The 112,949-nt window shown below is 70.4% G+C and carries 106 protein-coding genes and 2 pseudogenes (1 of these 108 only partly in view); 51 read left to right on the forward strand and 57 right to left on the reverse strand.

The window, feature by feature from the left end; all coding sequences use genetic code 11:
• From J4573_RS03065 to J4573_RS03075, 3 genes are all read right to left on the reverse strand, one after another.
• Positions 1-898: the 5' portion of a quinone oxidoreductase family protein gene (locus tag J4573_RS03065; RefSeq protein ID WP_208253627.1), read on the reverse strand. The gene continues 71 nt to the left of window position 1, outside the view; the window shows 898 of its 969 coding nt (coding positions 1-898); the start codon lies at positions 896-898; the stop codon falls past the left edge of the window.
• A 94-nt stretch (positions 899-992) separates the two neighbouring features.
• Positions 993-1,397 (reverse strand): arsenate reductase ArsC, encoded by a 405-nt coding sequence (locus J4573_RS03070; RefSeq protein WP_307796461.1) that lies wholly within the window; start codon positions 1,395-1,397, stop codon positions 993-995.
• Between the two features lie 11 nt (positions 1,398-1,408).
• Positions 1,409-1,768, reverse strand: coding sequence for an ArsR/SmtB family transcription factor (locus J4573_RS03075; protein ID WP_208253628.1), 360 nt, complete (start codon positions 1,766-1,768; stop codon positions 1,409-1,411).
• An 80-nt stretch (positions 1,769-1,848) separates the two neighbouring features.
• On the opposite strand from J4573_RS03075, the pseudogene J4573_RS03080 reads away from it, so the two are divergent.
• A pseudogene (locus J4573_RS03080) lies at positions 1,849-2,229 on the forward strand (ArsI/CadI family heavy metal resistance metalloenzyme); the annotation flags it as partial.
• Between the two features lie 226 nt (positions 2,230-2,455).
• Here the strand turns inward: J4573_RS03080 and J4573_RS03085 are convergent.
• Positions 2,456-3,616, reverse strand: a complete 1,161-nt coding sequence (locus tag J4573_RS03085; protein WP_208253629.1) for a citrate synthase/methylcitrate synthase — start codon at positions 3,614-3,616, stop codon at positions 2,456-2,458.
• A 103-nt stretch (positions 3,617-3,719) separates the two neighbouring features.
• On the opposite strand from J4573_RS03085, the gene J4573_RS03090 reads away from it, so the two are divergent.
• Positions 3,720-4,268: a class I SAM-dependent methyltransferase gene (locus J4573_RS03090; protein WP_208253630.1), complete on the forward strand. Its 549-nt coding sequence runs from the start codon at positions 3,720-3,722 to the stop codon at positions 4,266-4,268.
• Positions 4,269-4,525: 257 nt separating this feature from the next.
• Positions 4,526-5,935, forward strand: coding sequence for a DUF4407 domain-containing protein (locus tag J4573_RS03095; protein ID WP_208253631.1), 1,410 nt, complete (start codon positions 4,526-4,528; stop codon positions 5,933-5,935).
• Positions 5,936-5,938: 3 nt separating this feature from the next.
• On the opposite strand, the gene J4573_RS03100 is transcribed toward J4573_RS03095, so the two are convergent.
• Entirely contained in the window at positions 5,939-6,877 is a 939-nt protein-coding gene (locus J4573_RS03100; RefSeq protein WP_208253632.1) for a quinone oxidoreductase family protein, read from the reverse strand.
• A gap of 80 nt (positions 6,878-6,957) precedes the next feature.
• Between J4573_RS03100 and J4573_RS03105 the strand changes: the two genes are divergently transcribed.
• A complete protein-coding gene (locus J4573_RS03105; protein ID WP_208253633.1) occupies positions 6,958-7,389 on the forward strand; it encodes a MarR family winged helix-turn-helix transcriptional regulator in 432 nt (143 codons plus the stop codon).
• A gap of 131 nt (positions 7,390-7,520) precedes the next feature.
• On the opposite strand, the gene J4573_RS03110 is transcribed toward J4573_RS03105, so the two are convergent.
• The gene (locus J4573_RS03110; protein WP_208253634.1) at positions 7,521-8,912 is read right to left on the reverse strand and encodes an MFS transporter; all 1,392 of its coding nucleotides are present in this window, start codon (positions 8,910-8,912) and stop codon (positions 7,521-7,523) included.
• Positions 8,913-9,076: 164 nt separating this feature from the next.
• On the opposite strand from J4573_RS03110, the gene J4573_RS03115 reads away from it, so the two are divergent.
• Complete coding sequence (locus J4573_RS03115; RefSeq protein ID WP_208253635.1) at positions 9,077-10,024, forward strand: helix-turn-helix domain-containing protein; 948 nt, start codon at positions 9,077-9,079, stop codon at positions 10,022-10,024.
• Between the two features lie 54 nt (positions 10,025-10,078).
• Here J4573_RS03115 and J4573_RS03120 read toward each other — a convergent pair whose 3' ends face one another.
• From J4573_RS03120 to J4573_RS03135, 4 genes are all read right to left on the reverse strand, one after another.
• A complete protein-coding gene (locus J4573_RS03120) occupies positions 10,079-12,166 on the reverse strand; it encodes a right-handed parallel beta-helix repeat-containing protein (RefSeq protein WP_208253636.1) in 2,088 nt (695 codons plus the stop codon).
• 175 nt (positions 12,167-12,341) lie between these two features.
• Positions 12,342-14,489, reverse strand: a complete 2,148-nt coding sequence (locus J4573_RS03125; protein ID WP_208253637.1) for a hypothetical protein — start codon at positions 14,487-14,489, stop codon at positions 12,342-12,344.
• Positions 14,490-14,542: 53 nt separating this feature from the next.
• A complete protein-coding gene (locus J4573_RS03130; protein ID WP_208253638.1) occupies positions 14,543-14,980 on the reverse strand; it encodes a DoxX family protein in 438 nt (145 codons plus the stop codon).
• A gap of 82 nt (positions 14,981-15,062) precedes the next feature.
• Positions 15,063-16,592 (reverse strand): GntT/GntP/DsdX family permease, encoded by a 1,530-nt coding sequence (locus tag J4573_RS03135; RefSeq protein WP_208253639.1) that lies wholly within the window; start codon positions 16,590-16,592, stop codon positions 15,063-15,065.
• Positions 16,593-16,851: 259 nt separating this feature from the next.
• Between J4573_RS03135 and J4573_RS03140 the strand changes: the two genes are divergently transcribed.
• A complete protein-coding gene (locus J4573_RS03140) occupies positions 16,852-17,736 on the forward strand; it encodes a LysR family transcriptional regulator (protein ID WP_208253640.1) in 885 nt (294 codons plus the stop codon).
• A gap of 105 nt (positions 17,737-17,841) precedes the next feature.
• Complete coding sequence (locus tag J4573_RS03145; protein WP_307796462.1) at positions 17,842-19,197, forward strand: enolase C-terminal domain-like protein; 1,356 nt, start codon at positions 17,842-17,844, stop codon at positions 19,195-19,197.
• A gap of 64 nt (positions 19,198-19,261) precedes the next feature.
• On the opposite strand, the gene J4573_RS03150 is transcribed toward J4573_RS03145, so the two are convergent.
• The 4 genes from J4573_RS03150 to J4573_RS03165 form a co-directional block, all read right to left on the reverse strand.
• The gene (locus J4573_RS03150; protein WP_208253641.1) at positions 19,262-20,416 is read right to left on the reverse strand and encodes an L-talarate/galactarate dehydratase; all 1,155 of its coding nucleotides are present in this window, start codon (positions 20,414-20,416) and stop codon (positions 19,262-19,264) included.
• Positions 20,413-21,837, reverse strand: a complete 1,425-nt coding sequence (locus tag J4573_RS03155; RefSeq protein WP_208253642.1) for an aldehyde dehydrogenase (NADP(+)) — start codon at positions 21,835-21,837, stop codon at positions 20,413-20,415. The genes J4573_RS03150 and J4573_RS03155 overlap by 4 nt, the downstream gene beginning before the upstream one ends.
• Positions 21,837-22,751 (reverse strand): 5-dehydro-4-deoxyglucarate dehydratase, encoded by a 915-nt coding sequence (kdgD, locus tag J4573_RS03160; protein ID WP_208253643.1) that lies wholly within the window; start codon positions 22,749-22,751, stop codon positions 21,837-21,839. Before kdgD ends, J4573_RS03155 begins: the two co-directional genes overlap by 1 nt.
• A 993-nt stretch (positions 22,752-23,744) precedes the next feature.
• Positions 23,745-25,007 (reverse strand): HNH endonuclease signature motif containing protein, encoded by a 1,263-nt coding sequence (locus J4573_RS03165; RefSeq protein ID WP_208253644.1) that lies wholly within the window; start codon positions 25,005-25,007, stop codon positions 23,745-23,747.
• A gap of 301 nt (positions 25,008-25,308) precedes the next feature.
• On the opposite strand from J4573_RS03165, the gene J4573_RS03170 reads away from it, so the two are divergent.
• A complete protein-coding gene (locus J4573_RS03170) occupies positions 25,309-25,941 on the forward strand; it encodes a TetR/AcrR family transcriptional regulator (RefSeq protein ID WP_307796463.1) in 633 nt (210 codons plus the stop codon).
• Here J4573_RS03170 and paaE read toward each other — a convergent pair.
• The 5 genes from paaE to paaA are packed head-to-tail and all read right to left on the reverse strand — an operon-like array spanning position 25,938 to position 29,799.
• Positions 25,938-27,026 carry a 1,2-phenylacetyl-CoA epoxidase subunit PaaE gene (gene paaE / locus J4573_RS03175; RefSeq protein ID WP_208253645.1) on the reverse strand — a complete coding sequence of 363 codons (1,089 nt, stop codon included), beginning with the start codon at positions 27,024-27,026 and terminating at the stop codon, positions 25,938-25,940. The two genes, J4573_RS03170 and paaE, sit on opposite strands and share 4 nt — an antisense overlap.
• A gap of 1 nt (position 27,027) precedes the next feature.
• Complete coding sequence (gene paaD / locus J4573_RS03180; RefSeq protein WP_208253646.1) at positions 27,028-27,555, reverse strand: 1,2-phenylacetyl-CoA epoxidase subunit PaaD; 528 nt, start codon at positions 27,553-27,555, stop codon at positions 27,028-27,030.
• The gene (paaC, locus tag J4573_RS03185) at positions 27,549-28,472 is read right to left on the reverse strand and encodes a 1,2-phenylacetyl-CoA epoxidase subunit PaaC (RefSeq protein WP_208253835.1); all 924 of its coding nucleotides are present in this window, start codon (positions 28,470-28,472) and stop codon (positions 27,549-27,551) included. Before paaC ends, paaD begins: the two co-directional genes overlap by 7 nt.
• Positions 28,473-28,489: 17 nt before the next feature.
• Positions 28,490-28,786 carry a 1,2-phenylacetyl-CoA epoxidase subunit PaaB gene (gene paaB, locus J4573_RS03190; RefSeq protein ID WP_208253647.1) on the reverse strand — a complete coding sequence of 99 codons (297 nt, stop codon included), beginning with the start codon at positions 28,784-28,786 and terminating at the stop codon, positions 28,490-28,492.
• Positions 28,783-29,799 carry a 1,2-phenylacetyl-CoA epoxidase subunit PaaA gene (paaA, locus tag J4573_RS03195; RefSeq protein WP_208253648.1) on the reverse strand — a complete coding sequence of 339 codons (1,017 nt, stop codon included), beginning with the start codon at positions 29,797-29,799 and terminating at the stop codon, positions 28,783-28,785. The genes paaB and paaA overlap by 4 nt, the downstream gene beginning before the upstream one ends.
• Before the next feature lie 124 nt (positions 29,800-29,923).
• On the opposite strand from paaA, the gene paaZ reads away from it, so the two are divergent.
• Positions 29,924-31,978 (forward strand): phenylacetic acid degradation bifunctional protein PaaZ, encoded by a 2,055-nt coding sequence (paaZ, locus tag J4573_RS03200; protein WP_208253649.1) that lies wholly within the window; start codon positions 29,924-29,926, stop codon positions 31,976-31,978.
• Positions 31,979-32,389: 411 nt separating this feature from the next.
• Here paaZ and J4573_RS03205 read toward each other — a convergent pair whose 3' ends face one another.
• A complete protein-coding gene (locus J4573_RS03205) occupies positions 32,390-32,899 on the reverse strand; it encodes an Lrp/AsnC family transcriptional regulator (protein WP_208253650.1) in 510 nt (169 codons plus the stop codon).
• 121 nt (positions 32,900-33,020) lie between these two features.
• Here J4573_RS03205 and pdhA point away from each other — a divergent pair, with 121 nt between their 5' ends.
• From pdhA to J4573_RS03265, 12 genes are all read left to right on the forward strand, one after another.
• A complete protein-coding gene (gene pdhA, locus J4573_RS03210; protein ID WP_208253651.1) occupies positions 33,021-34,139 on the forward strand; it encodes a pyruvate dehydrogenase (acetyl-transferring) E1 component subunit alpha in 1,119 nt (372 codons plus the stop codon).
• Entirely contained in the window at positions 34,136-35,152 is a 1,017-nt protein-coding gene (locus J4573_RS03215) for an alpha-ketoacid dehydrogenase subunit beta (protein ID WP_208253652.1), read from the forward strand. Before pdhA ends, J4573_RS03215 begins: the two co-directional genes overlap by 4 nt.
• Entirely contained in the window at positions 35,149-36,585 is a 1,437-nt protein-coding gene (locus tag J4573_RS03220) for a dihydrolipoamide acetyltransferase family protein (RefSeq protein ID WP_208253653.1), read from the forward strand. The genes J4573_RS03215 and J4573_RS03220 overlap by 4 nt, the downstream gene beginning before the upstream one ends.
• A 97-nt stretch (positions 36,586-36,682) precedes the next feature.
• Complete coding sequence (locus J4573_RS53605; RefSeq protein WP_208253654.1) at positions 36,683-37,132, forward strand: YbaB/EbfC family nucleoid-associated protein; 450 nt, start codon at positions 36,683-36,685, stop codon at positions 37,130-37,132.
• Positions 37,129-37,533, forward strand: a complete 405-nt coding sequence (locus J4573_RS03230) for a YbaB/EbfC family nucleoid-associated protein (protein ID WP_208253655.1) — start codon at positions 37,129-37,131, stop codon at positions 37,531-37,533. Before J4573_RS53605 ends, J4573_RS03230 begins: the two co-directional genes overlap by 4 nt.
• A gap of 28 nt (positions 37,534-37,561) precedes the next feature.
• Positions 37,562-37,888, forward strand: a complete 327-nt coding sequence (locus tag J4573_RS03235) for a hypothetical protein (protein WP_208253656.1) — start codon at positions 37,562-37,564, stop codon at positions 37,886-37,888.
• Positions 37,888-38,382, forward strand: coding sequence for a WXG100-like domain-containing protein (locus J4573_RS03240; RefSeq protein WP_208253657.1), 495 nt, complete (start codon positions 37,888-37,890; stop codon positions 38,380-38,382). The genes J4573_RS03235 and J4573_RS03240 overlap by 1 nt, the downstream gene beginning before the upstream one ends.
• 28 nt (positions 38,383-38,410) lie before the next feature.
• Positions 38,411-38,881 (forward strand): EndoU domain-containing protein, encoded by a 471-nt coding sequence (locus tag J4573_RS03245; RefSeq protein WP_208253658.1) that lies wholly within the window; start codon positions 38,411-38,413, stop codon positions 38,879-38,881.
• A gap of 14 nt (positions 38,882-38,895) precedes the next feature.
• The gene (locus J4573_RS03250; protein WP_208253659.1) at positions 38,896-39,342 is read left to right on the forward strand and encodes a hypothetical protein; all 447 of its coding nucleotides are present in this window, start codon (positions 38,896-38,898) and stop codon (positions 39,340-39,342) included.
• A gap of 32 nt (positions 39,343-39,374) precedes the next feature.
• A complete protein-coding gene (locus J4573_RS03255) occupies positions 39,375-39,812 on the forward strand; it encodes a hypothetical protein (RefSeq protein ID WP_208253660.1) in 438 nt (145 codons plus the stop codon).
• A gap of 97 nt (positions 39,813-39,909) precedes the next feature.
• Positions 39,910-40,338, forward strand: coding sequence for a hypothetical protein (locus tag J4573_RS03260; RefSeq protein ID WP_208253661.1), 429 nt, complete (start codon positions 39,910-39,912; stop codon positions 40,336-40,338).
• Positions 40,339-40,486: 148 nt separating this feature from the next.
• Positions 40,487-41,674, forward strand: coding sequence for an MFS transporter (locus J4573_RS03265; RefSeq protein ID WP_208253662.1), 1,188 nt, complete (start codon positions 40,487-40,489; stop codon positions 41,672-41,674).
• 72 nt (positions 41,675-41,746) lie between these two features.
• On the opposite strand, the gene J4573_RS03270 is transcribed toward J4573_RS03265, so the two are convergent.
• Positions 41,747-42,136: a roadblock/LC7 domain-containing protein gene (locus tag J4573_RS03270; RefSeq protein WP_307796464.1), complete on the reverse strand. Its 390-nt coding sequence runs from the start codon at positions 42,134-42,136 to the stop codon at positions 41,747-41,749.
• A gap of 148 nt (positions 42,137-42,284) precedes the next feature.
• Here J4573_RS03270 and J4573_RS03275 point away from each other — a divergent pair, with 148 nt between their 5' ends.
• From J4573_RS03275 to J4573_RS03295, 5 genes are all read left to right on the forward strand, one after another.
• Positions 42,285-44,864, forward strand: a complete 2,580-nt coding sequence (locus J4573_RS03275) for a sensor histidine kinase (protein ID WP_208253663.1) — start codon at positions 42,285-42,287, stop codon at positions 44,862-44,864.
• Complete coding sequence (locus J4573_RS03280; RefSeq protein WP_208253664.1) at positions 44,861-45,277, forward strand: roadblock/LC7 domain-containing protein; 417 nt, start codon at positions 44,861-44,863, stop codon at positions 45,275-45,277. Before J4573_RS03275 ends, J4573_RS03280 begins: the two co-directional genes overlap by 4 nt.
• 6 nt (positions 45,278-45,283) lie before the next feature.
• On the forward strand, positions 45,284-45,652 hold the full coding sequence (locus J4573_RS03285) for a DUF742 domain-containing protein (RefSeq protein WP_208253665.1): 369 nt from the start codon (positions 45,284-45,286) through the stop codon (positions 45,650-45,652).
• Entirely contained in the window at positions 45,633-46,217 is a 585-nt protein-coding gene (locus tag J4573_RS03290) for a GTP-binding protein (RefSeq protein WP_208253666.1), read from the forward strand. The genes J4573_RS03285 and J4573_RS03290 overlap by 20 nt, the downstream gene beginning before the upstream one ends.
• Positions 46,218-46,331: 114 nt before the next feature.
• Positions 46,332-47,099 (forward strand): glucose 1-dehydrogenase, encoded by a 768-nt coding sequence (locus tag J4573_RS03295; RefSeq protein ID WP_208253667.1) that lies wholly within the window; start codon positions 46,332-46,334, stop codon positions 47,097-47,099.
• Positions 47,100-47,158: 59 nt separating this feature from the next.
• Here the strand turns inward: J4573_RS03295 and J4573_RS03300 are convergent, their stop codons facing one another.
• The 4 genes from J4573_RS03300 to J4573_RS03315 form a co-directional block, all read right to left on the reverse strand.
• A complete protein-coding gene (locus tag J4573_RS03300) occupies positions 47,159-49,258 on the reverse strand; it encodes an ATP-binding protein (protein WP_208253668.1) in 2,100 nt (699 codons plus the stop codon).
• An 80-nt stretch (positions 49,259-49,338) separates the two neighbouring features.
• The gene (locus J4573_RS03305; RefSeq protein WP_208253669.1) at positions 49,339-50,049 is read right to left on the reverse strand and encodes an ABC transporter permease; all 711 of its coding nucleotides are present in this window, start codon (positions 50,047-50,049) and stop codon (positions 49,339-49,341) included.
• A complete protein-coding gene (locus J4573_RS03310; RefSeq protein ID WP_208253670.1) occupies positions 50,046-51,551 on the reverse strand; it encodes a DUF1349 domain-containing protein in 1,506 nt (501 codons plus the stop codon). Before J4573_RS03310 ends, J4573_RS03305 begins: the two co-directional genes overlap by 4 nt.
• Positions 51,548-52,459 (reverse strand): ATP-binding cassette domain-containing protein, encoded by a 912-nt coding sequence (locus J4573_RS03315; RefSeq protein WP_208253837.1) that lies wholly within the window; start codon positions 52,457-52,459, stop codon positions 51,548-51,550. Before J4573_RS03315 ends, J4573_RS03310 begins: the two co-directional genes overlap by 4 nt.
• A 96-nt stretch (positions 52,460-52,555) precedes the next feature.
• Here J4573_RS03315 and J4573_RS03320 point away from each other — a divergent pair, with 96 nt between their 5' ends.
• From J4573_RS03320 to J4573_RS03335, 4 genes are all read left to right on the forward strand, one after another.
• Positions 52,556-53,758 (forward strand): sensor histidine kinase, encoded by a 1,203-nt coding sequence (locus tag J4573_RS03320; RefSeq protein ID WP_208253671.1) that lies wholly within the window; start codon positions 52,556-52,558, stop codon positions 53,756-53,758.
• Entirely contained in the window at positions 53,755-54,411 is a 657-nt protein-coding gene (locus J4573_RS03325) for a response regulator transcription factor (RefSeq protein WP_208253672.1), read from the forward strand. The genes J4573_RS03320 and J4573_RS03325 overlap by 4 nt, the downstream gene beginning before the upstream one ends.
• Before the next feature lie 136 nt (positions 54,412-54,547).
• Complete coding sequence (locus J4573_RS03330; protein ID WP_208253673.1) at positions 54,548-55,288, forward strand: aquaporin; 741 nt, start codon at positions 54,548-54,550, stop codon at positions 55,286-55,288.
• Between the two features lie 106 nt (positions 55,289-55,394).
• The gene (locus J4573_RS03335) at positions 55,395-55,832 is read left to right on the forward strand and encodes a universal stress protein (protein WP_208253674.1); all 438 of its coding nucleotides are present in this window, start codon (positions 55,395-55,397) and stop codon (positions 55,830-55,832) included.
• A 60-nt stretch (positions 55,833-55,892) separates the two neighbouring features.
• Here the strand turns inward: J4573_RS03335 and J4573_RS03340 are convergent, their stop codons facing one another.
• Positions 55,893-57,608 (reverse strand): GAF domain-containing sensor histidine kinase, encoded by a 1,716-nt coding sequence (locus J4573_RS03340; protein ID WP_208253675.1) that lies wholly within the window; start codon positions 57,606-57,608, stop codon positions 55,893-55,895.
• A 153-nt stretch (positions 57,609-57,761) separates the two neighbouring features.
• Here J4573_RS03340 and J4573_RS03345 point away from each other — a divergent pair, with 153 nt between their 5' ends.
• Together J4573_RS03345 and J4573_RS03350 are read left to right on the forward strand one after the other, a co-directional pair.
• Complete coding sequence (locus tag J4573_RS03345) at positions 57,762-58,175, forward strand: pyridoxamine 5'-phosphate oxidase family protein (protein WP_208253676.1); 414 nt, start codon at positions 57,762-57,764, stop codon at positions 58,173-58,175.
• A gap of 17 nt (positions 58,176-58,192) precedes the next feature.
• Positions 58,193-58,630, forward strand: a complete 438-nt coding sequence (locus tag J4573_RS03350; protein ID WP_208253677.1) for a pyridoxamine 5'-phosphate oxidase family protein — start codon at positions 58,193-58,195, stop codon at positions 58,628-58,630.
• On the opposite strand, the gene J4573_RS03355 is transcribed toward J4573_RS03350, so the two are convergent.
• The 8 genes from J4573_RS03355 to J4573_RS03390 form a co-directional block, all read right to left on the reverse strand.
• Positions 58,605-59,438, reverse strand: coding sequence for an alpha/beta fold hydrolase (locus tag J4573_RS03355; RefSeq protein WP_208253678.1), 834 nt, complete (start codon positions 59,436-59,438; stop codon positions 58,605-58,607). The two genes, J4573_RS03350 and J4573_RS03355, sit on opposite strands and share 26 nt — an antisense overlap.
• Entirely contained in the window at positions 59,435-60,367 is a 933-nt protein-coding gene (locus tag J4573_RS03360; protein ID WP_208253679.1) for an alpha/beta hydrolase, read from the reverse strand. Before J4573_RS03360 ends, J4573_RS03355 begins: the two co-directional genes overlap by 4 nt.
• A gap of 59 nt (positions 60,368-60,426) precedes the next feature.
• On the reverse strand, positions 60,427-61,119 hold the full coding sequence (locus J4573_RS03365; protein ID WP_208253680.1) for a TetR/AcrR family transcriptional regulator: 693 nt from the start codon (positions 61,117-61,119) through the stop codon (positions 60,427-60,429).
• A gap of 145 nt (positions 61,120-61,264) precedes the next feature.
• Positions 61,265-63,175: a cutinase family protein gene (locus J4573_RS03370; RefSeq protein WP_208253681.1), complete on the reverse strand. Its 1,911-nt coding sequence runs from the start codon at positions 63,173-63,175 to the stop codon at positions 61,265-61,267.
• A 54-nt stretch (positions 63,176-63,229) separates the two neighbouring features.
• Positions 63,230-64,477, reverse strand: a complete 1,248-nt coding sequence (locus J4573_RS03375; protein WP_208253682.1) for a serine hydrolase domain-containing protein — start codon at positions 64,475-64,477, stop codon at positions 63,230-63,232.
• Between the two features lie 46 nt (positions 64,478-64,523).
• Positions 64,524-67,334 carry an AfsR/SARP family transcriptional regulator gene (locus tag J4573_RS03380; RefSeq protein ID WP_208253683.1) on the reverse strand — a complete coding sequence of 937 codons (2,811 nt, stop codon included), beginning with the start codon at positions 67,332-67,334 and terminating at the stop codon, positions 64,524-64,526.
• Between the two features lie 245 nt (positions 67,335-67,579).
• The gene (locus tag J4573_RS03385; protein WP_243772446.1) at positions 67,580-68,758 is read right to left on the reverse strand and encodes a serine hydrolase domain-containing protein; all 1,179 of its coding nucleotides are present in this window, start codon (positions 68,756-68,758) and stop codon (positions 67,580-67,582) included.
• A gap of 64 nt (positions 68,759-68,822) precedes the next feature.
• Positions 68,823-69,980: a glycoside hydrolase family 183 protein gene (locus tag J4573_RS03390; protein WP_208253685.1), complete on the reverse strand. Its 1,158-nt coding sequence runs from the start codon at positions 69,978-69,980 to the stop codon at positions 68,823-68,825.
• 375 nt (positions 69,981-70,355) lie between these two features.
• On the opposite strand from J4573_RS03390, the gene J4573_RS03395 reads away from it, so the two are divergent.
• On the forward strand, positions 70,356-70,979 hold the full coding sequence (locus J4573_RS03395; RefSeq protein ID WP_208253686.1) for a hypothetical protein: 624 nt from the start codon (positions 70,356-70,358) through the stop codon (positions 70,977-70,979).
• Between the two features lie 29 nt (positions 70,980-71,008).
• Here the strand turns inward: J4573_RS03395 and J4573_RS55130 are convergent, their stop codons facing one another.
• From J4573_RS55130 to J4573_RS03420, 6 genes are all read right to left on the reverse strand, one after another.
• Positions 71,009-71,131, reverse strand: coding sequence for a hypothetical protein (locus tag J4573_RS55130; protein WP_279575325.1), 123 nt, complete (start codon positions 71,129-71,131; stop codon positions 71,009-71,011).
• A gap of 369 nt (positions 71,132-71,500) precedes the next feature.
• A complete protein-coding gene (locus J4573_RS03400; protein WP_208253687.1) occupies positions 71,501-73,261 on the reverse strand; it encodes a SulP family inorganic anion transporter in 1,761 nt (586 codons plus the stop codon).
• Between the two features lie 3 nt (positions 73,262-73,264).
• Positions 73,265-76,006, reverse strand: coding sequence for a cation-translocating P-type ATPase (locus J4573_RS55135; RefSeq protein WP_208253688.1), 2,742 nt, complete (start codon positions 76,004-76,006; stop codon positions 73,265-73,267).
• Positions 76,006-76,962: a polyphosphate kinase 2 family protein gene (locus J4573_RS03410; RefSeq protein WP_208253689.1), complete on the reverse strand. Its 957-nt coding sequence runs from the start codon at positions 76,960-76,962 to the stop codon at positions 76,006-76,008. The genes J4573_RS55135 and J4573_RS03410 overlap by 1 nt, the downstream gene beginning before the upstream one ends.
• A 9-nt stretch (positions 76,963-76,971) precedes the next feature.
• The gene (locus J4573_RS03415; RefSeq protein WP_208253690.1) at positions 76,972-77,787 is read right to left on the reverse strand and encodes a M48 family metallopeptidase; all 816 of its coding nucleotides are present in this window, start codon (positions 77,785-77,787) and stop codon (positions 76,972-76,974) included.
• A 64-nt stretch (positions 77,788-77,851) separates the two neighbouring features.
• Positions 77,852-78,784 (reverse strand): hypothetical protein, encoded by a 933-nt coding sequence (locus J4573_RS03420; protein ID WP_208253691.1) that lies wholly within the window; start codon positions 78,782-78,784, stop codon positions 77,852-77,854.
• Between the two features lie 369 nt (positions 78,785-79,153).
• Between J4573_RS03420 and J4573_RS03425 the strand changes: the two genes are divergently transcribed.
• Positions 79,154-80,104, forward strand: a complete 951-nt coding sequence (locus tag J4573_RS03425) for a pyridoxamine 5'-phosphate oxidase family protein (protein ID WP_208253692.1) — start codon at positions 79,154-79,156, stop codon at positions 80,102-80,104.
• Positions 80,105-80,109: 5 nt separating this feature from the next.
• On the opposite strand, the gene J4573_RS03430 is transcribed toward J4573_RS03425, so the two are convergent.
• The 8 genes from J4573_RS03430 to J4573_RS03465 all read right to left on the reverse strand — a co-directional run bounded on the left by J4573_RS03430 (position 80,110) and on the right by J4573_RS03465 (position 88,502).
• Positions 80,110-81,816, reverse strand: a complete 1,707-nt coding sequence (locus J4573_RS03430; protein ID WP_208253693.1) for a cation:proton antiporter — start codon at positions 81,814-81,816, stop codon at positions 80,110-80,112.
• A 138-nt stretch (positions 81,817-81,954) separates the two neighbouring features.
• On the reverse strand, positions 81,955-83,217 hold the full coding sequence (gene urtA, locus J4573_RS03435; RefSeq protein WP_208253694.1) for an urea ABC transporter substrate-binding protein: 1,263 nt from the start codon (positions 83,215-83,217) through the stop codon (positions 81,955-81,957).
• A complete protein-coding gene (locus J4573_RS03440; protein WP_208253695.1) occupies positions 83,217-83,819 on the reverse strand; it encodes an EF-hand domain-containing protein in 603 nt (200 codons plus the stop codon). The genes urtA and J4573_RS03440 overlap by 1 nt, the downstream gene beginning before the upstream one ends.
• 7 nt (positions 83,820-83,826) lie before the next feature.
• Positions 83,827-84,774: a bestrophin-like domain gene (locus J4573_RS03445; RefSeq protein WP_208253696.1), complete on the reverse strand. Its 948-nt coding sequence runs from the start codon at positions 84,772-84,774 to the stop codon at positions 83,827-83,829.
• A 169-nt stretch (positions 84,775-84,943) separates the two neighbouring features.
• A complete protein-coding gene (locus J4573_RS03450) occupies positions 84,944-86,365 on the reverse strand; it encodes a papain-like cysteine protease family protein (RefSeq protein WP_208253697.1) in 1,422 nt (473 codons plus the stop codon).
• Positions 86,362-87,036 (reverse strand): C39 family peptidase, encoded by a 675-nt coding sequence (locus tag J4573_RS03455; protein ID WP_208253698.1) that lies wholly within the window; start codon positions 87,034-87,036, stop codon positions 86,362-86,364. Before J4573_RS03455 ends, J4573_RS03450 begins: the two co-directional genes overlap by 4 nt.
• Before the next feature lie 168 nt (positions 87,037-87,204).
• Positions 87,205-87,639, reverse strand: a complete 435-nt coding sequence (locus J4573_RS03460; RefSeq protein WP_307796465.1) for a MarR family winged helix-turn-helix transcriptional regulator — start codon at positions 87,637-87,639, stop codon at positions 87,205-87,207.
• Positions 87,640-87,725: 86 nt separating this feature from the next.
• Positions 87,726-88,502: a phytanoyl-CoA dioxygenase family protein gene (locus J4573_RS03465; RefSeq protein ID WP_208253699.1), complete on the reverse strand. Its 777-nt coding sequence runs from the start codon at positions 88,500-88,502 to the stop codon at positions 87,726-87,728.
• A gap of 120 nt (positions 88,503-88,622) precedes the next feature.
• On the opposite strand from J4573_RS03465, the gene J4573_RS03470 reads away from it, so the two are divergent.
• The 9 genes from J4573_RS03470 (at position 88,623) to J4573_RS03510 (ending at position 96,802) form a co-directional block, all read left to right on the forward strand.
• Complete coding sequence (locus J4573_RS03470) at positions 88,623-89,477, forward strand: helix-turn-helix transcriptional regulator (RefSeq protein WP_208253700.1); 855 nt, start codon at positions 88,623-88,625, stop codon at positions 89,475-89,477.
• A 99-nt stretch (positions 89,478-89,576) separates the two neighbouring features.
• Positions 89,577-90,434, forward strand: coding sequence for a hypothetical protein (locus J4573_RS03475; protein WP_208253701.1), 858 nt, complete (start codon positions 89,577-89,579; stop codon positions 90,432-90,434).
• Between the two features lie 71 nt (positions 90,435-90,505).
• On the forward strand, positions 90,506-91,315 hold the full coding sequence (locus J4573_RS03480; RefSeq protein ID WP_208253702.1) for a GDSL-type esterase/lipase family protein: 810 nt from the start codon (positions 90,506-90,508) through the stop codon (positions 91,313-91,315).
• Positions 91,316-91,466: 151 nt separating this feature from the next.
• Positions 91,467-92,513, forward strand: a complete 1,047-nt coding sequence (locus J4573_RS03485; RefSeq protein WP_208253703.1) for a polysaccharide deacetylase family protein — start codon at positions 91,467-91,469, stop codon at positions 92,511-92,513.
• A gap of 392 nt (positions 92,514-92,905) precedes the next feature.
• Positions 92,906-93,295: a response regulator transcription factor gene (locus J4573_RS55140; RefSeq protein WP_279575326.1), complete on the forward strand. Its 390-nt coding sequence runs from the start codon at positions 92,906-92,908 to the stop codon at positions 93,293-93,295.
• A 151-nt stretch (positions 93,296-93,446) separates the two neighbouring features.
• The gene (locus tag J4573_RS03495; RefSeq protein ID WP_208253705.1) at positions 93,447-94,025 is read left to right on the forward strand and encodes a GNAT family N-acetyltransferase; all 579 of its coding nucleotides are present in this window, start codon (positions 93,447-93,449) and stop codon (positions 94,023-94,025) included.
• 127 nt (positions 94,026-94,152) lie between these two features.
• Complete coding sequence (locus tag J4573_RS03500) at positions 94,153-95,103, forward strand: acyl-ACP desaturase (protein WP_208253706.1); 951 nt, start codon at positions 94,153-94,155, stop codon at positions 95,101-95,103.
• 241 nt (positions 95,104-95,344) lie between these two features.
• Complete coding sequence (locus J4573_RS03505; protein WP_208253707.1) at positions 95,345-96,169, forward strand: dienelactone hydrolase family protein; 825 nt, start codon at positions 95,345-95,347, stop codon at positions 96,167-96,169.
• 159 nt (positions 96,170-96,328) lie between these two features.
• Positions 96,329-96,802 carry an SRPBCC family protein gene (locus J4573_RS03510; RefSeq protein ID WP_208253708.1) on the forward strand — a complete coding sequence of 158 codons (474 nt, stop codon included), beginning with the start codon at positions 96,329-96,331 and terminating at the stop codon, positions 96,800-96,802.
• 12 nt (positions 96,803-96,814) lie between these two features.
• On the opposite strand, the gene J4573_RS03515 is transcribed toward J4573_RS03510, so the two are convergent.
• The 3 genes from J4573_RS03515 to J4573_RS03525 all read right to left on the reverse strand — a co-directional run bounded on the left by J4573_RS03515 (position 96,815) and on the right by J4573_RS03525 (position 99,430).
• Entirely contained in the window at positions 96,815-97,429 is a 615-nt protein-coding gene (locus J4573_RS03515; RefSeq protein ID WP_208253709.1) for a TetR/AcrR family transcriptional regulator, read from the reverse strand.
• Between the two features lie 131 nt (positions 97,430-97,560).
• Positions 97,561-98,697 (reverse strand): WD40/YVTN/BNR-like repeat-containing protein, encoded by a 1,137-nt coding sequence (locus tag J4573_RS03520; protein WP_208253710.1) that lies wholly within the window; start codon positions 98,695-98,697, stop codon positions 97,561-97,563.
• A 16-nt stretch (positions 98,698-98,713) separates the two neighbouring features.
• The gene (locus J4573_RS03525) at positions 98,714-99,430 is read right to left on the reverse strand and encodes a glycoside hydrolase domain-containing protein (protein WP_208253711.1); all 717 of its coding nucleotides are present in this window, start codon (positions 99,428-99,430) and stop codon (positions 98,714-98,716) included.
• 258 nt (positions 99,431-99,688) lie between these two features.
• Here J4573_RS03525 and J4573_RS03530 point away from each other — a divergent pair, with 258 nt between their 5' ends.
• Positions 99,689-100,072, forward strand: a complete 384-nt coding sequence (locus tag J4573_RS03530; RefSeq protein ID WP_307796466.1) for an RNA-binding S4 domain-containing protein — start codon at positions 99,689-99,691, stop codon at positions 100,070-100,072.
• A 25-nt stretch (positions 100,073-100,097) separates the two neighbouring features.
• Here J4573_RS03530 and J4573_RS03535 read toward each other — a convergent pair whose 3' ends face one another.
• Positions 100,098-100,775 carry a FadR/GntR family transcriptional regulator gene (locus J4573_RS03535; RefSeq protein ID WP_208253712.1) on the reverse strand — a complete coding sequence of 226 codons (678 nt, stop codon included), beginning with the start codon at positions 100,773-100,775 and terminating at the stop codon, positions 100,098-100,100.
• Between the two features lie 129 nt (positions 100,776-100,904).
• On the opposite strand from J4573_RS03535, the gene J4573_RS03540 reads away from it, so the two are divergent.
• Complete coding sequence (locus tag J4573_RS03540; RefSeq protein WP_208253713.1) at positions 100,905-101,768, forward strand: fumarylacetoacetate hydrolase family protein; 864 nt, start codon at positions 100,905-100,907, stop codon at positions 101,766-101,768.
• A gap of 57 nt (positions 101,769-101,825) precedes the next feature.
• On the opposite strand, the gene J4573_RS03545 is transcribed toward J4573_RS03540, so the two are convergent.
• Both J4573_RS03545 and J4573_RS03550 read right to left on the reverse strand, forming a co-directional pair.
• The gene (locus J4573_RS03545) at positions 101,826-102,533 is read right to left on the reverse strand and encodes a class II aldolase/adducin family protein (protein WP_243772314.1); all 708 of its coding nucleotides are present in this window, start codon (positions 102,531-102,533) and stop codon (positions 101,826-101,828) included.
• On the reverse strand, positions 102,530-103,573 hold the full coding sequence (locus J4573_RS03550) for a cupin domain-containing protein (RefSeq protein WP_208253714.1): 1,044 nt from the start codon (positions 103,571-103,573) through the stop codon (positions 102,530-102,532). The genes J4573_RS03545 and J4573_RS03550 overlap by 4 nt, the downstream gene beginning before the upstream one ends.
• 110 nt (positions 103,574-103,683) lie before the next feature.
• Between J4573_RS03550 and J4573_RS03555 the strand changes: the two genes are divergently transcribed.
• Positions 103,684-105,270: a Na+/H+ antiporter gene (locus tag J4573_RS03555; protein WP_208253715.1), complete on the forward strand. Its 1,587-nt coding sequence runs from the start codon at positions 103,684-103,686 to the stop codon at positions 105,268-105,270.
• A 180-nt stretch (positions 105,271-105,450) separates the two neighbouring features.
• Positions 105,451-106,860, forward strand: coding sequence for a DHA2 family efflux MFS transporter permease subunit (locus tag J4573_RS03560; RefSeq protein ID WP_208253716.1), 1,410 nt, complete (start codon positions 105,451-105,453; stop codon positions 106,858-106,860).
• Here J4573_RS03560 and J4573_RS03565 read toward each other — a convergent pair.
• Entirely contained in the window at positions 106,855-107,787 is a 933-nt protein-coding gene (locus tag J4573_RS03565) for an NAD(P)/FAD-dependent oxidoreductase (RefSeq protein WP_208253717.1), read from the reverse strand. The two genes, J4573_RS03560 and J4573_RS03565, sit on opposite strands and share 6 nt — an antisense overlap.
• Before the next feature lie 110 nt (positions 107,788-107,897).
• Here J4573_RS03565 and J4573_RS56605 point away from each other — a divergent pair.
• Positions 107,898-108,146, forward strand: a pseudogene (locus J4573_RS56605) (P-loop nucleotide/nucleoside kinase family protein); the annotation flags it as partial.
• A 54-nt stretch (positions 108,147-108,200) separates the two neighbouring features.
• Here the strand turns inward: J4573_RS56605 and J4573_RS03575 are convergent.
• A complete protein-coding gene (locus J4573_RS03575; RefSeq protein ID WP_243772453.1) occupies positions 108,201-109,130 on the reverse strand; it encodes a helix-turn-helix domain-containing protein in 930 nt (309 codons plus the stop codon).
• An 82-nt stretch (positions 109,131-109,212) separates the two neighbouring features.
• On the opposite strand from J4573_RS03575, the gene J4573_RS03580 reads away from it, so the two are divergent.
• Positions 109,213-109,599 (forward strand): cupin domain-containing protein, encoded by a 387-nt coding sequence (locus J4573_RS03580; RefSeq protein ID WP_208253719.1) that lies wholly within the window; start codon positions 109,213-109,215, stop codon positions 109,597-109,599.
• Here the strand turns inward: J4573_RS03580 and J4573_RS03585 are convergent.
• Positions 109,588-112,011 (reverse strand): HNH endonuclease signature motif containing protein, encoded by a 2,424-nt coding sequence (locus J4573_RS03585; protein WP_208253720.1) that lies wholly within the window; start codon positions 112,009-112,011, stop codon positions 109,588-109,590. The genes J4573_RS03580 and J4573_RS03585 overlap by 12 nt on opposite strands.
• A 268-nt stretch (positions 112,012-112,279) precedes the next feature.
• Here J4573_RS03585 and J4573_RS55145 point away from each other — a divergent pair, with 268 nt between their 5' ends.
• The gene (locus J4573_RS55145) at positions 112,280-112,411 is read left to right on the forward strand and encodes a hypothetical protein (protein ID WP_279575327.1); all 132 of its coding nucleotides are present in this window, start codon (positions 112,280-112,282) and stop codon (positions 112,409-112,411) included.
• A 356-nt stretch (positions 112,412-112,767) separates the two neighbouring features.
• Positions 112,768-112,905, forward strand: a complete 138-nt coding sequence (locus J4573_RS03590) for a hypothetical protein (RefSeq protein ID WP_208253721.1) — start codon at positions 112,768-112,770, stop codon at positions 112,903-112,905.
• Positions 112,906-112,949 lie beyond the last annotated feature (44 nt).

Below are 112,949 nucleotides of genomic sequence, written 5' to 3' on the forward strand. Positions count from 1 at the left end.
CAAGGGGGAACGAGCTGTCGATCTCGACCGTCAGCTCGCCGCCGGCGACCCGCTCGATCAGGTCCCCGATCATCGCGTGGATCCGGCCGTACTCCGACAGCAGGGCGCCGCCGAGGAAGACGCCGCGCAGCGCGTTGTTGTTGTTCCACAGCGAGCGCGCCTCGATCTCCGACCCGGCCCGGGCCGCCAGCCCGACGCTGACGAGCGTTCCCCGGTAGGCCAGCACGTCGATGCCGTCGACGAGGTTCCGGCCGCCGATCGAGTCGATGACCACGTCCACGCCGCGCGACTCGGTGATCCGCTTGACCGCGTCGACGAAGCTCTCGTTCGCGTAGTTGATCCCGTGGTCGAGCCCGTACGCCTTCAGCCGGTCCAGCTTCTCGTCGCTGGAGGCGGTCGCGAGCACGGTGGCGCCCGCCTGCTTGGCGAGCTGGATCGCGGCCATCCCCACGCCGCCCGCGCCCGCGTGCACCAGAACGGTCTGCCCCGCCTCCAGGCCGCCCGCCGTGAACAGGCACTCTTGCGCCGTACCGAACGCGACCGGCACGCACGCCGCCCGCGCCGCGTCCAGACCGTCGGGGATCGCCCAGGTCAGGGCCGCCGGGACGGCCCGCTTCGCGGCGTGCGACCCGTCCATGTTCAAGGCCACGACCCGGTCGCCGACCGCGAGCCCCTCCACACCGGCGCCGACCGCGCTGATCGTTCCGGCGTTCAGGTAGCCGACCACGTGCGGCGTCGCGGCCTGGTCCCCCTGCGCCCGCGCGAGCAGGTCACCGCCCTCGATGCTGATCGCCTCGGTGTCGACCACCACGGCACCGTCGGCGGCCTCGGGGTCGGGAACGTCCTCGTAGCGAAGCACCCCGGGCCCGCCGTTCTCGTAGATCACAGCAGCCTTCATGCGCACCAGCCCCTTACCGATCCGGAATGTTGACGATGCTCACATTAGGCCGCGATGTAATCACCGTCAACATAAGGGTCGGGCCTTGCCGGGCCTACGCCCCCAGCAGCTCGCCGACCAGCGCCTCGACGCGGGCCCGGATCTCGTCGCGGATAGGCCGGATCGCCTCGACGCCCTGCCCTGCCGGGTCGTCGAGGACCCAGTCCAGGTAGCGCTTGCCGGGAAAGACCGGGCAGACGTCCCCGCAGCCCATCGTCACGCACACGTCCGAGGCTTGGACCGCCTCACCGGTGAGCACCTTGGGCACCTCGGCGGCGATGTCGATGTCCACCTCGGCCATGGCCGCCACCACGGCCGGGTTCACCGCGTCCGCCGGGGCCGAGCCCGCCGAACGCACCTCGATCCGTTCCCCGGCAAGGTGCGTGAGGAACGCGGCGGCCATCTGCGACCGCCCCGCATTGTGAACGCAGACGAACAGCACACTCGGCTTCTCGGTCACAGCACGTCCCGTCAGGTGAGAGCGGGCTCGGTGAACAGGCCGGACAGGCGGGTCAGGGCGCCAGGCACGACGCGGTAATAGACCCAGGTGCCGCGCCGGTCGCCAGTGATCAGGCCGGCCTCCCGCAGCACCTTGAGGTGGTGGGAGATGGTGGCGGCGGTCTGCTCGAACGCGCCGGTCAGATCGCAGACGCACATCTCGCCGCCGTCGCTCGCGGCGATCATGTTGAGCAGGCGCAGCCGCACCGGATCGGCCAGCGCCTTGAAGACCTTGGAAAGCTCGATCGACTCGTCCTCGTTCAGCAGCGGACCACTGAGCGGCGCGCAGCAGCCCGCCTGAGTCACGTCCTCCAGCTCCAGGGATTTCGCCATAGATCTAATTTGACATCCATCTAAGCAGCGATGCAAACTCAAGGCATCTGATTAGACGAGCATCTAAACAAGGAGCCGCGATGTCCCGCGTTCAGCTCGCGCTACGCGTGTCCGATCTGGAGGGCTCGATCGCCTTCTACTCCAAGCTGTTCGGCACCGAGCCGGCCAAGCTGCGCCCCGGCTACGCCAACTTCGCCATCGCCGACCCGCCGCTGAAGCTCGTTCTGATCGAGGGCGCCGAGGACGAGCCCACCCGCCTCGACCACCTGGGCGTCGAGGTCGAGGACTCCACCCAGGTCCACGACGCCACCGAGCGCCTGGCCTCCGCGGGCCTGGCCACCCTCGAGGAGAACGACACCTCCTGTTGCTACGCCCTCCAGGACAAGGTCTGGGTCACCGGCCCCGGCGCCGAGCCCTGGGAGGTCTATGTCGTCAAGGCCGACACCGACTCCATGACCAAGACCGACTCCATGACCAAGACCGGCGCCACCGCCAAGACCGGCGCCACCGCCAAGACCGGCGCCACCGCCAAGACCGGCGCCACCGCCAAGAGCGGCGCCACCGCCAGGAGCGGCTGCGGCGCCACCCCTCAGGGCGACAGCGCCGACCTGACCGGCGCCTGCTGCTGAGGCCCCGGGCCCGCGTCCCGGCCGGTATCCGATCCGGCCGGGACGCCGAGACGTTCCGTCAGAGAGCCGGAACGGGTTGAGGCGGCGGCGGACCCACGTACCGCGCCGCCGGGCGGATGATCTTGCTGTCCGCGGCCTGCTCGACGATGTTGGCCGACCAGCCCACGACCCGCGCGGCGGCGAACGTCGGGGTGAACATGGCCCGGGGCAGCCCGGCCAGCTCCATGACGACGCCCGCGTAGTACTCCACGTTCGTGTGCAGCTGACGTCCAGGCTTCAGCTCCGCCAGGATGTCCACGATCTTCCGCTCGACCTCCACGGCGAAGTCCACCAGCGGCCCGCCGAAGCTCTCCGCGATGCCCCGCAGCATCCGCGAGCGCGGATCCTCGGTCCGGTAGACCGGGTGGCCGAAGCCCATGATCCGATCCCCGGCGAGCACCCGTTCCCTGATCCACGCGTCGGCGTTCTCCGGCGACCCGATCGCGTCGAGCGTGTCCAGCGCACGGCTGGGCGCCCCGCCGTGCAGCGGCCCCGACAGCGCCCCGAGCGCACCCACGACCGCGGACGCGAGGTCGGCACCCGTCGAGGCGATCACGCGGGCGGTGAACGTGGAGGCGTTGAACCCGTGGTCGATCGTCGAGATCAGGTACTGCTCGATCGCACGCGCCCGGGCCTCGTCCGGCACCTCTCCGCTCAGCATGTACAGGTAGTTCGCCGCGTACGACAGATCATCGCGCGGCTCGACCGGCGCGAGCCCCTGCCGGAGCCTGTACAGCGTCGCGAGCAACGTGGGCACGACCGCGCTGATGGTGAGCGCGTCCTGAACGCGCTGCTCCGGTGGCGTGTCGTACAGCGGCTCGAACCCGTCCGCCGCGCCGATCAGCGGCAGCACGACGCGCAGCCCGTCGAAGACGCTCCCCTCCTTCATCGCCTTGGCGAGATCAGGAAGCAGCGCCGCGACCTCCTGCGGCGTATGCCGCAACGGCGTCGTCCGCGCCACGAAGTCGGCCCTGCCCTCCGCATCCGGCAGCGCGCCCTCGAGCATCAGACTCCAGACGTCCTCGAACGTCCGCTTCTCCGCCAGCTCGACCGCCGAGTACTGCCGGTAGTGGTAGAAGCCCTCCTGCCCGCGCACATCCCCGAGCTCGGTGTCGGTGACGACCACACCCGCGAGCCCCCGCGGCACCTCGACGGCCTTGAGCTCCCTCGTGCTCTGCATGCTTTGCCTCCTCGCATCCAGTTCCGACTCTGTATTGACCAGTCAACGTTGTCAATGTTGATTCCAATCAACGTGACGCAGTCAATACGGCTACTCTCGGAAGATGCGGCGGCTCCCCTCTGCCGAGCGTTTCGATCGCTGGGCAGGCGACTACGACGACAGCCAACTCCAAGGCGCGCTCTACGAACCCGTCCACCGCGCGGTCCTGCACTGCGCCCACAGCAGACTCAAAAAGGCCGACCGAGTCCTGGACGTCGGCTGCGGCACAGGCCGTCTGGCCAGACAGATCGCGCAGTACACCCGCGTGGTCGCCCTGGACGCGTCCTCCCCGATGATCGAACGCGCCAGATCAGCCGACTGCCGCAACGTCGACCTGACGATCGCGCGGGCCGAACGCCTCCCGTTCCGCGACGCGGTGTTCGAGCTGGTCCTGGCCACGTTCTCGCTGCGCCACTGGCCCGACCCCGGCGCCGGCCTGGCCGAGATCCGCCGCGTCATGGCCCCCGGAGCCACCCTCGTGGTCGCCGACGCCTTCCCCTGCGGCCACCCCGACCTGGCCGCCCACGACCTGCGCGTCGACCAGGTAGCCCCCATCCGTTCCGCCGCCCAACTGGCCGACCTCTCCCTGGTCATAGCCACTCGTCCGCGTTAGATCGTCCAATTTCACAGACGAACCCCCCGCCCTGATGGAAACCTCGGGCACGCGCACGCCGCTCTCCCCCGGAGCCGAACTGGAGCCAGTACGTGGCCGAACCCCCCACCCCCGACCACCCCGAGCCCTCCACTCCCGAGCCCTCCACCCCAGAGCCCTCCACCCCAGAGCCGACCGCCGTCCCGGACTCGGGTGGCGCGGATGAAGGAGCGCCTCGGAATCCGCTGATCTGGTTGTCGGGGGCCGATCCTGAGCTGTTGCGGCAGGCTCCGGCGGATCGGGTCAAGTACGTGCTGATCGGGAGCGCCGTTCTCACCACGGGCGTGCTCGCGCTGGTGTCGATGTTCATCGGGCTGCGGATGGCCGTGGGGGCGCCGATCTGGGCTGCGGTGCCGCTTTCGGTGCTGTGGTTCCTGGCCATCGTGAACCTGGACCGGTGGCTGGTGGTGTCGCTCCAGCGCACTGGGCACAAGCGGCACGCTCTCGGGATCGCGCTGCCTCGGATCGCGCTGGCCTTGCTGTTCGGGCTGATCATCTCTACGCCGCTGACGTTGCAGATCTTCGATCACGACGTTCAGAAGGCCGTGGAGCAGTTGCACGGGGAGGCGTCCCGTGACTTTCTGCGGGAGCAGGCGAACGGGCCGGACTCCCAGCGCGTCAAGGTGCTGGAGCAGCGCCAGGCCACTCTGCTCGCACAGCGGGACGGCAGCGGCCTGGTCAATACCGAGAACGACCCGGAGATCAAGAGCCTGCGCGGGCAGCTTCCCGCTTTGCAGAAGGACTTCACCGATAACGACGACAGCGCCGCGTGCGAACTGAAGGGCGAGCGCTGCAAGAACGGCGCCAAGGGGAAGTCCGGGGACGGGCCTGAATACCAGAAGTACGTCAAGCGGCGTGATGCCGCCAAGACGCAGATCGACCAGGTTGAGAAGAAGATCGACGACAAGGCCAAGGCCTTGCGGGCGGCGGCCGTACAGAGCAAGGGGGCGGTGGTCGCGCAGGCCGAGCAGGCACTCCCGGGCGTGCAGAACGAGCTGAACACGCTACGGCAGCTGCAGCGCAGGGAGCGCGCCGATTTCGAACGGGCGAACGGCGCCAATGATGGTCTGCTGATCCGGATCAAGGGCCTTAATCGCGCGGCACATGATGAGGGGCGGGTCTACTGGTCGCGGATTCTGCTTTTCGCGTTCGTCACGATCCTGGAGTGCCTGCCTCTCATCGTGCGGGGGCTGCAACTGTTCACGCCCGCTGCGGCGTACGAGGACGCGGTGCGGCAAAGGCGGGCCAGGGACCGGCAGTTGCTGGACGAGCATCTCCGCGAGCAGGAGGCCGCCGGGCTCCGGGAGAACGAGGAGCGGCTCGACCACGCCGAATACGTTGCGCACAGGCGGGCGGAGAGCTTGCGCCAGCTCGCGGGCCGCACGATCGATCGCGAGACCCGCGTTCACCAGGACGAGCTGGATCGGTGGGAGGACGAGCGGATGCGCGCGCTGAGCCGGCGCGGCTCGGAGCCCGGCGCGAACGAATGGGGTCGGCCGATCAACGCGCGGGTCATCCGTGGTCAGGACGACACTCCTGCGGGCGCCACGCGCGACGACATCACGATCTATCCGCCGGCGCGGCAGCGCCAGGGGTTGTGGGGGCGGCTGTTCGGGCGTCGCCGGTAGCCGTCATGGGGTGATGACGATCCGGTCGCCCGCGGTGTCCTTCCAGGCGGCCTCGACGTCGGCCAGCGGAACGGCGCGGGCGTCGATCGCGAACGTGCCCTTGCTGATCTCGTCGGCCAGCGCGGGGAGTTCGACGAGGAAATCCCGGGCGGGGACCGAGCCCTGGCCACTGCCGACGATCTGAAGGCGCGCGGCCCGCAGCGCGGCCGAGGGGATGGCCGCCTCGGGGCCTGCGATGGAGCCGATCTGGACCCAGGTCAGCGGCTTGGCCCGGTCGGTACGGTCGGTGACGATGACGCGCATGGCCTCGGCGGCCGGGTCGCCCCACAGGTAGTCAAGAACGACGTCGACATCGCGGGCCGCCTGTGACAGGTCGTCGGGCGCGTTCAGCGACACCGTCGCGTCGGCGCCGAGGCCGGGCAGGGCGGCCAGCCGATCGGAGCGGCGTCCGGCGCCCACGACGTGACCGGCGCCGAAGTGCTTGGCGACCTGGATCGCCATGGCACCGGCGTTGCCCGTCGCTCCCAGGACGAGAACGCTCTGGCCGGGCGTGAAGTCGATGCGGCGGCGGAGCGCGACCCACGACGACATGGCCGGGTTCATGGCGGCGGCGACCGGTATCGGGTCCGTTCCGGGGCGGAGGACGACGCTGCGCCGCAGGTCGACGACGGTCTGCTCGGCCATCGCGCCCATCGTGGTGTCCGGGAGGACGAAGAAGCGCAGGCTGCCATCGGGCGCACGGCCGACGCCGTCGATGCCGGGGACGAGCGGCAGCTCGCCGGTGCTGGTGTAGTGCGAGCCGTCCGCCTGGGACTGAACGCGGGGATGCAGGCCTGCGGCCAGGACGTCGACCAGCACCTCGTCGGAGGTCTGGGGCGAGGGGACGGGAAACTCCTGGTAGACGGGCGGTGAGCCGAATGAGGTGACGACCGCGGCATGCATGAGGGCCTCCAGATTTAGGTTGTATTACCACGTAATATTGATGGTAACACGACCAATTTTCCGGGAGTAGGGTATGGCTCATGACCGCGCGTGGTGATCGTGAAGAGCTGGTGCCGGGCGAACTGCTGGACGGCCTGGTCCAGACGTCGTTCACCGTGATGGCCGTGCTGACGCAGGTCGGGGCCGCGCACGACCTGTCGCTGACGCAGCTGCGCGTCCTCGCCATCCTGCGCGACCACCGGCCGAAGATCGCCGAGCTCGCCGCCCACCTGGGGCTGGAACGCTCGTCGGTCAGCGGGCTGATCGACCGTTCCGTACGGCGCGGGCTCGTCCTGCGGGAGGCCAGCAGCGAGGACGCCCGCGCGGTCCGTCTCAGCCTCACCGACAAGGGCCGGCGCCTGGCCGTCGAGGTCGCCGCCGAGGTGGCCGACCGCATCCGCCCGACCACCGACAGACTCGGCCGCGCCGAACAGCGCCGCCTCAGCGTCCTCCTGAACGGCCTCCTCAACTGAACGAGCCGCTTGCCCGTCCGCGGGCCGCCCGCGGTACGAGACGCACGGCCGTTCGCAGGCCCGCCCGCGGTACGAGACGCGCGGCCGTTCGCAGGCTGTCCGGCTGAGTGTCGGCTTGCGGGGTTCGGCGATCAGCTCTTTGTGGGGTTGGTGCGGAGGGTGCGATCCAGGGCGGTGGCGACGATCAGGGCGGCCGAGACGATCGTGAGGACGGCGGCCAGGTGGTGGAGGCCGGCGTCGGTGGCGCGGGGGCCGTACGCCAGGCCGATCAGCGCGGCGGATGCGATCGCGCCGAGGTACATGAACGTGCGGAGCAGGCCGGCGGCGGCGCCCGTCGCCGCGGCGGGGGCTTGGGCGTACATGGCGGCCTGGTTGGTGACGATGTTGAGGCCGTTCTGGGCGCCGAAGACCACGCTGACGGCGAGGAGCGCCCACAGGGGTGTGCTGTGGTCGAGGAGCAGGAGGGCGCCGCAGCCGATGGTGAGTGTGACCGTTCCGGCTACCAGGCAGGGCCAGACGCGGCGGCGGGCCGCGTAGGCGGAGACGGCCGTGGCGACGAGGAAGGACGGCAGCATGAGCAGGCCCGCGCCGGAGGCGGTGCGCCCGGTGGACTGCTCCAGCCACAACGTCCAGCCATAGACGAAGCAGTAGGTGACCAGCATCGTCACGCCGTAGCGGAGGTAGGTCGTCGTCAGGGCACGGTTGTGGGCCAGCATGCGCAGGTCTATGAACGGGGCTGTTGTGCGCAGTTCCCAGGTGGTCATGGCGGCGAGGAGGGCGAGAGCCATGCCGAGCAGCCACCAGCGGGGGTCTTTCAGGTTCATGAGGAACACCAGCAGGGCGGTGAGCGCGCCGGTGAACAGCAGGACGCCGGTCGGATCGAGGGCGCGCCATGGGGACGTGGCCGTGTCGCGGGGGTCGTCCTTGGGCAGCCAGGCCAGCGCGGCGACCGCCCCGATCAGCGCTAGCGGGACGTTGATGAGGAACGTGAGGCGCCAGCCGCCGGCGGCGATCAGCAGGCCGCCGAGCGGCGGCCCGACCGCCATGCTGACCTGGCCGGCGATGGCGAGCGCGCCGAGGACGCCGGGTGGGGTCTCCTGGTGCAGGCGCTGCGACTGGCGGCGCACCATCGCCATCGCCGCCGGGTAGGCGGCCGAGGTACCGAGCCCGATGATCACGCGGGCGGCCACGAGCGCGGGGAGGGACCAGCCCGCGAAGCCGAGGAGGCCGCCCGTTCCGACGAGCGCGGTGCCGAGCAGGTAGACGCGGCGCGGGCCGAGGCGGTCGGCGAGCCGGCCCATGGTGGGCTGGCCGACGGCCGTGGCCAGGTAGAGCGCCGAGACCAGCCAGGTGGTCGTGTCGGCGCCGACGTCGAACGCGTGGCCGACGGACACCAGGGCGACGGCGATGATCGAGGAGTTGATCGGGTTCAGGGTCGACCCCAGCGACACCGCCGCGACGAACCGCGCGCCGAAGCCCTGCGGCCGGGTCCGGCCCTGCCGTGGAAGCGTGGTGGAGGTCATGGATCAACGATGCGGCCGGGAAGCTCTGCGTTGAAGGTGGCGGTGTTCCTGGCAGTGACGGGGCCAGGCACGGGGCCAGGCACGGGGCCCGGCCACCGGGGGTGGACAGGCTCGGGCCGCGGCCGGGGGTACCCAGGTGATCGGGGGGTTGGCAGACTGACGGCATGCCTTCCGGTACGTCCAGTTCGTCCGCTACCGCGCTGGGCGACTACCTGCGCGCCCGCCGCGGGCGCCTGCATCCCGGCGACGTCGGCCTGCCCGACGGGCCTGGACTGCGCCGCACGCCGGGGCTGCGGCGCGAGGAGCTCGCCGCTCTGGCCGGGGTGAGCATCGACTATTACATCCGGCTTGAGCAGGGCAAGGAGACCAACCCCAGCCCGGCCGTTCTGGAGGCGCTGGCCCGCGCGCTGCGGCTGGAGGTGGAGGACGAGGATCATCTGCTCGCGCTCGCCGATCAGGCGGCGGGGCGGGTGCCGCGGAGGCCGTCCCGCTCCCCCGCCGCCGAACGTCCGGTCGTGCGGGCGACCGTGCTGCGGCTGCTCGAGCAGTTGCGGCCTTGCCCGGCGTACGTCCTCAGCCGCACCAGCGACGTGCTCGCCGCCAATCCCGAGGGTCTGGCGCTCTTCGCGGGCATCGACGAGTGGCCGGTCGAACGCCGCAACACCATCCGTTACGTGTTCGAGCATCCGGCAGCGAGAGACGTGCTTGGGGACTGGGGCAAGGCGGCCGCCGGCAGTGCCGCGCAGTTGCGCAGCCTGACGGCCGGCCATCCGCACGACCTCGCGTTGAACGCATTGATCGAGGAGCTCGAAGCGGCCAGCCCCGACTTCGCCGCGCTGTGGAAGCGGCATGAGGTCCGGGCCCGGCGCGGCGAGGTCAAGACGTTCAACCACCCGCGCGTCGGCGCCCTCACCCTCGAATTCGAGGTGCTGCATCTGGGCGCCGACGGCCAGCGCATCTCCGTCTACCAGGCCGAGCCGGGCACCCCCGACCACGACGCGATGGTGCTGCTCTCGCTGAGCACCAACCCGTCCGCCGACGCGTCCACGGAGCCGTCCGCCGACGCGTCCGCCGGGCCGTCCAGCGATCAGTCGCGCGAGTCGGCCCGCTAGCCGCGCGCTAGCGGGCCGCGCTCGCCGCGCCCTGGTCGGGGGTTCCGCCGGGCCTCAGCCCCGCTGCAGCCTCGGCATGAAGGCGGCAGCCCGGGCGTAGAGCTTGTAGAGCTTGAACGGGCCGGAGAACGACAGGCCGCACGCGTTGTTGAGCATGCCCGTCGCCTGCTGGGCGGTGAGCGTGGTGCCGCGCGCGCCCGGGTGGTCGATCTGGCCGCCCATGAACACCTGCATATTGCCCAGCATGTGGTTGCGCTGGTCGGTGTTCATCTCGTGCCAGGTGTCGCAGGTCACGATCGCGAGCAGCGCGTCGTTCAGCTCACCCGTTCCGTGGTCGTGGTCCCCATCTGAAGCCGCGGTCGCGGCCTTGGGCTTGGCGGGCACCGGCGGCGACGTGAACCAGGGGCACGGGCCACCGGGCTTCAGGTCGGACATGCAGGTGAGCAGCTCGGCCTCGTTGCCGATGTTGCCGAAGCCGAAGCTCAGCCAGGGCGCCTTGCCCTGCAAGCAGTCCGGCAGCGGGCTCGGCGAACTTGTCGCCTTGCCGTTGCCGTACCAGCAGTTGCCGACGTTGCCGGGGAACGCGTCCCACCAGAAGTCCACGCCGTTGCCGCTCATCTTGTTGCCGTAGAACGAGTTGCGGTGCGAGGTGGACAGCTTCAGCGGGTCGCAGCCGGTCATCGGGCTGTCGCCGCAGACGAACGCGTCGGGCACGGCGAACAGCATCGCGCCTCGGCGGTGGTTGTCGCGGAAGCGGTTGTTGCGGACGACGTTGTCGTCCCCGCCCGCGATCCACATCCCGGTCCCTACGGGAACCGGCACCGTCGGCACCACGTCACTGGTCGGCAGGTAGGGGTTGAAGTTGTTGTTGAAGAAGTCGTTGTTCTCGATGAGGTCGCCCTGCTGGGGGAAGCCAGGGTGCCCGGCCGCGGTGAACACGTCGGTCGTGAAGCCGAGGCCGTTGTCGTAGAAGTTGTTGTTGTGCAGCCACGTGCCGCTGCCGTCCGTTCCGGAGTAGCCGCTGGCGTTGTGGTGGGAGTCGCAGTACCGGATTTCCTGGCTGTAGCGCGCGGTCGGATAGAACTTCGGGTCGCGGCCGGCCGAAGTCTTGGCGCCCGAGCCCGGATACAGCCCGGAGTCGCCGTTGCCCACCGCCTCGCAGTTCTGCATCACGCCGTGGTCCTCGACGAAGGTGAGCACGCCGTACTCGCCCGCGTAGAACGTCTTGAACCGGTCGAGCAGGTATCCGTTGCTCTCCAGCACGTAGATGTCGTGCTCCTCGGCGTGCCGCACGGTCACGTTCCGCAGCACGAAACCGTCGGCGCGGTCGGCGCGGATGCCGACGTCCTTGGCCGAGTTGCGCGGGCCGTGGTTGCCGGACCTGGCGTCGCCGGCCTCGACGATGACGTCGTCGGCGCTCACGCCCGACCCTTCGAGCTGCAGGTTGCAGCGCACGCACGAGCCGCGGTTGGGGATGCCGTGCCGGTCGACCAGCGGCGGGTCCGGGTCCTTGCCCGGGCCGGGCGTCCGGCCGAGGACCGCGATCAGGTTGGCGTCGTTCTGGCAGTTGTACTCGCCGAGGTAGGAGTACGCGCCGGTGCTCAGCTTGTACTTGTCGCACGCCGGGTCGTGGGTGGGCTTCGCGCGCGCGGTCGGCTCGGTGTAGAGGCCCGGCAGCACGACGACGCGGTCGTTGTTGCCCGACGCGGTCACGGCCGGCTGGATCTCGCCGTATGTGCACCGTGCGGCCAGCGCCTTGTTGACCCGCCGCAGCTCCTTGGCCTCCGCCTGGGTGAACCGGCGGTGGTCGTGCGGCCGGAGGTTGTAGCCCGACCTCAGCGCCTTCTTGATGGCCGCGTCCAGCCGCTTGAGCGAGTCGGGGCGGCAGACGACGCGCGTGGTGCTGCCCTTGGTCGTCTGGATCGACGACGCCAGGCTCCGCGCCGTCGGCACCTTGCCGCCCGCGCACGGGCTGACCGAGCAGTCCGGGCCGGGCAGCGGCCAGTACGAGGGGCGTTCGATGTGCGCGTCGGCGCTCACCACGAGCCCGAGGACCAGCACGAACGCCGCGGCGACCGCGAGCCACAGCCTCCCGAGATGACGCTTGCCCAGATGACGCCTGCCGAGATACCGCCTGCCCATCAGCCCACCCTCGTCCCGGGAGCCACAGCCCAAACGCTTGGTCGGAACATAACACCGGATGATCGAAAACTTGAGGGGTCTTCACGTTCAATCGGGCGGCGACCCCTGTCCCGAATCGGCCATCGACAACAAGATCGCTAAGGAGTCAGGTGGCGTTCAGGCAGTTGAGAGGCGTCTAGGCGGTTGAACGGGACAACGCGCGGGTCATCCCGGCCAGGACGGTCGTCGCCAGGATCCAGCCCGCCGCGATCAGAACGGCGGCGAGCCACTGCCAGACGCCGCTCGGCGCGAACGCCTTCTCCTGCCCGAAATCGATGATCGGCAGCAGCAGGTCGAGGGTGTAGAGGAACGGGTTGAACTCGGGTCCCTTGCCACGTTCGGCCGCCCGGGGCGCGTCGAGCGCGAAGGCGAGCGTTCCGGCGGCCAGGAGCGCGATCAGCCAGAGGGCCGGGAGCAGAGGCTGGTAGCCGTAGCCGACCGTGACGTCCTGCAGCCAGCCCCAGATCCGGCCGAGCGGCCCGAGCGTGGCGCGTCGCCGTCGCTGCTTGGCCAGCAGCACCTTGCGCGCCTCGGCGTCGTGGCCCAGGCGGCGGTACGCGCTGGCGAGCTGCTCGTACGGCTGCGGCAGATACGCGGGTCCGGAGCCTGGTCCGGAGCCTGGTCCGGGGCCGCCGGTCCGCTTGAGCAGGCGCAGTCTCTGGCGGACGGGCGTCGCGGGATCGAGGGCGTCGAACGTCATGCCGTCGAGATGGATCGCTGCGGCAGCGAGATAACTGTCGGGGGCGTCGCGCAGGGCTCCCAGCCGTGCGTTCCGCAGGTCGATCCCGCCCTCGATCGGTACGCGGGGACGCAGGTGAAGCTCGGTGATGCGCGCCTGTTCGGCCCTCAGCGCGATGCCGCCGGGATGGGCGAGCCGGGCGCCGATCAGGTTGACGACCCCCTTGACGGTGCCTCCGGCGAGCATGATCTCCCCCAGCACGGTCGCGTCCTTGGCCATCAGCGCCCCGCCGATCTCGATGTCCGTGCAGCCCAGGACGGGTCCGTCGGCACCCTTGGCGTCCAGGGTCGCGTCGGCGATCGTCAGGTCGCCGGTGATGCGCGCCGTACGCAGGACGATCGTTCCCTCGACCGACGCGCGGCGGGCGCGCAGGCCGCCGCCGACCGTGAGGCTGTGCGCCGGCAGCGCCTCGCCGCCCGGGTTGGTGAGAACGGCGTCGTCGAGGATCATGTCACCGGTGATCCCGGCGTGCGCGAGGATCATCGCGCCGTCGATGACGAAGCCCTTGTCGCAGAGCAGCGGGCCGCGCACGGTCAGCGCCGAGCCGTCGAACGGGGCCTGTCCCGTTGAGCTGAGGCGGGCTCCGGCCAGGTCGAGCACCGTGGACAGGTCCGCGTCGACGAACCTGGCTCCGCCACGGGCCGTCAGATTGCGGCACAGCACGCCGCCCTCGCAGGTGAGGCGGTCGGCCTGCAGCGCATGGTCGTCGTCCTCGGCCAGGCTCGCGCCGGACAGGTCGAGGAGCCCGCCGATGCGGGCGCCGCGCAGGTAGAGGGAGCCCTCGGCCGTGAAGCCGGACCGGGCGAGCAGGTCGCCGCCGATCGTGGCGCCGCCGAGGCGGATCCGCCCGCGTACGACACCGCCGTCCAGGCACAGGTCGCCCTCGACGCCCAGCCGGGCCGCCTGCAGGGCCGTCTCGCCTGGGTTGGCGAACGTGGCGTCGGCGAGGTCGGCGCTGCCGCCTATCCGTGCGGCGTCCAGGCAGAGGTCACCGTGGGTCTTGAGCCCGCGTCCTCGCAGGCTGCCGCCGATGTGGAGGCGTTCGGCGTTCACGTCGGCAAGGTCGGCGCCGCGCAGGAAGAGGTCGCCCTTGACCTGCGCGGCGCCGAGATCGAGGCAGTCCCTGGCCTGGCAGCGGTCCAGCCGCAGATGGCCGTCGAACTCGGCACTGTCGGCGTTCAGGCCCGGCAGCGCGGAGCCCGACAGGTCGAACGAACGCAGCCGCGCCCATTCGGCGGTCGGCCGTTCCTCGAACCAGCAGCCGGTCAGCACCACCACGCAGGCGACCTCCGCGAAGTCCAGGGAGAGGCCGCCGGTGACGCGGGCGCCGATGAGCCGCAGTCCACGCGGATTGCCCCTCTCGGCGACAGTGGCGTCGCGGAGCAGCGAGGCCAGGAGCTCGGCGCGGACCGTTCGTTCAGGCCCCCAGCCCGAGCCGTGCGCCGGATCGTCCGCCGCTGGATCGCCGGTGCGCAGATCCAGCGGCTCGCCGCGCGAGAACGCCTCAGACAGCCGCTGCTCGGGCTCGGACAGATCCTCCAGCACACGACCACCTCAGGGCGTCCCGGCGACAGACACCCCATATCGTGCCGGAGCGGCTACACCTCAGACCGGCGAGCCTTGCGCTTGGAGGCCGCCTGCTGCGCGTCCAGGAAGGCGAAGACCAGGCCGCCGATCATCGCGAGGTTCTTCTGGAACTGAACGCGCTGCATCTTGCTGGTCCCCTCGTCGTCGATGGCCCAGAACGCGTGCCCCGCCAGCGTGGTCGGCACCAGCGACGCGGCCAGCACGGCGGTCGACACCCGCGGGAACAAGCCCAGCGCCAGCGTCGTGCCCGCGACCGCCATGGCGGCACCGTTCGCACGGACGAGCAGCTCGTCGTCCTCCGGCAGCGGCGCGACCTTGCGCACCGCCGCCAGCGTGCTCCCCGCCATCTCGACGCGGCCTCCCGGCTCGCGCGCCGCCTCGAACCCGAGGACGGCATAGGTCGATCCGGTCAGCGCCCGGGCTGCCACCCGGAGTGGATTGATGGTCATGTTCCTCCTCCTTCCACCCCTCGCATGATCTGATGCATGACCTGGCGCACCACCTTGTGCGGCCTGACCTGCGTCGGAACGGTCAGCCGACGGCGACGTTCATCAGCAGGACGCCGCCGAGGCCGAGCACGGCGAGGGCCGTCGTATAGCCGGTGCGGATCTTAATGGTGTCGAGGACCGAAAGGTTCAGGTACTGCTTGAACAGCCAGAACCCGGGGTCGTTGACGTGGCTGAGGGCGATGCTGCCGCAGGTGACGGCGAGGACCATGAGCTCGGGCGACGTCCCCGAGTTCTGAACGAGCGGGAGCACGATGCCGGCGGCCGTGACCACCGCGACCGACGCCGAGCCGACCGCGACGCGCACCAGCGCGGCGATCCCCCAGGCCAGCAGCAGCGGCGACACGTTCCAGCCGTGCGTGAAGTCCGCGATGTAGTCCGCGATCCCGGACTTGACCAGCACCTCCTTGAACGCCCCGCCCGCACCGATGACCATGATGATCATCGCGATCGGCTTGATGGCCTCGTTGCACGACGCCATCGCCGCCTCGAACCGGTTGCGCGTCGCGGCGGCCACAGACGACCTGGGCGCGGTCACCGTGCCGCCGTCGCCGGGCTTGGGTGCCGCCGCCGTGCCGCCATCGCCGGGCTTGGGTGCCGCCGCCGTGCCGCCGTCGCCGGGCTTGGGTGAGTCGTCGCCGTTGCCGGTCCTGGGCGAGCCGCCGGCGGCAGGGGTGCTGCCGGCGTCAGTCGTGGTCGTCTGGGCGATCTTGGGGCCCAGGAGGACGACGGCCAGGAGGAGGGCGATGAGCAGGGCGATCGGGGCCTCGCCGAAGAACTCCAGGTACTCGCGGACCTTGTCGTCCTCGCCCAGGCTGAGCTCGGCGACGGCGGAGGCGGCCATGAGCGCGATCGGGGTGATGACGATCGCCATGCAGGTGCCGAACCCGGGCAGGTCCTCCTCGTCGAACTCCCGCTCGGTGATGAGCGAGACCGGCAGGCTCGGGTTGATGCGCTTGACGTACGCCAGCCGGGGCCAGACGAAGCAGACCAGCGCGGCGGACACGATGGCGATCGGGAGGCCGTACAGCAGGGTGACGCCCTGGCTGGCGTGGAACGTCTCGGTCACCGCCGCCGGGCCGGGGTGCGGCGGCAGGAAGCTGTGCATGGTCGACAGGGTCATCGACATGGGGAGGCCGACCCACAGCAGGGGAAGCCGGTATTCGCGGACGATGGTGAAGACCAGCGGGATGAGCAGGACGAAGCCCACCTCGTAGAACATCGTGATGCCGATGCAGGTCGCGGTCAGGACCATGGCGAGCTGAACGCGGCCGATGCCGAAGACGTTCACCACCGAGGTGGCGATGCGCTGGGCGGCGCCGCTGTCGGCGAGGACCTTGCCGAGCATCGCGCCGAACCCGAGGATCAGGATCAGCTCGTCCAGCTGGTCGCCGACCCCGGACACGATGGCGTCGTAGATCTTGGGCAGCGCCATGCCGCGCGCGACGCCGACGAACAGCGCCGCGACGAACAGCGCGATGAAGCCGTTGATCTTGTACCTGGTCATCATCACCAGGAGCAGCACCACGGCGAGCGCCACGATGACGAGGGGCATGAGGGATCAGCTCTTTCCACGAGTCCGCTGGGGGTGGGGGCTGGGAGCGGTGGGGCGGGGAGCAGGGGCTGGGGCTGGGGCTGGGAGCGGTGGGGCTGGAGTGGCCGGGGCTGGGAGCGGGGCGGGGGTTGGGAGCGGGGCGGGGGTTGGGGAACGGTGTGATGGAGGTCACCGGGGTGGTCGTTATCGCGGAAGCCTAGGAACGTGGTTCATGCGTGTCCAACCCCGATGAGACATCGAGTGATACCTTCGCGGCATCATGTTCTCGTTCGAGCAACTGCGCGGCTTCGTCGCCGTCGCCGAGGAGCTGCACTTCGGCCGGGCCGCCGAGCGCCTCAACATGACGCAGCCGCCGCTCAGCCGGCAGATCCAGAAGCTGGAACGGTCGATCGGCGTCCAGCTCTTCGAGCGCGACAACCGCCGGGTCGAGCTGACCGCGGCCGGGGCGGCGTTCCTGGCGGAGGCGCGGCGCCTGCTCGCGCTCGCCGACAACGCCCCCGACATGGCGCGGCGGATCTCGGCCGGGTCCGCCGGTACGGTGCGCGTCGGGTTCACCGCGGCGTCGACGTTCGCCACGCTGCCGGCGATCCTGCGGCGCATCGACGAGCGCCTGCCGGACGTCGACGTGGACCTGTACGAGATGGTGACGCAGGAGCAGACCGAGGCGCTGCTCGCACACGAACTGGACCTCGGGCTGGCGCGCCCGCCGTTCGACGGAGAGGTCTTCGACTCGCGGGCGATCAGCCGCGAGCGCATCATGGTGGCCGCGCCGTCCGGGCACAGGCTGACCGGGCTGGGCCGCCTGGTCGAGCCCGCGGACCTGGCGAGCGAGCCGCTCATCATGCACACGCCGGGCAAGGCCCGCTACTTCTACGACCTGGTCGTCAGCCTCGTTCCGATCATGCATCAGAACGTGGTGCACAGCGTGAGCCAGGTGCTGACGATGGTCTGGCTGGTGTCGGCGGGCCGGGGTATCGCGTTCGTGCCCGAGGCCGCCACGCGTCTCGGGATCGACGGCGTCGAGTACCTGCCGCTGCCGGACTGGGTCGGCACGCCGGTCGAGTTGCATCTGCTGTGGCTCAAGGAGCAGCGGAACCCGGCGCTGTGGCGGGTGCTCGACCATCTCGAGGGCCTGACCGTGTGATACTCGTACGGTATTGAGCAATGCGGTCTTTGTCTTGGACGGGCATCAACGGTCGTCCTACCGTGGGCAGGGCTCCTGCCGGCGCCTCCCCCGAAGGATGAACCCGTGTCGTCACGTACGCCCACCATCGCGTCGGTCGAGGTCGTCCCCGTCGCCGGCCACGACTCCATGCTGCTCAACCTGTCCGGCGCGCACGGGCCGTTCTTCACCCGCAACATCGCGATCGTGACCGACAGCGAGGGACGGGTCGGTCTGGGCGAGGTGCCCGGCGGCGCGGCCATCGCCGACACGATCCGCGATGCTGGTGAGCTGCTGGCCGGTCGGCCCGTGCCGCGGCTCGGGCGGCTGCTGAACGAGGTGACGCGGCGGTTCGCCGAACGCGATCGGGGTGGCCGCGGGCTCCAGACGTTCGACCAGCGCACGACCATCCACGCCGTGACCGCGCTGGAGTCGGCGCTGCTCGACCTGCTCGGGCAGCACCTGGAGGTTCCCGTCGCTGAGCTTCTCGGGGACGGGATTCAGCGCGATGTCGTGCCGGTGCTCGGCTATCTGTTCTATGTCGGCGACGCCGCGGCGACCGGTCTTCCTTATGTGATCGAGGACCGGGCCGGCTCGGCGGCCTCGGTTGAAGACGGCGGCTGGGAACGGCTTCGGCGGCGTCCGGCGCTTGACGCGGGGGCGATCGTGGCGCTGGCCGAGGCCGCGCAGGCGCGGTATGGGTTCCGCGACTTCAAGCTCAAGGGCGGCGTGCTGCCGGGCGAGCGGGAGATGGACGCCGTACGTGCGCTGGCGGCTCGCTTCCCGGACGCGCGGGTGACCGTGGATCCGAACGGCGCCTGGTCGCTGGCCGAGGCCGTCGCGGTGTGCCGTGGCGCGGGTGACGTGCTCGCGTACGCGGAGGACCCGTGCGGCGCGGAGGACGGGCTGTCGGGGCGGGAGGCGATGGCGGAGTTCCGGCGGGCGACCGGGCTGCCGACCGCCACCAACATGATCGCGACCGACTGGCGGCAACTGGCGCACGCGATCCGTTCCAACGCGGTCGACATCCCGCTCGCCGACCCGCACTTCTGGACGATGCGAGGCTCCATCCGGGTGGCGCAGCTGTGCCACGACTTCGGCCTGACGTGGGGCTCGCACTCCAACAACCACTTCGACATCTCACTCGCGATGTTCACGCACGTGGGCGCCGCCGCGCCGGGTGACATCACGGCCCTGGACACGCACTGGATCTGGCAGGACGGCCAGCGGCTGACCGTCGCGCCGTTCGAGATCGAGGACGGTGGCATCGCCGTGCCGGAACGGCGGCCTGGGCTGGGTGTCGAGCTGGACCGGGAGGCCTTGGCCGCGGCGCATGAGCTGTACGTGAAGCACGCGATGGGCGCGCGGGACGACTCGGTCGCGATGCAGAGCCTCATCCCCGGTTGGACCTTCGACCCGAAGCGCCCCGCGCTGGTCCGCTGATTGCCGGGGCTCAGCCGATCGCCGGGGCTCAGCCGATCGCCGGGGCTCAGCCGATTGCCGGGGCTCAGGGGAGCTTGCCGAACTCCGCCGTTCCTACCGTCCAGGCGCGGGCCTGGTCGGTCAGTGTGATCCCGAGGCCGGGCCGCGCGGACACGTGCATGCGCCCGCCGCTCGTCTCCAGGCGTTCGTTGAACAGCGGCGCCAGCCAGTCGAAGTGCTCCACCCACGGCTCGATCGGGTACGCGGCGGCCAGGTGCAGGTGGATCTCCATCGCGAAGTGCGGCGCGATCTCCAGCTGCTTGTTCTCCGCGTATGCGGCGAGCTTGAGAAACTGGGTGATGCCGCCGATCCGCGGCGCGTCCGGCTGCACGATGTCGGCCGCGCCGGCGTCGATCAGCCGTACGTGCTCGGCCACGCTGGAGAGCATCTCGCCGGTCGCGATCGGGGTGTCGAGCGCGCGGGCCAGGTTCGCGTGACCGTCGGCGTCGTAGGCGTCCAGCGGCTCCTCGATCCAGACCAGGTTGAACGGCTCGAACAGCCGCCCCATCCGCATCGCCGTCGCGCGGTCCCACTGCTGGTTCGCGTCCACCATGATCGGCACGTCCGGGTCCAGCGCTTCCCGTACGACCGTGACGCGTGCGATGTCCTGCCTCCAGTCGGGCTGGCCGACCTTCAGCTTGATCGCCCCGATGCCCGCCGCCAGCGACCTCTTGGCGTTCTCGATGACCGCGTCGATCGGGGTGTGCAGGAAGCCGCCGGAGGTGTTGTACGTACGGACCGAGTCGCGATGCGCGCCGAGCAGCTTCGCCAGCGGGAGCCCTGCGCGCTTGGCCTTGAGATCCCATAGCGCGACGTCGATCGCGGCGATGGCCTGAACGGCGAGCCCGGAACGTCCGACCGAGGCGCCCGCCCAGGTGAGCTTGGTCCAGATCTTGCCGATGTCGGACGGGTCCTCGCCGATGAGGATGGGCGCGATCTCTTGGGCGTGCGCGAACTGGCCGGGGCCGCCCGCGCGCTTGGAGTACGAGAACCCGATGCCCTCGTGGCCGTTCTCGCTGGTGATCTCGGCGAAGAGGAAGACCACCTCGGTCATCGGCTTCTGCCGACCGCTGAGCACCTTCGCGTCACTGATCGGGTTGCGCAGCGGCAGCACGATCGAGGAGAGCTTCACACGCGCGATCCGGTCGGTCGTCGCCGCGCCTTCGTTCAGGTTGCTCATGCCGTCTTTCCTGAGTCGCTGCGCAGTTCGGGTGGAAGGAGGTCTGCGGGAACGTCCTGGTAGGCGACCGGTCGCAGGAAGCGCTCGATCGCCCGGGAGCCGACGGACGTGGTCGCCGGGGCCGAGGACGCTGGGAACGGGCCGCCGTGCACCATCGCGTGCCCGACCTCGACGCCGGTGGGCCAGCCGTTCACGACCAGCCGTCCCGCCACGAGCTCCAGTCGTCGGAGCAGCTGGGCTGCTGCCTCCTTGTCGGTCTCGGCCATGTGAACGGTCGCGGTGAGCTGGCCTTCGAGGTGCTCCACGATCTCGGCCAGTTGCTCGTCGTCGCGTACGCGGACCACGATCGCGGCAGGTCCGAAGACCTCCTCGTGGAGTCGCTTGTCGGCCAGGAAGTCGTCGCCGGTCGTGACGAAGAGGCCTGCCACGCCTTGCGGCGCATCGCCTCTACCGCGTGCTTTCTGCTCGACCGTGCTGGTTGCTTGCAGGGTGTCCACTCCACGGCTGTACGCGGCGGCAACACTCTTGCTGAACATCGGCGCGGCTGCGGTCTCGTTGACGGCGTGGGCCACTGCTTCCAGGAAGCGGTCGCCGTCCGCTCCTTCTGGGGTGAATACCAGGCCCGGCTTGGTGCACAGCTGGCCGACGCTTCCCGTCATCGAGCCGACGAAGCCGGTGGCAATGGTGTCGGCCCGTTCCACCAGTGCACCGGGTAGCAGGAAGACTGGGTTGACCGCCGACATCTCCGCGTAGACGGGAATCGGCACGGGACGCTTCGCGGCCGCCTCGGCCAGCGCCAATCCGCCGCTTCGCGATCCTGTGAAGCCGACCGCCCGGATGGCGGGGTGTGTGACCAGTTCGAGCCCGATCTCGTGGCTGTCGCCTTGGAGCATGCCGAACGTGCCTTCGGGCAGATCGTGCTTCCGTACGGCTGCTCTGATGGCCTCCGCGACGATTTCGGAAGTGCGCGGATGCGCCGGGTGCGCCTTGACGACCACCGGCGCCCCGGCCGCGAGCGCCGAAGCGGTGTCCCCGCCCGCAACGGAGAACGCGAGCGGGAAGTTGCCCGCTCCGAAGACCGCGACCGGTCCGAGCGGGATGGATCGCTGCCGGATATCGGGCCGAGGGAGCGGCGTCCGAGCGGGATCTCCCGGCTCGATGCACGTCTGCCGCCAGCTTCCTTCCCGTACGACCTCGGCGAACATCCGCAGCTGGCCCGTCGTCCGCGCGGTCTCCCCGGCGATGCGTGCCGCCGGAAGTCCGGTCTCCTCCTGCACCACGCGAGCCAGCTCCGGCGCCGCCTTCTCGATCTCGTCCGCGATCGAGTCCAGGAACGCCGCTCGCGCCTCCGTGCTCGTGGCGCGGTAGCCGTCGAAGGCCTCCCAGGCGAGCGTGGCCGCCCGTTCGACGTCACTCATCATCAGCTCACCTTGTTGATCAGCGTCTCGAGCTCGGCGAGCTCTCCGTCGTCCAGATCGGTCAGCGGCGCGCGTACGGGTCCGGCCGGGCGGCCGATGACCTTCATGCCCGCCTTGATGATGCTGACCGCGTACCCGGGCTTGCGGTTGCGCAGATCGCAGTACGGCATGACGAACTCGTTCAGCCGCGCCATCACCGCCGCGTCGTCCCGCCGCCGCACCGCCGCATAGAAGTCCGCCGCGTACCGGGGCAGGAAGTTGAAGATCGCCGACGAGTAGGTGGTCAGCCCGAGGGAGAGGTAGGGCAACGCGAACATCTCCGCCGTGGGCAGCCCGCCGATGTAGGTGAGCCGCTCCCCCATCCGCGCGTAGATCCGCGTCATCTGCTCGATGTCGCCGATCCCGTCCTTGAAGCCGACGAGGTTCGGGCAGTCGTCCGCGAGGCGCGCGACCGTCTCATCGTCGAAGCGGGCATTGGCCCGGTTGTAGACGATCACGCCGAGGGTGGTGGCGTCGCACACCGCCTTCACGTGCGCGCGCAGCCCGTCCTGGCCCACCTCGGTGAGGTACGGCGGGAAGAGCAGAACCGCGTGCGCTCCAGCTCGTTCCGCCGCCTTGGCCAACTCGACCGCCATCGCCGTCCCGTACCCCGCCGGCGCGATGACCGGCAGGCCCGGCGGCGCTGCCGCGACGGCCGCTCCGACGACGGTCTCGACCTCGTTCGGGGTGAGTGAGAAGAACTCGCCCGTGCCGCCCGCCGCGAACAACCCGGCCGCCGGGAACTCCGCCAGCCAGGCGATGTGCTCCTTGTAGGCGGGCTCGTCGAAGGTGCCCGCCGTCGTCAGGTGGGTGATCGGGAAGGAAAGGAGGCCCGAGCCCAAGCGCTGGGCGACCTCCCGGGGCGTCAGATCGGCCATCAATGGTCTCCTCTAGGCGGGCATTCCTGCTCGACTGTAGGAACCCGAACGATTCACGTCCAACACCATATTGGGATAGATCAATACCTTTGCGGCATCATGATTGAGGGCCCTTGACGGCATCGGTCGCCCCTTCCGCTGCGGTTGGGCGCCCGGCTGCCGGGTGGGTGATGGCTAGAGGCCGAAAGCTCAGCGACGAAGAGAGTGGGTGGGCGGCTTGGGTTGCTGGTCGGGCTGCGGATCACCACGTGGGTGGCTGGGGTTCAGGGCTGTAGCGGGCTTCGCGCGGATTGAGCGGCATCGGTCTCCCCATCCGTGGGGGTTGGGTGCCCGGCTGCGGGCGGATAGCGCGCTTCGCGCGGATTGAACGGCAGCGGTCACCCCATCCGCGGGGGTTGGGTGCCCGACTGCGGGCGGGTAGCGCGCTTCGCGCGGATTGAACGGCAGCGGTCACCCCATCCATGGGGGTTAGGTGCCCGGCTGCGGGTGGGTAGCGCGCTTCGCACGGAGTGAGCGGCAGCGGTCGCCCCTTCCGTGGGGGTGTGCTGCCCGGCTGCCGGGTGGGTGTTGGTTGAGGGCCGAAAGGCTCGGCGACGAGGAAGGTGGGGGCGGGCTGGGGGTGCTGGTCGGCTGCGGGCTTGGCGCGGGTTGGGCTTGGTGCTTATGGCGGGTGCGTGGCTGGGTTGGCGTTCGCGCATGTAGGCCCGGAGCGGGGTTGGGGTTCGTGCTTGGTGGCGCGCTTCGCGCGGACTGGGCGGCAGCGGTCACCCCTTCCGTGGGGGTGTGCTGCCCGGCTGGCGGGTGGGTGTTGGTTGAAGGCCGAAAGGCTCGGCGACGAGGAAGGTGGGGGCGGGGCCGGGGGCGGGTTTGTTCGGGTGCGGGTGGCCACGGGGTTGGGGTTAGGTCTTTGGCCGCGCTTCGCGCGGGGGTGGTGGGTGGTTGGGTTGGCGTTGGTGCCTGTAGGGCCCGGAGCGTGGTGCCTCCGGGCCTTGGTCAGGCGGCTAGGGATTGATCGTCGCGCCAGGGGTTGGCGTCGTGTTCGGGGATCGATCTTCGCGCTCGTGCGATCCCGTCCGGCGCCAGCGTCCGATAAACGAATCGGCCGTCGCTCTTGCTGATCTGCATCTGCTGCGGGTTGGTGTGTTTCCAGCGGTTGTGCCACCCGCAGCACAGCGTCAGCTTGTCGATGTCGGTGGGGCTTCCCAGTGCCCAGCCGTCGACGTGGTCGACCTCGCACAGGAAACCCGGCACCTCACAGCCGTGAACGGCGCAGGTGTCATACAGCGTCTCGAGCACGCGGCGTTGGCCAGCGCTGGCGATCCGGACGGTGTGGCCGAGGTAGAGGGGGATGTGTCCGCGTCCGAAGATCAGGGGTGAGATACCGGCGGTCAACGCCAACCGGCGGACCTGCTCGGCCGGGATCGGCGTGCCGTCCCGCAGTCGCCCGGGGGTGTCGGCACCGGTCAGCGTCTCCAGGTCAGCGATCACCGTGACGCGGGTCGCGCCGTGGCCACCGGCGAGCACGGAAGTGAGGGCGGCGGCGGTCCGCTCACCTAGATCACGACGGTCATCGGTCCCGGCGGGCTTGGCCAACGGCGCGAGTGTGCCGTCCAGGATGGCGGTGTCCTCGGGGTTGAGCCACCCCTTGAGGTAGCAGCCACCATCCAGCGACCGGCTGACCGTCACCCAGGACCGCTCATAACCCCGCTGCACGTCCTCGGGCGGCTTGTCCTCACCGTTGTGCTCACGCACCAGGTCATGGATCTTCCCGCCCAGCTTGGCGACCTTCCCCGCCGACAGACCCTCGCCTGCGGCAGTGAGGAGGATGTCCTCGGCCGCTGCGGTGTCATCGTCATTGAGACGCTGCACAGCGTCAGCAATGGTGGCCGCGTACCCGAACGACAGCTCACCAGCGGCCAGGCCCTTGTCGACGCGGCCGAGCCGGTGAAGTTGCCGGGCCAGGGTGATGCGTTCTTTGGCGCGGCCTTCGCGCATGCCCATCCGGCAGCGCAGCCAGGCCTGGGTGGAGGGCAGACCCCACGCCTTCATCTCGCCCGTCCGGTCGACCACCGCGATCAGCCCGGCCAAGACGTGCTCGGCCTGATCGGTCACCGTCGCCAGCGCCTCAGCCAATTCCATGCAGGCGGCCCCGGACTCAGGCGCAGCCCTATCGGCGAGTTCGGAGAATATGACGGATGCCGCTTCCACCAGTTGCTGGGTGGAAGCGGATTCGGTGCCCGCCACGATCGAACTCATACCGTTATTTTACCATCACTCTCCGCCATTTTCATGATCGTATAGAAATATTCGAAGATTCTTTCGATGGTGCTTTCCTGCGCGAGGCGCGGCTATCAAAGCTTGTAGTTCAGCCCCGTGAGGCCCGCACCCGAACAACCCAGCCCCCGGCCCAGCCCCTTCCTTCCTCGTCGCTGAGCTTTTCGGCCTTCAGGCAGCACAAACCCGCAGACGGGCACCAGCCAGAGCGGAAGGGGTGACCGATGCCGCAAAGAGCCGCACAATGAGGTCTGCACAGCAACGTCCGTGAGATCCTGCATAGGTGGCCGCCGCCGAACCCGCCCTACCGCCCCGCCGTCGCGGACGCCCTGGTTATGACCGGGAGACGATGCTGCGTCGCGCCGTGGAGCTGTTCAATCGGCGGGGGTACGACGCCACGAGCATGGGCGATCTGGCCAAGGAGCTCGGGCTGACCAAGCCTGCGATCTACCACCACTTCAGGAGCAAAGAAGAGCTGCTCGAGGCCGCATTGGACGACGCTCTCGACGAGCTGACAGCGGTGGTGGAGGAAGCGGCGCAGAGCACGGAGGGCGCCAGCGCCTACGAACGACTGCGCGAGGTGGTGCGGCGCAGCGTGGAGGTGCTGGCCGCGCATCAGCCGTCGGTCACGCTCCTCCTCCGCGTGAGAGGAAACAGCCCGATCGAGCTGGCCGCGCTGGATCGGCGACGACGGTTGGACGAGCGGCTGGCGGAGCTTGTCGCGGATGCGGCGGCAGAGGGCGCGCTGCGCGATGACATGCCGCCGGCATTGGTCAGCCGTCTACTCTTCGGCATGGTGAATTCACTGGTCGAATGGTATCGGGCGGACGGAACGTTCACCCCTGCTACCGTCGCGGACGCCATTGCTGCAGTGGCTTTCGACGGCCTAACCAACAACGACGAAAACGACAATTAGGCGTCGTAGTCCACTGTGACGGCTTCACCCACGGGAAAGCTCTGGCACGTCAGGACAAAGCCAGCCTCGACCTCGTGGTCTTCCAGCGCGTAATTGCGACGCATATCGACTTCGCCGTCGCAGACCTTGGCACGGCACGTTCCGCAGACACCGCCCTTGCAGGCGAACGGCAGGTCGGCGCGGGACTTCTGGGCGCTGTCGAGAATCGTCGATTCCTGAGAGACCGTGGACGTCGTCCGGTGCCCGTCCAGAACGGTGGTCAGCTCGGTGGTGGCGCCCGTGGGAGTGTCGACGGTACGGCGAGGCTGGGGCGGCGGGGCGTCCACGTAGAACAGCTCAACGTGCACGCGATCAGCGGGAACGCCCAGGTCAGCGAGGACAACCCGAGCGTCCTGGATCATCTGCAGCGGGCCGCACAGCCACACGTGGTCGAAGACCTCGACCGGGACGAGGGTGGTCAGGAGGAGACGCAGACGATCGGCGTCGAGGCGACCGGAGAAGAGTTCGACGTCTCGAGGCTCTCGGGACAGGACGTGAGCGACCTGGAGGCGGGGTCCGTGCTGGTTCTTGAGGTCGCCCAGTTCCTCGGCGAACATCACGGTCTGGCTCGTACGGTTGCCGTACAGGAGCGAGACCTGGGCCAGCGGGTGGGACAGGACCGTGGAGGCGACGGAGAGCATGGGCGTGATGCCCGATCCGGCGGCGATGCACAGGTGCCGTTCGCCCGAGTCGGGGTCGGCCTGCCAGGAGCCGGTCGGGGTCTGGACCTCGATGGTGGCGCCGGGCCTGACCTCGTTCACCAGCCAGGACGAGAAGAGGCCGTCGGGGATCTCGCGGACGCCGATGCGCGGGGCGGATCCGGCGGGGGCGCAGATCGAGTAGGAGCGGCGTTCCTCGCGGCCGTCGATGAAGCGGCGCAGGGTGAGGGACTGGCCGGCGCGGAAGGCGTAGGCCTCGCGGAGTTCGGGCGGTATGCGGAAGGTGATCGCGGCGGCGTCCTCGCAGAGCCGTTCCACCGACGTCACGGTCAGCGGGTGGAACACCGCCGAGCGGGACGGCGCGGCTGCGGGCGCGGGTGCGGTCATCTCAGATCTCCTTGACGTGCTCGAAAGGTTCGAGGCAGTCGGTGCAGCTATAGAGGGCCTTGCACGCGGTGGCGCCGAACTCCGAGGTCAGGCGGGTCGCGGTGGAGCCGCAGCGGGGGCAAGGGGGCGCTTGGCGGGTCGGGCCGAGGGTGAGGGCGATGGGGCCGGAGCGGTGGGGGGCAGGGCCGGGGGTCGAGAGACCGGCTTCGCGTAGGGCTGCTCGGCCTCGTTCGGAGATCCAGTCGCTGGACCAGGGCGGGTCCAGGACCACGCGGACCTCGACCCGAGGGAAGCCCGCGTCGTTCAGGCGATGGACCAGGTCGTCGCGCATGGTCGCCATCGCGGGGCAGCCGGTGTACGTCGGCGTGATCGACACGACGACCGTGGAGTCGGGCTGGACGTCCACGTTCCGGAGGACGCCCAGGTCGTCCAGCGTCAGCATCGGCATCTCGGGGTCGCGGACCTGCTCGGCCACGTGGCGCGCGTTTGCCGCGTCTCGGGTGGTCACCGGCTCTTGCGTGCTCACCATCGGCCCTCCGGGTGGGCTCGGGCCACTACCTGCATCTCGGCCAGCACGCGGCTGAACGCCTCGGTGTGCAGGCCGTCTCGGCCTGTACGGCCGTTGACTCCGGCGAGAGGGGCCTTCTGAGGGCGGTCTACGCCGCTGACGGCCAGGACCTGGTCCAGGACGGCGTCCACCTCGGAACGGACGGAGGCTGGATCGACGCCTGCGCCCGACTGGGCGAGCGACGACTCGACCGGGTGGGCGACGGTGAGCTCGTAGTGCAGTGGCCACAGGGTGTCGAGCGCGGTCAGGAGGCGGCGGCGCGATTCTTCGGTGCCCTGCGCGAGGGTGAGGAACCAGCGGCCTGCCCAGTCGCGGTGGTACGTGATCTCCTTGACGCCCTTGGCGGCGAGCGCGGACAGGACGGCGTCGTTGCTGCCCCGGAGGCGTTCCAGCAAGGCGAGGCGCGCGACCGAGAAGAGGAGCAGGCGGACGACGACGTGGGCGAAGTCGCCGTTCGGCACCTCGACCAGGCGGACGTTGCGGAACGCGTCGGCCTCGCGGAAGAAGGCGAGCGCGTCCTCGGCGGGGATCGGCGAGCCGTCGGGGAGCGCGGGCACGATGGACGGATCCGCGGCGGCGGCGCGCGTCAGGAGGAGACGGGCCTGGCCGAGGAGGTCGAGGGCCATGTTGGCCAGCGCGATGTCCTCTTCGAGGTCGGGCGCGCGGCTGCACCATTCCGACAGGCGCTGCGACATGATCAGCGCGTCATCGCCGAGCATGAGGCAGTACGCGGCGAGCAGGTCGGGGGCGACGCCGTCCGGAACGGTGGTGTCGACGCCGGCCAGCGGGTCCTCGAAGTCGGTGCCGAACGCCCACTGCGCGGTGTCGTCGCCGACGAGCAGGCCGGAGAAGATGCTGCCCTCGTCGTCGTCGATCATCGTGGTCTCCAGATCGTTCACATGTGCGGGACGTTCTCGGGGATCTCGTAGAACGTCGGGTGCCGGTAGACCTTGTCGCCGTTCGGCGCGAAGAGCGGGTCCTTCTCGTCGGGACTGGACGCGGTGATCGCGTCGGCGCGGACGACCCAGATGCTCACGCCCTCGTTCCGGCGCGTGTAGACGTCGCGGGCGTGCCGCAGGGCCATCGCGTCGTCGGGGGCGTGCAGCGAGCCGACGTGCACGTGGTTGAGGCCGCGCTTGCCGCGTACGAACACCTCGTACAGCGGCCACTCGCGCTTGGCGTCGGTGGTCATCGCGTCGCCTCCTCGTGCGTCGCTTCGGCTGGCGCTGACGTTGGCGCTGGCGCTGGACGGGCGGCGAAGGCGGTGGCGGCCTCGCGTACCCAGGCTCCGTCGTCGTGGGCGGCGCGCCGGTGGGCCATCCGCTGGGCGTTGCACGGGCCGTTGCCGCGGATCACCGCCGCGAGCTCCTCCCAGTCCGGCTCGCCGAAGTCGTGGTGGCCGCGCTCCTCGTTCCAGCGCAGGTCGGGGTCGGGCAGCGTCACGCCGAGCGCCTCGGCCTGCGGAACGGTCATGTCGACGAACTTCTGCCGGAGCTCGTCGTTGGAGTTGCGCTTGACGCCCCACGCCATGGACTGCTCGCTGTTGGTGGACTCGGCGTCGGGCGGGCCGAACATCATCAGCGACGGCCACCAGAAGCGGTCGACCGACTCCTGCACCATGGCGCGCTGGGCGCCCGTGCCGCGCATCATGGTCATCAGCAGCTCGAAGCCCTGCCGCTGGTGGAACGACTCTTCCTTGCAGATGCGGATCATGGCGCGGCCGTACGGGCCGTAGGAGGTACGGCAGAGCGGCACCTGGTTGCAGATGGCGGCGCCGTCGACGAGCCAGCCGATCGTGCCGACGTCGGCGTACGACAGCGTCGGGTAGTTGAAGATCGAGGAGTACTTCTGGCGGCCGGCGAGCAGCAGCTCGGTCAGCTCGGCGCGGGAGACGCCGAGGGTCTCGCACGCGGAGTAGAGGTAGAGCCCGTGCCCGGCCTCGTCCTGCACCTTGGCCAGCAGGATCGCCTTGCGGCGCAGGGACGGCGCGCGGCCGATCCAGTTGCCCTCGGGCTGCATGCCGATGATCTCCGAGTGGGCGTGCTGGGCGATCTGGCGCACGAGGGTCTTGCGGTAGGCGTCCGGCATCCAGTCCCGGGGCTCGATCCGGTCGTGGCGCGCGATCGTCGCGTCGAACGACGCCTGGAGCTGCGCCTGCCGGGCTTCGAGCGCCGCCTGGTCAGGCTCGGCCGGGGTGGTGGTCACTGGGGTCCTCCGCGTGTCGCGGGTATTTACTTACCGATCGATCAGTAATAACGTCTCACGAGTCGGCGCGCCTGCGCAAGCCCGGGCGAGCACACCTGCGCAAGGCCCGAGAAGAGGAGACCGCGTGAGCCCCCTGCTGGAGAGCTATGCCGCCGGACGCTGGGTCCGGGCGGCGGGCGACGGCGAGCCGTTGCTGGACGCCGCTACGGGCGAGGAGGTGGCGCGCTTTCCCACCGGCGGCCTGGACTTCGCCGCCATGGCCGACCACGCCAAGAAGGTCGGCGGTCCGGCGCTGCGGGCGCTGACGTTCCATGAACGGGCGGGCCTGCTGAAGGCGCTGGCCAAGCACCTCATGGCACGCAAGGAGGAGCTCTACGCGCTGTCGGTACGGACGGGCGCGACGACCCGCGACACCGCGGTCGACGTGGACGGCGGCATCGGCACGCTCTTCAGCTACGCGAGCAAGGGCGTGCGCGAGCTGCCGAACGACACGATCGTGCTGGACGGCGGGACGGAACGGCTCGGCAAGGGCGGCACGTTCGTCGGCCAGCACCTCTACGCCTCGCGGCCGGGCGTCGCGGTGCAGATCAACGCGTTCAACTTCCCGGTCTGGGGCATGCTCGAGAAGCTGGCGCCGGCGTTCCTGGCCGGGCTGCCGTCGATCGTGAAGCCCGCCGCGCAGACGGCCTACCTGACCGAGGCGGCCGTACGGCAGATCATCGAGTCGGGGATCCTGCCGGAGGGCACGCTGCAGCTGGTCTCCGGCGGTCCCGAGGGGCTGCTGGACGCGCTGACCGTTCAGGACAGCGTCGCGTTCACCGGCTCGGCGCGCACCGCGGGCATCCTGCGCCGCCACCCGAACGTGCTGGACGGCGGCGTCGTGCTCGGCGTGGAGGCCGACTCTCTCAACTGCTCGATCCTCGGCCCGGACGTGACGCCGCACGATCCGGAGTTCGACCTGTTCGTCAAGGGCGTCGCCACCGAGATGACGGTCAAGGCGGGCCAGAAGTGCACCGCCATCCGGCGCGTGATCGTTCCCGAGGCGATGGCCGACCGCGTCGTCGAGGCCATCTCGGCCCGGCTGGCGAAGGTGACCGTCGGCGACCCGCGCAACCCCGACGTGCGGATGGGCGCGCTCGCGAGCCTCGCCCAGCGCAACGAGGTGCGCAAGGCCGTCGAGGCGCTGCAGGCCGGCGCCGAGATCGCCTACGGCGATCCCGACGGCAAGGCCCTCGGCACGACCCTCCTGGACGGCGATCCCGAACGCGGCGCGTTCATGACCCCGCTGCTGCTGCGCGCGCGGCCGGGCGCCGCCGAACCGCACGACGTGGAGCCGTTCGGCCCGGTCAGCACCGTGCTCACCTATGACGGCCTCGACTCGGCGATCGAGCTGGCGGCGCGCGGCAAGGGCAGCCTCGCCGCGTCCGTCGTCACCCACGACCCCGCCGTCGCACGCACGGTCGTCGTCGGGCTGGCGCCGTGGCACGGCCGCGTCCTCGTGCTGGACCGCGACGACGCGGGCGAGTCGACCGGGCACGGCTCGCCGCTGCCCGTCCTCGTCCACGGCGGCCCGGGTCGTGCGGGCGGCGGCGAGGAGCTGGGCGGCGTACGCGGCGTCCTGCACCACATGCAGCGCACCGCCGTTCAGGCGTCCCCGGACCTGCTCACCGCGGCCACCGGCCGGTGGACGGCGGGCGCGCGGCGCGTGGACTCCGGCGTCCATCCGTTCCGCAAGTCCCTGGCGGACCTGCGGATCGGCGACACGATCTCGTCCGCCGAACGCACGGTCACGCTGGAGGACATCGGCCACTTCGCCGAGTTCACCGGCGACACCTTCTACGCGCACACCGACGCCGAGGCCGCCTCGCGCAACCCGCTGTTCGGCGGGATCGTCGCGCACGGCTACCTGGTCGTGTCCCTGGCCGCCGGGCTCTTCGTCGACCCCGCACCCGGCCCCGTGCTGGCCAACTTCGGCGTCGACGGCCTGCGGTTCCTCACCCCGGTGAAGGCCGGCGACACCATCAAGGTCGCGCTGACCGTCAAGCAGATCACCCCGCGTACGAGCGCCGACTACGGCGAGGTCCGCTGGGACGCCTCGGTCACCAACCAGGAGGACCAGGTCGTCGCCGCCTACGACGTCCTCACCCTGGTGGCCAAGACCTGGCCGCCCAGCGAGTAAACGACAGCGATACAGGCTGCGATACAGGCTGCGGCCGCGAGCCGCAGCCGCCAGTAGCGCAGGGGGCGTCGACCGGCTCAGTACCGGCCGGCGCCCCTCTGTCCGTCGTCCCTCTGTCCGGCGCCCCACTGTCCGGCGCCCCTCTGACCGGCCTTCCGCCGGCCGGCGGAAGGCCGAACGGCCTCCCGCTGGCCAGCGTCTCGCTCTGCCCAGCGCCCCTCTGCCTGGCGCCCCTCTGCCTGGCGCCCCTCTGCCTGGCGCCCCTCTGTCCAGCCCGCCGCCGACCGGCGCCCCGTTGAACGGCTCAGCGCTGGCCTGCGTCTCGCTCTGCCTGGCGCCCCTCTGTCCAGCCCGCCGCTGACCGGCGCCCCGTTGAACGGCTCAGCGCTGGCCTGCGCCCCGTTGAACGGCTCAGCGCTGGCCGGCGTCCCAGTCGGCGCCTCGGCCTCGGGCCTCGTCGAAGACGAGCCAGGTGCGGGTGCCGCGGACGCCGGGGATGTCCTGGATGCGTTCCAGAACGACGTGGCGGAGCGCCGCGTTGTCGGGGGTACGGACCAGCACCAGGACGTCGTAGTCGCCGCCGACCATGGCGAAGTGCTCCACGTACGGGATGTCGGCGAGCCCGGCGGTAACCGTGCGCCAGGTGTTCTGTTCGATGGTGACCGAGACGTACGCGGTGGTGCCGAGGCCCGCCTTCTGGGGCGCCAGCTCGGCCGTGAAGCCCGTGATCACCCCTTCGTCCATGAGGCGGGTGAGGCGCGCGTAGGCGTTGGCGCGCGAGATGTGCACCCGTTCTGCCAGCGCACGGACCGACACCCGGCCGTCGCGCAGCAGCTCGGCGATGATCGCGCGGTCCACCCCGTCCAGGTGGGCGGCAGAATGTCCCGGCCAGCCCGCCTCTTCGATCTCGTCCGGCGACATATGACCTCCCTCAGGCCCGGATCGTGGCCATCTGTCGCTCATTGTGCCCGATCTCTTGAACAGATGATCGCTCAGGCGGACGATTTGCCTTAAATGCGTCCAGAGAAAGGCAATGGCGCCCATGTCTGACACGACGCATCACCCGGCGGTCGGCGAGCTCCTGCCCGCGACCGTCCCGGTGCGTTTCGTCGCGGAGAACGGCACGGCCGTCGACCCGCCCGCCGGCGCCGACGGCTCCGGCTACCGCGTTCCGGCGGACGAGGAACTGCTGGAGGCCTACCGCCGCATGGTCGTCGGCCGCCGCTTCGACCGCCAGGCGACCGCGCTCACCAAGCAGGGCAGGCTCGCCGTCTACCCGTCCAGCCACGGGCAGGAGGCCTGCCAGATCGCCGGGGTGCTCGCGCTCCGCGAGGACGACTGGCTGTTCCCGACCTACCGGGACTCGGTCGCCCTGGTCTCGCGCGGCCTTGACCCCGCCGAGGTGCTCACGCTCCTGCAGGGCGGCTGGCATTGCGGGTACGACCCGGCGGCCACTCACGTCGCCCCGCAGTGCACTCCCCTTGCCACGCAGACGATTCACGCGGTCGGCATGGCCGAGGCCCTGCGCCGCAAGGGCGAGGACAGCGTGGTGATGGCTTTCGTCGGCGACGGCGGCACGAGTGAGGGCGACTTCCACGAAGCGCTCAACTACGCCGCAGTGCTGCACGCCCCGGTCGTCTTCTTCGTGCAGAACAACAAGTACGCGATTTCCGTACCGCTGGCCAAGCAGACCGCGGCTCCCGCGCTCGCCTATAAGGGCATCGGTTATGGCATGCGTTCCGAGCAGGTGGACGGCAACGACCTGGTCGCGGTCCTGGCCGTGCTGAACGAGGCCGTACGGCACGCGCGCGAGGGCGGTGGACCGTTCCTGGTGGAGGGCCACACGTACCGCATCGAGTCCCACACCAACGCCGACGACGCCACCCGTTACCGGGAGAGCAGCGAAGTCGAGCAGTGGGAGACGGCCGATCCCCTGCCTCGCCTGGAGACCTACCTGCGCGGCAGGGGCCTGCTCGCCCCGGAGGACATCGCTTCGGCACAGAAGACCGCCGAGGAGTTCGCCGCCATCGTGCGCGACAAGCTGAACGCCGACGCCGAGTCCGACCCGCTGGAGCTGTTCGACCACGTCTTCGGCGACCCCACGCCCCAGCTGCGCGAGCAGCGGGCGCTGCTGGAGTCCGAGCTCGGAGGAACGCAATGACCGCGATGACGATGGCGCAGGCGCTGAACTCAGCGCTGCGCGACGCGCTGGCGGGCGACGAGCAGGTCCTGGTCTTCGGCGAGGACGTCGGCCCGCTCGGCGGCGTCTTCCGCATCACCGACGGCCTGACCAAGGAGTTCGGCGAGACCCGCTGCTTCGACACGCCGCTCGCCGAGTCGGGCATCGTCGGGCTCGCCGTCGGAATGGCCATGGGCGGCTTCCGCCCGGTCGTGGAGATGCAGTTCGACGCGTTCGCCTACCCGGCGTTCGAGCAGATCGCCTCGCACGTGGCCAAGATGCGCAACCGCACGCGCGGCAAGGTCGCGCTGCCCATGGTGATCCGCATCCCGTACGCGGGCGGCATCGGCGGCGTCGAGCACCACTGCGACTCCAGCGAGGCCTACTACGCCCACACGCCCGGCCTGAAGGTGGTCACCCCGGCGACCGCCGAGGACGCGTACTGGCTGCTGCGCGACGCGATCGCCGACCCCGACCCGGTCGTCTTCATGGAGCCCAAGCGGCTCTACTGGTCCAAGGGCGAGGCCGACATCGCCGACCGCCAGGCCCCCGCGTTCGGCCGCGCCGCCGTACGCCGCACCGGGAAGGACGCCACGCTGGTCGCCTACGGCCCGAGCGTCCCGGTCGCCCTCGAAGCGGCCGAGACCGCCGCCCGCGAGGGCATCGACCTCGAAGTGATCGACCTGCGCACGATCGTCCCGTTCGACGACGAGACCGTCGTGGAATCCGTCCGCAAGACGGGCCGCTGCGTCGTCATCCAGGAGGCCCAGGGCTTCGCCGGCGTCGGCGCGGAGATCGCCGCCCGCGTGCAGGAACGCTGCTTCCACTCCCTCGCCGCGCCCGTACTGCGCGTCACCGGCTTCGACATCCCCTACCCGCCGCCGAAACTGGAGCACTCCCACCTGCCCGACGTCGAACGCGTCCTGGACGCCGTCGACCGCCTCCAGTTCGACGACGAGCCGGACGTTCACCACCTGGCCCGGGAGGCCTCGTGACCACCGCCACCCGCCAGGTCTTCCGCCTGCCCGACCTGGGCGAGGGCCTCACCGAAGCCGAGATCGTCGAGTGGAAGGTCGCCGTCGGCGACACCGTCGAGGTCGACCAGAACGTCGTGGACGTCGAGACCGCCAAGGCCGTCGTCGAGGTCCCCGTCCCGTACGCCGGAACGGTCCTGAAGCTCAACGCCGACGTAGGCACCGTCCTCTCGGTGGGCGAGCCCCTCATCGAGATCGGCCCCGCCGAGGAGTCAGCCTCTGACTCCGCCGAAGACCCCGCAGGCGCCCGCTACCGCGAGGAAGAACAGGCCGGATCCGGCAACGTTCTGATCGGTTACGGCACAGGCCACGGCTCCAGCGGCCGCAGGCGCCGCACCTCCAGGCGCAGCGCCCCCAATCCCGCTCCCCAGCCGCACCAGGCCCCCCGCGTGATCTCCCCGCTGGTCCGCAGGATCGCCCACGAGCACGGCCTGGACCTGGCCACCATCACCCCCTCGGGCCCCCGAGGCGTGATCCTCCGCCGCGACGTAGACCAGGCCATAGCCGCAAGCCAGCAACCCGTCTCCCCCGGCAAGGCACCCACGTCCTCCGGCCAGCCACTCACAGTCGCAGGCCAGCCGTTCGCACCCGGCCGACCGCTCGCAGCCCCAGGGCAGCCGTCCGCTCCCGGCCAGCCGGGCGCGCCCATAGGCCAGCCGCTTGAGGACCCCGGCCAACCGCTCGCGGCTTCGGCTCCCCCGACCCTGCGGGATGAACGGATTCCGCTGCGGGGGCTTCGGCGGGCGGTGGCGGAGAAGATGACCCGCAGCCGCAGTGAGATTCCGGACGCGACGACCTGGGTGGACGTGGACGCGACCGGGCTGGTCGAGGCCAAGGACGCGCTCAAGCGCGCCCGCCCCGACCTGGGGATCGGGCTGCTGGCGATGCTGGCGCGCATCTGCGTGGACGGGCTGCGCCGCTTCCCCGAGCTGAACTCCTCGGTCGACGGCGATGAGATCGTTCGGCACGGTCATATCAACCTGGGCTTCGCGGCCCAGACCGACCGTGGCCTGGTGGTCCCGGTGGTGCGCGGCGCGCACGCGATGACGACCGCGCAGCTGGCCGCCGAGCTGACCCGGCTCACCGGTCTGGCACGTTCGGGCAAGCTGCCGCCCGAGGCGGTGACCGGCGGAACGTTCACGCTCAACAACTACGGCGTGTTCGGCGTGGACGGCTCGACGCCGATCATCAACCATCCCGAGGCGGCGCTGCTCGGCGTCGGCCGGATCATCGACCGCCCCTGGATCCACGACGGCGAGGTCACCGCGCGCAAGATCACCCAGCTGTCCCTCACGTTCGACCACCGGGTCTGTGACGGCGGCGCGGCGGGCGGGTTCCTCCGGTACGTGGCCGACTGTGTGGAGAGCCCGGCGATCCTCCTGGCGCACGCCTAACACAACCCCCAGAAAGACCCATTTACTCGAACAAACATGGCCAATCGCACAAATTGGTACTATCTGCCTGCCGTCACCTGATCACGAGGGAGACAAGGTGGACGACGAACCGCGTGTGGATCCGGGGGAAAGGCTGCGGGAGGCTCGTGAACGACTGACCGCCCTGCGCAACGCCGCCACCCGGACGCCGACCCCGAACGCCGCCTCGCAACGCGACGCCGGACCCGCAGGCCGGGCCACCGGCACCGCGGACGACGAACGCGTCAAGGCCACCGCCGAGCGCGGTCGCCTGGTGGGGCTGGAGATCGACCCGCGCGCGCTGCGGGAATCGCCCGGGGACCTGGGCCGGCACATCGCCGAGGCGGCCAACGCCGCCATGAACGCGCTGCGTGCCCAGGCCCAGCAGGCGAGCACCGAGGAGGTCATCGACCCGGCCGCGCTCGTACGGTCCCTGCAGGCCGTACAGGAGCAGGGCCTGCGCGAGATGACCGTGATGACCCAGTCGATCAATGAGGCGGTCGCCCGCGTCAGGGCGGGGATCAAGTGAGCTACGAACTCGCCGCCGACGACCTCGACAAGCTGCTCGGCGACACCCTCCGGGCCGCCACCGCGGCGCACCCGGGGGCCGAGGCCCGCGCCGACGTCCGCGCGGAGGGCTACGACGAGGAACGGCTGGTCAAGGCGGTCGTCTCCGCGGGCGGCCGGATCGAGAACGTCGAGATCTCACAACGCGCCCTCCGGCTCGGCTCGCACGAGATCGCCGACCGCGCGGTCACCGCGATCAACGACGCCCTGGACCGGCTGGCCAAGGCGGCCGTCGAGAACCCCTCCCCCTCGGCCGAGGCCCTGGCCGAACTGTCCCAGCGGCTCCAGCAGACGCAGGACATGAGCGTCCAGCAGCTCCGCGCCTACACAAGGTCCCTCCAGGACCTCATGAACAGTTTCTGAGCGGCACCGAACTACTGGAGAACATCCGATGGGCACGGGTTATGAGGTCGACCCCGAGCAGATCCGCAGCTCCGGCGGCGGCATCCAATCCTCGACGCAGCAGCTGAGAGCCGACTGGCAGGCCTTCCAGGGCGAGCTCGCCGGGTTCGGCGAGCCGTGGGGCAGCGACGACATCGGCTCGCTGATCGGCGGCTGTTACCAGGCCGTGTACGAGGTCGCCGTCGAGGCCTACAACGACAACCTCGACGACATGGCCGAGCACGGCGAGATCGTCACCATGTTCGCCGACAACCACGCCAAGGCCGAGGAGCACAACGTGGTCGAGGTCAACCGAGTCAGGGACATCCTCGGCTGATGGGCATGCAACTACCGGGAGAGCTGCGCTCTCTCCTGTCGATGCTGGGCTACAACTGGCCCGAGGCCGACGAGACCAAGCTCATGGAGATGGGCACCGCCTGGCTCCGCTTCGCCGGCGCCCACTCCGGCCCACTCGGCGAGGCCGACAATCACGCCCAGCGCGTCTGGTCGGCCAACAAGGGCGACGACATCGAGGCGTTCCAGCAGTCCTGGAACGCCGGCGAGTCCGGCAAGGCCAACCTGCAGGACTTCACCGTCGCCGCCAACATCATCGGCGCCGGCCTCATGGTCTGCGGCGCCATCGTGCTGGCCCTGAAGATCAACGTGATCGTCCAGCTCACCATCCTGGCCATCGAGATCGCCCAGGCCATCGCCACCGCCGGTCCCAGCTTCGGCGCCACCCTCGCCGAGATCCCCATCTTCAAGGAGATCACCGGCGCCATCATCGACCAGCTCATCGACATGGCCCTCTCGGCGATCCTCAATGGCTAAGGGCAAAGGCAAGGCCGCAGCCGGCCTCATGAGCGAGGCCCTCAAGTTCATCAAGAAGGCCAACAAGCGCAACCGTGCGGGACGCATGAATCCGCATTTCCGCGAACACGTCATGGGCGGCGGGCACGTCAAGCCCGGCATGCCCAAGGGGTCCGGCTACCATTACCGGCCCGGCGGCGAGGACTTCCCGGGGCGGCGACTCAAGCCGGGTAGCGTGGTCAAGGACCCGAAGACGGGCGCCTACAAGGCCGAGCCGGAGTTCTGGGACGACAGCCTGAACCCGCCCGGATGGAAGCCCAAGAAAGGTAACGGCGGCGTGAGCACGTTCTTCCCGGACCACTGGACCCCGCAGCAGGTCGACGCAGCGATCCCCGGAGCCTTCCAGCACGCCACCCCCATCCCCGGGACCAACATGTGGCAGGGCAAATACCAGGGACTGACGATCCAAGGGTTCTTCGATGGCGCGGGCGGCTACACTCACGGATGGCCGACCTTTTAATAAGAAAGTTCACCATGAGCTTCATTTCATTTTCGCTGGACCCAGAGTTCCGCATGCCCCTCTACCATGCGAACGACAAGAAATATCAGGCGCTCGGCGCATGGATTCTCGCCGATATCTCCAACAACAAGCGAGTGGCCCTGGACGCATTGGCCACGATCGCCGATATCGAGGCGGGGCGCCCGCTGACCGAGCCCTGGGACAGCGAGAACTACACCGTCGACTTCGGCCCGGCGGGGGTCGAGATCCAGAACGACTGGGTCAGCCACGAGAGCGGCAGCTACTCGCTCGCCGAGCTCAAGGAGGCCATCGAGACGTACTGGAAGTTCCTGGCCTCGATCCCCGACAACCCGGATCTGATCCGCGAGTTCCGCCCGGATCTACCGGAGTGGCAGGCGGCCATTCTCTCCTGGGAAGACACCTGGAAGCGCCCCCACCCCTATCGAGGCAAGCTGTTCTAACAGACGAACGTCGCCCCACCGGCGGAATCGCCATGGCATTCATGACCTTCACCCGGGACCGAGACGGCCTCCCGCTCTTCCACGCGGCGAAGCCCTATACGGCGCTCGGTTCCTGGCTGATCACCGACGTCTCCATTCACAAGGCGGTCGCGCTCGACGCGCTGGCGATGCTGGCGGACGTGTCGGTCGGGCGCGATCCGTTCACGCCGTGGAGCAGTGAGAACTACTCGGTGGCGTTCTCGTCGGCGGGCCTCAGCATCAGCGCCCACTACGCCGACGAGCAGAGTGAGTACCGGATCGCCGAGGCCCGCGAGGCCCTCGACGCGTTCTGGCGCTTCCTCGCCTCCCAGCCGGAACGGACCCACATGGTCCGCGAGTACTACCCCGACCTCCCGGAGACCGAGGCCGAGATCCGCTACTGGGAAGACCACTGGGGCCGCCCCCACCCCGACCGCGGAAGGCTCTTCTGACGAAAGGCTCGTCGCACTGACTCAGCGCATCATCGATGACATCGAGCGGGCTTATGGGTCGCTCTCCGAGCCGCGCTATTTCGGCATCACGCAGCGCATGGCGAAGCGGCCCTATGCCGCGTTCATCGAACGGCTGAGCTCCCGCTTCGAGGTCATCGACACGACGGACGAGAACGAGGATGTCGGGTTCATCCTGTCGTTGAGCCGCGGGGGCGAGGAGTGGGTTCTCGGGCTGTCGGCCGTTGCGGCCTGTGCGGTGTTCGCTCGGGCTGATCCGGTGAGTCAGGTGTGGACGGATGTGCTCACGGGGTCTTCGGAGGGGCTGCGCCCGGACGAGCGGGACGTGATCGACGGGGTGGCGGGGCTTGGGCTGCGGCTGCTGGGTCGAGAGCAACTCGAGCGGGTTGTTGGGCTGAACGTTGCGGGGATGGAGCCTGGTCAGGTGCGGGTTTATCAGGCCTTGTTCAGTGCTGCCGACATCCTTCCTTGGGATATTGAGGTGTTCAGGCGGCTGGGGCTCGCCTAGGATCCAAGATCAAAGCTCGGGAGGGGCAGTGGAGATTTCTCGGTCGGTGGGCCAGGCCGGACCGCCGTAGCCGGGGTCGGGAGTAGCGACCCGACCTGGCCGGTGTGGGTCCTGTGATGGGGCTCGCTCTTTATCGAGGAATCTGCTTTTGACTTCCGCTACCTACCGCTCGGTGTTGGCCGTGCGGGAGGCGCGTTTGCCGTTCTTCGGCAGTTGTGTCGCGCGCCTATCGTTTGCCGTTCTGCCGTTGGCTTTGATTCTGCTGGTTCGTGAAGCGACCGGGTCTTTTGGCGTTGCCGGGTTCACGTCTGGGGCGCTGGCGTCTACGGTGACGCTCTTCGCGCCTGCTCGTGCTCGTCTGATCGACCGGAGGGGCGCTCGGTATGGGCTGAGTGTTCTGACGGTGCTTTACCTGCTGGGGCTTTCTGGGTTGATCGGCCTGGCCGAGGCGGGGGCGGGGGCCGTTGCGCTGATCGTGGCTGCTGGGGTTGCGGGGGTTTTCGCTCCGCCGCTGGGGACGGTCATGCGGGTTCTGTGGGCGAGGATTCTGGACGGGCGGCCCCTGAACACTGCTTATGCCCTGGATTCCGTGACCGAGGAAGTGGTGTTCACGGTCGGGCCTCTGTTGGCGGGAGGGCTGATCGCTGTTGCCGAGCCGTTGGCGGCGATGGTCTTGGTGATGGGGCTGATCGGGCTTGGCACCGTCTGTTTTGTGGTGTCGGTCGAGCCGGGTGCGGCGAACGATGTCGAGGAGGCGGACGGGCGGCCTTTGGCGGTGGTGGGGATTCGGACCATCGTGCTGGCGTTCGCCGGGGTCGGGCTGGTCGTGGGCGTGCTGCAGGTGACGTTGCCGTTCATCGCCGACCGGGCCGGGTCGCCGGGGGCGGGTGGAGTCCTGCTGGCGATGCTGTCGGCGGGCAGCGCGATCGGGGGGATCTGGTACGGGCGCGTTCAGTGGCGCAGTGCGGCGGTCAAACGGTTCGTGGTGCTGGTCATCGCGTTCACGCTGACGCTGCTGCCGCTGGGGTTGATCGACGGCCCGGTGCGGGCGGGTGTGGTGGTGTTCGTGGTGGGTCTCAATCTCGCGCCGCTCTTCACTACTGCTTATTTCTTGGTGAACGATCTGGTCGCCGCGTCGGGAACGGCGCCTACGGAGGCCAACACCTGGGTGGCGACGGCCAACAACGGGGGCTTTGCCGCCGGTAGCGCGGTCGCGGGTGTGCTGCTGGATTCTCGGGGGCCGACCCTGACTGTCATGGCCGCCGTTGCGATTGCGGCGGTGATCGCTGTGGTGACGGTGCTGCGGCGGCGGACGCTGGTGTTGACGCCCGGCTGATGTCCCCCGGCTCCCGGACCGGTCGCGGCCAAGATCGGTCTCCCGACCCGGCGCGACCCGGCCGAGCGCGGGCTACCGGGGGTGGGAGGAGATGTGTTCGCCCACCTGGCGGACTAGGACTGCCATCTCGTAGCTGATCTGCGCGGGGTCCACGTCGGCGTCGCTGAGGACGGTGAGGGAGGCGCCCTCTCCCGCGGCGGTGACGAAGAGGAACGCGTCGCGCATCTCGATGATGGTCTGGTGGACCTCGCCCGCGCCGAACTGGGTGCGCGCGCCCTGGGCGAGGCTCTGCAGGCCCGCGGCCAGCGCGGACAGGTAGTTCGCGTCCTCGCGTTCGAGGCCGGCGGACGCGCCCATGAGGATGCCGTCCGCGGACTGCACGACGGCCTTGGACACCTGTGGGACCCGCTTCACGAGGCCGTCGATGAGCCAATCCAGCCGTTCGGTCGTTTCGCCCTTCACAGAGGTCCTCTCGTTGGTAGGCGGAACGTCGGCACATGATTCCACCGCCCCCGCGACAAGATCCACAAAACCCGACAAATGATCAGACAAGCGGCTAGGGTGGCCCGAGTTTTGATCACCCCGAGCAGCAAGGCAGGCGGTGCCGGGCATGACCAGCCCCAGGAAGACCAAGCGGCGGCGCTCCATCCGGTTCTCGCTCTACAGCCTGCTCATCATCCCGATGATCTCGCTGGTGACGCTCTGGGCGTTCGCCGCGCAGAGCACCGCGGCCGAGGCGATCCACCAGCGCAACATCGACACCACCAACAAGATCTACGGCAACGCGGTGCAGCCGATGCTGCTCACGCTGGCGCAGGAGCGGCAGGAGTCGGTGGTCTGGCTGAGCGGCGGCGGGACGCTGCCGCGCACGCCGATGGACGCCGTGCGCAAGAAGATGGACGCCACGATCGTCGCGATGAACGCGGCGGCCAAGTCCGGGAAGTTCCAGGACACGCTGTCGGCCGAGCTGAAGCGGCGGCTCGCGGACCTGATCGGCAAGCTCAACCGGATCTCGGCGGTGCGCGGCGACGTCGACTCGGGGTCGATGACCAAGCTCGCCGCGTTCAACGCCTACAACGACATCCTCGACACCCACTTCCGGTTCATCTACCTGCTGGTCGGCGACAGTAAGGACCAGCAGGCCTACCAGCTGACGAACGTGTCGCGCGCGATGGAGCTGGCCGGGCGCGAGGCGGCGCTGGTCGGCGGCGTGCTGGTCGCGGGCGGCCGGATGACCGCCGACGAGCGCGCCGCGATCTCCAAGCTGGTGTTCGAGCGTCGCTACCTGGAGAGCTCGGCGATGTCGGAGTTCAACCGGGCGAACGGCGACCCGTTCCGGCAGGTGCTGGCGGGCACGCCGACCACGAGCTTCAACTCGGTCGAGGACCACATCGTGGCGACCAACACCGGCAAGCGCCTCAAGCTCACGCCGCAGGCGTGGCAGGCGTCGGTGGGCACCTACCTCCAGCAGATGAACGGCGCACTTCTCAAGTCCCGCACCGTGCTGTCGGCGGACTCCAAGAACAGGTCCGACGCGACGATGCTCCGGCTCATCCTGGTCGGCGGCGTCGGGCTGGTCGCGATTCTCCTGACGGCGATCCTGATGCTGCGGTTCGGCCGCCGCATCAGCCGCGACCTGCTCGGCCTGCAGGGCGCCGCCCGCGACCTGGCCGACCAGCGCCTGCCCGGCGTCGTCACCCGACTGAAGCGCGGGGACGACGTGGACGTCGTGGCCGAGGCGCCGCCGCTGGAGGTCGGCAAGACCGCCGAGGTGGCCAACGTCGCCGCCGCGTTCTCCACCGTCCAGCGCACCGCGATCGAGGCCGCCGTCGGCCAGGCCGAGCTGCGCAAGGCGGTGAACGGGGTGTTCCAGAACCTGGCGCGCCGCAACCAGTCGCTGCTGCACCGCCAGCTGGCGATGCTGGACACGCTGGAGCGCAAGGCCTCCGACCCCGACGACCTCTCCGACCTGTTCGCCATCGACCACCTGACCACCCGCATGCGCCGGCACGCGGAAGGCCTGATCATCCTGTCCGGCTCGACGCCGGGCCGCGGCTGGCGGCACCCGGTCGGCGTCCTGGACGTGCTGCGCGGCTCGATCGGTGAGATCGAGGACTACGCGCGCGTCGAGGTGGTGAGCACGGCGGAGGAGGGGATCGTCGGCGCCGCCGTCGCCGACGTGGTCCACCTGCTGGCCGAGCTGCTGGAGAACGCGGTGACGTTCTCGCCGCCGAACACCGCGGTCGAGGTGGACGCCGGGCTGGTCGGCCGCGGGTTCGTGGTGGAGATCCAGGACCGCGGCCTCGGGATGAACGCCGAGAAGCTCGCCGGCATCAACCGGCAGCTCGCCCAGGAGCCCGAGTTCGACCTGGCGGGCGGCGAGCAGCTCGGGCTGTTCGTCGTCGGGACGCTCGCGCACCGGCACGGCATCAACGTCACGCTGCAGCCGAACGGCTACGGCGGCGTGACCGCGATCGCGCTCCTGCCGCACTCGCTCGTCGTCTCCCCCGACAAGATCGGCGTCGCCGAGCAGGCTCCGGAGCATTCCGGCGAGTACCGCGCCGAGCACTCGGGCGAGCACCGCGTTCACCAGACCGGGGAGTACCCGGCGCAGTCGCCCGCCTACGCGACCGGCGCCCACTCGACCGGCGCTCACTCGACGGGCGCTCACTCGACGGGCGCTCACTCGATGCCGACGCCGCCGCCTCCCGGGCAGCACGGTCCCGCGCAGCACGACCCGTTCAAGCCGCCGCTGAACGACCCGCTCAGCGCTCCCCTGCAGGCCACGGCGTACGACCCGCTGTCGGCCTCGGCGCACGACCCCTTGTCGGCTCCGGTGCCTCCGGCCTCGTCCGCTCCCGCGCCTCCCGCCCCGCAGTCGCCGCAGTCCACGCCGTACGCGGACGCCTCGTACGGGGACGCCGGCACCCACGCGGGCACCTCGGGCGCCGCGGCCTCCGCGGGCACCCACGCGGGGATGCCGCGCCGCGTACGCCGCGCGAACCTGGCCCCGCAGCTCCGCGACACCGGCCCGCAGTCGGCGCCGGACGAGGAGCAGCAGCCGGCCGAACGGCAGGCGCGTTCACCCGAGCGTGCCCGTTCGGTCATGTCATCGATGCAGAGCGGCTGGCGGCGCGGGCGGGCCTCGACTCCCCCGCCCGCACCCGGAAGCGACGAGGGTGAGCGATGACGGAACAAGCGATGACGGCCGCGCAGGTGCGCCAGCACCTCGACGCGCTGCTGAGCCGGGTGCAGGTGGCGGGCGTCGCCGTGCTGCTGTCCACCGACGGGCTGGTCGTGGCGTCCTCCTCCGGGCTCGACCGGGAGAACGCCGACCATCTGTCCGCCCTGGTGGCGGGCGTTCAGGGACTCGCGCGCGGCGCGTGCAACCGGTTCGCCGGGGGTGAGCTGATGCAGAGCGTCATCGAGATGGACACGGCGCTGGTGTTCATGGTCCCGGCCGGGGATCACGCGTGCCTGGCCGCCGTCATCCCCGCGGACTCCGACGCGGGCACGGTCGCCTTCGAGCTGACCGAGCTCGCCGAGCGGCTGGCCGAACGGCCGCCGGTGGTCCCGCGGCTGTCGGGGTCCAGCGCGAGGTGAGCACCGGTGAGCGATGACCGCTGGCTCGACGCGGACGCGGGGCCGATCTTCCGGCCCTACACCGTCACGCGCGGCCGGACCCGGCTTCGCGCCGACGCACTGAACCTGATCACCCTGCTGGAGGCGACCGGCGTGCCCGTGCCGCGCCGGATGCGGCTGGACCCCGAGCACCGCAGGGTGCTGGCGGTCTGCCGGCGGCCGGTCACGCTCGCCGACCTGTCGTCCGAGATCGACCTGCCCGTGGGCGTCGTGCGCGTCCTGGTCGACGATCTGCGCGACGAGAACCTGCTCAGGGTGCTGACGCCGACCCCCACCGGCGACGTCCCGGACGAGCTCGTACTAAGGAAGCTGCTGCATGGACTACGCGCCCTCTGACACCACGGGCCAGCCGATCGCCGCGAAGATCCTCATCGCGGGCGGGTTCGGGGTGGGCAAGACGACGATGGTCGGCTCGATCAGCGAGATCCGCCCGCTGCGCACCGAGGAGTACCTCACCGACAAGGGCGTCGGCGTGGACGACGTCACCGGCGTCGCCGGCAAGACCAGCACGACCGTGGCGATGGACTTCGGCCGCATCACCATGCCCGACGACCTGGTCCTCTACCTCTTCGGCACGCCCGGCCAGCAGCGGTTCTGGTTCATGTGGGACGAGCTGGCGCTCGGCGCCATCGGCGCGGTCGTGCTCGCCGACGTCCGCCGCCTCGCCGACTGCTTCGCCGCCGTCGACTACTTCGAGGACCGCCGCACCCCGTTCGTGGTCGCGGTGAACTGCTTCGACGGCGCCGAGCGCAAGAACCCGGAGGACGTGCGGATCGCGCTCGACCTGGAGGAGGACGTGCCGCTGGTGCTGTGCGACGTCCGCAACCGCGAGTCGGCCAAGCACGTGCTGATCACCATGATCGAGCACGTCCTCTCCTCCAGCGCCGCAGCCCGCCGCTGACCGCCAGGCCGCCCGACCGCCCGGCCGCCCCGCCGTTTACCCCCGGCCGCCCGGCCGCCTGACCCCGACCGCCTGACCCCGCACATGTACAAACCCCCGCCAGAAGGAGTCACAGTGGGCGCAAAGCTCGCAGGCAAGTCCGTCCTGATCACCGGTGCCGCCACGGGCATCGGTTCGGCGACGGCGCGCACGTTCGCCTCGTACGGCGCCAAGGTCGTGGTCGCCGACATCAACGAGGAGGGCGGGCGCGACACCGTCGCCGCCATCGAGAAGGACGGTGGCGAAGCGATCTTCGTCCGCACCGACGTCACCTCGGGCGCCGACGTTCAGGCCGCGGTCCAGGCGGCCGTGAGCGCGTACGGCCGCCTCGACTGCGCGGTCAACAACGCCGGCGTCGAGCAGCAGGGCACCCCGCTGCACGAGATCGGCGAGGAGACCTGGGACCAGCTGTCCGCGGTGAACCTCAAGGGCGTCTGGCTCTCCATGAAGCACGAGATCATCCAGATGCTCGGCCAGGGCGGCGGCGGCACGATCGTCAACATGGCCTCGATCGCCGGCGTCGTCGGCCTCCCCCTCGGCATCTCCGACTACTCGGCCACCAAGGGCGGCGTCGTCGCGCTGACCCGTACCGCCGCCATCGAGTACGTCAAGCAGGGCATCCGCATCAACGCCGTGTGCCCCGGCGTCGTCCGCACCGCGATGCTCGACGGCGCGATCCAGGCCGGCATGTTCACCGAGGCCGAGGCCGCCGCCCTGCACCCGAGCGGCGAGCTGATCTCCCCCGAGGACGTCGCCGAGACCTTCGCCTTCCTGGCCTCGGACGAGTCCAAGCACATCTACGGCCAGGCCATCGCCCTGGACGGAGGCATGTCCGCCGGCTGACCCGAGCCGACGCCGACCGCCCGCCGACCGCCCGCCGACCGCCCGCCGACCGACCCCGGCTAAGAGGCGGGTTCGGGGCTCCGGGTCAGGGCCCCGGCGACCCCGGTGTCGGGGTCGGTGTCGTAGCCGGCAGCGAACGCGGCCCGATAGATGGACTCGCCAAGGGCATCCTCAGCTCGGCTTTCGCATTTCCTGCGAAGGGCGACCATGCTCGGCGAGTCCATCTGGGCGCTGCCGATGAGGTGCCAGTAACGCTGGCCGAGGCCGAGCAGCCACGCGGCCCGTGCGGCGTCTCCGGTGGCGAGGACGGCCGAGGCCAGGCCGTCCAGGACCACCGCGATGCCGGTGCTGTTGCCGAGCACCCGATGCCCTTCGAGGGCATCGCGGGCGTGGCCGGTCGCGGCGGCGGGGTCGCCCTGGGCCAGGGCCACCATCGCCAGAACGTGGTCGGCGTAGGCGCGCACCCAGCGTTCACCCTGATCTACACAGTCCGCACGGAGGTCTTCGCCGACCCGGCGAGCCTGGGTGAGCTCGCGTGCGCCGAAGTGGGTGTAGAGGCGGACCAGGCGGAACTGGAACGGGACGATCCGATAGCGGGGATCTTCCATGAACGTGCCCGGGGCCGGGGCCGCGTCGAGCACCTCCGTGGCCCGGGTGACGTCTCCCCGCATGGCCAGGCTCATGCCGGAGAGCACGGCGGCCGCCATGGCTTCCTGATCGTTGTCCGCGGCCGCCGCGCACAAGGTCCCCCAGTGTCCCGCCGCCCTCAGGTCGCCCTGGGCGAACGCGATGGAGCCGCGCGCGAACAGCGCCCAGGTCCGGGCGGCCCCCGGTTCGGGGTCGGACCGCAGGACGGCCTCCAGGCAGCGCTGCCCCTCCCGGGGGAATCCGCAGTGCCGCCAGAGGAAGCCGACGTGCCCGGCCATGTCCAGGGCGAAGGTCGGCTCGATCAGGCTGTAGCCCATGGCCGCACGCATGTTGGCGTGCTCGGTGATGACGCGTTCGCACCACGGCCGCTGCCGGGGGCCGGCCCACTCGGCGCATCCCTGGCGGGCCAGGGCCAGGTAGTGGTCGCGATGGCGGCGGCGAAGCGTGTCGTACTCCCCCAGGGTCCGCAGCCAGAACGCGCCGTACTCCCGGACGGTGTCCAGCATCCGGTAGCGCCCCGAGCCCGACCTGGTCAGGATCGAGGCGTTGACGAGCGCGCCCAGCGCGGCCGTGATCTCCTTGGCGGTCAGGTGCCGGTCGGCGCAGACCCGCCGGGCGGCCTCCTCGTCGAAGGTGTCGGCGAAGACCGAGAACCTCGCCCAGGCCAGCCGTTCGTGCGGGCCGCACAGTTCGTGGCTCCAGCCGATCGCGGTGCGCAGCGCGCGATGGCGGGGGTCGTCGTGACGTTCTTCGTACTCCCAGGGGTCGCCGGAGTCATCGGCGGCGCCGTTCAGCACCTCGAACCGGTCGTCCAGCCGGTCGGCCAGCTCCTTCAGGGAAACGTCGGGCAGCCGGGCGGCGGCCAGCTCGATCGCCAGCGGCAGCCCCTCCAGCTTCCGGCACACCCGGAGCGCGTCGGCCCGGTCGTCGTCGGTCAAGGAGAATCCGGGCACCGCGGCGGCGGCGCGATCGGCGAGCAACGCCATCGCGTCCTGTGGCCCCGCTCCGGTCTCGTCCGGGACGGGCAGCGGCCCGACCGTCAGCAGCCGCTCGTCGGGCAGGACCAGCGGACGGCGGCTGGTCGCCAGGACGTGCAGGCCGGGCGCGGCGTCCAGCAGCGCCGCGACGACCATCGCGCAGGAGTCCAGGACATGCTCGCAGGTGTCCAGGACCACCAGCAGCCGGCGTCCGGCCAGGTATTCGGCGAGGACGTCGAGCATCGGGCGGGTGGTCTGGTCGGCCAGCGGCAGGGTCTCGGCGATCGTGTGCGTCAGGAGCGAGCCCTGTCCGAGGGGTGACAGTTCCACCAGCCACGCCCCGTCGTCGAACTTCGGGCGCAGCTCGGCGGCGGCCCGCAGGGCCAGGCGGGTCTTGCCGACCCCGCCCGGCCCGGTGAGCGTCACCAGCCGCGATTGCGCGCACAGCACTCTGACCTGCGCCAGCTCGCCGTCCCTGCCCACCATGCGGGTCGGTTCCGCGCGCAGGTTTCCGACCTGAGGCCCGATCGGCATGGTCACTACCCCGGTCCGCTCGGCCACGTCCTGTGTGACACGTCCTGTATGAAGAGCTTGCCTGACCATCGTGCGTTCCGTCAGGCGTCTCGGTTTTTGAGGAGGGTCGCGCCGGTGAGGAGGGAGGCGGCGGTCCAGAGGAGGAGGACTCCCAGGGCCGCCTTGGGTGAGAGCTCCATCTTGATGTTGGACTGGACGGCGAGGCCCGCGTTCAGGGGGCACATCTTCCAGAAGAAGCGCTGCCAGGACGGCTTGGAGACCATGAACGAGAGTGTCGGGAGTACGTACAGGACCGCGTAGACGACGCCGATGGAGACGGCGGTGTCGCGGATGGCGGTGGCTATGCCGAGGCTGATCAGGGCGATCAGGGCCAGGTAGAGGATCGCGCCGGAGATGGCCCGCAGGGCCGGGTCGTGGCCGGGCAGGACGAGGTGGCCGACCAGGAGTGCGGTCGGGACGGCTATCGCGGCGGCGGCCAGGGTCAGGGCGGTGACGACGGTGGCCTTGGCGGCGAAGACGGTCGTACGGCGGGGCATGGCGGTGAGGGTCGTGTGGATCATGCCGGTGCCGTACTCGTTGCAGACCGCCAGAACGGCCAGGAGGGCCACGACCGCCTGGCCGGCCTGGACGCCCATCAGGCTGAGTCCCACACGCCCGCACGAGGCGGACGTGCAGGAGCCCGTTGCCGCCGCGCTGCCCCCGATGGTCACGGCGATGGCGGCGAGGAGGAGCCAGGGCGTGCTCCGCAGGGTGGTGAGCTTGGTCCACTCCGCGCGCAGTTCCAGCCTCATGCGTCCCTCCGGCGCAGCATGTACGCGGCCAGGCCGAGCGCCAGGACGGCATAGGCGCAGGTGACCGCGAAGCCCGCCAACGGCGAGAGGGGATAGAAGCCCTCCTGCGGAACGTAGTTGCCCACGACCTGGTGGTAGGACGGGATCGCCTGCTGTACGGAGAAGCCGGCGGCCGGGGTCAGCCGCATCATCCATTGCGCCACTCCTGACGGGAGGACCGAGGTCGTCGCCAGGATGTGCGGCAGCACGATGAGCGCGACGCACGCGGTGATGGCGGCGGCGCTGCGGCGGAAGATCGAGCCGAGGGCCAGGGCGATGACCGCGACGGCCGCGAGGAGTGCGGCGGTGCCGACGATGACTCTGGCCTCGGTGAACGTGCTGACGGGGAGGATGTAGTTGCCGTTCTGGCGCAGGATGTGGCTCGCCAGCGGCACGATGACCGCGGCCGCGATCAGCCCTGCGACCAGGGAGACCCCGGCGATGACCGCGGTCTTGGCCAGGAGGGGGCGGACGCGGCGGGGCTCGGCCATGAAGGTCGCGCGGATCAGGCCGCGCCGGTATTCGGCGGTCATGAACCCGGCGGCGATGACGATCACGGCGATGAGGCCGAGGGTGGCGCCCATGAGGGTGTTGGAGATGCTCATGCCCTCGATGCGCGGCGCGATGTCGCCGACGCCGGTGATGGTGAACGTTCCGCCGGACTGGGCGAGCCCGCCTGGGTGGTGGGGCGTCCCGTCGGCCTCCTTCTCGACGCCGATGTCGTCCTTGGCCCATGCCGCCGAGGTCTGGCCCTGCACCGAGATCTGGTCGACGACGGCGGTGGCCTGGGAGAAGCGCATGGTGGAGGACGCGCCGCCGAAGTCGCCCTTGGTCACCGTGATGGCGCCCGGGGAGGAGGCGAACAGGCCGATCTGCGCCGTGGCGGGCAGCTTGGCCAGGTGAACGGTGCCGACTTTGCTCCACTGGCTGCCGTCGGTGGACTCATAGCCGGTGAGGGTCTGGCCGGAACGGGTGAGCCGGAGCCAGCGCGGGCCGTTGCCCGGCCGCCCGGCGACGTCGTGGGTGAAGTCGTACTGCATCCGCACGCCGTGCTTGCCGGTCATCATGATCGCGGCGTACGTCGCGCCCTGCCTGGTGCCGTCCTTGACCATGATCCCGGCCTTGGACCACGGTTCCAGCTCGGGGATGACGTTCCGCACGCCCGGGACCGCGTCGGCCGCGCGGGCCTCGCCGGTCATGGAGTTCACGCGGACGGTCATGCTGCCGTCGCCGGGCAGCGTCCGGTGCACGAAGTAGAACCGGTCGACCACGCCCTGCCCGCCCGGGCCCACCGGGTCGATGGGACAGCCCGTGGCGGGGCCGCCGCACGACGAGTGGCTGCCCTCGGCGGCCAGCCACCCCAGGAAGACGATCAGCAGCGCGGCGACGACCATCCCGATCAGCCAGCCGCGGACCGTACGGAACTTGGTCCATTCGGCGCGGACCAGCCCTGCGGCGGTCATCGGGCCGCCTCCGCCCGGAACTCCACGGAACTGCGGGTCAGCTCCATGTAGGCCTCCTCGAGCGTCGCCCGCTCGGCCGCGATCTCGGAGAACGGCACCCCGGCGGCGCCGAGCACCGCCACGACGCGTTCGGAGGCCAGGCCCAAGATCTTCACCAGGCCCGTGCCGTCCACCGTGGCGGTGCCGCCCGCCTGGACCAGGGCGGCGGAGGCCCGTTCCGGCTCCGGGGTGCGCACGCCGACCCGGCCGTTCGACGCGGCGGCGATCAGCTCGGCCACGCCGGTGTCGGCGATCACCTTGCCGCGTCCGACGACCACGAGGTGGTGGGCGGTGCCCTCCAGCTCGCTCATCAGATGGCTGGACACCAGGACCGCGCGGCCCTCGGCGGCCAGCCCCCGCAGCAGGCCGCGGATCCACATGATCCCCTCGGGGTCCAGGCCGTTCACCGGCTCGTCCAGCATCAGGATCGGCGGATCGCCGAGCAGCGCGGCGGCGATCCCGAGCCGCTGCCGCATGCCCAGCGAGAACCCGCCCGCGCGGCGCCGTGCGACCCCGGCCAGCCCGACCGTCTCGAGCACCTCGTCCACCCGCCGCGCGTCCAGCCCCTGGGACCGGGCCATCCACAGCAGGTGGTTGCGGGCGCTGCGGCTCGGCTGCAGCGCGGCCGCGTCCAGCAGGGCCCCGACGTGCAGCAGGGGCGTGCGCAGCGTCGCGTACGGGCGGCCGCCGACCAGGGCCTTGCCCCGGTCGGCGGCGTCCAGCCCGAGGATCACGCGCATGGTGGTGGACTTGCCGGAGCCGTTCGGGCCGACGAAGCCCGTCACCTGCCCCGGCCGCACCGTGAAGGACATCCCGTCGAGCGCCTTGGTCGCCCCGAACCTCTTGTGCAGGCCGGCGACCTCGATCATCGCTTCCATGGCCACTGTTGTATTGAGGAGCCCATAACGCCGCCCGAACGACCGCTGTCACATCCTTGTTAGGCAGGGCAGGGCATCCTGGTGACCATGAGGTTCCCACTGCCGGCCCGCACCGTGCGGCTGCGTTTCACCGTGCTGTACGGCGCGCTGTTCCTGTTGTCCGGCGTCGGGCTCCTGATCATCTCCGGGCTGGTGACGCTGGGCAGCACCCAGAGCGCGAGCGCCCCCGTCCAGAACCGCGGCGTGGAGCAGCCTTCGGTTGTCGCCGCGCAGCAGCAGCAGATCGAGCACCTGCAGAACGAGCTGGCGAACGTCCACGACGTCCAATCGCGGCAGCTGCTGGTCGGGTCGGTCGTGGCGCTCGCCGTCATGGCCGTGCTGTCGATCGTGCTGGGGCGGCTCCTCGCGGGCCGGGTGCTGCGCCCGCTGCGCACGATCACCGCGGCGACCCGCCGCATCTCCGCCGAGAACCTGCACGAACGCCTCGGCGTGCCCGGCCCGTCCGACGAGGTCAAGGAGCTCGCCGACACGATCGACGGGCTGCTCGGCCGGCTGGAGGCCTCGTTCGCCGCCCAGCGCCGGTTCGTCGCGAACGCCTCGCACGAGCTGCGCACCCCGCTGACGACGATGCGGGCCGCCGTCGACGTCGCCGTGGCCAAGCCTGACCCGGTACCGCGCCAGACCGTCGCGCTCGCCGACCGGATCCGCACCGAGCTGGACCAGGTCGACCGGCTGCTGGACGGCTTCCTCACCCTCGCCCGCACACAGCACGGCGACTCGGCCGACGCCGCGGTCGTCTCACTCGGCACGATGGCCGCCGCCGCGCTGGACGAACGCGCCGACGACATCGCCGCCAAGTCCCTGACGATTCAGAGCGACATCGCCTCCGCCCGGACGCGCGGCAGCCGCACGCTGCTCAGCCGGATGGTCGGCAACGTGATCGACAACGCGGTCGCGCACAACCAGGACGGCGGCTTCATCCGGATCGAGGCGTCCTCCGGCGGCGGCTCGGCGTGGCTGGTCGTCGAGACCGGCGGCCGGGTCCTGGAGCCCGCTCAGGTCGCGCTGCTGACCGAGCCGTTCCAGCGCCTCGGCGCCGACCGGACCTCCTCCGACGGCGGTTCGGGGCTCGGCCTGTCGATCGTCGCGGCCGTCGCCGCCGCGCACGGCGGCGACCTGGACCTGCGCGCCCGCCCAGAGGGCGGCCTGCGCGTCACGATCACCCTCCCGGAGAACGCGCCGCCCGAGAAGGCCGGCAGGGCGCTCCCGGAGAGCGGGGCGCGGACGTGAGGGTCCTGGTCGTCGAGGACGCGCGTTCCCTCGCCGACACCCTGGCCGAGGGGCTGCGCGACCAGGGCATGGCGGTGGACCTGGCCTACGACGGCCTCGAGGCGGCGGCCAAGCTCGACCTGAACGCCTACGACGTGGTGATCCTCGACCGCGACCTGCCCGGCGTGCACGGTGACGCCCTCTGCCAGATGATCACCGAACGGGACGAGCGGGCCATGGTCCTGATGCTGACGGCCGCCGGTTCGCCCGGCGACCGGGTCGCGGGCCTGACGCTGGGGGCCGACGACTACCTGGCCAAGCCGTTCCACTTCCCCGAGCTCGTGCTGCGCATCCGCTCGCTGGCGCGCCGCCGGCCGGCCGCCCGCGCCCGCGTTCTGCGTACGGCGGGCATCGAGCTCGACCCCGCGCGCCGTACGGTCACCCGCGACGGCCGCCCGCTCGAGCTCTCGGTCAAGGAGTTCGCCCTCCTGGAGGCTCTCCTGCGCGCCACACCTGCGTTCCTCAGCACCGAGGAGCTGCTTGAGCAGGTGTGGGACGAGCACGCCGACCCGCTCACCAACACCGTGACCGTCACGATCGGGCGCCTGCGCCGCAAGCTCGGCGACCCGCCGATCATCACGACCACCCCAGGCGTCGGCTACCGCATCCTGTAGTCCCTCGCCCGGTCGTTCTCGACGGCGCCACAACCCCCATTAGGGGCGGCGGTCAAATAATCACCCGTAGGTCGGGCCAACCGTCCGCTGTTAACGTGAAAGATCCGAGACCCTCCTTCCCCTGGCGGCCTTGCCCGTGACCTCACAGTCAGACCAAGTTCAGCCGGACCCCACCATCGCTCCCATCGAGGAACCGGCGATCGAACCGCAGGAGGCACCGATCCTGCGCCGCGCCGTCGCCGAGTTCCTCGGCAGCGGCCTGCTCGTGACCGTGGTGATCGGTTCGGGGATCATGGCCCAGCGGCTCTCCCCCGACGACATCGGACTGCAGCTCCTGGAGAACTCCACCGCCACCGTGTTCGGCCTGGCCGCGCTGATCCTGATCTTCGGGCCGGTGTCGGGCGCGCACTTCAACCCGGTCGTCACGCTCGCCGACTGCGTCCTGCAGCGCAGGCCCTACCGGGACGCCGCCGTCTACCTGCCGGTCCAGATCATCGGCGGGATCGGCGGCGCGATGCTGGCGAACGTGATGTTCGACCTGCCCTGGGTGACCGAGTCCCACAAGGACCGGTCACAGGCGCATCTGTGGATCGGCGAGCTGGTCGCGACGCTCGGCCTGATCGTGCTGATCTTCGCGCTGGTGCGAACGGAACGGACCGCGCTCGCGGGTCCGGCGGTCGGCGCCTACATCGGCGCCGCCTACTGGTTCACCTCGTCGACCTCGTTCGCCAACCCGGCCGTCACGATCGGCCGCGCGTTCAGCAACACCTTCGCCGGGATCGAGCCGGCCTCGGTCTCCGGCTTCATCATCGCCCAGCTGGTCGGAGGCGCCGTCGGCGTCGCATTGATCATGTACTTCTACCCGGCGCGCCGCTAGCGCGGGCGGCCCGCGGGCAGGGCGAAGGTCCCGCCCCGACGGGCCGCTCGGCACTGTCTCGCGCGGGTGCGCCGGGTAAGGCTGGTGGCGAACCAAGGAGGTCGTCATGCAGGTCATGCCCGAAGCACGGCGCGTGGTCGTCGGGGTCGACGGCTCGCCGAACTCGATGGCCGCACTGCGCCGCGCGTCCGACGAGGCGTTCCGCCGGTCGGCCCGGCTCGAGGTGGTGCGCGTGCTGGACGGAACGCCCGGCCGGATCCGCACCGCCAGGGCCTGGCTCCGGCTGCGCACCCTGGCCGCGCGCAAGATCCCGCGGTCGCGGCACATCCTCACCCGCCTGCGGATCGTCTACGGCGACCCCGCGGCCGTGCTGCCCCAGGCGGCCGAACGGGCGGAACTGCTGGTCATCGGCGCGCGGGTGAACTCGCAGCACGGCAACCCGTTCGGCGGCCACACCGTGCCGATCGTGCTGGACACCTCGCCCTGCGAGGTCGTCATCTGCGCCGACCACGCCGCGAGCGCGCGGGCCCGCACCGACCACTGATCACCGCGGGGACGCGCTGCCCCGCAGGGCGCGCTGAGCCCGCAGGGACGCGCGCCGAGGTCAGTCGTGCAGCGGGACCCGCCAGGTGAGCACGGTCCCGCCGGTCGCGCGTCCCTCGACGGTGAACGAGCCGCCGAGCGACTCCGCGCGGGCGGCCATGTTGGCGAGCCCGCTGCGCCGCCCGTTCGCCGGTACGCCGACGCCGTCGTCCTGCACGCGCAGCACGAGCTCGTCGCCGACGTCGATCACCACGGCGGCCTCGCCGGCCCTGGCGTGCCGCGACACGTTCGACAGCGCCTCCTGCACGACCGCCAGCAGCTGCTCGCCGACCGCCTCGTCGACGGCGGTGTCCAGCAGCCCGTCCAGCCGTACCGACGGCGCGAAGCCCAGGTTCTCGGCGCTGGCGTCCACGACCTCGTGCAGCCGCCCGCGCAGGCTCAGGTCGTCGGGCCCGGACTGCAGCGCGAAGATGGTCGAACGGATCTGCCGGATCGTGTCGTCCAGGTCGTCCACCGCGCGCTGCACCCGCTGCGCCACGTCCGGCTTCTGCGTGATCTTGATGGCGCTCATCAGCGTCATGGCCGTCGCGAACAGCCGCTGGATGACGGTGTCGTGCAGGTCCTTGGCGATCCGGTCGCGGTCCTCGAACAGCACCAGCCGCTCGGCGTCCAGGCGCCGTTCGGCCAGCTCCAGCGCGACCGCCGCCTGCGCCGCGTAGGTCTGCAGCAGCCGCTCCGCGACCTCGTCGAACACCCGCCCGCCCGGCGGGTTGATCACCGAGATCACGCCGCGCGCCGAGTCGCCCAGCCCGAGCGGCACCAGCAGGATCGGCCCGACCCGGTCAGGGTCGAGCGCCTTGGCGCGTTCCGCGGCCGAGCGCCCGTCGGCCCGGCGGCACGGCTCGCCGGTCTCGTACACCGGGCCCGCCAGCGAGCCCTCGATGGGGACCCGCAGCCCGCGCAGCCGCTCGGCGCCCTCGCCGTCCGCCGCGATGATGGTGAACTCGCCCGTCATCTCGTCGGCGAGCGCGACCGTGGCGAGGGCCGCGTCCGCGCTCTCGCGGGCCCGGCGGGTGACCAGCTCGGTGACCCGCATCGAGTCGGTGCCCGACAGCAGCGCCGTGGAGATCTCCGCCGAGGCCTCCAGCCACCGCTCCCGCCGCCGGGTCTCCTCGTAGAGCCGCGCGTTCTCGATCGCGACTCCGGCGGCCGTCGCCAGGGCGCCGACCACGGTCTCGTCGTCCTCGTCGAACTCGGCGCCACCGTTCTTCTCGGTCAGGTAGAGGTTGCCGAAGACCTGGTCGCGGACCCGGATCGGGACGCCGAGGAAGCTGCGCATCGGCGGGTGGTTCGCCGGGAAGCCGTAGGAGGCGGGATGCGCCGCGATGTCGGGGAGCCGCAGCGCGTGCGGCTCCTTGATGAGCAGGCCGAGGAGTCCGTGCCCGTGCGGCCAGTGCCCGATGGCCTCGATCTCCTCCTGGCCGACGCCGACGGTGACGAACTCCACCAGGCGTTCGCGTTCTTCGGAGATGACGCCGAGCGCGCCGTAGCGCGCGTCGGCGAGGGCGGTCGCCGCCTCGGTGATCCGGCGCAGTACGGTCGCCAGATCCAGCTCCCCGCCGATCGAGACGACGGCCTCCAGGAGGGCGTGCACCCGGTCGCGGGTCGCGCGCGCGGTCTCCAGCCGTGTCTGCAGCTCGGTCAGCAGATCATCGAGACGCAGCTGAGGAAGTAGGGGTCGGCCGGGCGCCCCGCCCGGTCCTTCGTCGGGCGTCACGCGGACATTATGACCCGGTTCCGCTCCGTGAACACCGGCGTTCAGCCTCGCGGCGTGACCGGACCCGGCTACGTGAAATGAGCGGACCCTGTAACGCCCCGGACGGGACGTTCGGCCCTGCCGGGCGCGGCCCGCGGAGCGCAGCCTGATGACATGAAGCGGGACGAATGCGGGCTTCAGGTCCTCGACCGGATCGAGTGCCTGGCCCTGATGCGATCCGTGCCGGTCGGCCGGATCGTGTTCACCGAGCGCGCGCTGCCGGCGGTCCAGCCGGTCGGCTTCGCGCTCGATGACGACGGCGGCGGCCACTGCGTGGTCATCCAGGCCACGCCGGAATCGCGGCTCGCCGCAGCCACGCGCGACTCCATCGTCGCGTTCCAGACCGACGCGTTCGACGCCGCCGACGGCACGGGCTGGTCGGTCACGGTGATCGGATGGGCCCGCGCGGTCCACGACCAGACGATCAGGATCTCCTGCCGGCGGGTCACCGGCTACCGCCATGTGCGCCAGGAGGTGACGTTCGGCGAAAAGGCAAGGACGTTGGTCCCTATTGATCCGTCCGATTAAGCGGGACCCTCGGGGACATGCGCTTTGATCAGGGGGGCCTGGAGATTCTCGGCGCGGACGAATGCCGGACTCTCCTCGGATCGGCGCCACTCGGCCGCGTGGTCTTCACCGATCAGGCGCTGCCCGCGGTCCAGCCGGTGAACTTCGCCCTCCTGGACGGCGATGTGATCATCCGTACCTCGGTCGACTCGAAGCTGTCGGCGGCGGCCGAGGGGGCGATCGTCGCGTTCGAGGTGGACGACTTCGACGCCGCCGCGCACACCGGCTGGTCGGTGGTCGCGGTCGGCGAGGCCCGGGTGGTCCGCGACCCTGGCGAGCGCGCCGAGCTCGACGCGCTGCCGCTGCGCTCGTGGGCGCCGGGTGAACGGGACCAGTTCATCCGGATCCGCCTGGAGATGCTGCGAGGCCGCCGCATCCCAGGCGGCAGCCCTACTCCCGAACGAACTCCCGGATGAGCGCGGCGAACCTCCCCGGCTGATCGAGCGGCAGCAGCGTGTAGCTGTCCTCGACCTCGACGAGCCGACCCTGCGGGAGCAGTTCGGCGAGCCTGCGGCCGTGCTCGGGCGGCATCACCCGGTCCTCGCTCGCCCACACCACCAGCGCGGGGCGCTCGAAGCCCGGCAGCCGTTCGGCGACCGGAATCAGGAACCGCCGGTCGGCCGCCGCCGCGCGCAGCACCCGCACGGTGTCACGACGGATCTCCGGCCGCGTCAGCACGGGTCGCATCCACCTCTTGGCGCTGGCGTCCCCGCGCTTGGTCAGCCAGCCGAACGCGATCGGCAGCCGCCGCACCGGCTTCAGCCGCATCTGCTGCATGAACAGCCCGAACGCACGTGGCGGCAGCCTGCCGCCGGCCACCAGCGTCCGGCCGGTCAGCCCCGGCGGGAAGTTGTCGAACGCGTCGCACGAGGCGAGCACCGCCCGTTCCACCCGCTTCTGGTCGCCGGTCATGAGCAGCTGGACGAGCGCGCCGCCGGTGTCGACGCCGACGAGCGTGACGTCGCGAAGGTCGAGCCGTTCGAGGAACTCGCCGACGAGCGCGGCGATGCCCGGCAGCGACAGGTCGGCGCCGGCGTTCATGCCGTGGCGATGCGCGCCGAGCGGCAGCGTCGGCACCACGCACCGATGGTCGGCCGACAGCTCGGAGACCATGTCGTCCCAGAGCGAGCCGTCCATCATCAGGCCGTGCAGCAGCACGAGCACGGGCCCGTCGCCGCTGTCGGTGTAGTCGATCGTTCCGGCGGACAGCTCGACCGTGCTCATGCCTGCGCTCCCGCGGCGGGCTCCGCGTCCACTCCTTCGGCGATCAGGTGGCGGCGCAGGAACGCCACCTCGGCCTCCACGACCCGCTCGTGGGCGTCCAGGAACGGCGCGTAGTGCCCGCCCGGCACCCGGAACAGCTCGCCGCGCGGGGCCTGCCGCGCGACCTCGATCGAGGGTCCGGGAAGGGCCGACTGGTCCTGATCCGCCACGACGACCAGCAGCGGGCAACGGACCCGGGCCGCGTCGCGCCCCGGCCGGTAGGACCCGATGCCGAACGTGGAACGCGCGGCGACGTTCTGCTGCCATTGCGAGTAGCGGCCGTCCGGATCGAGCGCGTCCGGGGCGACGATGGCATCGGGGGTGGTCAGGGCCGCGACCGTCCCCGGCCGCCCGCCGAGCGGGACCAGCCGCGGCGGCCGCCCGGCCAGTCCGAGAACGGCGTCGGCCAGGCCCAGGACCGTGAGCCGCAGCATCGCGGACGGCCTCTGATGCCGGGCCGCGTTGCGCGTGAGCTTCAGCCCGTCGACGCCCGGCGTCTGGGCGATGGCGGCCGCGACCCGCGCGTCCCGCGCCGCTGTACGGAGAACGTGACCGCCCGCTGACGAGAAGCCCCAGAGCGCGATCCGGTCGGGATCGACGCCGGGCAGCGTACGGGCGAACTCGATGGCGGCCCGCCAGTCGGCGAGCTCATCCTTGATCCGGACGACCTGGCGCGGCGTGCCGCCGCTCTCCCCCAGCCGTCGCGGGTCGAACGCCAGGACGCCGAAGCCGGCCTCCTGGAAGCGCCGGGCGAAGCGGTCGGTGCCCGGCTCCTTGGTCACGGCGAACCCGCCGCACATGATGACGCAGGTGCCGCTTGTCCCCGGGTAGTACCACGCGGCGCAATCGTCGCCGCCACTGGCGAAACGAACCTTCTCGCGTTCGGTCATACCAAAAGTGAACCACGTGGTTCACATCATGTCGACGGCGGGGTCCCACAAGGCGCCTCTTAAGCGCTCTCCTCGCGTTCCAGCGCGCGGATCAGGGCCTCGAACCCGGCCTGCACGCCCGCCTCGTCGCCGCTGACGAGCCGTTCCAGCAGGAAGCCGCGCAGCGTCGCGAGCGTCATCTCGGCGACCTCGTCCTTGCGCCGCTCGGACCAGCCGTCCGGGCACAGGGACCGCAGCATCGGGATGTACTGCCGGGAGGCCTGCCGGCCGAGCTCGCCGTAGCGGCCCGAGTCGTACTGCGCGAGGCCCATCGCCTGGTCGAGCACCCGGCGCAGGCCCGGCTCCTCCTCGGTGAGGGTGGGCCACAGGGCGCGCACGCGCTCGGCCAGCGTCCCGTAAGACTCCAGGGTCAGGGCGGTCGCGTTGTCGATCCGGCGCTGGCGCAGCTTGGCGACGGCCTGGACGAGCAGGTCCTCGGCGCCGTCGAAGTAGTAGAGCAGCACCTTGTGGGTGGCGCCCGCCGCCCGCGCCGCGCGCCGCAGCGAGAAGTCCACCAGCCCGTTGGCCGCCAGGTCGTCGGTGACGCGGTCGAGCAGCTCCCGGCGCCGGGCCTCGCCCTTGGCCGACCCGGCCGACCGCCGGTAGCCGGGCGAGCCGTTCTGGTCGGACGCGCCCTCGGAGGCGCTGTCGTCAGAGGCACTGTCCTCAGAGGCACTGTCCTCAGAGGCGTTCTGGTCAGAGGTTGTCACCATGACAGCTTCCACGTTCGGGGGCCGTACATGAGAGCGGCACCCCGGGTCTGAACGGTGGCGCTATCGATTCCCCAGACCCGGGGTGCCTCATCCCATCACCGTGGCGGGGGCGTGGAGACGGTGATGGACCTTGCCGGACGGCCGGTCAGGCCGCCGCGATCCGCTGGGCCAGCCAGTCCGAGAGCGTGTCGACGGCGGGGCGGCCCGTGCCCTCCACCGACTGGCTGCCGTAGGCGGTGTGCACGTTCGAGCCGTAGAACACCGCGGCCGCCATGCCCTCCTTGATGATCTCCATCGGGTTCAGGTCGGTGCGCAGCAGCTCGGCGACCGTCCCGTTCGGGAGCTTCAGCCCGGCGACGTCCAGGCCGTGCTGGGCCAGGTCGGCGACCGCGGGGATCATCGACAGCACGTTCACGCCGAAGATGTCCTGGAGCGACTTGCGCGGGTTGGCCGGGTCGAGCTTGGGCGTGTGCTTCGGGTCGAACTTCTCGAGCTTGCCCTGCAGCCCGCGCAGGTCGCGGACGATCCGGCCCCAGTCGACCCGGTTGAGGATGAGCAGCGCGTCACCGATGGCCCGCTCCTGGCTCCCCGGAGGCCACATCGCCAGCAGCGCGGCCAGCGGCTTCAGGTCCACCATCGTGGCGGTGTCGGCGAGCGGCATCAGCCGGTCCTCGATCGCGACGAGCGCCTTGTAGAGCCCGGCGACGTCACCGCGCTGCACGAGCGCCGGAACCGAGTCGGCCGCCTTCTGGATGCCCTTGTAGTCGATCCGCTTGATGCCGCCGATGATGTTGTTGGCCTGCGCGAGCAGCGCCTCGGGCATCAGGCCGGAGATGACCCAGGCCGCCTTGGACACCTGGTCCGAGGGCAGGCCCGCCAGCGGCGCGAGCCGCTGCGCCGCGTCCAGCGCGACCCGGATGAGGGTGTTGACGTCCTGCTTGGACGCCGCGTTCAGCGCGGTCTGCAGGTCGTTGGCGAGCGCGACCATGTCCACCTTGGACAGGATCGCCAGGGCCTGGCCGGCCAGCTTGGTCGGCGAGCCGTCCGGGGTGGCCAGCAGCGCGTTCACGATCAGCGGGTTGCCGAGCAGCCGGATGATCGACTGCAGCGGCGCGATCATCTTGCCGAGGTCGTCGGCGGTCTTGGCGGCGCCCTTGGTGTCGTGCGCCCGCGCCTGCTGAACGAGGCGCTGGATGCCGGGTGGCAGCGCGCTGATGTCGGCGCGCTTCTGCTTGGCCAGGTTCGGCGGCTTGTTCAGCTCGTCCTCGGCCGAGCCCTGCAGGTTGGCGACGCCGGCGTGACCCAGCACGGCGCCGACCGCGGTCAGCAGGTGGTACTTGTTCGGGATCGCGCAGTACAGGTCGCCCGGGAGGCAGACGTTGGCGACCCGGCCCGACACCTGGTTGTAGCCGGGCTTGCGGGCGCCCGCCATGCCGTGGGACGCGGGGACCTGCCGGCCGAGGTTGACCTCGCCGCGCGTGCCCTTGCCCGGGTCGGCGACAAGGCCGGTCGCGAGCAGGTCGGAGGCGGGAACGGGACCGCGCCCATTGCCGATGCCCTGGGCGACGTCACCGGCGACATCGGCGCCCTGGCTGTAGCCCAGGCCGACGAACCGCGTACCGGGGCACTGCTTGGCGATCTCCGACATCGCGGAACGGGCACCGTTCAGCCCGCTCTGCTTGGAGTCGGCGTAGGTGAGGCCCTGGTCGAACGCGGTGGCCGAGTAGGGCACCCAGTACGAGGAGACCTTGCCGCCGAACTGCCCCTGCAGCCGGTCGGTGATGGCGCGCAGCATCTGGGGCCCGGCCGGGTTGTTCGGGTCGGCGCCGGGCGTGGTCTCCCACGTTCCGGGCACGACGACCAGCTTCACCGGCGTGCACGCGGTGTCCAGCGCGGCGGCCTTGGCGTTCACCGACGGCGCGGACATCTGGTCGACGACCACGAGCCCGGTCGCGGCGGTCGCACCGGCGAGCGCTATGGCGACGGCCGTTTTACCGGCTCTGGTGTCGAGTTTCAGACGGCGGAGCCCGCCGCCTGCCTTGAGCAGGGGATTCACAATCGCTGTTCCTGGTTCTCGAGCGGGTGAGTGGGGGGTTGCGATGAGCCGGTGTTACTTGCGTCCGATCGCGCAGTAGGCGTCGATCGCCGCGTTCCCGAGAGACTCGGTGGCCTTGGTCGGGAGGAGGTGGTACTCGTTGGTCGCCACCGTCACCTGGCGCTTGCCGTCCGGGCTGCTGTACCAGAAGCTCAGGTAGCCGAGCACCGCGCCGTTGTGCGTGAGGACCGGGCCGCACTTGGTCTTGGCCTTGATGACGCCGAGGCCGTAGCCGACGCCGTTCGCGGGCTTGGCGACCGGGACCGTGGTCTCCAGTTCCCGCTGCTGCTTCGGCTTCAGCAGGCGTCCGGTGAGCAGCGCCCGGCTGAAGTTCGCCAGGTCCTCCTGGGTGGACACGATCGCGCCGGCGGCGCCGAACACCTGGACGTTGGAGAACGAGATGTCCCTGGGCAGGGTGTAGCCGTGCAGCCAGTTCCCGTACAGCTTGGGGTCCGACGTCGGGTACGTGGTGTGCCGCAGGCCCAGCGGCTTGATGATCCGATCGCGGACCTCCACGGCGGGTGCGCGCCCGGTGACCCGCTGGATGATCATCCCGGCGAGCACGTAGTTGGCGTTGGAGTAGTGCCAGGTCTTGCCGGGTGCGGCCACCGGCTTCTTGTCGGTCGCGATGTCGACGAGCGTGCGCGGCGCCCACCGCTGGTTCGGGTCGACGTCGGCGACGTACGGGCCCGACACGCGCACATCGCCCGCGTAGTCCTGCAGGCCGCTGGTGTGGTTCAGGAGCTGCCGGATGGTGATCTTCCGGCCGTCGTAGCCGTTGCGGGCCAGCACACCGGGCAGGTACTTGGCGACCTTGTCGTCCAGCGAGAGCCGGTGCCGGGCCTCCAGCTGCAGGATCACGGTGGCGGTGAACGCCTTGGTGTTGCTGCCGATGCGGAACTGCGCGCGCGGGTCGGCGGGCACGTGCCTGAACTGGTCGCCCCAGCCCGCCGCCGCGTACCGGGTCGCGCCGCCGTCGCGGACCATGCCGATCACGCCCGGCAGCCCGTTGTCCGACCGCACCTTCGTCACACCGGCCCGCAGGACGTCACCGGCACGGCCCACGCTCGCCGCGTCCGCGGCCGTCGTGTCCGCGCCTGCCCCGTCCGCGGCCGTCGCGGTCCCGTCGGCGCCTGCGCTCGCCGTACGGGCCGCGCCGCTCGGCGAGCCGGTCATCGTGGAGGCCACGGCCACGCCGGCGACCACCGCGGCGGCCGAGCCCATGGCTACGGCGCCGCGAACACCCGGTCTCCGAAATCCCATGCCTGTCCTCCGAGTCTGATCTTGCGAAGTCTCGGAGAGACGCTATTCAGGGGCGTTGAAATCCCGATGAAACGCAAATATCCAGGGCGGCGTCGAGGCTTTCGGTGGCCTCGTGCAGCATTCCGAGCCTGGTGAGAACGGTGGCGTGCAGCGGCACGTCCCCGGCCTGTTCGGCGAGCTCGGCGGCCTGCCGGAGCAGCACGGCCGCCTCGGCCTGCCTACCCAGATCCACATGCAGCCCGCCGGAGCAGTACAGCGTTCTGCCCGCCAGTCGCGGGCTGCCGATTTCCTCGGCCGCCGTGAGCGCACGCGCGAAACAGTCGAGCGCGTCCTCATGCCGTCCGAGCCGATGATGAATGACGCCGAAATCGCAGACGGCCGCGCCGGTCAGCCAGGCGTCGCCCAGCCGCCCGGCCAGGTGCAGCACCTCGGTCAGCCGTTCGGCCGCCTCCAGATGGCGTCCCGCCGCGCACTCGACCGCGCCGAGGTTGCCCAGCGCGCGGGCCTGCTCGTGCAGGTCGCCCGCGCGCCTGCTGATCTGCAGGGCGTCCTTGAACCAGGCGCGGGCCTGCTCGACGCGGCCCTGCAGCCCGCAGGTGATGCCGAGCGCGATCCGCAGCGAGGAGACCATCCGCCGGTCGCTGCAGCCGGTGACGTGCGGGAGCGCGGCGTCGATGGCCGCGCGGCACTCCTCGTACCGGCCCTGCCGGGTGAGGTGGTCGACGAGGGCCTCGGCGATCCAGCACGCGTAGTCGATCCGGCCGGTCTCCGCCGCGTGCGCGACGACGTCGGGAAGCCGGTCCACCGAGGCGTTCAGCCAGGCCGCCGCCTCGCGCCGGCCGTTGAACGGGACGTCGCCCGCCGCGTCCAGCCCGGACAGGCCGGACGGCCCTGTCGGGAAGCCGGACAGGCCCTGGTCGCTGGCGCATCGCGCCGCCGCCAGGAAGAGGCGGAGCACGCCGTCGCGGGCCTCGGCGGCCTCGTCGCCCGGCTCGTCCTCCGACAGCCGCCGCGCGTACACGGCGACGATTTCGTGCAGCCGGTAGCGGCCCGCGACGGGCTGCTGGAGCAGGTTGGCGTCGACCAGGTTCTCCAGCGAACGCTCGGCGGCCCGCGCGGTGCAGCCGAGCATCGCCGCGAGCGCCAGCCGGTCCAGCTCCACCGCCGGGGCGAGGCCGAGCGCACGGAAGGCGCGCTGCTCGGCGAACGGGAGCCGTTCGTAGGAGTTGTGGAACGCGCTCTCCACGCTGCGGTCCTCGGCCGTCAGCTCGCCGAGCCGTTCGCCGTCGTCGGCCAGCCGTCCGACCAGGTACTCCACCGTCCAGGCCGGGCGGTTCTGCAGCCGCGCGGCGGCGATGCGCAGCGCCAGCGGCAGTCGCCCGCACAGCCGGGCGAGCGTACGCACGGCGCCGCGCTCCCGGGTCGCGCGCGGCTCTCCGACGATGCGGCTGAGCATGCCTTCGGCCGCCTCCAGGTCGATCGGGCCGATCGTGACGCGGCGGTCGACGTCCAGCCCGGCCAGCCGCCGCCGGCTCGTCACCAGGACCGTGCTGCCCCTGCCTCCCGGCAGGAGCGGGCGTACCTGCTCGGCCCCGGCCGCGTCGTCCAGCACGAGCAGCAGGCGGAGCCCGGCGGTCGCGGCGCGCCAGCGCGCGGCCAGCTCGTCCAGGTCGCCCGGGTCGTCGAGGTCGGCGGGCGCGCCGACCGTGCGCAGCAGCCGCCGCAGGGTGTGCTGCGGGCTCGGCGGCCAGCCGTCCTCGGAGTGCCCGTGCAGCTCGACGTACAGGCAGCCGTCCTCGTAGCGGTCGCGCAGGATGTGCGCGGCGCGTACGGCCAGCGCGGTCTTGCCCGCGCCCGCCACCCCGTCCACCGAGATCACGCGCGGCTCGCCGGGCGCGGTGAGCGAGGCCAGCTCCTTGTCGCGCCCGGACAGCGCGACCACGCCGACCGGCAACTCGTCATGCGCTCGTGGCTCCGGGCCTCGGCGCTCCGCAGGCCGATCCGCCTGCGGGGCCACGGCCTGCCGGTCTGGCGCGGCCTCCTGCGGTCGTTCGCGGATGATGCCGAGCCGAAGGTCGTCCTCGCGCAGCACGGCCTGGTGCACCTGGCGCAGTTCCTCGCCCGGCTCCACGCCCAGGTCGTCCACCAGGCGGCGCCGCAGCCGGGTGAACGCGGCGAGCGCGTCGGCCCGCCGGCCGCTCCCGTACAGCGCGCGCATCAGCAGGGCGCAGAGCGGCTCGCTGTGCGGGTGCACCGGTGCCAGCGCGGACAGCTCGCCGACGGTCTCGGTGTGCCAGCCGAGCCGCAGCTGCCATTCCAGCTTCTCCTGCAAGAGCGCGATCTTGCGCTCGGCGAGCCGGAACCGCTCCCCCGCCGCGTACGGCCCGGGCAGCCCGGACAGCGGTTCGCCCTGGAAGAGGTCGAGGGCGCGGGCCTGCGTGACGACCGCGGCCTCCAGCTCACCGGCCTGCTCGGCGGCGCTCGCCTCGGCGGCGACCGAGTCCAGCAGCGTGGTGTCCACCGCCGCCCCGGCGCCCGCGAACCGGTAGCCGCCGCGGTCCCTGACGATGAGCGGCTCGGCCGGGTCGGCCGCCGCGGTCAGGCATTTGCGCAGGCGGTAGACGTAGACCGGCACCACCTTGTCGCCCGTGCCGGGCGGTTCCAGCCCCCACACGCCGTCGAGCAGCTCGCCCTGGCTGACCGTGGCGTCAGGCCGCAGCACCAGGGCCGCCAGCAGCGCCCGCTGCCGGATCGGCCCGAGGTCCAGCTGCGCCTCGCCGCGCCATGCCCGCAAGGGTCCGAGCACGGAGATCCGAAGATCCGTCCGAGTGTCCGACACCACGATTGACTCGACCACGATCGCTCCCAGTCAGGTCCTGTCAACGCCCGTCGGCGAACGACAGTAGCGGCCCTGGGCATCAAAAATACAGTGATGTCTGTTAGTCCGGGAGTGCTTCGGATCACTTCTGGTGAACGCCCAGCTACGAGCCATGATCGTCAAGCCGTTCGGACGCGGGAAAGGCAGTGCCGGGCGGGCATGGAGGCCCGCCCGGCACTGCCCGGGGAGAGGAGGAGTGGTCTGATCGAGGTCAGACGCCGGCCCTAACCGCAGAGGGCCTTGTCGACCATCTTCTGCATCGCGTCGGTCTGGTCGGCGATGACCGGGGTGTTGTTGATCCCGACCGACAGGGAGCGCTCACCGTCGCCGACCGTCTCGGTCGAGTAGCCCGCCACCGAGCCCGTGTGGCCCCAGGCGATGCCGCACGCGGTCTTGAACTTCACCAGCCCGAGCCCGTAGTCGCCCACACCGGCGGTGACCGGGAGGGTGTGCTGCATCTCGGCGAGCCGCGCCTGCGACACGACCTGGCCGCCGACCAGCGCGTTGATGAACTTGGTCATGTCACGGCCGGTGGACACCAGCGCCGCCGCCGAACCCCACACCGCGGGCTCGAAGTTGCTCACGTCGGCGAACGGCGCGCCCTTCACCGACAGGTAGCCGCGCGCGTACGGCTCGGGGAGGTCCTTCTGCCCGGGCTTGGGGAAGAACGTCGCCGGCATCCCGACCCTGTCGATGATCCGGGTCTTGATGAGCGTGCTCATGTCCGACCCGGTCAGCTTCTCGGCCAGCATGCCCAGGATCGTGAAGTTGGTGTTGGAGTAGACGCCCTGCGTGCCCGGGTCGAACTGCTTGCCGTACTCGGTGCCCTCGTCGACCATCTGCTGCTCGGTCGGCGGAACGATCTGCCAGACCGGGTTCAGCAGCAGCTTGGCGGTCTGGAAGTAGTCGCCGTTGACGAACCCGAGGTTGTCCTTGATGCCCGAACGGTGCTGCAGGAGCTGCCGCACGGTGATGGCGTTCGGGTCCAGGTCCTTGCCGTGCACGACGCCCGGCAGGTAGCGCTCGATCGGCGCGTCCAGGTCGACCTTGCCCTCGTCGGCGAGCTGCAGAACGATCGACGCGGTGAACATCTTGGTCTGGCTGCCCATCCGGAAATGGGTGTCGGCGCCCAGCGCGACCGGCGGGGCCAGCTGCGCACTGCCGCTGCCGAACCCGACGACCTCGTCGCCATGCCGCACGGTCGCCATCGCGCCGATCGACCCTGACGCGTTCCGGTAGGCGTCGATCTGCTCCTGGTAGCCGCCGTCGGGCGCCGCAGGAGCCGCCGCCCGCGCACCGGGGGTCGCGGACGGGCTCGCCAGTGCCGGGGACGCGTGGGCCAGGCCGAACGCCGTGACCATCGCGGCGACCGTCGCACCGGCCCGCATCGCCTTGCCTCGCATGGTCACGCCTCGCATATTCACACCCCGCACAGCCACGCCTCGCTTCGTCATGCCGTTCCTCATCTCAGATCGCGTCCAGCCCGAGCGCCTTGAACTGCATGACCCGGTACGGCCAGCCCCTGTCGTCGCCGTCGGTCTTCCACTGGCTGACGCAGAAATGGAGCTCGCGCAGCGTCGAGCCGGGGATGATGAAGCCGCCGTACGGCTGGGCGACGCGGTTGCCGCCCTCGGTGCCCCACGCTGTGTTGGCGATGAGGATGTGCCGCCGGTTGGTGTGCACGAGGTCGGCGTCGGGCGTCGGCATCACGATGGACTCGATCAGCGGGTTGTCCTCGTTGAGGAACGTCAGGATCCACTGCCCGTCGATCGGCCGCAGGCACATCTCGCCGAACTTGCCGTCCAGGATCGGCGAGGGCTCCACGCCCCAGCGCCACTGGTTGCCGTCCCAGCCCCAGCCCTCGTAGGCGCCGAGGTCGTGGATGCGGTCGGCGGCGACCCGCTGCAGGAGGATGCCGCGCGCGTTGCCCGGGCCGCGGAACCCGGTCGAGTAGACGTAGACGGTGTTGTTGCTGCCCAGGCCCCACGTCACCATCTGGAACCGGCCGCCGAGGTGGTCGGCGCGGATGCCCGGCGTGACCAGGTCCCAGCTCTCGCCGTTGTTGTCGGACCGCCAGATCTCACTGAACAGCACGTTCGGGAACGGCTGGACGCAGGTGACGAACAGGAACAGGCTGTCGCCGATGCGGATCACGTCGGTCGGCAGGACGGTGTTGCCCTGCTCCGGGTGATGGTCGTAGCCCCAGAACTGCCGCCCGTAGTCGCCGCCGACGGCGGAGTCCCATTTCATGCCGCTGTTCAGGTCGGTCGTCTTGGAGTAGAGCCCGGTCGGCGAACGCCAGTCGCCCTCGCCCACCCGGGGCCCGCTGAAGGTGTCGCCGAACACGAAGAGCTTGCCGCGGTCGCCCGCGTCGACCGGGATGCCGAGGTCGGTGGAGTGCATCCCGAACCGGTCGGAGAGCCCGGGGCCGGTCAGGTCGGCGACCTTGAAGACGGGCGGGTCGACCGCACCCGACAGGCCTGCGGACTTGCCGGAGCCCCCGGACATCGCCTTGACGGCTCCCCCGGTGGCGGCCAGCCCGCCGATCGCGGCGGCGGCGCCGAGACCGGCCTTCAGGACTGACCTGCGAGACGCGCCTTGTGGGCGCTCGAATGAACTGGGCAAGGGAATTCCCCTCCTGGTGGAGCCCGGGAATGCTTTTTCGGAACGAAGCACCGGAAGGCTAGGCCGGGGCAATGAAATCTCGATGACACGCCGTTGCCCCGCCCCGCGCGTTCCCCACGTGCTCTCCGAGCCCACCTCACACAGTCCCGGCGCCCACGTCACGTAACCCTTCCGATCTGCGGCGACGACGCTTTGGAGACGCTTATGGACGACACTGTTCATCGATGGAGCATCCCGTGGTCATGTGGCCTGGATCACATGACCGTGGGGTAACCCGTCACTTGCCCTGAAACGTCAATCTCAGACGAAGTGATCATCTACGGCTTACCGGAAATGCCAACAAACCCACCCCGCACGCAGGTACGAATGAATGCCGTGAACAGAGATCCGCGCTCGCGGACCGATGAGGCGCAGCCCGCCGGACGGGCGGCTGAGCCGAGCGTCCGGAACGCCGCGACGACGAGCCAGGAGATCCGCCGGTCGACGCGCATCGGCGCGTGGCAGGTCAACCTTCGCTGGCCCTCGCTGGACAGCGAGGGGCCGGTCGAGCTGTCGATCAAGGCCGGGCCCGGCGCCGACCCCGCGGAGATCGCCCGCGGGATCACCGGCAACGTGCTGCGCGCGATCCCGCTGGCGCACCTCACCGAGGAGCTCCGCGAGGTCCGCAGGACGGCGCAGAACCTCCGCAAGGAGGCCGTCCGGATCGACGGCGTCGCCGAGCTCATCGCCGACACCATCCGCACCGACCCGACGCCGGGACGCCGCGGCCGGTCCGAGGAGTTCTACGCCCTGGTGGCCGCGCTGTACGCCTGGCACGTCGACCAGCGCTACCCGAACCCGGTGAAGCGCCTCGCCGACCTGTGCGGCGCCAGCTGGCGGGTCTCGGCGAACTGGGTCCGCCTCGCCCGCGAGAAGGGCTTCCTCACCGAGGGCCACGAACGCAGGCCCGGCGGCGAGCTGACCGAGAAGGCCTCGGAGATCCTCGACGCCATGCTCTAAGGGGCATGCCGTGCGGCCGTGCCCCGGCGCTATGCCTTGACGGCGTGCAACCCGTCGGTGCTCACCCACGCGTAGACGCCGCCCGGCCGTACGCCCGCGAACGACGGCATGGTCTGCGGCCCGGCCGGCGGCCAGTGCGGTCGATCGTGCACGGCCAGTACTTCTCGAACCTGAGGAACCGCACGGTCGAGCTGACGCCGCGCTGGCCGCCGAACCCGCTCCGTTCGGCGCACCAGCCCGTCGGCGGGGTCCCTGTAACGGTATGGGGTCCGGTCTCCAGGTCCAGCGCGTCCTGCCGGTCGCGGGGTCGACGCCCTCGATGGTCACGTCCGCGTTCTGGGCCGTGGCCGAATGGCGGTCCTTCGGCATGCGGACGGTCGCGCCCGTACGGCTCACCGCCGGGAACTGCGGATCGGTCTCGGGGACGCCGCACTCGGTGGTCGTGCCGGGCCGCCGCCACCGCAGCGCCCGCCTCTCGCCGCGGATTCTCACCGGCAGTGTGACACCGGGCGGCGTCCTTGTCAGCGGCTGCTGGGATGGTCTGTCTCGGCCTCGGCCTCGGTCTCAGCCTCGGTCGTGGCGGGCAGCGCGTCGTACGCGGCGACCGCCGATTCCACAGTCGGGTAGAAGCTGCGCGGGTCGATGGTCCGGGTGAGCCCATACCGCTCGATCTTCTCCCGGACGGGGTCCTTCATCTCGGCGAAGATCAGCCGGATGCCGCGCGCGTTCAGCCACTCGTCGAGGTCCTCCAGCTCGTCGGAGGCCGTCGTGTCCACGTCGGTCACCGGCTCGGCCGCGATCACGATCCAGACCGGCGGCGGGTCGGCCCGCGCGAACCGCTCGACCTCCTCGCGGAAGTTCTTGGCGTTGGCGAAGAACAGCGGCGCGTCGAACCGGTAGATGACCAGGCCGGGCCGGCGTTCGGCGTCCGGATACGAGCGGATCGAGTGATAGCCCTCCAACCCCGGCACCCGGCCCAGCTCGGTCTCGTACGGCCACCAGGCGCGCCGGAAGACGTTCAGGATCGACAGCCCGATCGCGATCGCGATGCCGGGCAGCACGCCGAGCAGCGCGACGCCGAGGAACGCCGCGATCGACAGCAGGAACTCGGTCCGCCGCTGCCGCCACAGCCGGATCGCGCCGGGCACGTCGGCCAGCGACAGCGCGGCGGTGATGACCACGGCGGCGAGCGCGGGCTGCGGCAGGTCACGGAACAGACCCGGGACCAGCACCAGCATGAGGATGATGAGCACGGCGCCGACGACGCCGGTGAGCTGGCTGCGCGAGCCCGAGCGTTCGGCGACCGCCGTCCGCGACCCGCTCGTGCTGACCGGGAAGCCCTGGAAGAGCCCGGCGGCGAGGTTGGCCGCGCCGATCCCGAACATCTCCTTGTTGCCTTCGACCTCCTGGCCGGTGCGGGCGGCGAACGCGGTCGAGGTCGAGATCGTGTCCGCGAGCGACACCACGGCGATGCCGAGCGCGCCCGCGAACAGCAGCCCGAGGTCGCCCATCTTGATGTCGGGGATCGTCAGCGGCGGGAAGCCCTCGGGCAGCTCGCCGACCGTGCTGACGCCGTGTGCCTTCAGGTCGAACGCGACGCTCGCGCCGATCGCCAGCACCACCATGACCAGCACGGCGGGCACCTTCGGCAGCCAGCGCTGCAGCACCAGCACGAGCACGATCCCGGCGATGCCGACCGCGGCCGCGGCGCCGACCGCCTTGCCGTTCGCCAGCCCCTTCGCGAACTCGCGCGCCTCGGCGAGCAGCCCGTCGGCGTCGACCTTGAACCCGAACAGCTTGGGCAGCTGCCCGATGATGATCGTGAGCGCCAGGCCGTTCAGGTAGCCGATCATCGTGGGCTTGGAGATGAGGTCGGCGATGAAGCCGAGCCGGGCCACCGACGCCAGGATCATGATGGCCGCCACCATGATCGCCAGCGTCGAGGCCAGCGCGACCGCGCGCTTGCTGTCGCCGCCGCTCGCCGCCAGCGGCACGATCGACGCCGCGATCATCGGGCCGAGCGAGGAGTCCGGGCCGAGCACCAGGATCCGCGACGGCCCGCAGACCGCATAGCCGAGCAGGCACAGGATCGTCGTGTAGAGGCCGGTGATCGGCGGCAGCTTGGCCAGTTCCGCGTACGCCATGCCCTGCGGCACCAGCAGCGTCGTCAGGACGACGCCCGCGACCACATCCTTGACCAGCCACTGCCGCCGGTACTCGGCGACGGCACGGACCCCGGGCACCTCCCGTAGCAGCTCACCGGCGCGGGCGACCGCCGTCATCGGTCATGTCCCGGTGGCGAGAGCGGGCGTACGGGCCGGAGCCTTCGCCTCGGCCGAGCGCCTGCGGACCACGTACTTGCCGATCTCCCACAGCGCGAACAGCGCGATCGCCGGAACGAGCGCCCATCCGAACTGCTCGGCGTCGATCTTCGTCGTGGACAGCAGCCGGTTGAAGACGTCCATCTGGGTGACCGCGACCGCGAGCACGAACTCCCCGAGGATCGCCCAGTTCATCTGCTTGCTGTCGAAGGTGTCGGTCGTGAGCGCGGTCGCGGTCTCGCTGCGGCACTGCACCGCGGCGACGATCAGGCAGAGCGCGAACGAGGTGAACGCGATGGAGTTGCCGATCTTCGTGCTGTCGTAGAGGCTCTCGCCAATCTTGATCATGGACAGCAGCCCGATCGTGATGGCGAGCCCCGACAGCCCAACCGTCACCATCACGCCCCTGGTCAGGACAGGTTCGCCGCGCGGCCGGGGCCGCCGCCCCATGAGCCCCGGGCTCTCCTTGTCGAAGCCGAGCGCGAAGCCGAACGCCGCGTTCACGAAGAAGTGGATCCACAGCACCTGTGCCGGGTTGAACGGTTCGCCCTCGGCGATGTTGAACAGCGTCGCGCCGAGGAAGGTCAGCACGAACACCACCAGCAGCACCAGCACGAAGCGGATGTACTTGGTGAGGTTGTCGTAGATCTTGCGACCCTGCTCGACCGCGAACACGATCGTCGCGAAGTTGTCGTCCGAGAGGATCATGTGCCCGGCGTTCTTGGCGACCTCGGTGCCCGACCCCATCGCGATGCCGATGTCGGCGGCCTTGATGGCGGGCGCGTCGTTCACGCCGTCGCCGGTCATCGCCACCACGTCGCCCTTCTTCTTCAGGGTGTCGGCGAGCAGCACCTTGTGCTCGGGCGCGACCCGGCCGACGACGCCGATGTCGTCGATGCGGGCGAGCCGTTCCTCCTCGGGCAGGGCGGCGAAGTCGGCGCCGAGGATCGCCTCGCCCTCGATGCCGACCTGCTCGGCGATCGCGGCGCCGGTGATGACGTCGTCGCCGGTGACCATCCGGACCCTGATGTGCGCGGCCTGCGCGGCCTCGACCGCGGCGCGGGACTCGTCGCGCGGCGGGTCGACCATGCCGACCAGGCTCGTCATCTGCAGCTCGGTCACATAACCGAGCAGGTCGCCGTCGGCGTCGAACGTGGCGGGGTCGATGTCACGCGTGGCGGCGGCCATCACGCGGTAGCCCTCGCCCTCCATGCGTTCGATGTGCGCGTCCGCCCGTTCGGCGAGCGCCTTGTCCCACGGGATGCTCGCGCCGCCGGACAGCGCGGTCGCGGCGTGCGAGACCACGGCGGGCGCCGCACCCTTGACGAAGCACCGCACGACCGGCGTGCCGGACGCGTCGGTGGTCCGGTTGAACGTGGCCATCAGCTTGTAGGTCGGGTCGAACGGCAGCGTCGCCAGGCGCGGCAGCCGTTCGTGCGTCGCGTCGATGTCCAGGCCCGCCTTGTGCGCGAGGACCAGCAGCGCGCCCTCGGTCGGGTCGCCGACGACCTTGCCGTTCACCAGCTTGGCGTCGCTGGCGACCAGGTACGGCAGGATCGCGTCCTCGATGCTCGGCGAGCCGCCGACCGGATGGTGAACGTTGCCGTCCAGCCCGTACCCGATGCCGGAGATCGTGTACCGGTCGCCCGGGTCGACGACCTCGACCGCCGTCATCTGGTTCATCGTCAGCGTGCCGGTCTTGTCGGAGTTGATCGCCGAGGTGAACCCCAGCGTCTCCACCGACGGCAGGTCCTTGACGATGGCGTTGCGCTTGGCGAGGTCGACGCCGCCGAGCGACAGGATCGTCTGGGTGACGGTCGGCAGCGCCTCGGGGATCGCCGCGATCGCCAGCGAGACCGCGCTGATGAACAGCGTGTCCCACGCGTCGCCGCGCGCCCGGCCGAGCACGAACATCACGATCATCGTCAGGCCCGCCGCGGCCGCGATCCAGAGCGTCAGCCGGTCCAGCTCCCTGGTGAGGGGCGACTCCTCCTTGGCGGTCGCCTCCAGCATCCCGGAGATCTTGCCGAGCTCGGTGTCCTGCCCGGTGCCGGTCACGATCATCAGGCCGCTGCCGTGCGTGACCGGCGTGTTCATGAACGCCATGTTGGTCTGGTCGCCGGGCCCGAGGTTGGTCGCGCCCGTCAGCGTCACCGCGTCCTTGGCGGCGGGCGTGCTCTCGCCGGTCAGCGCCGACTCGTCGATCTGCAGCGCGCTCGCGCTGACGATCCGGCCGTCGGCGGGCACCTGGTCCCCCGCCGAGATCAGCACGACGTCCCCGACCACGACCTCCTCGGCCGAGATCTCCGACTCCTTGCCGTCCCGCCGCACCCGCGCGGTCGCCTTCATCATCGACTTGAGGGCGTTCATGGCGCTCTCGGCCTTGCCCTCCTGGCGCATCCCGATCACCGCGTTCAGGATGGTCAGGGCCACCAGCAGGATCGCGGTGCTCCACTCCTTGATGAGCAGCGACACCACGGCCGCGGCGATCAGGATGATCTGCATGTAGCTGCGGTACTGGGCGAGGAACTTGCGCCAGCCCGGCTCGGGCTGCTCCTCCGGCAGCGCGTTCGGCCCGTTCGCCGCCAGCAGCTCGGCGGCCTTGGCACCGGTCAGCCCGGCGGCCGGCGTCACCTGCAGCTCGCCGGCGACCTCCTCGGGCGAACGCGTGTACCAGGCGGTCGCCTCCCGGGTCTGCGTCGTCATCACTTGCCCCGCTTCCCGTTCGCGGCGTACGGGTCGGCCGGGACCCCCTTCGGCGCCTGCTCGATCAGTTCCTTGCGCACCACCTCGAGGTCGTGGAGCTGCTGCTCGCCCACCTCGGGGTACTGCGGATCGATCTCGATGAGCGTGTGGGCGAGCACGGCCGCCGCGCAGATCCGCGCGAACCACTTGCGGTCGGCCGGGATCACGTACCAGGGCGCCCACTCGGTACTGGTCGCCGACAGCATCCGCGAGAACGCCCGCTGGTAGTCGTCCCAGTGCTCGCGTTCGCGCGCGTCGGCCGCAGAGAACTTCCAGTTGCGCTCGGGAACGTCGATGCGCCGCAGGAACCGGGCCCGCTGCTCCTCCTTCGACAGGTTCAGGAAGAGCTTCACGACCTTGAACCCGTTGTCGCTGAGATGCCGTTCCCACTCGTTGATCTCGTGGTAGCGGCGCCGCCACATGCCCTTGCGCCGGGCCTCCGGCGGGAGCTTCTGCCGGTCGAGGATCTCCGGGTGCACCCGCGTCACCAGGACCTCCTCGTAGTGCGACCGGTTGAAGATCCCGATGTCGCCGCGCCGGGGCAGCTCGCGCGCGTACCGCCACAGGTAGTCGTGGTCGAGCTCCTCGGCCGAGGGCACCTTGAAGCCGGCCACGTGCACGCCCTGCGGGTTGACCCCGCTCATCACGTGCCGGATCGTCCCGTCCTTGCCGCCCGCGTCCAGCGCCTGCAGGCACATCAGCACCCCGTAGGTGTCCTGCGCGGCCAGCCGCCGCTGGTAGTCGGCGAGCAACTCGATGCCGGTCTGGAGCAGCTCGACGCCGTCCTTCTTCTTCTGGACGCCGGCCTTGAACGCGGGATCGAAGTCCCGGGCCAGATCCACCTTGGAGCCGGGCTTGACCCGCAGCGGCTTGATGAACTTCGCGATCCGCTTGGCCTGCTGTTCCCTCGTCACCATGGGAGTCCCCTACTTGAGCAGTCCGTGTGCCGTGAGCCTCTCCAGCCGCCGCACCGTGTAGGGGTGCGACCGCGGCAGCTGCGCCAGCCACACCCAGAAGCCGCGGAGCCTGCGGCCCTGCTCGACCAGCTCCTTGACGTTGACGTCGGTCTCGGTGTGCCGGCCGGACGCCAGCACGACCAGCCCCGCCGCCCCGTCCGGCGCCACGTACGCCCCGTTGCGGTCGGCGGAGTACTCGCGCAGCCGCGACAGCAGCTGGCCGAGGATCGGGATGGGCTGGGAGTAGGCGACCGCGATCTGGTACCACAGCGCCACGTGGCTCAGCCTGATGTGGCCCATCTCGTGGCCGAGGATGAACCGCAGCCCCTCCCGGTTGCCGTGGTAGAGGTTGGCGAACAGCTCGTTCGACAGCACCACGTAGTCGTGGCCGGTCGCCTGCGCCGCGAACGCGTTCAGCGCCCCGTTGCCGTTCGCCAGGAAGATGTCCGGCCGCCGCCGCAGGCCCAGCTCGGACGCGAAGTCCTCGGCGGTCTCGTAGATCTCGGGGAACTGGCTCGGCGACAGCTCCACCGCCGTCCCCCGCGTCGACGCCCGCTGCGTCTCGCGGATGACGATCAGGGCGGGCACCAGCAGCAGGAGGGCGATCAGCGCCCAGCGGATCGCGTCCGCCCACGCCGTGTCGGTCACCTTGTCCGGCAGCCAGGTCAGCACCGTGGCCGCCCGGATGATCCCCACGACGATCAGCACGTTGAGGACCACCATGAACACGAAGAACGGCATCTCGCCGCGCGTGCGCAACGTTCTGCGCGTCTTGTCCTGCGACATCCTGCGAGTCTGGCCCGCGCCGTATGACCCGGCCCTCACCTCATACGGGTGAGGGCCCGCCCTGCTAGGACGGCGTGGGCTGGGTGTCGTTGCGGTAGTTGCCGTCTCTGAACCAGGCGTAGAGCGCCACGGAGAACTTCCGGAGGCGTTCCGGGTCGGTGATCCAGGCGGCGTACGCCTCGCAGTAGAACTCCTCGGGCTTGTCCGGCCAGGTCTGAGTGGCGTAGTCGGAGAGACCGGTCCCGGTCTTCTCTTTGAGCACGAAGGCGAAGAAGTTGGCGACCCGCGCCGTCATCGTGGTGCCCGCGACACGTTTGTGGTCAGCGGTCGCCTGGATGTGGGCTGCCTTGGCGGCTTTGTGCACGGCCTCCCGCTGGTCGAACACGGTCTTGCGGGCCGTTGCCTGCTCGCCGCAGGCCGTCATCTCACTTAGTGCTTTCTTGAGGCGTTCCCCCAGGGGCCCGGTGGGGCTCCCGGCCTTGTCGGCCTTCTCTATCTCTTCCTGGAGCGCCTTCGCCGCCTCGGCCGCCTGGATGTGCTTCTCGTTGGCCGCCTTGTACGCGGCGTGGGCCTCCCGCTGGAGCTCCGCCGCCTTCGTGGCCTCCTCGAACTTCGCGGTGAGCCTGGCATAGGCGGCCCGGGCACCGTAGGTCGCGACGGCGTGACCGCACTCATGAGCGACGTCCCATTCTTTGGCCAGGTCGGCGACCGTGATCGTGGTGACGTTAATGCTGGTCTCGAAGAAGGCCGCCGTATGCCAGGTCTGGCCCGGTTTCGGCTTCGGCGTCGGCTGCTTCTTCTCCTCCAACTCCGAGACGCGCTTGATCACGATCCCCTTGAGCGCGGCCTGGTCGGGGCCGAGCTTCCCGAACACGAGCGCCATCAGGTCCAGAGACTCCACCGGCCACATCTTCGGCGCGCCCTGATCCGGCAGGACCTTCAACGGCTCGAAGACGACGACTCCCAGGCGTTCGATGGTCTGCCGCGAGCGGCTCACCGAGCCGACCGGCTCCGATGCGGTCTGCGGCGTCGACTTGGGTGCCGTCTGCGGTACGGGCTGTGGCTTCGGCGCCGGCTGCGGCGAGGACGGCGTCAGGGATGGTGGCTGCGACGGCGTCGGACCGTCGGGCGGTTTCGCCGGCGGCGGTCTGCCTGGCGCCTTCGGTGGCACCTTCGGCGCTACCCGGCTGGGCGCGGCCGGTTTGTCAGGGTCCTTCTTCCCCGGAGGGGGCGGCGGCTCCATGCGGTCACGGTACGACCGGCGCCGGACGGGTGGCACTGCTCACAGGCGGCCGGTTCCGGGCACGGACTATTGGACGGCGCGTTAATATATACACGTACGTCTGTATGACACTGGGAGGCTCGCATGACCGGCACTGCCCCCGTTCACTGGCCCGACGAGATCGACGACATCATCGGCGGCGACCAGGTCGTCGCCTTCGGGTACGTCACCCCCGCACGGGGGGTGGTGCTCACCCCCATGACCAACTTCGGGCTCCGCGACCGTGCGGGCGGGAACCTGACGCCGCTCAACAGCTCGGTCGCGATGTGGCGGAAGCTGCAGCGCATCCGGGAGAGCCCGCGGATCGCCATCGCGTACCACACGCGCACGCACTCCTACAGCGACCGGCCCGAGTACGTGCTGGTCCAGGGGCGTGCCTCGGTGTCGGAGTTCGACGACCGGGAGTGGCTGGAGCGGCATCGCGACAGCTGGGAACGGTTCGCGGGGCCGCGCGACGTGGGGCCGCTCTGGGAGCGGTACCTGCGCGTCTACCACTGGCGGGTCGGGATCGAGATCGCCGTGGAGCGGATGGTGGTGTGGCCCGACCTGGCGTGCGCTGCGGAGTACGAGGTGCTGGGCGGGTCCCTGCCGGGGATACCGGTGGAGCAGGCGGCGCCGAAGAAGGGGACTGGGCCGCGTGTGGACGCGGGGCGCGCGTTGCGGCATGCGGGGGTCGTGGAGAACCGCTTGTTGTCGTGGGTCGGCGATGACGGCTATCCGGTCATCCTTCCCGTGAACGGGGTGGGGGTCGGGGCGGCTGGTCTCGAGCTCGCGGCTCCGTCGGGGTGGGTGCCGCCGGGTGGGCGGCGTGCGGGCATGCTGGCCCACTCGTTCGCCCGCTATACGTACGGGCAGAACCTGCGCAAGTACACCGGCTGGATGGAGTACGAGGACGACCGCCTGGTCTACGCGCCGCACACCAAGGCGGGCTACCACATCCCCTGGTCGCGTTCCGCCTACCGGCTGGCGGCCGGTTTCGGCACCTGGCGCGGTTATCGGCAGGGGCGGCGGGCCGGTTACCTGCCTGCCGGCTGAGGGCGCTAGTCCAGGCCGGGGAACTGCTGGATGCGGCTCTCCGCCTCGTCCAGTGAATGCTGAGCGCGGGTGAGGGTGCGCGAGCTGTAGGCGCCTTCGGAACGGGCGGCCAGCAGTTCGACGCGTTCGGCGGCCAGGATCGTCACCATCAGCTCCAGGTACTGCTTGCGGGGATCCACGTCGGGCAGCGGGGAATCCTCGTCGTCATCGCCGGTCGGGATGCCGCGGAAGACGGTGTCCTCGCGGACCTTCTCGACGACCTTGGGGGAATAGCCCTCCGTCACCTCGGGGTCGTCCAGCAGGGCGTCGATCTTGCCGCCCAGGTCGACCAGCAGGTCGGCGTACTCGGCGCGGTCGGCCTCGATGTCGTCGCCGGGGATCTTCACGGTACGGATGACCCTCGGCAGCGTCAGTCCCTGGACGAGCAGGGTGGTCACGGCGACGACGAACGCGATGAGCAGCAGTTCGGAGCGGTAGGGGGTGTCGCCGGGCAGCGACTGGGCGGCGGCAACGGTGATCGCGCCGCGCATGCCCGCCCAGGCCAGGATCACGCCGCCGCGCCAGCCGAAGCTCTCGTTGAGGTAGAAGCCGATGTCGGCCTGCTTGCGGGTGATCCGCTTGGTGGCCTGCACCTTGCGCCGCTCGGAGTAGCGCTCGTCCTCCGGCCCCCAGGCGTCGAGCCGGTCCTGCAGCTTCTCCAGCCTCGGCTTCAACTCGGCGGCGCGGCCGGTGTCGCGGCGCATCATCGCGACCATCGGCGCCACGAACGCGACGCGCAGCACGACCACCAGGAGCGAGGCCAGGAGGCCGATCCAGACCGCGCGCGCGGTGCCGGAGCCCGCGTCGTCGATCAGGGTCTTCACCTGCAAGCCCATGAGCAGGAACAGCCCGCTCTCCAGGAGGAACGCGACCGTCCGCCAGTTGACCTCCTCGGCCAGCCGTTCGTGCGCACGCAGGTAGCGAGGGCCCTCATGGCCCGTCACCAGCCCGGCGACGACGGCCGCCAGCACGCCGGACGCGCCGAACTCCTCGGCCGGAACGAACGCCACGAACGGGACGACGAACGACATGGCCGTGTTGAGCACGGGGTCCTTCAGCAGCGCCCGGGCGCGGATGCTGACGTATCCCACCACCAGGCCGATCGCGATGGCCATCACGACCGCGTAGACGAAGTCCCGGCCGACCTCCCACAGGTGAACGGTCCCGGTGATCGCGGTGACCGCCGAGCCGAGCAGCACCAGCGAGGACGCGTCGTTCACCAGCCCCTCGCCCTCCAGGATCGTCACCAGCCGCGACGGCAGGCCGAGGCGCTTGCCGACCGAGGTGGCGGCGACCGCGTCCGTCGGGCTGATGACCGCGCCGAGCGCGAACGCGGCGGCCAGCCCGAGGCCGGACATCAGCGCGTTGAACATCACGCCCGAGCAGAGCGTGGTGACCACGACCAGGACCACGGCCAGCCCGCCGATGGCCCTGAAGTTGCGGCGGAAGTCGATGGCGGGCATGCTCACCGCCGCCGCGTACAGCAACGGCGGCAGCACGCCGGTGAGGATCCACTCGGGCTCCACGTCGATCTCGGGCAGGCCCGGCGTGAAGCTCAGCCCGATCCCGACCACGACCAGCGCGAGCGGCGCGGCCACCCCGATCCGCTCCGACAGCGCCGCGACCAGCACGATCGCGACGATGCCCACCACGCCGATGAGTGTCAGTTCCATAGCCGTCACATTCTCGGGGTGACGATCAAGCTACGGAACGTCGCCACGCGGGCGTTGGCGCTCCCTAGGGCGTCGTGCCCAGCGGGCCGGGGCCGTGCCTAGCGGGCCGGGGTCGGGCCTAGCGGGCCGGGGTCGGGCCTAGCGGGCCGGGGTCGCGGCCGGGCGGGCCCAGTTGCCGTGCCAGCCGGTGTGCAGGCCCGTGAGCAGGTCCTGCCAGTCCTCGATGCGGCGGGTCGGCGGGTACGGGACGGGGTGGATGAGGGTGTCGGAGACCCACTCGATGCGGAACTGGCCGTCCGGCTGGATCTTGCCGATGCGCGACAGCTTCCACAGGTGCTGGTTGAGCTGGTCGACCCACACCCTCCCCTCGGGCGCGTCGAACTCCTGCCGGCGTACGGCGGCGCGGACCTTGCGGACGTCGGCGCTGCCCGCGCTCTTCACGGCCCTGGCCCACAGGTTGACCGCGGTGTAGGCGGCCTCGATGGGGTCGTCGGTCACGCGCTGTGCCCCGAAGCGGCGCTTGAAGCGTGCGACGAAGTCCCGGTTCTGGGAGGTGCCGATGCTCTGGAAGTAGTTCCAGACCGCGTAGTTGCCTGCCATCGCGGAGACGTCGAGGGAGCGTAGTTCCTCTTCGGCGATGCTGAACGAGACGGTCGGCGTCTTTCTGGGATCGACGTGGGCCTTTTGCAGGGCGACGAAGAACGGGATGTTGCTGTCGCCGTTGATGGTGTTGAGGATGACCTTCGGCTTGGCCTTGATGATGCGGCGTACGACGCCCTTGACGTTCTTGCTGCCGAGGGGGATGTAGCCCTCGCCGACCACCTTTCCGCCCAGGAGCCGGACCTGGTCCTTGATGATGGCGTTCGCCGCGCGCGGGAAGACGTAGTCCGAGCCGACCAGGAAGACCCGCTTGCCCCTGTTCTCCAGGAACCAGCGGACCGCCGGAATGATCTGCTGGTTTGGGGTCGCCCCTGTGTAGACGACGTTCGGTGAACGTTCCAGGCCTTCGTACTGCAGCGGATAGAAGAGGAGGTGGTCGTGCCTCTCCACTACAGGCACGACGCTTTTGCGGCTGGCGGAGGTCCAGCAACCGAAGATGACGCTGACCTTCTCCCGGGTGATCAGGCGTTCGGCCTGTCCGGCGAACGTGGGCCAGTCCGACCTGCCGTCGGCGATGACCGGTCTCAGCCGTTTCCCGAGCAGTCCTCCCTTGGCGTTGATCTCCTCGATGGCCATGAGTTCGGCGTCGACCGCGGACTTCTCGCTGAGCGCCATCGTGCCGGTCAGCGAATGCAGGATCCCGACCCTGATCTCACCCGACGTCTCGGGCGAGTCGTCGGCGGCGCAGCACGAGACGACGACCGCCGCGGCGACCGCGGCCCGTATGAGGTGGCGGATCATCAGTAGATCCACCCGTACAGGCGGTTGCCCGGCAGCCGGCCGTCCTGGTCGGTGTAGAAGACCCGGAACGCCCGGACCAGTTCGCGGACGGTCAGCCGGTCGTCGTCGTCCATGTCGAGCTCGTCGAACACCGCCGTCGAGTCGCTCTCACGGACATCGAAATTGCGCATCAGGCCGCAGAAGTCGCCGCGGCTCAACGCGCCCTTCTCGTCCGGGTCGACCAGGTGCACCATCGCCTCGATCAGCGGTACGTGCACCTCGTAGAAGCCGTTCTCCTCCAGCAGATGCTTTTGGAACGAGCTGTGGAACTCCTCGCGGCTGATCGTGCCCTCGCCGCTCTCGTCCAGGTCGCTGGCCAGCCGTTCCCACAGCAATCCGTAGGCCGCCACGATCGGCTTGCCGCGTCTCGACCAGGGGGCCACGTTGTAGGCGTCCAGAAGCCGTTGCGCCAGCGCCACATAGTCGTCCTCCTCCAGCACCCCGTTGCCGTCGGCGTCGAAGAGGTCGAAGACGCGGTCCATCTTCTTGTGCAGGAACTCGTTGACCGCCAATGACACCGTCGCCTGCTCGGTCAGGGGCCCGTCCGATCGCGTACGTCTCATGGCTCGGCTACCGCTCCAGGTTCTGCATATGGTCGATGACGTACTGGAAGGGTTTGGACGACACCGATATGTCCCCGTCAAAGGGCCCCTCCAAGGCCGCGCAGAGAAATACGGCGAACATCGTGGTCGCGGCGAGCAAGGCGACGACCAGGCGCTGGAACCAGTCGTTCGGCGACTCGAAGAGATAGGCCAGCACCAGCGTGCTGAGCGCGCCGCTGTAGAGCATCAGCCACAGAATCGTCGGGATCCGGTCCTGGCTGGCCGCCAGCCGCGCCCGCCGATTGGTGTCCATCTCGGTCAGCTGATAGATCGATCGCTCATACAGAGACTGGTCGGCCTGCCGGTGCTTGCCGGCCATGTCCGTATAGACCTGCCACAGCTCGGTGAGCGCGCCCTGCACCCGCTCGCTGTCCTTGCCACGCGCCATGGCGGGCCATTCGTCGTTGATGATCTCGTAGGCGTACGTCCGCGCAGCCTCCTGCACCTGCCGTTTGGTGACCACGTCGAAGCCGCGCGACATGTGCTCCAGCGCGCCCAGGGCGTTGGCTTCCTGGGCGACGACGGTGTTGGCGTCGGTGTAGTCCTGCCACACCGCCACGATGGCGAACGCCGCGATCAGCCCGTACACCGTGCCGACGACCGCGAAGATCGCCGTCTGGGCGGCCGAGTGCCGCCGCAGCATCCCGAACGGCACCAGCCGCCGCGTGAGCTTCAGCCCGATGTCGCCCAGCAGGACGGCGGCCGTGACCATCAGCACGCCCTGCAGCTTGGTGGAGAACGTGACCTTCTTGAGCCACCACAGGCCCACCGCCAGGCCGACCAGGGCCAGCACATGGACGGCCGTTCGCACCGTCTTGGGGGTGATGCCCGCGGCCAGCAGCTGCTTCTTGTCCCGCGGCCCTAATACGCGCTCGTACTCTCGCCTCTTCAGTTCCGGGTCGGCGAGCGAAGGCATAGGGCGGTTCCTCCAGGGGTGTCGGGAGGCGGGTGCGGGGGCTTGTGGGTCCGTTGCCTTGAGGATTCCCGAGACCCGATGTCCGACCCTGGTACTTCCGTACCGGCCCCTCGGCTCAGGGCCCCCGGCATCCGAGGGCCCCGAGCCAGGAGTCAGGACTTGCCGGGTGTCATGCCTTACAGACCGGGAGCGACTCCGCCCACGTCTTCTCGCAGAGCTTCTTCTTCCACGTGGTCTGGCCCGCGATCGCCGGAGCGCTCTGGCTCTTCGGATCCGCCTGAACGTAGGCCCGCAACTCGCTGTCCGAGAGCGGCTGCCTGCCGACGACCGGAGGAATGGCCGACCACTCGGCACCGATCTTCGAGACGCCGTCCGACAGCTCGAACTCGTTGTTGTCGCGCAGGTAGTCGTAGCTCGCCCAGTTATAGCGAGGCGCCGAACCCCACGGGTCCGCCCAGAAGGCCCAGTTCCGGCTCTGGTCGTAACCGAAGATGGTGAAGAAGTGCCCGCCGCCTCCCTTCCAGGAAATGCGGTTGTAGACGGGCCGGTGAGCGTCCACCTCCGCCTTGAGGTCCTCAAAGCTCAAGGGACGGCCGAAGACCACCCCGTTCTTCAGCCCGAGCAGATGCCAGGCCGTCATCGCCCTCCAGGAGTTCTGCGGCTCGTTCGGACAGTCGTCACCCGGCTTCTTGCCGAGCGCCAGCTTGCAGAACGCCCGCTCGGAGACGTCCTTCCCGAGGAAGGCGGCGATGGTGCTGCCGGTCGCGTCCCAGCACCACTGGTCCTGCTCCTGAACGCGCTGCTGGATCGGAACGGTCGTGGCCGTGTCGGAGACCGCCCCCGGGAACTCCTTCTGCCCCCAAGGCTCGGTGTCGGTCTGCTGTCCCGGCCCCGGAGGTGGAGTTGGCGATCCTCGTTCCGGCCCGAGCGGAATCCCACCCGCCAGCCGATCACGGTCGTACGCGCTGCCCGGCTGCATCCGGCCGTACCGCGCCCGCACCAGCCGCTGGTAGAGATCCGTGGTCACGCTCCCCGGCCCGACCCCGCGCCGCGCCTCCTCGTTGAGCGGCATGACGTTCCCCGCCCCGAGCGCGTACCACGCGTTGATCTGCGGTTCCTTGAACACCACCCGCCCGGGCCGCGACTGCGCCAGCGAGGCCGCCTCCGCACCACCACTGCTGATCTGAACGACCTGCCAGCCGCCCGGCCTCTTGGCGATCGTCACGACCGCCCGCTGCCCGTCCGCCGCACCCGCCTCGACCGCGAGGTGGTCGAACGAGGCCACCGGCGCCTGCGGGTCGGTCACGAACCTCGGCGTCAGCAGATAGACGGCGCGCAACTCCCCGTACAGCCGAGGCCGCACCTCCCCCGCCCTCATCGCCCGCCGCTGCGGGCCGTGCAGGAAGAAGCTCCGCAACGTGTTGCCGACCTCGGGCCGCGACACCGCCTTGCGCGCCGCCCCGAGGTCGGCGCGAGTCGGCGCCCCCGACCAGGCGACGGGTCCGGCCTGCGCGGCTCCCTGCCCCGCCGCCACAGCACCTACCGCGACGGGACCGGCGAGCGCCGCAAGAACGACCACCGAGTACTTCATGTGGCCGCCCTCTCGCCGATGTGCGTGATGGCGCCCGTCATGACCCACAGGTCATTCGCGACCAGGTAGTCGAAGCTCGCCCACTGGTAGTTGTCGGCCGTCGGCCACGGGTCGCCCCAGTAGACCCACTTCTTCTTGGCGTCGTAGCCGTACACGGGCAGCATGTGCCCGCCGCCCACGGTCCAGTTGACCCGCACCGCCACGGGACGCCCGACGTCGATCTCGGCCTTGATCTCGTCGAACGAGATCGGCCCGTCCACCAGCCTCCCCGGCGCGATCCCCAGCTGCCTGAACCCCGCCTGCATCCGATCAAGCTTCGCCGCCTGACTCTTCGGCACATCGCACTTGGCCTCGCTGAACGCCTTCGCGCAGAAGACGTTCGGATCCACCTTCCTGCCATCGAACGTGGCGATCGTCGCCCCCGTGGCGGCCCAGCTCCCCGCCACGTGCCGCTGGTTCTGCAGATCAATCCTCAGCAGCTTGGACTGCGCCGCGTCTTCCTTCGGCGCGTCCACCCAGGTGTTGCTCCCGTACGGCTCAGCGCTGTCCACCGTCGCGGGCGGCGGCGACGGAGCGCTCAACGCCCGTGCCCGCGCGCCCGCCGCTTGGAACGAGAACGCCGTCGCGGCGATGACCGCCGCGACCCCCAGCTTCCGGAACTGTCGATTCACGGAAAGGTGCTCCCCTCTCTTCGACCAGCCCGCATGATCTTGATCGGGAAGCACCGCTGTCAGCCGGCCACACGCCTCTTGATCATTCCTGACCCCGGGAAATGATCACTTGACCCGCACCCGCCCGGCGGCCGACCTGCCGGACCACCCGGCCGGACGGCCTTCTACTCATCTGCGGCCCGCCTCCGCCGCGAGCACGCCGAGCGCCGCCTGCAGCGCCTTCCGCTGGGCGGCGCTCAACCCGGCGGTGATCTCCTCGTCCAGCGAACGAGCCGCCTCCCCGCACGCCTGCAGCAGTTCCCTCCCGTGCCCCGTCAGCGTGAGGACCTGCCGCCTCCTGTCGCGCGGATCCCGTACGCGCTCGATGGCACCCAAGCCCTCCAGGTGATCGGCCAGCGCCACCACCAGGCTCGGTGCCACGCCCAGCCGCGCGGCCAGGTCCTGCTGCGAGGCGACCTCCCCCGCGCTGAGCGCCGTCAGCAGCCCGGCGTGCTTGGGCTTGAGGTCATGGGCCGCGATCCGTTCGGCGAACCGGTCCGCGACCACCGCGCCAACGGTCCCCAGCCGGAACGCGAGGGTCTCAGGAAGCTTGACATCGTTCACAACCCCAACGATAGCTTCCACTTAGTCATTCACACTATGAACGTTTTGAGGTCCGAACGGTGCTCCCCCTGCGCGCGGGCGGGTGACTAGGCGGTGAAGCGCGGGAAATGGTCGTCCGGAAGGGTTTCTCCGGTGGTCAGGCCCAGCGGATCGGTTACAGGGTGCGCGGGTTCGGCGGCCAGTCTCAGGTCCGCGTCGACGTAGATGACGACGTGGGCGATGCGCGGGTCGTCGGTGAAATTGGGCGTGGCGCAGTGCGCGAGGTGAGAGTTGTGGATCGTGCAGTCGCCCGCGCGCAGCGGCACGGTGACGCGCTGCTCCCACTGGAGTTCGGGCGCGACGGCGAACATGTCACCGTGGTCGGAGAGGTCTTGGGCGCGCAGGCCGTTCAGGCGCTGGGAGCCGGGGATGAACGTCATGCAGCCGCGGTCGACCGGCACGTCCACCAGCGCCACCCAGGCCGAGAGCGCGTGCCGCGAGCCGGTGTGCGGCCAGTACGGCTGATCCTGGTGGAACTCGGTCGCGGCCCCGTTGCGCGGCTCCTTGATCAGCAGCTGGTCGTGCCAGAGGCGCAGCGGAACGCCGGCCAGCCGGGTCGCGATGGCCGCCAGGTCGGGGTTCAGGGTGAGCTCGCGCAGCGTCTCGTCGTGCCGCCACAGCTGGAGGAGCTGGGTGAAGATCGCCCCGTCGTGGTGGTCGCCGATGGTCTCGCGGGCTGCCGACGCCGCTGCGGCGTAGCGGGCGGCGTCAGTGCGGGAGATGACTCCGGGCAGGTGGACGAAACCATCACGGCGGTACGCTGACACGGTTTCGTCGGTGAGGTCGTCCGGCGTGGTACGTGGTTGTGCGGCGGCGACGGTCATGCCTGTCTTCCTTGTCTTCCGGGGGTGGCGTCTCGATAACTGTCGCCATTTCGGGGCTCGCACGGCTAGCACGAGAGACCGACAGCACTAGCACAATCTTGACCGGGAGAGGCGGCCTCGATGCATCGTGTGCGGCTGGCGGAGGTCTTCCCGGACGGCGGGCCGCCCATCGCCGCCGAACGCTTCGAGCTGCGCAGCGACACCTCCGCCCACAGCCACGACTTCATCGAGCTCGCCGTCGTCACGGGCGGCACCGCGACGCACGTCTCGGCCGCGGGCGAACGGCACCTGGACCGGGGCTCGGTGACGATGCTCCGGCCGGGCGACTGGCACGGCTACCACGACTGCCACCGGTTGATCGTCTACAACCTCTACGTCAGCCCCGAGGCGTTCCGGCGCGAGCTGGCCTGGATGCGCGCCGACCCGAACCTCGGCCCGATGCTCCACACCGCCGGCCGATCCGACCGCCCGCTGCGACTGCACCCGACCGCACTGCCCATCGTCGAAACCGGCCTGACCGAAACCGCGAGCCAACCGCGTTCATCCCTTCAGCCCGGACCGGCCTACGCCATGCGGGTGGGGCTGCTGCTCTGCCTGCTCGGCGGCACGGCGGCCTCCGGCCCCACGGACGCCGCCGATCACGCTCACCCCGCCGTGCCGGCCGCCGCGCAACTGCTGGAGAACGACATCCAGCATGCCTGGAACCTGGACGACCTCGCCGCCGCCGTGAACGTGTCGGCCCCCTACCTCGCGCGCCTGTTCACCGCGCAACTCGGCGTCCCGCCCATGACCTACCTCGGCAGGCTGCGGGCGGAACGCGCGGCCGCGCTGCTCATCGAGTCCGACCTGCCCGTGGCCACGATCGGACGGCTCGTCGGCTGGCACGACCCCAACTACGCCAGCCGCCGTTTCCGGCACTTCTTCGCTCTCAGCCCGGCCGCCTACCGCACCCGGTTCCGCCCGAGCGATCCCTAGGCTCCGCGTTCACTCGCGTCGGGTGATGCTCGGCGGGGCCGTATCCGTTCACCCTGCGGGGGACGTGGCACGCGGGGTGCCCGGGCGGAGGTGCGGTAGATGCGGCACAGACTCGTTTCGGTGATGGCCGCCGTGACCCTCACGACGGCGGGTCTGGTTGCGGCCGGGTGCTCGGGCGAAGGGGGCGGAACGCGGGCCGAATCGCCGTCGGTGAGCAGGAGCGGCGAGTTCGCGCCCAGCCGTACGGCCAATCCCCCGGAACGCGAGAACGCCTCGCCGAGCCCGTCCAAGTCTCCATCCCAGAAGCCGTCCGAGGAGCCCGCGCCGACCCGTACGTCGGTGACGCGGACGGTCAAACCGACGGCCACGGAGACGGCCACGGCGACCTCGTCGGTGACCGAACGGGCGACGGCGACCGTGACGCAGACGGCCACCGCGACCGAACCGGCGCTGCCGGCGGGCGCCGGTTCGCAGACGCCGTCCGAGAGCGACGGCAACTCCTCGCTGCTGTGGCTCTGGATCCTGCTCGCCGTCATCGCCGGTGGCCTGATCGCCGGGCTTGTCTACGCCACCCGGAAGCGTTCGAAGGCCGAGGAGAACTGGGAGTCGCAGGTGGCCGCCGCCTGCGCGCAGGGCGCCACCCTGCGGGACGCGATCAGGGCGGCCGTCCTGCTGCCTCCCGGGCCCGAGGCCGACGCCCGGTGGACCGACATCCAGCGGAGCACCGACGGCCTGAGCCAGAAGTTCTACCTGCTGCGCGACACCGCGCCGAGCGAGGAGGAAGGGCTCCGCGTCGACGACGCGATCGCCGCCCTGCAGTCGATCCGGCTGGCGCTGGCTTCGGCCTCGGGCAGCTCTCCCGGCGAGGAGGAAACGGCGAACCACCGGAGCATGCAGGCCAACTTGCAGACGTTCGACTACGCCCTCGCCGCACTGCGCGCACGCGCCGCCGTATGACCGGATAGCGTCCATTTTCCTACGACTACCGGCCTATTGAGCTGCGGAAACAGCGGCCGGACCCTTGAGGGATGAACGAGCGGACACTCCACCAGCCGGGCACCGACCTCGACAACCCCACCGAATGGGACGTGTCGTTGATGGTGGTCGGCGACTCCATCAGCCACGGCTCCAGCGGCGACTGGACCTGGCGGTACCGCTTCTGGAAGCACCTGCGCGCGAGCGAGGTGAAGGTCGACTTCGTCGGGCCGAAGAAGCATCTCGACAACATCCGTACCGAGGAGGTCGGCGACGGCGACCTCACCTACGCCGACCCCGGGTTCGACCGCGACCACGACGCGCAGTGGGGGCAGCCCTACAAGACCGCCAAGGACACCATCGGCGAGCATGTGGCGGCCCATCGCCCCGACTTCGTCCTGGTCCTGCTCGGCATCAACGACATCGTGTGGTTCGGCATCGAGCCGCCCGAGTTCGAGTCGAACCTGCGCGAGTTCATCGCCAACGCGCGCGCCGGGAACCCCGAGGTCCGCCTCATCCTGGGCACGATCCTCGACACCCGCCGCGCCGCCGAGGACCACCGGTTCGACCGGCGTGTGATGTGGTGCAACAACAAGATCCGCGCCCTGGCGGCCGAGCTGCGGACGCCGCGTTCACCGATCGAGGTGGCCGACACCGCCGTGGAGTTCGCCGCCGACCTGCACACCTGGGACGGCACCCATCCGAACCCGAACGGCGAGGTCCGGATCGCGGCGGCCTTCGCCGACGTCCTCGCGCAGCGCTTCGGCGTCGGCCGCACCTACCCCAGGCCCTATCCCGACATCGCACCCATCCCGGACCAGGCCAAGGCCCCGAGCGCCGGACGGCGCCGCGCACCGACCTGACCGGCCCACCGCACCCACCTGACCGGCCCGCCGCACCCGGGCGACCGACGCTCCACGCCACGCGGCGACACTCCAACGCCTACGCGACCTTTATCGAGGCCACACGGTTCGTTGATCTTGTCTGGCGGTGATCGCGGCAACACATCTGATCATGAAGGCTCGGGTGATGGCCGGCGCGGTGGCGCTGGCGGTGGCGGCGTCGGCGCTCGCCGCGTGCGGGAACGACGAGAAGGAGGCCGCCGAGGCGCGCCTCGCCAAGGCCAGGGCCGCGAAGGCGGCGTGGGACGCCAAGGTCGCGGCCGCCTCCAAGGTGGAGGCGAACGAGGCGGGCGACGTGCCGGTACTGATGTACCACCGCATCGTCGACCATCCCGGTGTACCGGAGGACCGTTCGCCCGCGCGGTTCCGCGCCGATCTGGAACGGCTCGCGCGCGAGGGCTACGTGCCGGTCACCGCGGCCGAGTACGTGTCCGGGCGGATCGCGATCCCGGCCGGGACGCACCCGGTGGTGCTGACCTTCGACGACTCCTCGGCCTCGCAGCTGGAGCTCGACCGGAACGGCGTCCCCGGCAAGGACTCGGCGGCCGGCATCATCCGTTCGGTCGCCGCCGCGCACCCCGGCTTCCGTCCCGTGGCCACCTACTTCGTCACCCGCGACATGTTCCAGCTGGACGACAAGGCCGAGCAGCGCAAGGCACTGGAGTGGCTCGGGCGGAACGGTTTCGAGATCGGCAACCACACCAAGGACCACCTCGACCTGGGCCACCGTTCCAAGGGCCAGGTCACCGAGCAGGTCGCGGCCGGGCAGGCGCTGATCACCGGGCTGGGCGCGCCGACGCCGACCACGCTCGCGCTGCCGTACGGCAACGAGCCGAAGAAGGAACGCTGGGCCGACCACGGCACGGCCGCCAAGACCAGCTACGACTACGCCGGGGTCTTTCTGGCCGGTTACACGCCGTCCCCGTCGCCGTTCGCCCGCCGCTTCGACCCGCTCGCCATTCCACGCATCCGCGCCGGGGGCACCAAGGGCGACTGCGCGGCGTTCTGCTCAACGGGCTGGCTCGACAACCTCAAGCAGCACCCCGCCGACCGCTACACCTCCGACGGCGACCCCACGACGGTCACCGTCCCGGCGCACAAGGTCGAAGAGCTCTCGAAGGCCTACCGTGCCAAGGCGCTCACCTACAAGACGAGCTGAACGCCGCCGACCGCTGCCGACCGCTGCCGTACGCAGCAGCCCTACGGCGCCTGCACCTGCATCTGCATTCGCCCCGACCAGGCCAAGTCAAGGTAAAAACCCGCGTGGCCACTAGCGTGCTCCATCCCCTTGACACAAAGGGCTGACGGGGTGATGACCGATTCTTTAATGATCAACTATAGGTATCTGTGCAGGTCAGGGGTCTTCCTTTCTGTCGGGCCGTAACCATAGGCTTGTGCGTATGGTGATCAAACAACCACGTAGGGTCACCACGAGGCCGCCCCGCGATCTCAGACCGCGCGTCTGATTTCGGCCAGCAGGAAAGAGCGTGACAAATGAACACCATGCAAGTCCCCCAAGAGCGCCCCGACGTCGCAGAGAGGAGCCGGGCCATGGCGGCCACCGTCCATGTCCTGGCCAGGGAGGCCGATCATCACCTGACCCGGCTGCACCAGATCCTCCAGCACCTGGAGAGCCTCTCGGAGGACGTCCCCGGCGCACCCCCGTCCCCCGTCGCCACCGACCTCGCCCCCGACTGCCGATCCAAGCTCACCAACCGCGAACGCCAGGTCCTGGAGCTCCTCGTCCGCGGATCGTCCAACCGGCGCATCGCCCGAGCCCTCAACATCTCCGAGCCCACCGTCAAGAACCATCTGCACTCGGTGTTCCAGAAGCTCGACGTCGCCGACCGCACCCAGGCCATCGCGAAAGTGCTGGGCGCCCCTCGCCCGGCACCGGTTCCGCTGCGGCCGATCGCCCCCAACTACAGTCGCCCCACGTAATCCCCCATCCCCTGCGCTCGGCGCTCCTGATCACCGCGATCTCACTATCTCGCTGATCTCGCTGATCTCGCTGGTTCCCGCGCCGTTCGCCCTGGCCACCCGCGCGCCCTGCCCCCGCGCCCGGTACGGCCTTGTGAGGTTGAATGGCCGGATGCCGAGCATCGTTCCCCCCGTTGTTCCGTCCGGGCGGCTCAGCGCCGCCGACCAGCCCACGATCAAGACCGGCACCGGGCTGGAGCTGCGCCCCTGGACGGCACGGGACGCCCCTCTCCTCTACGCCGCGCGCCAGGACGAAGGCGTGCGGCGCTGGAGCATGCGCGCCATCGACTCGGTGTCGGAGGCGGAAGAGCTGATCGCCTCGTTCGGCAGCGGGTGGAAGGCCGAGAAGTCGGCCGCCTGGGCGGTCACGCGGGACGGCGAGGTGCTCGGCCACGTCGGGCTCCGCACGATCAGCCTCGATGACGGCGTCGCCGAGTGCGCCTACTGGGTGCTGCCGGCGGCACGCGGTCGGGGGATCGCGCCGCAGAGCCTGCTGGCGCTGTCGAACTGGTGCTTCGAGACGGTCGGCCTGCACCGCATCGAGCTCTACCACTCCACGCGGAACGCGGCGTCCTGCCAGGTGGCCGAGAAGACCGGCTACGCGCTGGAGGGCACCCTGCGCGAGGCGCTGCGCCACGAGGACGGCTGGCACGACATGCACATCCACGCGCGCCTCGACGAACGGGACTGATCCCCCTTGTCACTCAGATGACAAACCAGGGAGAACCGGACGCATTCGCGCGACAAGAGTGAGGCCTGCGGCGTCACTAGCATGAGCGGCCCCAGAGATACGCCAGCCTCCGGAAAGTGGGTCGGGCATGTCGATCGCGCCTGTGTCCAAGACGGACCTCGAGCTGTTCATGGAGCTCGAGCCGACCGTGGAGAAGGAGGTGAACCGGCATGTCTCGATGGCGGAGGAATGGTTCCCGCACGAATACGTCCCCTACAGCGACGGGCGCACCTACAGCGGCGTCCTGGACGGCGAGGGCTGGGAGCCGGGCGACTCCAAGGTGTCGCCGGAGTCCCGCGAGGCACTGCTGGTCAACCTGCTGACCGAGGACAACCTGCCCGGCTACCACTTCGCGCTGCGCAGCGTCTTCGGGCAGGACGGCGCGTACGGCTACTGGACCAACCGGTGGACCGCCGAGGAGAACCGGCACGGCATCGTCATCCGCGACTACCTGACGGTGACCCGGGCGATCGACCCCGTCGTGCTGGAGCGCGCCAGGATGGCGCACCTGCAGGTCGGCTACGCGATGCCGCACGGCGCGGACATGCTGCGCGGCGCGACGTACGTGGCGTTCCAGGAACTGGCGACGCGCATCTCGCACCGCAACACCGGCCGGGCGTCCGGCGACCCGCTGTGCGAGCAGATGATGGCGCGGGTGGCCAAGGACGAGAACCTGCACATGATCTTCTACCGGAACTTCATCGGCGCCGCGTTCGAGGCCTCGCCGAGCCAGGCGGTGAAGGCCGTCGCGGACGTGGTCACCACGTTCGAGATGCCGGGCAACACCATCGACGGCTTCCTGCGCAAGTCCGTCCAGATCGCCAATGCCGGGATCTACGACCTGCGCCTGCACCACGACGAGGTCGTGGCGCCGATCCTGCGCAAGTGGGGCGTGTTCGAGCTGACCGGGCTGGACGACGAGGCCGAGCAGGCCCGCGAGACGCTCGCCACCTACATGGCCGGGCTCGACGCGGCCGCGACCAAGTTCGAGGAGCGCCGGGCCGAGCGCGCCGCCCGCAAGGCCGCACGACAGTCGTGACCGCTCAGTAGGCGTGGCCGTTCGGCGGACGGGACCGGAAAGCCCCGAGTGACCTAACAGACATTGCTGTTCGACTAAATGTCCAATATAACTCGACGGTGGGACTCAGGCATGTGGCCGCAGTGTGTCTTGCCGTCGCGGCGCCGCGCGCCGTCGTCACGCCGCAGGTGAATGCTGACTCGCCTGCGGCGTGCTGATGTCCGTGTCCGGTTGGAGTCGGCTCCGTCACGAGGTTGATGCCATGATCGACGACGAGCTGCGCGACTTCGAGCGCGCCACGTTCACCCACGACGGCAAGACCCGCACCATCTACCGCCAGGGCGTCGGGCCCGCCGTGATCGTGATGGCGGAGATCCCCGGCATCAGCCCCAAGGTCGCCGACTTCGCCCGGATGGTCGCCGGGATCGGCTGTACGGCCGTGATGCCGCACCTGTTCGGCGCCCAGCCCGGCCGCGACCCGAACCCGTCCGCGCACGGCATGGCCGCCGCCGGCGCCTACGCGGCACAGACCATGATCCCGCTGTGCGTCAGCAGGGAGTTCACGGTGATGGCGACCGGCAAGTCCTCGCCGGTCATCGACTGGCTGCGCGCCCTGGCCGCCACCGAGCACGAACGCTGCGGCGGACCGGGCGTCGGCGCGGTCGGCATGTGCTTCACCGGCGGCTTCGCGCTCGCCATGGCCGCCGACGACCGGCTGCTCGCCCCCGTTCTGTCGCAGCCGTCCCTGCCGCTCGGCCTCACCCGCAAGCAGCGCGCCGCGATCGACATCTCCCCCGACGAACTGGCCACCGTCAAGAAGCGCTGCGCCGAGGGCCTGGAGGTCCTGGGGCTGCGCTTCACCGGCGACCGCCTCGTGCCCAAGGAACGCTTCGCCACCCTGCGCCGCGAGCTCGGCGACGCGTTCATCGCGATCGAGCTGGACGACGCCGACGCCAACCCGGACGCCGCTCTGAAGCCCCATTCGGTCCTCACCGAGCACCTCATCGACGAGCCCGGCCAGCCCACCCGCGACGCCGTCGACCAGGTCCTCGCTCACTTCCGCCGAAGGCTCCTCAACCGGGTCTGACCTGGCTTTTCAGCACGCCCGCCCCGCGGCCCGGCATCTGCCGGGCCGCTTTCGTCGTGCCCCTTTCGCGCCCCGCTCACGCCTTGTCGTGGATGCTTCCGTAAGTCTAGCCTAACCGTTCGTCGAGACTTACGGACACGTCCACAACGAGGAGACGACATGAGCATCGAGCCGATCCAGGACAAGGTCACCGTGAACGCGCCGGTCGAGCGGGCGTTCGGGGTGTTCACCGCGAAGCTGGGCGACTGGTGGCCGGCGCAGTACCACATCGGCGAGGCCGAGATGGCGACCGCCGTTCTGGAGCCGAAGGCCGGCGGGCGCTGGTACGAGCGCGGCGTCGACGGCAGCGAGTGCGACTGGGGCAGGGTCCTGGCCTGGGAACCGTCCGGCCGGCTGGTCATCACCTGGCAGATCAACGGCATGTGGCAGTTCGACCCCGACCCCGAGCACGCCAGCGAGATCGAGATCCGCTTCACCGCGGACGGCCCCGGCCGGACCACGGTCGAGATGGAGCACAGCGCGCTCGACCGGCTCGTCGGTGGCGAGTCGATCCGCGAGACGATCGGCGGCGCGGGCGGCTGGACGAGCGTTCTGGAGAACTACGTCAAGGTCGTGGAGAACGAGCCCAAGTGACCGGCGCGGCGGCTAGGCGGGCGGGAGCGGGAGGATCCGGTCCATCAGGCCGTGCAGGTAGCGGCGGAAGTCCTGCACATCGGCGGCGGTGAGGTGCATGCCCTCACCGTGCGCCTCGCCGTGCGGGCCGCTGTGCATGACGCCGTTGCTGAGGAACCCCGACACCAGCCACGGGATCGTCCACAGCACGTAGTCGACGTCCAGGTCCTCGGGCACCGCGTGGCGCAGCAGGTCGGCCATGAAGGTGAACGAGGGCCGGGCGTACTTCTCCTCCACCTCGGTGATGTCGATCGCGTCGCCCATCCGGCGGTGCAGCCAGAGCGACACCAGTTGCGGGTTGTCGGCGTAGAAGTCCAGGTAGGCGTCCAGCAGCCGGGTCATGGCGGGCTTGGTCGGGGCGAAGGCGGCGACCGCGTCGGCGACCGCCGCCTGCTCCTCGCTGTGCATGCGCCGCATGACGGCCTTGTAGAGCTCGGACTTGCTACCGACCTTGTCACGCAGCGTGGCGGCGTCCGTCCCCGCGGCATCGGCGATCAGCCCCAGCGAGGAGCCGTCGAACCCGAGTTCCGCGAACATCTGCGTCGCCGCGCCGATGATCCTCTCGTCGTCCACTTCGGTCACCGTCATCTGAACATTGTAATGAACGCCCTGGTCAGCGGCCTTTCAACAGATATCCAACGATCTGCATGGCACTGAGTCCGGGTGTGTGCGGCGGGTCAGCCGTTCCCGTCGGTTCGGCTTTCCGGTCAGCTTTCCGGTCAGTTCAGGCGTTCCTGCCAGAGCCGGACCTGCCGCCAGGTGACGCCACCGTCGGTGGTCATCGACAGCGGGTGGTAGAGCGAGCAGCCGGTCTTGCCCTTGGCGCACCGTCCGTAGGCCGCCAGGGCCCAGCCCGTACGGCCGTCGGGCGCGAACGTGACGCTGCCGGCGCCCTCGGGCAGTCCGGAGGGACGCAGGTCGGGCGTGGCCATCGCGGCCGCGCGGTGAGCGGGGACGCGGTAGGCGTGGCCTCCTGCGGTGTCGACCACCAGCGGGCCGCCGCCCGCCGCGGCCACCGGGACGCGCACGCCGGGTCCGGTCCTGCCGTGCACGCTGACGCGGTTGGTCTCGGTCCAGCTGCGCCCCTTGTCGGTGGACGTCAACAGCGCGACCTGGGTCTGGTCGGACTTGGTCACCAGCGTGACCGGCAGGACGCCGCCGGTCGGCGGCGCGACGGCCTTGCTGTCGAACGAGCCGTCGACCTTCACCGTGGTCGTGGTCCAGTGACGGCCCTGGTCGGTGGACGAACTAAGGCCGGACCCGCCGGACCCGCCGTCCTTGCCGTCTCCGCCGGACCCGCCGGACCCGCCGTCGCCCGCGACCCAGATGCGGCCGTTGGATTCCATGCTGAGCTCACCGGCGGGTGCCGCGCTCGCTGACCAGGACGCGCCGCCGTCGCTCGTGGCGAGGAGGGTGGCGGAAGGAAGAATCCGTGAGGTCTGTGCGAGCACCGCACCGTGCCGGGCGTCACCGGCGGCGGCGCTGAGGCTCGCGTACTCCGGACCGTTCATGGTGCCGCGGGTCCAGGTGCGGCCGCCGTCACTGGTACGCGCGGTCGTCAGCGTGGAGCCGGAGGACGCGGTCGCGAAGCCGTGCAGCGCGTCGGTGAAGTGCGCGGCGCGCACCGTGCTGGTGGGCAGCGGCGCCCTGGTGTCGGTGAACGTCCTGCCACCGTCGCTCGTGACCAGTAGCCGGTCGGCGGTCAGCACCCAGCCGAACGAGGGGGTGACCAGTGCCGCGTCGACCGGCGGTGTGCCTCCGGTCTCCGATGCCGGGGCTCCCGCCCACATGCCCTGCCCTGTGCCGCATCCGGCGAGGGCGAGAACGGCGAGCGAGAGGGGAATGAGCTTGCGCATCGTCGTCACCTCCCTCTCACTCGCAGCCCTGCGGGCTGGTCAGGTTGTCGGGACCGGGATAGACGGGACCGTTGGAGCAGTCACTGTCGACGTTCATCGTCACGCCGTTCCAGGTTTCGTTGTGGCCGCCCTGGTATTGCTTGTGACGCTGCCGTTGCGTCCAGTTACCGGCCGGGATGCACGACAGGTCCGAGGTGCTCTTCACGCCGTTCCAGCTCGCCCCGTGGATGAAGTCGGGAACGTTGGCGATGGTGGAATAGGAGTTCAGTCCCGAAGCGCAGCTGGAACCGTAGACTCCGGCACGTTGGGCGGGCGCCACGTGCAATTGGTACACCCAGCCGTCGATGAATGATTTCGTCGCGTTCAGGCACCCGCCATTCGTGGTGTCGAACCCTTCCAGGTCGTAGATCATCGGCGCGTCGGTGGTGTCCCAGCCGAGCCCGGCCGCGACGTTGTAGACGGCCTTGGCCTCGGCGCGGCCCTGGTCGTAGGCGGTCGCGGTGCTGGTGCTGAACCTGCTCGGGAAGCCGGTGCACGGCGCCTGCGGGCCGACCCACAGCGGCAGGAACTTGTAGCCCATCGTCCGCAGCTGGCCGACTTCGGCGCTGGACCAGCGCTTGCATCCGCTGCCATAGGACGAGCCGCCGAGATACAGGCCCATGTTCCAGTACGGGGTGTTGCTCCAGAACGCCTGTGCCTTCGCGATGGACGCGGCGCACGCGTCCCAGCCCATATGAATACTGTTTCCATATGAGGCCCGGGCGGGTGGTGGAGAAACAAAGATCATTCCAGTGAGGGCGGCCGCGATCGCGGCCGTCCATGCCCTCAGGGAGCGGGGCATGCGGTCACCTCCAAGGTGGAAATCGCATGACGAAACAGGCTGATTGTGAATGCGTTCTGAAGGCATTTCCTGAAGGTGATCTGCCAGATTTCGCGCACGGCTTATGGCACCAATCGCCCGTGCCTTCGGCGTCCGGCTAGAGTGGGCGAGGTGGCGGCAGAGTTGACGAGCGCGCGGGTGGACGTCTGGATCTGGGCGATCCGGCTGGCCAAGACGCGCTCGATCGCGTCCGAGGCCTGCAAGGGCGGTCACATCCGGGTGAACGGCGTCCGCGCCAAGCCCTCCCAGGCCGTCAAGATCGGCGACGAGGTCCGCGTCCGCCGCGAGGGCTACGAGCAGATCGTCATCGTGTCCAAGATCATCGTGAAGCGCGTCGGCGCCCCGGTCGCCGTCCAGTGCTACGAGGACAAGAGCCCGCCGCCCCCGCCCCGCGATGCCATCGCCCCCGCCGGCTTCCGCGACCGCGGTGCGGGCCGTCCCACCAAGCGCGAGCGCCGCACCATCGAGCGCCTCTTCGGCCGCACCAAACGCTGACGAGCGTTCACTAGACCCCGACCCCCTAGTGGATGGGCGCGGTCTTGTGCTCGACGATCAGCCGCATGGCCTCGTCGCGATCGTGGCGCGCGACCGCCTCGACCAGGGCGACGTGCAACTCCAGGCGGTGGCGCAGGTAGGGCAGGTGCGGTTCGTCGCCGTCGGGCTGAACGCTCAGCGTGTGCGCCTCGATCAGGTCGAGCAGGCTGGCGTACAGCGAACGCAGCAGGGCGTGCGGGCTGGCGGCGGCGATGCGGGCGTGCAGGCGCCAGTTCGCGCGGGTGAACGCGGTGGCGTCGCCCGCGTCCACGGCCCGTTCCATCTCGGCGAGGATCTCGCGCATCTCGGCGATGCCCGCCGGGGACACGTGCCACAGGGCGTCCTCGATGAGCAGCGGGTCGAGGGCATCGCGGATGCGGATCGCCTCGGCGACCGAGGTCTCCTCGGCGTCCAGCGCGAGCACGCTGTTGCCGAGGCGGGCCATCGGCGACTGCTCGGCGGCGAAGAGACCGCCGCCGGGCCCGGGGCGGACGGCGACCAGCCCGCGCGCCTGGAGCAGGCGCAGCGCCTCGTTGAACGTGCTGACCGAGACCCCGCACAGGGCGCGCAGGTCGCTCTTGGTGCCCAGATGCGCGCCGGGCTCGGCCGCGCCGGCCAGCCCGGCGATGCGGTCCGCGGCCTGCTCCGCTCGTCCTGTCGCCACCCGGCCTCCCTAAATCATCATGCACATTAGCAGGTGGGCGGGTTGACTCCCCTCTTCATCAGGCGGCATGATCGACCTAATCATCATGCTTGTTTATGGACCATGCTTGTTACGGACAGGGAGCCCGCCATGCGGATCGCCAACCTCGCCGGTCGCCTCGTCCTCGTGAGCGAGGGCCGGGCCGTGGACGTCGAACGGGTCAGCGGCGGCAGGTTCGGAGCGGACCCGCAGGCCGTCTACGCCGACTGGGAGGCGTTCCGCGAGTGGGCCGCCGAGGCCGCCGCAGGCGCCGGGGGCGGACTGCCCGAGGGCGAGGCGTTCTCCCCCGCCGACCTCGGCGCGCCCGCGCCCGCGCCGCGCCAGGTACTCGCGATCGGGCTGAACTACCGCGAGCACGCGGCCGAGTCGGGCTTCGACGTGCCCGACGGCCTGCCGCCGGTGTTCACCAAGTTCGCCACCGCGATCACCGGGCCGGTCACCGACGTCGTGCTGCCGCCGGACGGCCACACCGACTGGGAGGTCGAGCTCGTCGCGGTGATCGGCAAGCAGGCGCGCAACGTCGCCGAGGCCGACGCCTGGGACCACGTCGCCGGGCTGACGGTCGGGCAGGACATCTCCGAGCGAGTCTCGCAGCTGGCCGGTCCGGCGCCGCAGTTCAGCCTCGGCAAGTCGTTCCCCGGCTTCGCCCCGACCGGACCGTGGCTGGTCACGCCCGACGAGTTCGCCAACCCGGGAGACCTGGAGCTGGGCTCGGCGATCAACGGCGAGGAGGTCCAGAAGGGCCGCACCCGCGACCTGATCTTCTCGGTGCCCAAGCTGGTCGAGCGCCTGTCGGCCGTGCTCCCGCTGCTGCCCGGCGACCTGATCTTCACCGGCACCCCGGCGGGCGTCGGGCTCGGCCGCAACCCGCAGCGCTGGCTCGCCGAGGGTGACGAGCTGGTCAGCTACGTCGAGGGCATCGGCGAGCTGCGCCAGCGCTTCGTCACCGCCTAGCCCTTCGCCTCAGCCCGTCCCGTCCCGTCCCGTCTCGTCCCGTCCCGTCCCGTCCCGTCAGACCTTCCTCTCGGCCTGGGCCTTGCGGTCGAGGTAGGTCCAGCCGGCGTCGATCTGGCTGTCCGCCCAGCACTCCGCGCGCTTGGCGGCGGCCTCGTCGGCGCCCGAGTACACCTGGATCGGCCCGGCCGCCATCGCCGCGAGCTGGGTCTGGCAGGCGCGGTCCAGCAGCACGGCGTGCATCACCGCGGCCTGAACGCTGGTCCCGGCCGCCACCAGCCCGTGCTTGGGCATCAGCGCGGCGGGCGCGCCGCCGAGCGTCTCGGCGAGCGCCCGCCCGAGCTCGGGCGTGGTGATCAGCCCGCCGGTCAGGGTGAAGCGCGGCGCGTCCTCGCCCTCGAAGATCGTCGCGTCGTGCGAGATCGGGAGCAGGGGCGTGCCGAGCGCCGCGAACGCGACCGCCGAACGGCCGTGCGTGTGGACCGTGGCGTTCAAGTCGGGCCGGGCGCGCAGGATCTCCAGGTGGATGTGGCATTCCTTGTGGGGCTTGCCCGCGCCCTCCAGCACCTCTGCGTCGAACGACACCAGCTGCGTACGGCCCTCGTCGATCTCCTCGAAGCCCCAGCCGGGCGCCTTGATCCAGATGCCGCGCCCGTCGGGGTCCCGTACGGCCGCGTGGCCCCACACCATGTCGCTCTGCCCGGCCGCGGCCAGGCTGTTGTTCGCCCGGATCGCCAGGTCCCGGGCATCGGCGGCGGCCGTCAACGCAGCGCCTCGATCGCGTCGGCGGCCAGCCGTTCACCCGTACGGGCGACGTCGCCGACCCGGCGCACGCCGCGCGCGGTCACGACGGCGATGTGCTCGCTCGGCCCGCCGTGGATGCTGGTGAACGCGACGCCGACCGGGATGTGCACGAAGTCGCCCGGCGCGAGCTCCACCGTGCCGCGCTGCGTGACGAGCGTGCGGTGCCCGGCGACCTGGTACTGGATCTCGTCGGCGTTCCGGATCCGCCGGTAGACGCGGCCGTCGCCGGAGGCGTGCAGCGCGCGCCCGATGTGCACGTGCGAGGAGGTGTAGAGCCAGGTCATGCCCGGAACGTCGGCCGGCCGCAGCACCTGGATCCGTTCGGGCTCGTCCTTGGCGTGCTCCAGCAGGGTGAGCTCGTCGGTCGGCGCCATCACCACGTCGTGGCCCGGCCCGGCGAGGCACTCGGTGATCAGCTCGTTCGTGATGACCGGCTCCCAGCCCTCGAACGGCGGGATCAGCACCTCCGACGTCCGCGCGGACGGCACCAGCTCGTCGACCGGCGCCGGAACGTAGAACAGCAGGTGAACGTCCTCGCGCCCGAAGTTGTCGTGCGCGACGCCGACCGGGATGCGGGAGAAGTCGCCGGGGCCGAGCTCGACCGTGCCGAGGTCGGTCATCAGCGTCCGCCGCCCGGCGATCTGGAACGAGATCTCGGCCGCGTCGACGTTGCGGTGGTAGAACGACTGGCGCCCGTGCATCGTCCGCCATTCCAGGCGCAGATGATCGCTCCCGTAGATGGCGGTCGCCGGATGCTCGCCCTCGTCGTCTCCGCCGTCTCCGTCGTCTCCGTCGTCTCCGTCGTCTTCGATCGGCTTGGGCGGAGGCCGTTCCAGCTGCTCGACGTCGCAGTGCACCACCTCGATCGGCGGATGGTCGCGGCACAGTTTCGCCGAACCCGGCGGGACGGGATCGGCGAGCAAAAGATCCTCTTGACGGTCGATCAGCCTCGGTTCGCCGTCAAAAGGGAAGGTCTCGAAGCGTTCCTGAACGGTGCTCATGGCGGGGGTGCTCCTCTCAGGAGAAATCCGAGCTTGCCAGGGTCGGGGCGGGCACGCCGACCTGCGGCCGGAACCGGCCCCGAGTGGATGTACCCGGAACACTGTCGATCGTGGATCAACTCGTGCTGGTGTTCCTGGTGCTGTTCGCCACGATCATGGCCGAACCGCTGAGCCGTCGCATCGGGCTGTCGTCGGCGGTGCTCATGACGGTGTTCGGCATCGTGCTCGCGCTGATCCCCCGGGTGCCCGAGATCCACATCGAGCCCGAGCTGATCCTGCCGCTCGTTCTGCCGCCGCTGCTGTACGCGTCGGCGCGGCGCACGTCGTGGCGGCAGTTCGCGGAGAACTGGGCGCCGATCCTGATGCGGGCCGTCGTGCTGGTCATCCTCACCGCGGCGGCCGTCGCGGCGGTGTTCCACGCCTGGTACCCGGGGCTGCCGCTCGCCGCCGCCGTCGCGCTCGGCGCACTGGTCGCGCCGCCCGACCCGATCGCCGCGACCGCGATGGCGTCCAAGCTCGGGCTGCCGCGCCGCCTGGTGTCGGTGCTGGAGGGCGAGGGCCTGTTCAACGACGTGACCGCAGTGGTCCTTTACGGCCTGGCCGTGAAGGCCGTGGTCACCGGCAAGTTCTCCACGCTCGGCGCGCTCGGGGAGTTCGTGCTGTCGGCCGTGGTCGCGGTCATCGTCGGCCTCGCGCTCGGCTGGATCGGCAGCCGCCTCATGAACCGCCTGGACGAGGCCGCATGGAAGGTCGCGCTGAGCCTGCTCCTCCCGTTCGCCGCGTACGGGATCGCCGAGGCCTGGGAGGGCTCGGCGGTCCTGGCCGTCCTGGTGTGCGCGCTCTACCTGACCGACGCCGTCGCCGACTCCGGCGACAGTGCCTACCGGATCGTCGGCGACTCGTTCTGGGAGATCACCGAGATGCTGGTCAGCGGCTTCGCGTTCGGGCTGATCGGGCTGGAGCTCAGCGCGGTGCTTGACGTCGTCGGCCACGACTGGACGCGGCTGATCGGCGGCGCGGCCGCCGTCGTCGGCGTCGTGGTCGGGCTCCGCCTCGTCTGGCTGCTCGGCACGTGGGCGCTCCTCGGGCCGTGGCGGAACGACCGGGACGCCGACGAGCCGTACACCTGGAAGGAAACGATCGTGACCTGGTGGGCGGGCATGCGCGGGGTGGCCACCGTCGCCCTGGCGCTCGCGGTCCCGCTCACCACCGACAGCAACGCCGCGTTCCCCGGCCGCGCCGAGATCCTCTTCACCGCGTTCACCGTCGTGCTCTTCACCCTGCTGCTGCAGGGCCCGACGCTCCCCCTCGTCGTACGGCTGACGGGCGTGCACGCCGACACCGAGGCCGAGCGCAAGCTGGAGCGCCAACTCTGGGGCCGCGTCCTGCAAGCGGAGCTGTCCCGCCTGAAGCAGATCGCCGAGACCCAGGACCTGCCCGACGACCTGTACGAGCGCATGCGCGACCGCTTCATGCACCGCCTGGCCCGCGCCGACCCCGAGGCCGCCGACGAGGACGCCAAGGCCAACGCCCAGAAGGAGCTCCAACTGGTCGGCCGCATGCGGGACATCTCCAGCGAGGTCCTGGCCGCCGGCCGCGACGAGGCCATGGCCGCCCGCCGCGAGCCCGGCATGCCCCCCGACCTGGTAGACCGCGTCATGCGCCGCCTGGACCTACGAGCAGGCCCCATCCGCTGAGCCGGCCGCTCGGGGCGCACCTGAACCGGCCACTCGGGGTGGTCCTGAGTCGGCCGCTCGGGGTGCCCTTGAGCCGGCCGCTCGGAACGCCCGGGTCGGTCGGTCCTAGGACGATCTACCCGGGGTTCCTGGTCCCCGCGCCCGACGCGCTGCCGGGGTCTGATCGCGAGCATGATGACCATGACCACGACACAAGAACGCGGACCGGACCAGGCCGCGAGATCGTCAGCGGGTTCGACCCCCGCGTGGGCCGCTCTCGTCGCGGCGAGCGTCGGCCAGTTCCTGGTCGTGCTGGACATCTCCGTCGTCAACGTCGCGCTGCCCGGCATCCGGAGCGGGCTGGACCTCGGCGCGACCGGCCTGCAGTGGGTGGTCAACGCCTACTCGCTCACGTTCGCGGGCTTCCTGCTGCTGGGCGGCCGCGCCGCCGACCTGTTCGGCCGCAAGCTGATCTTCCTCATCGGCCTCGGCATCTTCACCCTCGCCAGCCTGGCGGGCGGACTGGCCCCCGACGGCGGCATGCTGATCGCCGCCCGTGCCGCACAGGGCCTGGGCGCCGCGATCATCGCTCCCGTCACGCTCTCCATGATCACCGCCACGTTCCCCGCGGGTCCGGCCCGTACCAAGGCGATCGCGCTCTGGACCGCGGTCGGCACGGCGGGCGGCGCGACGGGCGGCCTGGTCGGCGGCGTGCTGACCGACTACCTGAGCTGGCGCTGGGTGCTGCTGATCAACGTGCCGGTCGGCGCCATCGTGGCCGTCGTCGCGCTCCTGTGGCTGCGGAACGAGCGCGAAGCGGGCGTTCGGCCCCGCCTGGACCTGCCCGGCGCCGTGCTCGTCACCGCCGGTGTCGCGCTGCTCGACTTCGGGATCGGCCGTACGGAAAGCCACGGCTGGGGCTCGGCCCAATCACTGCTCCCCCTCGTGGGCGGCCTGGTCGCCCTGGCCGCGTTCGTCCTGGTGGAGTCCCGTACAGCAGAGCCACTGGTCCCCCTGCGCCTGTTCCGCCTGCGCAGCGTCGCGGTCGGCAACCTCACGACGCTGGTCAGCATGATGGCGGGCTTCGCGCTCTGGTACTTCCTGTCGCTCTACATGCAGAACGTGCTGCACTACAGCGCCGTCCGCACCGGCCTGTCGTTCCTCCCGCACACCGCCGGGATCATCATCGGCTCCAAGCTCGCGCCCGGCCTCATGGCCCGCATCGACGCCCGGATCCTCGCCGCGACCGGCGGCCTGATGACCGCCGCCGGCTTCTTCTGGCAGAGCGCCGTCCTGAATGAGAACGGCACGTTCCTCGGCTCCATCCTCGGCCCCGGCTTCGTCATGGCCCTCGGCTTCGGCCTCCTCATGACCCCGCTGGTGGAGGCCTCGACCACGGGCGCCTCATCGTCCGAGGCCGGCGCGGTGGCGGGGATCGTCAACACCTCCCGCACCATCGGCGGTGCGATCGGCCTCACGATCCTCGCCTCCGCCGCCGCCAGGTCCTCGAACCTCGCCGACGGCTACGCCACCGCGTTCCTGGTCGCCGCGGTGATCACCGCCGTGGGAACGGCCCTGGTGGCCCTGCTCCCCCGGCCGCAGCGCTCATAGCCCGTGCTTGCGGTGCTGCTCGACGGCGCGCTCGATGTCCTCCTGAACCAGGTCGGCATTGAGCGCCGCCGCCGCTTTCACACCGCCCGCCGCAGCGCTGATCACCTGCGCCATCGGATCCACGACGTTCCCCACCGCCCAGACTCCGAACTCGCTGGTCCGCCCGAACGCGTCCACCTGCACCTGCCCGTTCTCGACGTCGACCTCGACCTCGCAGCCGAGCTCCCGCAGCAGTTCGTCGTTCGGCACGAACCGAGGCGCCACGAACACCGCCTCCCGCTCGACGGCGTTCCCGTCGCTCATCCGCACCGAACCGTCCTCGACCGCCGCGACGACGCCCTCCACGACCCGGATGTCCCTTGCGGCCAGCCGCTGCCGTTCCTCATCCGACAGCTCGTACCCGCGCGGGAAGAACACAACGTCGTCCGACCACTGCCGAACGAGCTCCACCTGGTGAAGCACCATCCCGCTCCCGTACACCTCAGGATGCGCCAGAACCCCCACCGGCCGGTCGCGTACCTCCCACCCGTGGCAGTAAGGGCAGTGCAGAACGGTCTTGCCCCACCCTTCCTGCAACCCCGGCACGTCTGGCAGCACGTCCTTCAGCCCCGAAGCCACGAGAATCCTCCGCGCCCTCAGGACCCTGCCGCTCTCCAGCCGTACGAAGAACCCCGGATCGATCCCGACGACCCGATCGTCGATGACCTCCCCGCCGTACCCCTCGACCTCGCCCCGCCCGACCTTCAGCAGGTCACCGGGCGCCATCCCGTCCCGCGACAGGTACCCGTGCATGTGCTCGGCCGGAGCATTGCGCGGGCTCCCGGCGTCCACCACGGCCACTCTCCGCCGGGCCCGCGACAACACCAGCGCCCCGCTCAGCCCGCCGGCGCCGCCACCCACCACGACCACGTCGTATACGTCGTTCATCGACGATCACCTCCACTCCGGAGAGTGCCTCACCACGCCGAAATCGAGCAACAGTAGTTGCCACTTCAGCAACACCGATAGCGTCCTCACCTGAACGCCGTCGTCACCCTGTGCGGTCTGGCCGGAGCCGGGAAGACCACCTACGCCCGCCGCAACCGGTCGTCCTGGACATGAGCTTCTGGAGCCGAGCGGCCCGCGACCGCTACAAGGCCTTGATCGAGGAGCACGGCGGCACGTGGAGCCTCATCTACCTCAAGGCCGACCGCGACACGCTCCGACAACGCCTGGCCATCCGCAACAGCCAGAACGGTCCGAACAACGTCACCGTCTCCGACGAGCTACTCGACCGCTACGTCGCCACCTTCGAGGAATCCCACAACGAGACCGAGCAGATCCTCGTTCAGGACCTGACGCTACGCACGAGCGAATCTGGCGCGGTAGGCGGAGGGGCTGAGGCCCGTCTGCCGACGCAACTGAGTCCGCAGGTTGGCGGTCGTTCCCAGGCCGCTGGCTCGGGCCACCGCGTCCAGGCGGAGTTCCCCGTTCTCGATGAGCCGGCACGCAAGCGTGATGCGTTCGGCGGTGAGCCAGGCGAGCGGCGTAGTGCCGAGTTCAGCCTGGAAGCGGCGATGAAGAGTAGCGGGGCTGATCGCGGCGCGCCCTGCGAGGTCCGTGACAGTCAGCGGTCGATCGAGGCGTTCCTGAGCCCAGGCGAGAACAGGTGCCAGCGAGGTGTCCGGGATCTCGGGCACGGGACGTTCGATGAACTGGCGCTGCCCACCATCTCGATGCACGGCGAAGACCAAGCGGCGAGCAACGGCGTTGGCGATCTCCGCCCCATGGTCACGGCGAATCAGGTGCAACCCGAGATCGAGCGCCGCCGCACTGCCTGCAGCGGTCAGAACGTCCCCGTCGTCAACAAAGAGCACATCGGGCTCAAGCTGTACACCGGGAAAGGTCGCTCGAAACAGCTCGGCCCAGCGCCAGTGGGTGGCGGCCCTGCGACCGTCCAGCACGCCCGCCGCAGCGAGGGTGAACGCCCCCGTACAGAAGCTCACCAGCCGAGCCCCTCGCCGAGCCGCCCTTTGGATCGCGTCCACGACGGCCTGGCGCGGCGCGCTCTCCGGATCGGGCCGGTTGGGCACGATCACGGTGTCCGCCTGATCGACCGCTTCCAGCCCGGGAACCCCGACCATCGTGAACATGCCCGCATGCATGACGGTGGTCCCTGCGGCGGCGAGCGTGAAGTCGTACCAGGGAACGCCCAACTCCGGCCTGCGCAGCCCGAACAGCTCGGTCGCGACCCCCAGCTCGAACGGATTCGAACCGTCGTCGACGATCATCACGACTCGATGAGAGGATCCATGCGACATATGCGATTCCTAGCACTGACGACGTGGTGCGGGCAACCGCAAGAGTGGAGGCATGAACACCGAACCGATCGACCTTCGTGCAGCGCTGGACTCCTTCACCGAACTGTGGAGCCCGCGCATCGTCACCCGCGTGAACGACTACGACGTGCGCGTAGCCAAGGTGTCCGGCGATCACCTGTGGCACGCCCACGACGACACCGATGAGTTCTTCCTGGTCCTCGATGGCGAGTTGACCATCGAGCTTCGAGGACAGGACTCCGTGAAGCTGCCCAAAGGGTCGGTCTTCGTGGTCCCGCGCGGGATGGAGCATCGACCGTCCGCACCCGACGGCGCCTCGATCCTGATGTTCGAGCCAACAGGAACACTCAGCGTCGGGGATCGGCACGAGGACGTGCCAGGGCACGTGGACGCGACCGTAGGACACCCGCTAGGCGGGTGAGTCTTCGTACGCGTCAGGGTTGGCCAGGTACCAGTGCCCTGTAGGAGTCACCCAGAGCAGAACACCCGGGCTGAGCTGGTGAAGCTCCCAGTTGCGGCGTTCCTTGAGCCGATGATGTCGACGGCACAGCGGCGACAGATTGCAGGGACACGTCGCCCCACCTTGATCATGTGGGACTGAATGGTCCAGGTCGCATTGATGCGCGGGCCTGCGACAACCAGGGAACCGGCACGTCCTGTCGCGCGCCTCGACGGCACCCCTGGTCACCCTGCTCGGACGATAAGCAGTCTCACCATGCGCAATCGCCTGCCCCTGCCCATCAGTGACCGTCACACACCAACGCGCCGCGTCCGCGTTCCCCGCCAGCATCCGAGCCACATCCGCCAGGATCGGCCCGTACCCGGCGACCTCGCCCGGCTGATCCGCCAACCCCATGTAGGTGGTCAGAGGCACGGTCAGCTGAACGGTGCCAACCTGGCTCCCAGCCTGCCTTGCCACTTCCGCGCTCCAAGTCGGGGCCTCTGCACCACCATCACCCCCGTCGCCCTCCTCATACCAAGGCCGGATCTCCGCACTACGCAAGTCGCCAAGGTCGACCCCCGGCCCGGAGGCAAAGTCGGACCGCACCTCTGACACAAAGTCGAGCCCCGGCTCGCGCGCAAGGTCGGCCCCCGACTCGGGCGCCGGGCCGGACCCCGACTCGCGCGAGGGAGCGGGCCCCGGCCCGGGCGCGGGCCCCGACTCTGACGCGACGGCGGCGGGCCCCGGCTCGGGCGCGAAGTCGAGCCTCGGCTTAGGCACGAGGACGGACCCCGACTCGGGCACGGAATCGAGCCCAGGCGCTGCGGCGTGCCCGGCCTCTGGCGCGAAGCCGGGATCCGACTCTGACGCGAAATCGAGCCTCGGCTCAGGTGCAAGGGCGGGCCCCGGCCCGCGCGTAAGGTCAAGCCTCAGCTCAGACGCGAAGTCGGGCCCCGGCTTGCGCGCGGGGTCACGCCTCAGCTCAGGCGCGAACGCGGGCCCCGGCTCGCGCACGGGGGTGAGCCCCGACTCCGGCGCAAGGTCAAGCCTCAGGTCGGATGCAAGGGCGGGCCCCGGCTTGCGCGCGGGGTCACGCCTCAGCTCAGACGCGAACGCGGGCCCCGACTCGCGCACGGGGGTGAGCCCCGACTCCGGCGCAAGGTCAAGCCTCAGGTCGGATGCAAGGGCGGGCCCCGGCTTGCGCGCGGGGTCACGCCTCAGCTCAGACGCGAACGCGGGCCCCGACTCCGGCGCAAGGTCAAGCCTCAGCTCGGGCGCGGGGGCGAGCCCCGGCTCCGGCGCGAGGTCAAGCCTCAGCTCGAGCTCGGGGTCTGGCCTCGGCTCCAACTCGAGGGCGGGGCCCGGCTCGGACGCGAACCCGAGCCCTGACTCAGCCGCCACGGCGGGCTCCGACTTGGGCGCGAAGTCGGACCCCGGTTCGCATGCGAACCGGAGCCCTGGCTCAGGCGTGAGGGCGGGCTCCGGGTCGCGCGGGAAGTCGGGCCTCGGCTTGGGTGCGGGGGTGCGGTTCGGGTTGGGGGCTTTGTTTGGCGGGGCGGTGTGACTTGGGGTCGCGTTGGTGGTGGGGAGAAGACCTAGGAGGAGAGCCAGGAAGACGTCGGCGCGGATGGCGTCTAGGCGGCGCTTGTCGCCGTCGGACTTGAAGGCCCGGGCTAGGGCGTTGAGGCGGTTGGCGGCGGCGAGTGCGGGGGCGGCGGGGAGGTTCCAGCCGGTGAGGGTGGCCGTTCCTTGGCCGTCGTCGCGTACGGTGACGCGGCGTTCGGCTTCGGACGTGGCGCGCTGGCGGCCTGCGGCGGACGGGTCGGCGGCCATGACGGCACGGGTGACCTTGGCGCGTAGTTCGCCTGTGGTCTTGGTGGGGGCGATCGGGAGGACGGTCTCCTCGACCCGGCGCGCTACGGCGCTGTGAGTGCCCAAGGTGCCTCTTGCGATGACCTTGGCCTTGGGGAGGTCGATCGAGCCGGAGCGCAGGGCGGCGCGGGTGGCGGGGAGACGCTGGCTCAGGTCGAGCGCGAGCTCCAGGCGCACGTGCGCGGCGTTGGTGGTCAGGGTGAGCGCGGCGGCGACCTCGTCGGTGACGAACTCGGTGATGGGGCTACCGGTGTGGTCGGTGTGGCGTCCATCGGCGAGCTCGTGCTCGTAGGGGTAGGCGGGGCGGCGTTCGGCCAGTTCGGCGATCGCGGCCAGCTCACCGGCCTCAGCCCAGGAGGCTAGACGGCGGTACGCGGCCATTACCTCGACCAGGTCGCCGTCGGTTAAGGCGCCGTTGTCGCAGCGCGCCAGCTCGGCGGCCAGGGCCGGTCCGGGCGCGATTTCCCTTAGGCGCGCGAAGGAGGACTCGATGACTCCTTCGGGTGGTTTCGTCGCCATGACCCCTCCTTTCCATGTGCAAATCTATGGTATGCGATGGGGTGATGTTCGGCAACTTTGTGTAGCGATAGAATTGCGTTCTGTTTTCGATAGCACGTGGCTGGGGTTGGTTGCCGTCCAACGGTCTGTGCGTGGCTGAGGACGGGTGAGTCAGGGATACTCCGTGGCTGATCTGGGTGGACGGCTGAGGTGAGCCGAAGTGACCCGATGCGCTGAAGCTGAACGATGCGGGTGTTGCTGTCACGTTGGCTGAGGTTGCCGGTTTGAGATGGGTGATCTGGTGCTGGTCGGCGCGTGGCGCGGCCTTAAGAGCGTCGGCAACGGCACGAACTGTTCGATACGAGCAATTTTGTTTGTTGTTGATGTTGCTCGCTGGTGGTGTTTTGCGATCACGAAGTGATCGCTGGGACAGGACCCCGCACAGACCGGTAGAAAACACCATCATCAACCAGCTACCTCGGCCAACGTGGCAGCAACGCCCGCATCGCGAAAGGGCGGCGCAGTGGGTCACTTCGGCGTTCCCTCAGCCGTCCACCTGGCTCAGCCACGGAGTATCCCTGATTCATCCCGCGATCAGCCACGCGCCCGCCGTTGGACGGGCGACAAGCGCAACCGGCGACCACTGAAAGAGCCCACGGTCAAGGGCCGGATGGCACATGGAACGCACAGAGGTCTAGACCTTGTTGCGAACCACCCCGGGGCATCCGGGAAGATCTCTTCCCTATCGCGTAAGCACGCAGGAGGACAACAGCGAAGATGAGCGACTCTCTGGCCAACCCCCGCCGTACCCAGCTCGCCGTGTGGCCCAAGTGGCGTCCCGCGGACGAGGAGCCGGCGAAGGACGACCAGCCGACCCACGAGGCGGCCCTCGAACACGACGAGGCCGCCCAGTAGGGCCGGGCGGCCCGGCCGACCCGCAAGGCCGGGCCGCGTACTGC

The organism is Actinomadura barringtoniae (assembly GCF_017573505.1).
Classification (GTDB): domain Bacteria; phylum Actinomycetota; class Actinomycetes; order Streptosporangiales; family Streptosporangiaceae; genus Spirillospora; species Spirillospora barringtoniae.

Bases quoted from the DNA above. Each gene is read 5' to 3' on its own strand.
- J4573_RS03075 (WP_208253628.1), bottom strand. From the start codon at position 1,768: ATGGCGAAATCCCTGGAGCTGGAGGACGTGACTCAGGCGGGCTGCTGC.
- J4573_RS03085 (WP_208253629.1), bottom strand. From the start codon at position 3,616: ATGCAGAGCACGAGGGAGCTCAAGGCCGTCGAGGTGCCGCGGGGGCTC.
- J4573_RS03090 (WP_208253630.1), top strand. From the start codon at position 3,720: ATGCGGCGGCTCCCCTCTGCCGAGCGTTTCGATCGCTGGGCAGGCGAC.
- J4573_RS03100 (WP_208253632.1), bottom strand. From the start codon at position 6,877: ATGCATGCCGCGGTCGTCACCTCATTCGGCTCACCGCCCGTCTACCAG.
- J4573_RS03105 (WP_208253633.1), top strand. From the start codon at position 6,958: ATGACCGCGCGTGGTGATCGTGAAGAGCTGGTGCCGGGCGAACTGCTG.
- J4573_RS03110 (WP_208253634.1), bottom strand. From the start codon at position 8,912: ATGACCTCCACCACGCTTCCACGGCAGGGCCGGACCCGGCCGCAGGGC.
- J4573_RS03115 (WP_208253635.1), top strand. From the start codon at position 9,077: ATGCCTTCCGGTACGTCCAGTTCGTCCGCTACCGCGCTGGGCGACTAC.
- J4573_RS03120 (WP_208253636.1), bottom strand. From the start codon at position 12,166: ATGGGCAGGCGGTATCTCGGCAGGCGTCATCTGGGCAAGCGTCATCTC.
- J4573_RS03130 (WP_208253638.1), bottom strand. From the start codon at position 14,980: ATGACCATCAATCCACTCCGGGTGGCAGCCCGGGCGCTGACCGGATCG.
- J4573_RS03135 (WP_208253639.1), bottom strand. From the start codon at position 16,592: ATGCCCCTCGTCATCGTGGCGCTCGCCGTGGTGCTGCTCCTGGTGATG.
- J4573_RS03140 (WP_208253640.1), top strand. From the start codon at position 16,852: ATGTTCTCGTTCGAGCAACTGCGCGGCTTCGTCGCCGTCGCCGAGGAG.
- J4573_RS03150 (WP_208253641.1), bottom strand. From the start codon at position 20,416: ATGAGCAACCTGAACGAAGGCGCGGCGACGACCGACCGGATCGCGCGT.
- J4573_RS03155 (WP_208253642.1), bottom strand. From the start codon at position 21,837: ATGATGAGTGACGTCGAACGGGCGGCCACGCTCGCCTGGGAGGCCTTC.
- kdgD (WP_208253643.1), bottom strand. From the start codon at position 22,751: ATGGCCGATCTGACGCCCCGGGAGGTCGCCCAGCGCTTGGGCTCGGGC.
- J4573_RS03165 (WP_208253644.1), bottom strand. From the start codon at position 25,007: ATGAGTTCGATCGTGGCGGGCACCGAATCCGCTTCCACCCAGCAACTG.
- paaE (WP_208253645.1), bottom strand. From the start codon at position 27,026: ATGACCGCACCCGCGCCCGCAGCCGCGCCGTCCCGCTCGGCGGTGTTC.
- paaD (WP_208253646.1), bottom strand. From the start codon at position 27,555: ATGGTGAGCACGCAAGAGCCGGTGACCACCCGAGACGCGGCAAACGCG.
- paaC (WP_208253835.1), bottom strand. From the start codon at position 28,472: ATGATCGACGACGACGAGGGCAGCATCTTCTCCGGCCTGCTCGTCGGC.
- paaB (WP_208253647.1), bottom strand. From the start codon at position 28,786: ATGACCACCGACGCCAAGCGCGAGTGGCCGCTGTACGAGGTGTTCGTA.
- J4573_RS03205 (WP_208253650.1), bottom strand. From the start codon at position 32,899: ATGTCGCCGGACGAGATCGAAGAGGCGGGCTGGCCGGGACATTCTGCC.
- pdhA (WP_208253651.1), top strand. From the start codon at position 33,021: ATGTCTGACACGACGCATCACCCGGCGGTCGGCGAGCTCCTGCCCGCG.
- J4573_RS03215 (WP_208253652.1), top strand. From the start codon at position 34,136: ATGACCGCGATGACGATGGCGCAGGCGCTGAACTCAGCGCTGCGCGAC.
- J4573_RS03235 (WP_208253656.1), top strand. From the start codon at position 37,562: ATGGGCACGGGTTATGAGGTCGACCCCGAGCAGATCCGCAGCTCCGGC.
- J4573_RS03240 (WP_208253657.1), top strand. From the start codon at position 37,888: ATGGGCATGCAACTACCGGGAGAGCTGCGCTCTCTCCTGTCGATGCTG.
- J4573_RS03245 (WP_208253658.1), top strand. From the start codon at position 38,411: ATGAGCGAGGCCCTCAAGTTCATCAAGAAGGCCAACAAGCGCAACCGT.
- J4573_RS03250 (WP_208253659.1), top strand. From the start codon at position 38,896: ATGAGCTTCATTTCATTTTCGCTGGACCCAGAGTTCCGCATGCCCCTC.
- J4573_RS03255 (WP_208253660.1), top strand. From the start codon at position 39,375: ATGGCATTCATGACCTTCACCCGGGACCGAGACGGCCTCCCGCTCTTC.
- J4573_RS03260 (WP_208253661.1), top strand. From the start codon at position 39,910: ATGGCGAAGCGGCCCTATGCCGCGTTCATCGAACGGCTGAGCTCCCGC.
- J4573_RS03275 (WP_208253663.1), top strand. From the start codon at position 42,285: ATGACCAGCCCCAGGAAGACCAAGCGGCGGCGCTCCATCCGGTTCTCG.
- J4573_RS03280 (WP_208253664.1), top strand. From the start codon at position 44,861: ATGACGGAACAAGCGATGACGGCCGCGCAGGTGCGCCAGCACCTCGAC.
- J4573_RS03290 (WP_208253666.1), top strand. From the start codon at position 45,633: ATGGACTACGCGCCCTCTGACACCACGGGCCAGCCGATCGCCGCGAAG.
- J4573_RS03300 (WP_208253668.1), bottom strand. From the start codon at position 49,258: ATGCCGATCGGGCCTCAGGTCGGAAACCTGCGCGCGGAACCGACCCGC.
- J4573_RS03305 (WP_208253669.1), bottom strand. From the start codon at position 50,049: ATGAGGCTGGAACTGCGCGCGGAGTGGACCAAGCTCACCACCCTGCGG.
- J4573_RS03310 (WP_208253670.1), bottom strand. From the start codon at position 51,551: ATGACCGCCGCAGGGCTGGTCCGCGCCGAATGGACCAAGTTCCGTACG.
- J4573_RS03315 (WP_208253837.1), bottom strand. From the start codon at position 52,459: ATGATCGAGGTCGCCGGCCTGCACAAGAGGTTCGGGGCGACCAAGGCG.
- J4573_RS03320 (WP_208253671.1), top strand. From the start codon at position 52,556: ATGAGGTTCCCACTGCCGGCCCGCACCGTGCGGCTGCGTTTCACCGTG.
- J4573_RS03335 (WP_208253674.1), top strand. From the start codon at position 55,395: ATGCAGGTCATGCCCGAAGCACGGCGCGTGGTCGTCGGGGTCGACGGC.
- J4573_RS03345 (WP_208253676.1), top strand. From the start codon at position 57,762: ATGAAGCGGGACGAATGCGGGCTTCAGGTCCTCGACCGGATCGAGTGC.
- J4573_RS03350 (WP_208253677.1), top strand. From the start codon at position 58,193: ATGCGCTTTGATCAGGGGGGCCTGGAGATTCTCGGCGCGGACGAATGC.
- J4573_RS03355 (WP_208253678.1), bottom strand. From the start codon at position 59,438: ATGAGCACGGTCGAGCTGTCCGCCGGAACGATCGACTACACCGACAGC.
- J4573_RS03360 (WP_208253679.1), bottom strand. From the start codon at position 60,367: ATGACCGAACGCGAGAAGGTTCGTTTCGCCAGTGGCGGCGACGATTGC.
- J4573_RS03365 (WP_208253680.1), bottom strand. From the start codon at position 61,119: ATGGTGACAACCTCTGACCAGAACGCCTCTGAGGACAGTGCCTCTGAG.
- J4573_RS03375 (WP_208253682.1), bottom strand. From the start codon at position 64,477: ATGGGATTTCGGAGACCGGGTGTTCGCGGCGCCGTAGCCATGGGCTCG.
- J4573_RS03385 (WP_243772446.1), bottom strand. From the start codon at position 68,758: ATGCGAGGCAAGGCGATGCGGGCCGGTGCGACGGTCGCCGCGATGGTC.
- J4573_RS03400 (WP_208253687.1), bottom strand. From the start codon at position 73,261: ATGACGGCGGTCGCCCGCGCCGGTGAGCTGCTACGGGAGGTGCCCGGG.
- J4573_RS55135 (WP_208253688.1), bottom strand. From the start codon at position 76,006: ATGACGACGCAGACCCGGGAGGCGACCGCCTGGTACACGCGTTCGCCC.
- J4573_RS03410 (WP_208253689.1), bottom strand. From the start codon at position 76,962: ATGGTGACGAGGGAACAGCAGGCCAAGCGGATCGCGAAGTTCATCAAG.
- J4573_RS03415 (WP_208253690.1), bottom strand. From the start codon at position 77,787: ATGTCGCAGGACAAGACGCGCAGAACGTTGCGCACGCGCGGCGAGATG.
- J4573_RS03425 (WP_208253692.1), top strand. From the start codon at position 79,154: ATGACCGGCACTGCCCCCGTTCACTGGCCCGACGAGATCGACGACATC.
- J4573_RS03430 (WP_208253693.1), bottom strand. From the start codon at position 81,816: ATGGAACTGACACTCATCGGCGTGGTGGGCATCGTCGCGATCGTGCTG.
- urtA (WP_208253694.1), bottom strand. From the start codon at position 83,217: ATGATCCGCCACCTCATACGGGCCGCGGTCGCCGCGGCGGTCGTCGTC.
- J4573_RS03440 (WP_208253695.1), bottom strand. From the start codon at position 83,819: ATGAGACGTACGCGATCGGACGGGCCCCTGACCGAGCAGGCGACGGTG.
- J4573_RS03445 (WP_208253696.1), bottom strand. From the start codon at position 84,774: ATGCCTTCGCTCGCCGACCCGGAACTGAAGAGGCGAGAGTACGAGCGC.
- J4573_RS03450 (WP_208253697.1), bottom strand. From the start codon at position 86,365: ATGAAGTACTCGGTGGTCGTTCTTGCGGCGCTCGCCGGTCCCGTCGCG.
- J4573_RS03465 (WP_208253699.1), bottom strand. From the start codon at position 88,502: ATGACCGTCGCCGCCGCACAACCACGTACCACGCCGGACGACCTCACC.
- J4573_RS03470 (WP_208253700.1), top strand. From the start codon at position 88,623: ATGCATCGTGTGCGGCTGGCGGAGGTCTTCCCGGACGGCGGGCCGCCC.
- J4573_RS03475 (WP_208253701.1), top strand. From the start codon at position 89,577: ATGCGGCACAGACTCGTTTCGGTGATGGCCGCCGTGACCCTCACGACG.
- J4573_RS03480 (WP_208253702.1), top strand. From the start codon at position 90,506: ATGAACGAGCGGACACTCCACCAGCCGGGCACCGACCTCGACAACCCC.
- J4573_RS03485 (WP_208253703.1), top strand. From the start codon at position 91,467: ATGAAGGCTCGGGTGATGGCCGGCGCGGTGGCGCTGGCGGTGGCGGCG.
- J4573_RS55140 (WP_279575326.1), top strand. From the start codon at position 92,906: ATGGCGGCCACCGTCCATGTCCTGGCCAGGGAGGCCGATCATCACCTG.
- J4573_RS03495 (WP_208253705.1), top strand. From the start codon at position 93,447: ATGCCGAGCATCGTTCCCCCCGTTGTTCCGTCCGGGCGGCTCAGCGCC.
- J4573_RS03500 (WP_208253706.1), top strand. From the start codon at position 94,153: ATGTCGATCGCGCCTGTGTCCAAGACGGACCTCGAGCTGTTCATGGAG.
- J4573_RS03505 (WP_208253707.1), top strand. From the start codon at position 95,345: ATGATCGACGACGAGCTGCGCGACTTCGAGCGCGCCACGTTCACCCAC.
- J4573_RS03510 (WP_208253708.1), top strand. From the start codon at position 96,329: ATGAGCATCGAGCCGATCCAGGACAAGGTCACCGTGAACGCGCCGGTC.
- J4573_RS03515 (WP_208253709.1), bottom strand. From the start codon at position 97,429: ATGACGGTGACCGAAGTGGACGACGAGAGGATCATCGGCGCGGCGACG.
- J4573_RS03520 (WP_208253710.1), bottom strand. From the start codon at position 98,697: ATGCGCAAGCTCATTCCCCTCTCGCTCGCCGTTCTCGCCCTCGCCGGA.
- J4573_RS03525 (WP_208253711.1), bottom strand. From the start codon at position 99,430: ATGGGCTGGGACGCGTGCGCCGCGTCCATCGCGAAGGCACAGGCGTTC.
- J4573_RS03540 (WP_208253713.1), top strand. From the start codon at position 100,905: ATGCGGATCGCCAACCTCGCCGGTCGCCTCGTCCTCGTGAGCGAGGGC.
- J4573_RS03550 (WP_208253714.1), bottom strand. From the start codon at position 103,573: ATGAGCACCGTTCAGGAACGCTTCGAGACCTTCCCTTTTGACGGCGAA.
- J4573_RS03560 (WP_208253716.1), top strand. From the start codon at position 105,451: ATGACCACGACACAAGAACGCGGACCGGACCAGGCCGCGAGATCGTCA.
- J4573_RS03565 (WP_208253717.1), bottom strand. From the start codon at position 107,787: ATGAACGACGTATACGACGTGGTCGTGGTGGGTGGCGGCGCCGGCGGG.
- J4573_RS03575 (WP_243772453.1), bottom strand. From the start codon at position 109,130: ATGATCGTCGACGACGGTTCGAATCCGTTCGAGCTGGGGGTCGCGACC.
- J4573_RS03580 (WP_208253719.1), top strand. From the start codon at position 109,213: ATGAACACCGAACCGATCGACCTTCGTGCAGCGCTGGACTCCTTCACC.
- J4573_RS03585 (WP_208253720.1), bottom strand. From the start codon at position 112,011: ATGGCGACGAAACCACCCGAAGGAGTCATCGAGTCCTCCTTCGCGCGC.
- J4573_RS55145 (WP_279575327.1), top strand. From the start codon at position 112,280: ATGGGTGATCTGGTGCTGGTCGGCGCGTGGCGCGGCCTTAAGAGCGTC.
- J4573_RS03590 (WP_208253721.1), top strand. From the start codon at position 112,768: ATGAGCGACTCTCTGGCCAACCCCCGCCGTACCCAGCTCGCCGTGTGG.